Source organism: Kitasatospora indigofera, from assembly GCF_014655955.1.
Lineage (GTDB): Bacteria > Actinomycetota > Actinomycetes > Streptomycetales > Streptomycetaceae > Kitasatospora > Kitasatospora indigofera.
In genome coordinates this window covers 56,596-145,195 of the sequence record NZ_BNBO01000017.1, presented here as the reverse complement: position 1 = coordinate 145,195, position 88,600 = coordinate 56,596, and the positions used below count along the sequence as shown (strand labels likewise).

At 74.3% G+C, this 88,600-nt stretch carries 70 protein-coding genes, 2 tRNA genes and 1 riboswitch (1 of these 73 cut by a window edge); of the genes, 45 read left to right on the top strand and 27 right to left on the bottom strand.

Annotation, left to right across the window (positions count from 1 at the left end; all coding sequences use genetic code 11):
* Positions 1-403: 403 nt before the first annotated feature.
* Together IE329_RS17425 and IE329_RS17420 are read right to left on the bottom strand one after the other, a co-directional pair.
* Positions 404-1,723, bottom strand: coding sequence for a PP2C family protein-serine/threonine phosphatase (locus IE329_RS17425; protein WP_308438380.1), 1,320 nt, complete (start codon positions 1,721-1,723; stop codon positions 404-406).
* Between the two features lie 218 nt (positions 1,724-1,941).
* Positions 1,942-3,270, bottom strand: a complete 1,329-nt coding sequence (locus IE329_RS17420) for an NAD(P)/FAD-dependent oxidoreductase (RefSeq protein ID WP_229927519.1) — start codon at positions 3,268-3,270, stop codon at positions 1,942-1,944.
* A gap of 482 nt (positions 3,271-3,752) precedes the next feature.
* On the opposite strand from IE329_RS17420, the gene IE329_RS17415 reads away from it, so the two are divergent.
* Positions 3,753-4,790, top strand: a complete 1,038-nt coding sequence (locus tag IE329_RS17415) for a helix-turn-helix domain-containing protein (RefSeq protein WP_308438378.1) — start codon at positions 3,753-3,755, stop codon at positions 4,788-4,790.
* A 309-nt stretch (positions 4,791-5,099) separates the two neighbouring features.
* Positions 5,100-7,340 (top strand): sigma-70 family RNA polymerase sigma factor, encoded by a 2,241-nt coding sequence (locus IE329_RS41535; RefSeq protein WP_268257288.1) that lies wholly within the window; start codon positions 5,100-5,102, stop codon positions 7,338-7,340.
* A 48-nt stretch (positions 7,341-7,388) separates the two neighbouring features.
* Here IE329_RS41535 and IE329_RS17405 read toward each other — a convergent pair whose 3' ends face one another.
* The 3 genes from IE329_RS17405 to IE329_RS17395 all read right to left on the bottom strand — a co-directional run bounded on the left by IE329_RS17405 (position 7,389) and on the right by IE329_RS17395 (position 11,066).
* Positions 7,389-8,081 (bottom strand): DsbA family oxidoreductase, encoded by a 693-nt coding sequence (locus tag IE329_RS17405; protein ID WP_190211798.1) that lies wholly within the window; start codon positions 8,079-8,081, stop codon positions 7,389-7,391.
* A 148-nt stretch (positions 8,082-8,229) separates the two neighbouring features.
* Positions 8,230-8,742: a universal stress protein gene (locus IE329_RS17400; protein WP_190211797.1), complete on the bottom strand. Its 513-nt coding sequence runs from the start codon at positions 8,740-8,742 to the stop codon at positions 8,230-8,232.
* A 71-nt stretch (positions 8,743-8,813) separates the two neighbouring features.
* The gene (locus IE329_RS17395) at positions 8,814-11,066 is read right to left on the bottom strand and encodes an asparagine synthase-related protein (protein WP_190211796.1); all 2,253 of its coding nucleotides are present in this window, start codon (positions 11,064-11,066) and stop codon (positions 8,814-8,816) included.
* An 812-nt stretch (positions 11,067-11,878) separates the two neighbouring features.
* Between IE329_RS17395 and IE329_RS17390 the strand changes: the two genes are divergently transcribed.
* The 8 genes from IE329_RS17390 (at position 11,879) to IE329_RS17355 (ending at position 22,328) form a co-directional block, all read left to right on the top strand.
* Positions 11,879-13,306 (top strand): MFS transporter, encoded by a 1,428-nt coding sequence (locus IE329_RS17390; RefSeq protein ID WP_190211795.1) that lies wholly within the window; start codon positions 11,879-11,881, stop codon positions 13,304-13,306.
* 631 nt (positions 13,307-13,937) lie between these two features.
* Complete coding sequence (locus IE329_RS17385) at positions 13,938-15,575, top strand: TROVE domain-containing protein (protein ID WP_190211794.1); 1,638 nt, start codon at positions 13,938-13,940, stop codon at positions 15,573-15,575.
* 167 nt (positions 15,576-15,742) lie between these two features.
* A complete protein-coding gene (gene lhgO, locus IE329_RS17380; protein ID WP_190211793.1) occupies positions 15,743-16,978 on the top strand; it encodes an L-2-hydroxyglutarate oxidase in 1,236 nt (411 codons plus the stop codon).
* Between the two features lie 104 nt (positions 16,979-17,082).
* Positions 17,083-17,913 (top strand): tRNA (guanosine(46)-N7)-methyltransferase TrmB, encoded by an 831-nt coding sequence (gene trmB, locus IE329_RS17375; RefSeq protein WP_073925632.1) that lies wholly within the window; start codon positions 17,083-17,085, stop codon positions 17,911-17,913.
* Between the two features lie 96 nt (positions 17,914-18,009).
* Positions 18,010-19,596, top strand: a complete 1,587-nt coding sequence (locus IE329_RS17370) for a PrsW family intramembrane metalloprotease (RefSeq protein WP_190211792.1) — start codon at positions 18,010-18,012, stop codon at positions 19,594-19,596.
* A 61-nt stretch (positions 19,597-19,657) separates the two neighbouring features.
* Positions 19,658-19,731 (top strand) — tRNA-Met (locus IE329_RS17365).
* Positions 19,732-20,085: 354 nt separating this feature from the next.
* Entirely contained in the window at positions 20,086-20,877 is a 792-nt protein-coding gene (locus IE329_RS17360; RefSeq protein WP_190211791.1) for a LolA-like protein, read from the top strand.
* Positions 20,878-21,236: 359 nt separating this feature from the next.
* The gene (locus IE329_RS17355; RefSeq protein WP_190211790.1) at positions 21,237-22,328 is read left to right on the top strand and encodes a hypothetical protein; all 1,092 of its coding nucleotides are present in this window, start codon (positions 21,237-21,239) and stop codon (positions 22,326-22,328) included.
* Positions 22,329-22,391: 63 nt separating this feature from the next.
* Here IE329_RS17355 and IE329_RS17350 read toward each other — a convergent pair whose 3' ends face one another.
* The 4 genes from IE329_RS17350 to IE329_RS17335 form a co-directional block, all read right to left on the bottom strand.
* Positions 22,392-23,150 (bottom strand): tyrosine-protein phosphatase, encoded by a 759-nt coding sequence (locus IE329_RS17350; protein ID WP_190211789.1) that lies wholly within the window; start codon positions 23,148-23,150, stop codon positions 22,392-22,394.
* A gap of 11 nt (positions 23,151-23,161) precedes the next feature.
* Positions 23,162-23,911, bottom strand: coding sequence for a hypothetical protein (locus IE329_RS17345; RefSeq protein ID WP_190211788.1), 750 nt, complete (start codon positions 23,909-23,911; stop codon positions 23,162-23,164).
* A 109-nt stretch (positions 23,912-24,020) separates the two neighbouring features.
* Positions 24,021-24,743 carry a sensor domain-containing protein gene (locus tag IE329_RS17340; protein ID WP_190211787.1) on the bottom strand — a complete coding sequence of 241 codons (723 nt, stop codon included), beginning with the start codon at positions 24,741-24,743 and terminating at the stop codon, positions 24,021-24,023.
* Between the two features lie 120 nt (positions 24,744-24,863).
* The gene (locus tag IE329_RS17335) at positions 24,864-25,427 is read right to left on the bottom strand and encodes a GNAT family N-acetyltransferase (RefSeq protein ID WP_190211786.1); all 564 of its coding nucleotides are present in this window, start codon (positions 25,425-25,427) and stop codon (positions 24,864-24,866) included.
* Positions 25,428-25,461: 34 nt separating this feature from the next.
* On the opposite strand from IE329_RS17335, the gene IE329_RS17330 reads away from it, so the two are divergent.
* On the top strand, positions 25,462-26,484 hold the full coding sequence (locus tag IE329_RS17330; protein ID WP_190211785.1) for a hypothetical protein: 1,023 nt from the start codon (positions 25,462-25,464) through the stop codon (positions 26,482-26,484).
* Between the two features lie 56 nt (positions 26,485-26,540).
* Here the strand turns inward: IE329_RS17330 and IE329_RS17325 are convergent, their stop codons facing one another.
* A complete protein-coding gene (locus tag IE329_RS17325; protein WP_229927518.1) occupies positions 26,541-27,398 on the bottom strand; it encodes a M23 family metallopeptidase in 858 nt (285 codons plus the stop codon).
* A 12-nt stretch (positions 27,399-27,410) separates the two neighbouring features.
* A riboswitch (cyclic di-AMP (ydaO/yuaA leader) is annotated at positions 27,411-27,573 on the bottom strand.
* 232 nt (positions 27,574-27,805) lie between these two features.
* Between IE329_RS17325 and IE329_RS17320 the strand changes: the two genes are divergently transcribed.
* From IE329_RS17320 to IE329_RS17270, 12 genes are all read left to right on the top strand, one after another.
* Positions 27,806-28,096 (top strand): YiaA/YiaB family inner membrane protein, encoded by a 291-nt coding sequence (locus IE329_RS17320; RefSeq protein WP_073925623.1) that lies wholly within the window; start codon positions 27,806-27,808, stop codon positions 28,094-28,096.
* Positions 28,097-28,290: 194 nt separating this feature from the next.
* Positions 28,291-29,145 (top strand): alpha/beta fold hydrolase, encoded by an 855-nt coding sequence (locus tag IE329_RS17315; RefSeq protein ID WP_190211784.1) that lies wholly within the window; start codon positions 28,291-28,293, stop codon positions 29,143-29,145.
* Between the two features lie 89 nt (positions 29,146-29,234).
* A complete protein-coding gene (locus IE329_RS17310; protein ID WP_190211783.1) occupies positions 29,235-29,804 on the top strand; it encodes a TetR/AcrR family transcriptional regulator in 570 nt (189 codons plus the stop codon).
* A gap of 220 nt (positions 29,805-30,024) precedes the next feature.
* Positions 30,025-31,197, top strand: a complete 1,173-nt coding sequence (locus IE329_RS17305) for a PP2C family protein-serine/threonine phosphatase (protein ID WP_190211782.1) — start codon at positions 30,025-30,027, stop codon at positions 31,195-31,197.
* A 74-nt stretch (positions 31,198-31,271) separates the two neighbouring features.
* The gene (locus IE329_RS17300) at positions 31,272-33,548 is read left to right on the top strand and encodes a SpoIIE family protein phosphatase (protein WP_190211781.1); all 2,277 of its coding nucleotides are present in this window, start codon (positions 31,272-31,274) and stop codon (positions 33,546-33,548) included.
* Positions 33,549-33,711: 163 nt separating this feature from the next.
* Complete coding sequence (locus IE329_RS17295; protein ID WP_229927521.1) at positions 33,712-34,980, top strand: sensor histidine kinase; 1,269 nt, start codon at positions 33,712-33,714, stop codon at positions 34,978-34,980.
* The gene (locus IE329_RS17290) at positions 34,964-35,377 is read left to right on the top strand and encodes a roadblock/LC7 domain-containing protein (protein ID WP_190211779.1); all 414 of its coding nucleotides are present in this window, start codon (positions 34,964-34,966) and stop codon (positions 35,375-35,377) included. The genes IE329_RS17295 and IE329_RS17290 overlap by 17 nt, the downstream gene beginning before the upstream one ends.
* Entirely contained in the window at positions 35,374-35,718 is a 345-nt protein-coding gene (locus IE329_RS17285; RefSeq protein WP_190211778.1) for a DUF742 domain-containing protein, read from the top strand. Before IE329_RS17290 ends, IE329_RS17285 begins: the two co-directional genes overlap by 4 nt.
* The gene (locus IE329_RS17280; RefSeq protein WP_190211777.1) at positions 35,696-36,313 is read left to right on the top strand and encodes a GTP-binding protein; all 618 of its coding nucleotides are present in this window, start codon (positions 35,696-35,698) and stop codon (positions 36,311-36,313) included. The genes IE329_RS17285 and IE329_RS17280 overlap by 23 nt, the downstream gene beginning before the upstream one ends.
* Complete coding sequence (locus IE329_RS40665) at positions 36,310-37,818, top strand: cytochrome P450 (protein ID WP_229927517.1); 1,509 nt, start codon at positions 36,310-36,312, stop codon at positions 37,816-37,818. The genes IE329_RS17280 and IE329_RS40665 overlap by 4 nt, the downstream gene beginning before the upstream one ends.
* Positions 37,707-38,888 (top strand): cytochrome P450 family protein, encoded by a 1,182-nt coding sequence (locus tag IE329_RS17275; protein ID WP_229927520.1) that lies wholly within the window; start codon positions 37,707-37,709, stop codon positions 38,886-38,888. The genes IE329_RS40665 and IE329_RS17275 overlap by 112 nt, the downstream gene beginning before the upstream one ends.
* A 69-nt stretch (positions 38,889-38,957) precedes the next feature.
* A complete protein-coding gene (locus IE329_RS17270) occupies positions 38,958-39,194 on the top strand; it encodes a hypothetical protein (RefSeq protein WP_190211775.1) in 237 nt (78 codons plus the stop codon).
* A 45-nt stretch (positions 39,195-39,239) separates the two neighbouring features.
* Here IE329_RS17270 and IE329_RS17265 read toward each other — a convergent pair whose 3' ends face one another.
* Positions 39,240-40,076 carry an isocitrate lyase/PEP mutase family protein gene (locus tag IE329_RS17265; protein WP_190211774.1) on the bottom strand — a complete coding sequence of 279 codons (837 nt, stop codon included), beginning with the start codon at positions 40,074-40,076 and terminating at the stop codon, positions 39,240-39,242.
* A gap of 182 nt (positions 40,077-40,258) precedes the next feature.
* Positions 40,259-40,750 (bottom strand): carboxymuconolactone decarboxylase family protein, encoded by a 492-nt coding sequence (locus IE329_RS17260; protein WP_190211773.1) that lies wholly within the window; start codon positions 40,748-40,750, stop codon positions 40,259-40,261.
* A gap of 50 nt (positions 40,751-40,800) precedes the next feature.
* Between IE329_RS17260 and pdxR the strand changes: the two genes are divergently transcribed.
* On the top strand, positions 40,801-42,228 hold the full coding sequence (gene pdxR, locus IE329_RS17255; RefSeq protein WP_190211772.1) for a MocR-like pyridoxine biosynthesis transcription factor PdxR: 1,428 nt from the start codon (positions 40,801-40,803) through the stop codon (positions 42,226-42,228).
* A gap of 26 nt (positions 42,229-42,254) precedes the next feature.
* Here the strand turns inward: pdxR and IE329_RS17250 are convergent, their stop codons facing one another.
* The 6 genes from IE329_RS17250 to IE329_RS17225 all read right to left on the bottom strand — a co-directional run bounded on the left by IE329_RS17250 (position 42,255) and on the right by IE329_RS17225 (position 49,154).
* On the bottom strand, positions 42,255-42,434 hold the full coding sequence (locus IE329_RS17250) for a DUF6126 family protein (protein WP_190211771.1): 180 nt from the start codon (positions 42,432-42,434) through the stop codon (positions 42,255-42,257).
* Between the two features lie 84 nt (positions 42,435-42,518).
* Positions 42,519-43,124, bottom strand: a complete 606-nt coding sequence (locus IE329_RS17245; RefSeq protein WP_073925609.1) for a helix-turn-helix domain-containing protein — start codon at positions 43,122-43,124, stop codon at positions 42,519-42,521.
* Positions 43,125-43,221: 97 nt separating this feature from the next.
* A complete protein-coding gene (locus tag IE329_RS17240) occupies positions 43,222-44,970 on the bottom strand; it encodes a pyruvate dehydrogenase (protein WP_190211770.1) in 1,749 nt (582 codons plus the stop codon).
* Positions 44,971-45,062: 92 nt separating this feature from the next.
* Complete coding sequence (locus IE329_RS17235; protein ID WP_190211769.1) at positions 45,063-47,474, bottom strand: glycoside hydrolase family 65 protein; 2,412 nt, start codon at positions 47,472-47,474, stop codon at positions 45,063-45,065.
* Positions 47,471-48,220, bottom strand: coding sequence for an HAD family hydrolase (locus IE329_RS17230; protein ID WP_190211768.1), 750 nt, complete (start codon positions 48,218-48,220; stop codon positions 47,471-47,473). Before IE329_RS17230 ends, IE329_RS17235 begins: the two co-directional genes overlap by 4 nt.
* 148 nt (positions 48,221-48,368) lie before the next feature.
* Entirely contained in the window at positions 48,369-49,154 is a 786-nt protein-coding gene (locus IE329_RS17225; protein ID WP_190211767.1) for a VOC family protein, read from the bottom strand.
* Positions 49,155-49,716: 562 nt separating this feature from the next.
* Here IE329_RS17225 and IE329_RS17220 point away from each other — a divergent pair.
* From IE329_RS17220 to IE329_RS17195, 6 genes are all read left to right on the top strand, one after another.
* Complete coding sequence (locus IE329_RS17220) at positions 49,717-51,276, top strand: sensor histidine kinase (RefSeq protein ID WP_190211811.1); 1,560 nt, start codon at positions 49,717-49,719, stop codon at positions 51,274-51,276.
* Positions 51,273-51,680: a roadblock/LC7 domain-containing protein gene (locus tag IE329_RS17215; RefSeq protein ID WP_190211766.1), complete on the top strand. Its 408-nt coding sequence runs from the start codon at positions 51,273-51,275 to the stop codon at positions 51,678-51,680. The genes IE329_RS17220 and IE329_RS17215 overlap by 4 nt, the downstream gene beginning before the upstream one ends.
* Positions 51,677-52,036: a DUF742 domain-containing protein gene (locus tag IE329_RS17210; protein ID WP_190211765.1), complete on the top strand. Its 360-nt coding sequence runs from the start codon at positions 51,677-51,679 to the stop codon at positions 52,034-52,036. The genes IE329_RS17215 and IE329_RS17210 overlap by 4 nt, the downstream gene beginning before the upstream one ends.
* The gene (locus IE329_RS17205) at positions 52,017-52,634 is read left to right on the top strand and encodes a GTP-binding protein (RefSeq protein WP_190211764.1); all 618 of its coding nucleotides are present in this window, start codon (positions 52,017-52,019) and stop codon (positions 52,632-52,634) included. Before IE329_RS17210 ends, IE329_RS17205 begins: the two co-directional genes overlap by 20 nt.
* Positions 52,635-52,810: 176 nt before the next feature.
* Positions 52,811-54,262, top strand: coding sequence for a cytochrome P450 (locus IE329_RS17200; protein WP_190211763.1), 1,452 nt, complete (start codon positions 52,811-52,813; stop codon positions 54,260-54,262).
* Between the two features lie 560 nt (positions 54,263-54,822).
* Positions 54,823-57,714, top strand: a complete 2,892-nt coding sequence (locus IE329_RS17195; protein WP_190211762.1) for a discoidin domain-containing protein — start codon at positions 54,823-54,825, stop codon at positions 57,712-57,714.
* A 126-nt stretch (positions 57,715-57,840) separates the two neighbouring features.
* On the opposite strand, the gene IE329_RS17190 is transcribed toward IE329_RS17195, so the two are convergent.
* Positions 57,841-58,824 carry a helix-turn-helix transcriptional regulator gene (locus IE329_RS17190; protein WP_190211761.1) on the bottom strand — a complete coding sequence of 328 codons (984 nt, stop codon included), beginning with the start codon at positions 58,822-58,824 and terminating at the stop codon, positions 57,841-57,843.
* 63 nt (positions 58,825-58,887) lie between these two features.
* Here IE329_RS17190 and IE329_RS17185 point away from each other — a divergent pair, with 63 nt between their 5' ends.
* Complete coding sequence (locus IE329_RS17185) at positions 58,888-59,367, top strand: hypothetical protein (RefSeq protein WP_190211760.1); 480 nt, start codon at positions 58,888-58,890, stop codon at positions 59,365-59,367.
* Complete coding sequence (locus IE329_RS17180) at positions 59,364-59,816, top strand: hypothetical protein (protein WP_190211759.1); 453 nt, start codon at positions 59,364-59,366, stop codon at positions 59,814-59,816. The genes IE329_RS17185 and IE329_RS17180 overlap by 4 nt, the downstream gene beginning before the upstream one ends.
* 116 nt (positions 59,817-59,932) lie before the next feature.
* Here the strand turns inward: IE329_RS17180 and IE329_RS17175 are convergent, their stop codons facing one another.
* The 6 genes from IE329_RS17175 to IE329_RS17150 form a co-directional block, all read right to left on the bottom strand.
* A complete protein-coding gene (locus tag IE329_RS17175) occupies positions 59,933-64,198 on the bottom strand; it encodes a discoidin domain-containing protein (protein ID WP_190211810.1) in 4,266 nt (1,421 codons plus the stop codon).
* A 660-nt stretch (positions 64,199-64,858) separates the two neighbouring features.
* Positions 64,859-66,496 carry a glycoside hydrolase family 13 protein gene (locus tag IE329_RS17170; RefSeq protein ID WP_190211758.1) on the bottom strand — a complete coding sequence of 546 codons (1,638 nt, stop codon included), beginning with the start codon at positions 66,494-66,496 and terminating at the stop codon, positions 64,859-64,861.
* A gap of 136 nt (positions 66,497-66,632) precedes the next feature.
* Positions 66,633-67,502, bottom strand: a complete 870-nt coding sequence (locus tag IE329_RS17165; RefSeq protein ID WP_073925594.1) for a carbohydrate ABC transporter permease — start codon at positions 67,500-67,502, stop codon at positions 66,633-66,635.
* A gap of 35 nt (positions 67,503-67,537) precedes the next feature.
* Positions 67,538-68,515: a carbohydrate ABC transporter permease gene (locus IE329_RS17160; protein ID WP_190211757.1), complete on the bottom strand. Its 978-nt coding sequence runs from the start codon at positions 68,513-68,515 to the stop codon at positions 67,538-67,540.
* Between the two features lie 89 nt (positions 68,516-68,604).
* Positions 68,605-70,008: an extracellular solute-binding protein gene (locus tag IE329_RS17155; RefSeq protein ID WP_190211756.1), complete on the bottom strand. Its 1,404-nt coding sequence runs from the start codon at positions 70,006-70,008 to the stop codon at positions 68,605-68,607.
* Between the two features lie 428 nt (positions 70,009-70,436).
* Positions 70,437-71,510 carry a LacI family DNA-binding transcriptional regulator gene (locus IE329_RS17150; protein ID WP_190211755.1) on the bottom strand — a complete coding sequence of 358 codons (1,074 nt, stop codon included), beginning with the start codon at positions 71,508-71,510 and terminating at the stop codon, positions 70,437-70,439.
* A 2,050-nt stretch (positions 71,511-73,560) separates the two neighbouring features.
* Here IE329_RS17150 and IE329_RS17145 point away from each other — a divergent pair.
* From IE329_RS17145 to IE329_RS17105, 9 genes are all read left to right on the top strand, one after another.
* Positions 73,561-74,934: a nitroreductase family protein gene (locus IE329_RS17145; RefSeq protein WP_190211754.1), complete on the top strand. Its 1,374-nt coding sequence runs from the start codon at positions 73,561-73,563 to the stop codon at positions 74,932-74,934.
* 7 nt (positions 74,935-74,941) lie between these two features.
* Complete coding sequence (locus tag IE329_RS17140; protein WP_190211753.1) at positions 74,942-76,381, top strand: class I adenylate-forming enzyme family protein; 1,440 nt, start codon at positions 74,942-74,944, stop codon at positions 76,379-76,381.
* A gap of 26 nt (positions 76,382-76,407) precedes the next feature.
* The gene (locus IE329_RS17135) at positions 76,408-76,671 is read left to right on the top strand and encodes a hypothetical protein (RefSeq protein ID WP_190211752.1); all 264 of its coding nucleotides are present in this window, start codon (positions 76,408-76,410) and stop codon (positions 76,669-76,671) included.
* On the top strand, positions 76,664-77,383 hold the full coding sequence (locus tag IE329_RS17130; protein WP_190211751.1) for a dihydrodipicolinate reductase C-terminal domain-containing protein: 720 nt from the start codon (positions 76,664-76,666) through the stop codon (positions 77,381-77,383). Before IE329_RS17135 ends, IE329_RS17130 begins: the two co-directional genes overlap by 8 nt.
* On the top strand, positions 77,380-78,129 hold the full coding sequence (locus IE329_RS17125; protein ID WP_190211750.1) for a class II aldolase/adducin family protein: 750 nt from the start codon (positions 77,380-77,382) through the stop codon (positions 78,127-78,129). The genes IE329_RS17130 and IE329_RS17125 overlap by 4 nt, the downstream gene beginning before the upstream one ends.
* A 178-nt stretch (positions 78,130-78,307) precedes the next feature.
* Positions 78,308-79,576, top strand: coding sequence for an MFS transporter (locus tag IE329_RS17120; protein ID WP_190211749.1), 1,269 nt, complete (start codon positions 78,308-78,310; stop codon positions 79,574-79,576).
* A gap of 47 nt (positions 79,577-79,623) precedes the next feature.
* A complete protein-coding gene (locus IE329_RS17115) occupies positions 79,624-81,075 on the top strand; it encodes a condensation domain-containing protein (RefSeq protein ID WP_190211748.1) in 1,452 nt (483 codons plus the stop codon).
* The gene (locus IE329_RS17110) at positions 81,072-81,899 is read left to right on the top strand and encodes an HAD-IIB family hydrolase (RefSeq protein WP_190211747.1); all 828 of its coding nucleotides are present in this window, start codon (positions 81,072-81,074) and stop codon (positions 81,897-81,899) included. Before IE329_RS17115 ends, IE329_RS17110 begins: the two co-directional genes overlap by 4 nt.
* The gene (locus IE329_RS17105; RefSeq protein ID WP_190211746.1) at positions 81,896-83,038 is read left to right on the top strand and encodes an acyl-CoA dehydrogenase family protein; all 1,143 of its coding nucleotides are present in this window, start codon (positions 81,896-81,898) and stop codon (positions 83,036-83,038) included. Before IE329_RS17110 ends, IE329_RS17105 begins: the two co-directional genes overlap by 4 nt.
* A 236-nt stretch (positions 83,039-83,274) precedes the next feature.
* On the opposite strand, the gene IE329_RS17100 is transcribed toward IE329_RS17105, so the two are convergent.
* Both IE329_RS17100 and IE329_RS17095 read right to left on the bottom strand, forming a co-directional pair.
* A tRNA-Lys gene (locus IE329_RS17100) sits at positions 83,275-83,347 on the bottom strand.
* Positions 83,348-83,504: 157 nt separating this feature from the next.
* Positions 83,505-84,326, bottom strand: coding sequence for a nucleotidyltransferase domain-containing protein (locus IE329_RS17095; RefSeq protein ID WP_190211745.1), 822 nt, complete (start codon positions 84,324-84,326; stop codon positions 83,505-83,507).
* A 236-nt stretch (positions 84,327-84,562) separates the two neighbouring features.
* On the opposite strand from IE329_RS17095, the gene IE329_RS17090 reads away from it, so the two are divergent.
* The 4 genes from IE329_RS17090 to IE329_RS17075 all read left to right on the top strand — a co-directional run.
* A complete protein-coding gene (locus IE329_RS17090) occupies positions 84,563-85,309 on the top strand; it encodes an SDR family oxidoreductase (protein WP_190211744.1) in 747 nt (248 codons plus the stop codon).
* Positions 85,310-85,526: 217 nt separating this feature from the next.
* On the top strand, positions 85,527-85,742 hold the full coding sequence (locus IE329_RS42050) for a tyrosine-protein phosphatase (protein ID WP_190211809.1): 216 nt from the start codon (positions 85,527-85,529) through the stop codon (positions 85,740-85,742).
* Between the two features lie 202 nt (positions 85,743-85,944).
* Positions 85,945-87,492, top strand: coding sequence for an ATP-binding protein (locus IE329_RS17080; RefSeq protein ID WP_190211743.1), 1,548 nt, complete (start codon positions 85,945-85,947; stop codon positions 87,490-87,492).
* Positions 87,493-87,529: 37 nt separating this feature from the next.
* Positions 87,530-88,600, top strand: partial view of a Z1 domain-containing protein gene (locus tag IE329_RS17075; RefSeq protein WP_229927516.1) — the start only. The gene runs 1,968 nt beyond the window's last position; 1,071 of the gene's 3,039 nt are visible here — the first part of the coding sequence; it begins with the start codon at positions 87,530-87,532; its stop codon lies beyond the right edge, outside the window.

Sequence of the window (88,600 nt, the reverse complement as noted above, 5' to 3'; positions counted from 1 at the left end):
TCGAGCCACTCTCGTGAACTCTCCGGGCGCTTCGTTCTTTCGTGTTTCCAGCTTAGCAGATGTTTTCCGCTCCGTTTTCCGGAGTTTCGCTTCCCTGCCTTGCTTTCCTTCGGCCTTTCGGCACTCCCAGACTCTATCAGAGTCTTTCGTGCGTCCCGGCCTTCAGGAGGCTTTCGCCGGCCCGACCTGACGGTCCGTCCGACGGCTCAAACTCTAGCCGAGCCCCGCTCCGAAAAGCGAATCCGGCCCCACCTTCGAATTCCGGGCACAGCAATTCGCACCGGACCGTGACAAGGCACGGGCCAGGGCTGTTGCTGAAGTGGTGTTTCGGAGGATTGGCCACCCCGGGAACGTCCGTGCGGATCGCGCGTCCGTTTCTCCCTGTCAGGCAGCTCGAAGAACACTAGACCTCTCCGGGGGGAGAGTCAAGGGGGGTCTGGGCGGCCGGCAGCTGAAAGGTGAGCACCGCGACGTCGTCGTCGTGCTCGGCGGTGACGCCCATCGCCCGGAGGAGGCGGGCGCAGACCACGTCGGGGGTGCCGACCGGGCCGCCGAGGGTGCGGGCCAGCAGGTCGAGGCCCTGGTCGATGTCCTCGTCCCGCCGCTCCACCAGGCCGTCCGTGTAGAGGACGCCGGTGGTGCCGGGCAGCAGCCGCAGGGTGTGGGAGAGGTGCAGCCCGCCGCCGGTGCCGAGCGGCGGGCCGTTCTGCTCCTCACTGCGCAGGACGGTGCCGTCCGGGCAGCGCAGCATGATCGGGAGGTGGCCGGCCGAGGCGTAGGTGAGGCTGCTCGGCTGCGGGTCCCAGACGGCGTAGGTGCAGGTGGCGATCTGGTTGGCGTCGATCTCCATGGCCAGGCCGTCGAGCAGGCACATCACCTCGTGCGGGGGCAGGTCCAGCCGGGCGTAGGCGCGGACGGCGGTGCGCAGCTGGCCCATCACCGCCGCGGCGCGCAGGCCGCGGCCCATGACGTCGCCGATGACCAGGGCGGTCCGGCCGCCCTCGATGCCGATGACGTCGTACCAGTCGCCGCCGACGGCGGCCTCGGCGCCGCCGGGCTGGTAGGTGGCGGCGACCCGGAGTCCGGCGGGCTGTTCGAGCTTCTGCGGCAGCAGGCTCCGCTGCAGGGTCACGGCGGCCTCGCGCTGGCGGCGCTCGGCCTCGCGGAGCCGGGTGGCGGCCAGGACCTGGTCGGTGACCTCGGCGGCGAAGACCAGGACGCCGGTGGGTGCGGCGTCGCGCTCGGCGGTGGACCGGCCGTCGCCGAGCGGGACGCAGGAGACGTTGTAGTAGCGGTTTCCCCCGGGGCCGTGGATGCGGCGGGCCTTGACGCTGCGGTCCCGCCCGCTGCGGATGACCTGGTCCATCAGGGGCATGACGCCCATGGCGGTGAGTTCGGGGAGGGCGTCGGCGGCGGGCAGGCCGACCGGGCGCTCGCCGAAGAGCTCCTGGTAGGCACGGTTGGCGTAGCCGAGCTGGTGGCGCGGGCCGTGGGTGACGGCGACCGGGGCGGGGAGGCGGTCCAGCACCTCGCGCAGGTCGTAGAGCTCGTGGACGTCCCGCAGGTCGAGCGGTCCGCCGGCGGCGAGCGGGTCGCGCGGGCCGGGGACGCTGCGGGGCTCGGCGGTGTCGGGGGCCGGTCCGGCGGGCGGGGTCGGCTTCAGGGTGGCGACGGTGCCGCGGCCGGCGGCCCCGGGCGCGCTGGAGGGTCCGGTCGAGGTCACGGCGGTGGGCCCCGCGGCGGAGCCGGGCGGGGGCACGGCACGTCTAGGGGCTCCGGTGAGCCGGGCGCTCCAGCGCATGAGGTTCAAACGACGGCCGCTTCCTCGGGTTTTCCAGGCATATCATCACTTTTTGTGTGCGTACTGGCACGCGGGGTAATGACTTCGGTCGGGCCGATCCTGTCAGGCGCGGGGCCCATTCCGGAAGTCGCATCGTCCTCTCAGCCACGCCCGGCCGGACCCCCCTCCACAAAACCCGCCTCGAATTCCGACCTGGGGTGCTCGACCGTCCCGAGCGAGACGACCTCCCGGCTGAACACTCCGGCCAGCATCCAGTCGATCAGCACCCGCACCCGGCGGTCCGCGCTCGGCAGCCGGCGCAGCTGGCGGACCCGGTGCAGCAGCCAGGCCCGGCGGCCGGTCAGGCGGCCGCGCCGGGTCTGTGCGACACCCCGGCCGATCCCCAGCGAGGTCGAGCAGCCCGCGAGGTCCGGCCGGTACTCGCGCTGGTCCGCCGAAGCGAGCGAGGCGAGGACGTTGTCGGCCAGCAGCTGGGCCTGGGCGAAGGCGTGCTGGGCGTTCGGGGCGCAGGGCTCGCCGGCCGCGTACGGGTCGGGAACGGCCGCGCAGTCGCCGGCCGCCCAGACGCCGGGCAGCGGGAGGCCGTCCCGCCCGAGCACCTGGAGGGTGGGCAGGCAGCGGACCCGGCCCTCGGCGTCCAGCGGCAGGTCGGTGGCGCGCAGCAGCGGCGCGGGCCGGACCCCGGCCGTCCAGACCAGGGTGCGGGCGGCGAACCGGCTGCCGTCCGAGAGCAGCATCAGGCCGCCGGTGGCGGACTCCAGGGTGGTGCCGAGCCGGACGTCGACGCTGCGGTCGCGCAGCTGGGCCAGGGTGTGGGTGGCGAGTTCGGCGCCGCTGCCGTGCGAGCCGGCCTCGGCGAGGATCCGGTCGGTGGCTTCGACCAGTACCCAGCGCAGGTCCTCCTGGGCGACGTTGTGGTAGCTCCGGACGGCGTACCTGGCCATGTCCTCCAGCTCGGCCAGTGCGCCGACCCCGGCGTAGCCGGCGCCGACGAAGACGAAGGTGAGGGCGGCCTGGCGCAGGGCCGGGTCGCGGGTGGAGGAGGCGAGGTCCAGCTGTTCGAGGACGTGGTTGCGCAGGGCGACCGCCTCGCCCACGGTGGAGAAGCCGAGGCCGTGCTCGGCCAGGCCCGGCACGGGGGCGGTGCGGGAGACCGAGCCGGGGGCCACCACCAGGACGTCGTACGCGAGTTCGACGGGCGCGGCCGGGTCGCCGTGCTGGGCGGGGTCGGCCCAGGCCCGGCGGGTGGCGTGGTCGATCCGGGTGATCCGGGCGGTGAGCACGCGGCAGTCGGGCAGCACCCGGCGCAACGGCACCACGACGTGCCGGGGGTCGATCGAGCCGGCGGCGACCTCCGCGAGCAGCGGGTGGTAGGTCAGATAGGGCTGCGGTTCGACCACGGTGATCCGGGCCTCGTCGCGCCGGAGCCGGTCTCTGAGGCCGCGCTGGAGACGCAGTGCGGCGGACATGCCGGCGCAGCCGCCGCCGACGACCAGAACCCTGAGGGGCGCTTCCCCTGCCGATGTGACCTGCTTCACGCCTCCATGACGCACTGCCGGGGGCCCTCTTGTCCACAGTCCGTGCCGGATCCGCTGATGCGGATGTGGCGGGAGCGGGCCGGAAGTGCGGGAGTGGCGGGGTTCGGTGCACTTTCGGCCCCGAACTTCCGTGAACTATGGTCGGATTGTGTGTCGGAGCAGGCTCCGTCCGGAATCTCCGGGCGCGACGTACCGTGGAGCGGCCATCATGGCCACTTCAACCGCCGGCGGGGGACCCGACTGCCGGCGGACGATCCGGGGAAGGTAGTCCCGGACGGTATCCGCGGACAGGACGCAGACGCACGATCCGGTCCCACCCGCCGTGGTCGGCGGCCGGGGCCGGGCGCACCGGGGGGTGCGGTGACGGGTGAGGACAGGTGCCCGGGATCGGGTGCCTGCGGGGGAGAGTTGGGATGATGGAGCAGGATCGACTGACGGGCCGGGCGGGCACGCCCTACCCGGGCCAGGGCGCGGTGCCGGAACAGCGCGGCGCCGCCGACCGGCCGCTGTCGCACGAGGCCGGGTACGCGGGCGTGGCGTACCGGGCGGCCGGCCAGGAGACGGCGTGGCCGGCCGGGTCGCGCCCGGAGGCCTCCGGGCCGGACGGACCGCGCGGACCGGCCGGCGGCGAGGTGGCCGCCGGGGTCCCGTCCGGCGCGGGCCGGACGCCCGAAGGCGGCGGCGAGGGACGCGGGACCCGCCCGGGCGGCACCCGGCTGCGGGTGGACGCCCGGCGGAACCTGGAGAGCGTGCTGCGGGCGGCCCGCGAGGTGTTCGGCGAGTTCGGCTACGACGCCCCGATGGAGGAGGTTGCACGCCGGGCGGGGGTCGGCGTCGGCACCGTCTACCGGCGCTTCCCCAGCAAGGAGGTGCTGGTCCAGCGGATCGCCTCCGAGGAGGTCGCCTGGCTGACCGCGCAGGCCCGGGAGTCGCTCTACAGCGGCGCCGGCCCGTGGGAGTCGCTGGCCGAGTACCTGGCGCGGGCGGTGGGCACCGGCGCGGGCCGGCTGCTGCCGCCGGAGGCCTTCCGGTACGCGGAGGAGCTCGGCCGGGTGCCGGGCCAGCGCGGCAGCGAGCCCTGGCCCGGCCGGCCGAGGGGCGGCGACCAGTACCAGCTGATGTCCGGCACCGCGCCGGGCGTGCCCGACGCCGACCCCCGGCTGCTGCTCCAGCTGCTCGCCGCGCTGGTGGCGCGCGCGGGTGCGGCCGGCGAGCTGCGGCCGGGTGTCACGGTCTCCGACGTGGTGCTGGTGCTGACCGCGTCGGTTCCGGTGCGTACCGGCCGCGGCGCCGCGCAGCAGGCGGACGGCCGCTCGGCCGAGGACGGCGGCGTCGGGGGCTGGGCTGCGGAAGGCCGGACGACGGAGGGCCGGACGACCGAGGGTCAACCCCACTACGGCCCGGCCGCCCGGCTGCTGGAGCTGCTGCTGGACGGGCTGCGCGCGCGCTGACCCGGCCGGTCCGGCGCTTTTCCCTGCCGTGGACGGGAGTTGCCGGTGGGAGGGCCGCCCGCGGGCGGCCCGTCGCGGCGGACCGGCCGGGCCGGGTGCGTTCCTGACGTCCGCTCGGAAGAGTGGGTCCGGGGCGGCCCGGCTACCGCAGTTCTCCGCGCTATGCCATCCTTTGGCCGTGGTTGGAGCCAATGTCCCGATGCGCGCCGTTCGCGCGCCGTCGGCGCCGGGTGGACGGGTGCCGAGCGCCCCCGCTCCCCGGGATGCCCAGTCACGGTCCGGGGGCCGTCATGCAATCCGGGGGCCGCTGTGAGCGCCGAGGAACAGAACGACTTCAGCTACGGCCTGGACTTCGGCCGCTCCGGCGGGCCCGGGGGCCCGGCGGACGGCCCGGCCGCCGGGGCCGAACGGTCGCCGGAGCAGTTGCCCGGCTCGGACGCCGCGCCCGCCTCGGGCGGCCGGCCGCCCGGGCCCGGCGCCGGCCACGGACCGGTCCAACTGCCCGCCCAGGTACCCGATCAGGCCGGCGCCCCGCGCCGTGAGTCGCTGGCCGGACCGCCCGCCGCGCTGGGCCGGGTGCCCGGGCAGGCCGGCGCCGGCCAGGGCAGCGTCAGCCCGGCCGCCTTCGTCACCGAGGAGGCCCCGGCCCGGACGGGCCGGCCCACCGTGCCCGCCCCGGCCGACCCGGTGGACGGTGAGCGGCCGCCCTCCGACGCCGAGTTGACCGCACTCGTGCGGGCCGGCGACGACGGTGCGTACGAGGAGATCTACCGCCGGCACGCCGAGTCGGTCCGTCGCTACGCGCGGACCTGCTGCCGGGACAGCTTCACCGCCGAGGACCTCGCGGGCGAGGTCTTCGCCCGGACCCTCCAGGCGCTGCGGGCGGGCAAGGGGCCGGAGTTCGCCGTCCGCGCGTACCTGCTGACGGCTGTGCGCAACGTCGCGGCCGCCTGGGGCCGGACCGAGCGGCGCGAGCAACTGGTCGACGACTTCACCACCTTCGCGCGGTCCACGGCGGCCGGCCAGGACCTGGACCTGGCCGACCCCGGCGCGGACGCCTGGGCGATGGCGCTGGCCGACCGGCGGATGGTGATGCAGGCCTTCGTGGAACTGCCCGAGGACGACCGGGTGGTGCTCTGGCACACCGAGGTCGAACGGGAGTCGCCGAAGACCGTGGCGGTGATGCTCGGCAAGACCGCCAACGCCACCGCCGTGCAGGCGCACCGGGCCCGGGACCGGCTCGCCGCCGCGTTCCTGCAGGCCCACGTCTCCGGCAGCCAGGCGCAGGGGTGCGAGGCGTACGCGAACCGGCTCGGCGCGTACGCCCGCGGTTCGCTGCGCAAGCGGGCCTCGGCGGAGGTCGGCCGGCACCTCAAGGAGTGCGACCGCTGCACGGCGGCCTACCTGGAGCTCTCCGAGATCAACCACGGCCTGCGGGCGCTGCTGCCCGGCGGCGTGCTGGTCTGGGTCGGCGTGGGCGGGTTCGGCGCGGCCGCGGCCGCCGCGGGCGCCGGGGCGGTGGCCGGCGGCGCCGCGGTGGGCACCGCCGCCGTCGCGGCGGGCGGCGGCACCACGACCGGCGCGGCGGCCGGTGGCGGCGCGGCAACCGGCGGCGCAGCAGCAGGTGGTGGCGCGGGCGGCACCGCCGGCGGTGGCGTGGTGGCCCCGGGCCTGGGCCTGGCGGCCAAGGCCGGGATCGCCGCCACGGTCGCGGCGCTGGCCGCCGCCGTCGCCGCGTACGCGCTGACCGGCGCACCCGACCCGGTGGCGCCCCCGGCGGCGGCCGCCGCGCCGGTCTCCTCCCCCGCCGTCGTCCCGCCGCCGGTGCCGGCCCCGCCCGCGCCGAGCCCGGCGCCGCAGCCGGCCGCCGAGCCGGAACCCGAACCGGCCCCCGCGCCGAGCCCCTCCCCCACGCCGAAGCCCGCGCCGGTCCGCACCCCGGCGCCCTCACGCACCCCCGCGCCCCCGCCCCCGCCGTCACCCACCCCGGTCGCGGTGACGCCGCCGCCCGCCCCGCCGGCTCCGGAGCCGGCGCCCGCCCCGCCCTCGCCGGAACCGCTGCCGTCCCCGGTGGTCACCCCGCCGACCCCGCCGGCGCCGGCCCGCGACTTCTGGGCGGACGCCCTCCCGTTCTACAACCCCGGTGGCAACCGGGTGCCGCCCGCCGGGCCGAGCCTGCGGCGCGGCGGCGGCTGGGTCTGGCAGCGGGACGCCGTGCGGATCGGGGACAAGCGCTACCGGCACGGCCTCTCGGTGCCCGCGCCGAGCGGCACGACGGTGGACCTGAACCGCTCCTGCCGGTCCTTCGACGCGGTGGCCGGCCTGGACGACCTCACCCTGCCGGGTGCCCGCGCGGTCTTCTCCGTGCTCGGCGAGGACGGCACGGCGCTGTGGACGTCCCCGCAGCTGCGCGCCGGGGACCCGCCGGTGCCGGTGCACGTCCCGCTGGCGGGGCTCGGCTCCGTCCGGCTGACGGTCACCCCGCTGCGCGGCCCCTGGGCGGGCACCGTGGTCGGGGACTGGGCGCAGGCCCGCTTCAGCTGCGACTGAGGGCCGGCCGGCGCGGGTGTCGCGCCGGCCGGCCCCCGGGTGCGGCGGTCAGACCGCGCAGGCGCCGTCCGCGCAGGAGTCGGCGTCGGGCGCCGCCTGGACCAGGGCGGAGGTCTCGGCCGCCACCTGCTCCAGGACCTTGCGGAAGGTCTCGGCCTCCTGGCCGCCCTGGACGGCCCACTTGCCCTCGAAGACGAAGGTCGGCACGGCGCTGATGCCGAGCTCCCGGGCCTCGGCGAGCTGGGCCCGGACCTCCTCGACGCCCTCCTCGCCGGCCAGGTAGCCGGCCACCCGCTCGCCGTCGAGGCCGGCGGCCACCGCGATCTCGGTGAGCCGGGCCCGGTCGCCGATGTCCGCGCCGTCGCTGAAGTGGGCCTTCAGCAGGCCCTCCTTGAGCGCGCCCTGGACCTCGGCGCCGTACTCGGCCAGGGCGAGGTGCAGCAGCCGGTGCCCCAGGAAGGTGTTGGTGTGCAGGGCGGTGTCGAAGTCGTAGGTGATGCCCTCCGCCCGGCCCAGTTCGGTCACCCGGGCGTCCATCGCGACCGACTGCGGCCCGTAGCGCTCGGCCAGCCAGGCCCGGTGCGGGGTCGCCGCCTCGGGCGCGTCCGGGACGAGCTGGTACGGCCGGTAGACCACCTCGACGCCGGCCCGGCCCTCGAAGCCGGCCAGGGCCTGCTCGAAGCGGCGCTTCCCGATGTAGCACCACGGGCAGGCGATGTCGGAGTAAATCTCGACCTTCATGACGACGGGCTCCTGGGTTCGGGGACGGTTCGACAGGTGAACGGTCAACCATCCCCGGGGCATTCCCCCGCCGGGCCGGTGGCGACGAGCGTCACGCCCCGCCCGGCGGTCCGGGCGGGGCGCCCGCCCCGGAACGGGAACCGGCTGGTCAGCGCGCCGGCGGCGGCGGGACGACCAGCACCGGGCAGGCCGCGTGGTGCACCGCCGCCGTGCTCACCGAGCCCAGCAGCAGCCGGTTGAACCCGCCGTTGCCCCGGGTGCCGACCACCAGCGTGTGCTGGCTGACGGCGGCCGCCAGCAGCACCTCGATCACGTTGCCCAGCACCACGTGCAGCGTCAGCTCCCCCTCGTACGGGCGGGAGCGGGCCCGCTGCACCGAGGCCACCGAGCGCCGCAGGCCGTCCGCCATGCTCTCGACCAGCTGCTCGACGCTCTCCCGCACCAGCTCCGCCATCCCCGGCGGGTAGCCGACCGGGGAGGGGTTGACCACGGCCAGCACGTGCAGCGGCAGCCGGAACAGCTCGGCCTCGGTCATCGCCCGCTCCAGCGCCCACAGCGAGCCGTCCGAGCCGTCGCAGGCGGCCAGCACTCCGGACGGGCCGGCGGCGGGCGGTCCGCCGGTCACCGTCAGGACGGGCGTGGGCTGGTCCGGGCTGGTCACCTTGGCTCCAAGAACGGCTGCGAGAACGGCTGGGGGCACCTCCCGCCATGATCCCGCCCCACCGGGCGGGATCAGGCGAAGCGCGCCGCCGGGAGCGCGGCGCGTTCGGCGAGCGGCAGGCCCGTCCAGCAGGAGCCGTGCCGGCGGGCCCGGACCCGGCGCAGCCAGAGTTCGGTGGAGACCAGCTCGGCGATCCCGGCCAGCGTCTCGGGCGTCGGCGCGGCGCCCGGGCCGGCCGCCAGGCGCAGGCTCTGCCGGACGGCCGCCAGGTCGATCAGCCCGGCCTCGGCGAGCAGCGGCCGGTCGAACAGCTCCGCCATCCCGTCCGCCGCCAGCCGCAGGCCGGTCCGGGCCGGGCCGCCGGTGTCGGGACGCACGCCCCGTCCCCAGTCCGCGGGCAGGTCGGTGCGGCCGGCGCCGGCCAGCACCGCGTGCAGCAGGGTGTGCCGGGCGCCGGGCTGCAGCCGGACCTCGTCGGGCAGCAGCCGGGCCGCCCGCACCACCTGGTTGTCCAGGAAGGGCGCGTGCAGCCGCTGGCCGGGCTGCTCGGCGGCCTGCAGCAGGGTCCGGTACGCGGCGGCGTGCCGGTACAGGGCCTGGCGGGCCCGCCGGGCGCCGGGGTGCTCGGCGGGGGCGGGCCCGCGGGCGGCCAGCCGCAGCCGCAGCGCGACGGCGGAGAGCGCCTCGTCGGAGAGCCAGCGGGCGGCCGGGCCGGGGACGCACCAGGACAGTCCGCCCGCCGTCCCCGCGCCGGCCGTGGTCGCGGCTCCCCCGCCGCGCCGCGCGATGAGCCGCACGGCGGCGTCGTCCAGCGCGTCGGCGTACCGGATCCGGGACAGCCGGTGGGCGGCCCGCAGCACCGTCACGGGTGTGCGGACGGCGCCGGCCAGCACCCCCGCCACCGCGCGGTCCGCCCCGGCCAGCGCGGCGACCGGGGGCAGCAGTTCGCGCGGGCGGCCGGCCCGGATCAGGTCGGCCAGCCGGGCCGGATGGCCGTCCAGGACCTGCCGGGCGCCGTAGCCGGTGAGGTGGTCCGTCCCGCCGGCCGCGAACCTGGCCTCGTCACGGGCCGCGGAGACCAGGCCGGGGCCGGGCTCGTCGGTCAGCCGGCCGGCCAACGGGTCGGCACCCGCCCCGGCGAACGGGAAGGTGCGCGGGGTCACCGCCAGCACGGTGTGCCGCAGCCTCGGGGTGCCGGGCAGCAGGACGGCGCTCCCGCCCGGGACGGCGGGGCCGTCCGGCTCGCCGAAGGTGACGGCCGCCAGCGGCTCCGGCTCGGACGGGCCGTCCCCCGGCGGGCGCGCCCAGGAGCCCTTGGTCGCCCCCGACCTGGCCCGCTCGCCGGCCTCGGACCGCGGGCCGGGCACCGGCCGGCCCGCCGCACCGGCCCGGGCCGGAGCCGACGGGACGGCCTGCGGGCCCGCACCGGCCACCGACGGCGCGGGCCCGGGCGGCACGGCGGCGGCGAGCAGCGCGACGGTGGCCGAGGCGGTCCCGTACGAGAGGTCGGCGCCGAGCCTCGGGCGCTCCGGCACCGGCCCGGCACCGGCCGACGGGGCCGGCGGCGAGCCCGGGGCGGACGGGCGCACCCGGGAGCGCACGGCCTCCAGCAGGGCGCGGGTGAGTTCACGGACCGCCGGTGCCTCCCCCCGCGACGGCGGGCCGCCCGCGGGCTCGTCGTACGACGCGGTGTACGGACGGCCGCCGCGGACGGCCAGCACGTACCCGGGCGGCACCCGCTGGACGCCGAGGTAGGGGGTGCCGGTGCCGAGCGCCTCGGGGGACTCCGGACAGGCCAGCCGGGCGGCCAGGTGCCCGGCGTCGACCGGGGCGCCGACCAGGTCGGCGAGCGGCAGTGCCGCGGTGGCGTAGGCGGTGCCACCGCACCAGGGCGTGTGGAAGACCGGGAGGGCGCCGGCCAGGTCGGCCAGCAGCAGGGTGCTGCGGGTGCCGGTGCGCAGCACCACGGTGTAGCTGCCGGGCCAGGTGCTGAGGTGGCGGACGGCGCCGCCGCGCGCGGCGGCCAGGCCGGCGGCGAGTTCCGCGTCGGAGGCCCCGCAGTGGCCGAGGACGGCGAGCCGGGTGGTGGCGGGGGTGTCCGCGACCGGGTCGGGCGGCGGGGCGCCGGTGCTGACCACGGCCGGGGCGCCCGGGCGGAGGGTGACCAGCCGGATCTCCTCGGGCCGCCAGTCGCCCACCGCCCAGAGGGGGTTGGCGCCCGTCCAGAGGGTGCGGGCGGCGATCGGGCGGACCGCGCCCAGGGCCTCGTTGCCCGGCGCGCCCGCCCCGGGCGCAGTCCCGCTCCAGCCCGTCAGCCACCGCATCGCGCCTCCACCGGACGAGGAACCCATCGCGGCGGCGCGCCCGTCGGTCCGTCCGGACCGGGTCCGTGCCTCGGCTGCGCCGGGCCCGGACCGCCGAGGACCGGCCACCGCGCGGGCGCACGGCCCGACGCGCGGTGGCCGGCCCGGCGCACCGTCAGGAGCCATCGTGCCACCGGTCGTCCGCTCGGGGACCGGTGTTGCGGCTGTCAATTCGCGTGGCGCACGGGCGGGGACGTTCACCCCGGGGCCACCGGGCGGGCCGGGACCGGCCGTTCGACCACGGCCGGTCGGCCGGCGGGCGCTCCCCGGGGGCGGTCCGCCCGCGCGGGCGGACCGGCGGCCGCGCGGCCGGGCCTTCCCCTCCACGGCCCGGACCGCCGGTCGCGACGCCCTGTCATGGCCATCGCGAGATGGCCGAAAGGCGTCGCAAGGCCCGGGAGGGCATCCGCATGCCCTCCCGGACTGATCCGCCGCCCGCGGGGATGAAGGCGACGGCTCCCCCGACCCGCCGGGTCCTCGGCGGCGGGTCGACCCACGGCACCAGCGAATCGCCGACCTGGCCATCGGGCCAGGGGGCACGGCCGGGCGCACATCGGCACACGACCGGAGCACAACGCTCCGGCGCGCACACAAACGGAGGCGCGGGCCCCGCCGGGCCGCCGCGCACCCGTCGCGACGGGTGCGCGTTCCCGCCATCCGGAATGCTTGCCCTTAACCCTCGGAACGCGTCCGACTACTCTAGGTGCAGCAGGATCGGCCCGGCGCAGCACCGGGCACCGCGCACAAACGTCGCAGGGGGTGCCGCCGCCACCATGACCGTCAGCCCACGTGGACCGAACGAACGGCTCGGCACGCTCCTGACCCTCGCCCAGATCAGCAACGCCGGCCTGGCCCGTCGGGTCAACGACCTCGGCGCGCAACGGGGGTTGACGCTTCGCTACGACAAGACCTCGGTGGCCCGCTGGGTCAGCAAGGGCATGGTGCCGCAGGGCCCGGTGCCGCACCTGATCGCGACCGCCATCGGCGGCAAGCTCGGCCGGCCCGTCCCGCTGGAGGAGATCGGCCTCGGCGACACCGACCCCACCCCCGAACTCGGCCTGGCCTTCCCGCGCGAGGTGTCGGAGGCGGTCCGGTCGGCGACCGATCTGTGGCGGGTCGACCTGGACCTGCGGCGCGGTCCCGGCGGCGGCCGCTGGAGCGACAGCCTGGCGGGCACCTTCTCGGTCTCGGCGTACGCGACGCCGGTCTCGCGCTGGCTGATCACCCCCGCGGACGGCTCGGTGGCCCGCGAGGCGCCGCCCAGCACCGCCGACCTCGCCTCCTACCGGGTCGGCCACTCGGACGCGCTGAAGCTCCGCGAGGCGGCCCAGGAGGCCCGCCGCTGGGACTCCAAGTACGGCGGCGGGGACTGGCGTTCGTCGATGGTGCCGGAGTGCCTGCGGGTCGAGGCCGCGCCGCTGCTGCTGGCCTCGTACAGCGACGCGGTGGGCCGGGCGCTGTTCGGCGCGACGGCCGAACTGACCAGGCTGGCCGGATGGATGGCCTTCGACACCGGCCAGCACGAGGCGGCCCAGCGGTACTACATCCAGGCGCTGCGCCTGGCCCGGGCGGCGGCCGACGTGCCGCTCGGCGGGTACGTGCTGGCCTCGATGAGCCTCCAGGCGGGCTACCGGGGCTTCGCCGAGGAGGCGGTGGACCTCGCGCAGGCGGCGTTGGAGCGCAACCGGGGGCTGGCCACGGCCCGGACGATGAGCTTCTTCCACCTGGTGGAGGCACGCGCCCAGGCGAAGGCCCGCAATGCGGCGGCGTGTGCGACGGCGCTCGGCGCGGCGGAGAGCGCGTTGGAACGGGCGCGCGCCGGGGACTGCGATCCGGCGTGGATCGACTTCTACGCCTACGACCGGCTGGCCGCGGACGCCGCCGAGTGCTTCCGCGACCTGGGCGTGCCGGCCAAGGTCCGCCAGTTCACCCGGGAGGCGCTGGCCAGGCCCACCGAGGGGTTCGTCCGCTCGCACGGGCTGCGGCTGGTGGTCTCCGCGATGGCCGAGGCCGAGGCGGGCGACCTGGAGGCGGCGGTGGCGGCCGGCGAGCGCGCGGTCGACGTGGCCGGCCGGATCTCCTCCCAGCGCAGCCGCGAGTACGTGGTCGAGATGCTGGGCCGGCTGGAGCCCTTCAAGGGCGAGCGGCGGGTGCGGGAACTGACCGAGCGGGCGCGGGCGATGCTGGTGGCCCCGGCCTGAGGACGAAGGCCCGGGCCGGTCCCGGGTCCCCGGCCGGTCACGGGCCACCGGGTCCCCCGGCCGGTCACGGACACGGGCGGGGAATGCGGGGAAACCGTCGCCGGGTCGTGGGCGAACAGGTGCCGGAAGGCCGTCGCGGGCGAATTCCGCCACGGCCGGGGACGCGGTAATTCGGATGCGGGTGCGAACGGCGGCTGGCTATCGTCTCCCCTGTCCGGGTGCGTAGGCGGAGGTTACTTCCACTCGTAATGGGCAGGTCGCGGGTTCGAGTCCCGTCACCGGCTTCAGGTCGGTGTAGCTCAGTCGGTAGAGCAGCTTGTCACCTCAGCCGCTTCTGATCTCCGGACACACATCTGAAGAGCAGTTCCGCACCTCCCGGTGCACCGGCAGTGGTTACTTCTTGGTAGTGCGCCCTCGGGCGCTGCGGTTCGAGCCCGCGACACCACCGCCACCTCGATCTCGGGAGGCACAGCGCCGGGGTGCCCGGTGCGCGGGCAGCGGTTACTTCGTGGAGCACCCCCGGCGGGGTGCGTCGAAGCGGATGTCTCACCGACCGCCGCCACTTCGATCTCGGGCACCCCCGCTTCGCCATGCCTCCCCCCGTCTTCGCCAGTCAGCAGGGGGCTCCACCATGTCGCGCTTCAACGTCCGCCGGGCCCGGCCCGCACCCGTGTCGCCGGTGACCACCACCGGCCGGCCGGCCGTCAACCACGAGGGCGGCACCGGGTTCCTCCGGGACGAGAAGTCCGAGCTCTTCCTGCTGGCGGTGGCCAACCTGGTGGGGGTCGACACCTTCTACGAGAAGGGCGGCGAGCGCGACGACCGCTACACCGCGCTGGTCCGCCGGCTCGCCGTCGCCGACCCGGAGTGGACCCTGGGCCTGCTCCGCTGGCTGCGGTACGGCGCCCGGCTGCGCACCGCCGCGCTGGTCGGCGCCGCCGAGTTCACCCGGGCCCGGCTGGACGCCGGGGCCCCCGGCTTCTCCCGCCAGGTGGTCGACGCGGTGCTGCAGCGCGCGGACGAGCCCGGCGAGCTGCTCGCGTACTGGACCTCGAAGTACGGCCGGGCCCTGCCGAAGCCGCTGAAGCGCGGCGTCGCCGACGCCGTGCGCCGGCTCTACGACGGCCGGGCGCTGCTGAAGTACGACACCGCCTCGAAGGGGTTCCGCTTCGGCGACGTGCTGGAGCTGACCCACCCCTCGCCGGACCCGGCCAAGCCGTGGCAGGGCGCCCTGTTCACGTACGCGCTGGACCGCCGCCACCACCCCGAGGACGCCGTGCCGCCGGCCGCCGACCGGCTGCTGACCGCCAACCGCGAGCTGCTGGCACTGCCGGTCGCCGAGCGCCGGGCCGCCGTGAGGGCCCAGGGCGGTGCCGAGCGGCTCGCCGCCGCGGGCGTGACCTGGGAGGCGCTGGCCGGCTGGCTGCAGGGCCCGCCGGACGCGGCCGTCTGGGAGGCGGTCGTCCCGTCGATGGGCCCGATGGCACTGGTCCGGAACCTGCGCAACTTCGACCGGGCGGGCGTCTCGGACGAGGTCGCGGCCACGGTGGCCGCGCGGATCCGCGACAAGGGCGAGGTGGCCCGCTCGAAGCAGTTCCCGTTCCGCTACTGGGCGGCGTACAAGCACGCGCCGTCCCTGCGCTGGGCCGAGGCGCTGGAGAAGGCGCTCGCGCTGTCGCTGGCCAACGTCCCGGCGCTGCCGGGCCGGACGCTGATCCTGGTCGACCGCTCGCCGTCGATGTTCCCGGGCTACGGCTATTCCACGCCCAACAGGTCGGACATCCCGCTGGCCGAGCAGGCCGCCGTCTTCGGGGCGGCGCTGGCCCTGCGGGCCGAGGCGCCGACGCTGGTGCAGTTCGGCATGCGCAGCGAGGTGCTGCCCGTCCCCCGGGGCGGCAGCGTGCTGCGGCTGATCGAGAGGTTCGGGGAGATCGAGGGCACCGACATCCCGTCCGCCGTGAAGCGGCACTTCGCGGGGCACGACCGGGTGGTCGTGGTGACCGACGAGCAGACCCGGGCGGGCTGGCTGCCGTCCAACTGCCACGGGCACTGGGGCGGCATGCCCGAGACCCGGATCGACGACCTGGTCCCGGCCGACGTCCCGGTCTACATGTGGAACATGGCCGGCTACCGGGCCGGTGCCACCACCTCCGGCAGCGCGAACCGGCACACCTTCGGCGGCCTGACCGACGCGGCCTTCGGGCTGATCCCGCTGCTGGAGGCCGGCGTGGACGCCGGCTGGCCGTGGGAGGCGCAGCGGCGCGGCTAGGCCGGGTCGGGCACGGCCTGGGCACCCTCGCCGTCGCGCCGGCCGCGCCGCCCCCAACCCGCGCCGCCCCCGACCCGTGCCGTCCCCGACCCGCGCCCGCCCTCGACCCGCGCCGCCCACCGTGGCAGCATCGGCGGCGGGCGGTGCCGGGCGACGAAGGAGCGGCGGTGCGGTACGACTTCGACGTGCTGGTGGTGGGCGGCGGCATCGTCGGCCTCTCCACCGCGTACGCGCTCACCCTGGCCCGGCCGGGGCTGCGGCTCGGCGTGCTGGAGAAGGAGGACGGCTTCGCCGCCCACCAGAGCGGCCGCAACAGCGGGGTGATCCACAGCGGGGTCTACTACCGGCCCGGCTCGCTCAAGGCCGGGTACGCGGTCGGGGGCGCCGCCGAGACGGTGGAGTTCTGCCGCGAGCAGGGTGTCCCGTACGAGGTGACCGGCAAGCTGATCGTCGCCACCGACCGGGCCGAACTGCCCCGGCTGCACGCCCTGGCCGCCCGCGGGCGGGAGAACGGCATCCCGGTCACCGAGCTGGGTCCGGCGCAGATCGCCGACCACGAGCCGGAGGTGGCCGGGACGGCCGCGCTGCACGTGGCCACCACCGGCGTCTGCGACTTCCCCGCGGTCGCCCGCGGCTACGCCCGGCTGGCCGGGGAGGCCGGGGCGGCCCTGCTGACCGGCACCGAGCTGCGGGCGGTGGCCCGCCGGACGGACGGGGTGACCGTGCAGACCTCCGCCGGGGAGCTGCGCTGCGCCGTCCTGGTGAACTGCGCGGGCCTGCACAGCGACCGGGTGGCCCGGCTGGCCGGGGACGACCCGGGGGTACGGATCGTGCCGTTCCGCGGCGAGTACTACGAGCTGGCCCCGGAGCGCCGGTCCCTGGTACGGGGCCTGGTCTACCCGGTGCCCGACCCGGCCTTCCCCTTCCTCGGCGTGCACCTCACCCGGGGTGTCCACGGCGAGGTGCACGTCGGCCCGAACGCGGTGCCGGCCCTGGCCCGCGAGGGCTACGACTGGCGCACCGTCCGCCCCCGCGAGCTGGCCGGGACGCTGGCCTTCCCCGGCGCCTGGCGGATCGCCCGCCGGCACTGGCGCCAGGAGGCCGGCGAGCTGCGCCGCTCGCTGTCCAAGCGGGCCTTCACCGCCGCCGTCCGCCGGCTGCTGCCCGCCGTGGCCGAGGCCGACCTGGTGCCGGCCGCCGCCGGGGTCCGGGCGCAGGCGGTGGCCAGGGACGGCTCGCTGCTGGACGACTTCGCGTTCGCCGGCTTCGACCCGGACGACCCGCGCTCCACCCGCCGCCTGGTGCACGTGCTGAACGCCCCCTCGCCGGCCGCGACCGCCTCGCTGCCGATCGGCCGGGAGGTGGCCCGGCGGACCCTGGCGGCCCTGGCGGCGGGCGGCTGAGCCCCGGCCGGGCGGGGCCGCGGACGCCGGCCCGACGGGAGCTGCGTCACACCCCGCCCGGGCCCGGCCCGGGCCCCCGCGGCGCCCCTTAGACTTGGCCGATTGTGACTGCCACCGCTCCCATCCCCCAGCCCTCCCCCTCCGTCCGGCTCTCCGCCGCACCGGCGGGGTACCCCGCGCCGATGTACCCGCACCGGGCCACCGAGGCCCAGCACAGCGAGCGGCGGATCCGCAGCTTCCAACCGCGCCGGGGCCGGATGACCAACGCCCAGGCCGGTGCGCTGGACCGGGGCTGGGAGCAGTACGGGATCGCGATCGACGGCAGCCCGCTGTCGCTGCCCGAGCTCTTCGGCGGCCTGCCGGTGACCCTGGAGATCGGCTTCGGCATGGGCGAGACGACGGCCGCGATGGCCGCCGCCGACCCGGGGACGGGCATCCTCGCCGCCGATGTGCACACCCCGGGGCACGGCAACCTGCTGCAGCTGCTGGAGCGGGCCGGCTCGACCAACGTGCGGCCGGCCGCCGGCGACGCGGTGATCCTGCTGCGCGACATGCTCCCCGACGCCTCGCTGGCCGGGCTGCGGGTCTACTTCGCCGACCCGTGGCCGAAGCCGAAGCACCACAAGCGCAGGCTGGTCCAGCCGTCCTTCCTGGACCTCGTGCTGCCCCGGCTCGCCCCCGGCGCGCTGGTGCACTGCGCGACCGACTGGGAGCCGTACGCCGAGCAGATGCTGGCGGTGCTCTCCGCCTCCCCCGAGCTGGAGAACCTGCACCCGGAGGGTGACGGCACGGGCTGGCTGGAGCCGTCCGAGCACCCGGCCGGCAGCGTGCCCGGCTACGCGCCGCGGCCCGACTGGCGGCCGGTGACGAAGTTCGAGCGGGCCGGCATCGCCAAGGGGCACGTGGTGCACGACCTGCTGTTCCGCCGCCGCTGAACGAACCCGGCCACCTGGTCACCATGGGTGATCGTTCAGGTGCCTATTGTGCCGAGGTCTCCCGCGGGGCCCGAATCGTCCCCTACCCTTTGCCGCGTGAGCAGCCCGTTCAGCGGGCGGTCCGCCCGCCCGGCGGCCGCCGCCGCTGAGGCCCCGGACGCACCCACGCGCACCGCCGGCACCCGGACGATCCCGGGGCCCAGGATCCGCGGGGCCCGCCGCTCGCTGCCGCCGGCCGGACGGGCCCTCGCGGGGACGCCCGCCCCGTCCTCCCCGCCCGCCCGCGCGGCGGCCCCGGGGAGCCCCGGGGCGGGCGGCCCCGCGAGCCCCGGCCCCGGCCCCCTCGGGGACGCCGGACCGGATGTCCGCACGGGCGCCGGCGCGGCCGGGCGCGGGCGCCGGCACCCGGTGCTGCGCCACCCGGCGCTGACCTCCGTCACCGCCGGGGCGGTCCTGGCCCTGGCCGGCTGCGCGGTGCTGATCCTGCACCTGGTGCGGCGCCAGACCGGCACCACCGGGCTGTTCGTCGGCCTCGGACTGGCCCTGCTGCCGCTGCCGTTCGTCCTGGGCGCGCTGGCCTGGCTCAACCAGACCGCGCGGGTGCCGCTGCGGCACCTGCTGTTCTGCCTGGCCTGGGGCTCCAGTGCGGCCACCACGGTGGCGATCCTGGCCAACGGCTGGGCCAGTGACTTCCTGATCGCCCACCAGGGCCTGCGCGGCGAGACGCTGGGCGCCGACTTCGCCACCCCGCTGATCGAGGAGAGCGCCAAGGGCGCCGCCCTGCTGCTGCTCCTGCTGCCCGTCCGCCGCCGGCTGCGCTGCCACGCCGGACGCGGCTGCGCGGTGCTGCTGCGCCGGGGCGCGGCGGCCCGCCCGCGGCTGCGCGTCAACCTGCCGCCGCGCGCCTACGCCCGCCTACGCAGCGTGGCGCACGCCCGCCCGCACCTGCGACTGCGGCCCTACCTGCGGCCGCTGCCGTACCTGCGCCCCTACCCGCGGACCCGGACCCACCCGCGTGCCCGCTCCCGCCCGCGCACGCTGGCCGCCGGGATGGTCCTCGGCGGCGTCACCGCCTGCGGCTTCGCGTTCACCGAGAACGCGCTGTACCTGGGCCGGGCCTTCACCGACGACCAGCAGCAGCGCCTGGACAGCATCGGCCTGGGCGAGACCCCCAGCCTGCGGGACTTCGACGGCACCGTGCAGACCTTCGTGCTGCGCGGCCTGCTGTCGCCCTTCGCGCACCCGCTGTTCACCGCGCTGACCGGACTGGGCCTGGCGATCTCGCTGACCACCGGGCGCCGCTGGCCGGCCCGACTGGCGGCGCCGGGCGGGCTGCTGCTGGCGATGGCCCTGCACGGCACCTGGAACGCCGCCGCGGGCCTGGGCACCCACGGCTTCCTGCTGGTGTACGGGACGCTGATGGTGCCGTGCTTCGCCGCCCTGGTCTCGTTCGCGGTGTGGGCCCGGGCCCGGACGGCGCGGCACGCCACCCGGCGGACGGCGCCCGCCCGGGCCGACGACCGGGCCGGCGCTCCACCGGCCGCCGCCCGGCCCGCCGTTCCCGAGCCCGCCGTTCCCCGGCCCGTTCCCCGGCCGGGCGGCGGGCCCGCGAGCACGCCCGCCGCCCGGCCCCGCGGCACCCGCCCGGCCACGGCGCCGGCGGCCTCCCCGCCGGCCCGCTGACCCCCGCGCGGTAAACCGATTTCCCATTCGGGCCACATCCACGTACTGTGGTGTTTACCGACGCGGGGTGGAGCAGCTCGGTAGCTCGCTGGGCTCATAACCCAGAGGTCGCAGGTTCAAATCCTGTCCCCGCTACTCAGTAGCACAGAAGGCCCGGCAGATCATCTGCCGGGCCTTCTGCCGTACCCGGGCACGGCGGCGGCCCGGGGCGTGCGCACCGGCATTCGATTTCCCGCGACGGCACCCCCCGGCGGGCGCGTCCCCGCAGGTCGGACGGCACCTCCGGCCACCCGGCCGCCGTGGGGCGGCACGGCGGGGCGGAACGGTCCGGTCACGGAATTCCCGGTCCTGGCACGAACAGGTAACGCGCTCGGAAAACCACCGGCGAACGCCGTCGGCCTTCTCCACAATGATCTCCGGGCGACACCGCCGGCCCGGACGGGGCCGGCCACCACTTCAGGGGGAAGTTCCATGCCAGGAAAGCACTTCGTGTACGCATCGATCGCCTGTCTCCTGCTGTCCGCGGGCGCCACCGCCTGCGGCGGCGACAAGAGCGGGGACAACAGCGGGGCCGGGGCGGGGGCGGCCGCCCCGCCCGCCAAGGCGGAGTCGATCGCCGTCGACAAGCTCAGCGCCGAGGAGATCGTCAAGCAGGCCCAGACCGCGATGGGCGGGCTCACCTCGGTCAAGGTCGACGGCACCCTGACGGTGGACGGCGGCAAGCTGACCTTCGACCTCGCCGCCAGCAAGGCCGGCGACTGCAGCGGCAGCGTCGGCACCGGCAGCGAGGGCAAGGTCGACCTGGTCCGGATCGGCGGCCAGACCTGGATCAAGCCCGACGCGGTGTTCTGGAACACGGTGGCCGCCAAGGAGGGCAACGCCAAGAGCGGCGCCGTGCTGGCCGAGCTCTTCAAGGGCCGCTACATCACCAACGGGCAGGACGACCCGAGCCTGAAGGAGATGGCGGAGGTCTGCGACCTCATCGGGGCCATCAGCAAGGACGACGGCACCACCGGCGACAAGTACACCAAGGGCGCGGCCGCCGACATCAACGGTGCCAAGGCCTTCGGCATCACCGCCACCGACTCCGACGGCGAGAACAGCACCCTGTACGTCGCCACCCAGGGCAAGCCGTACCTGCTGCGGATGGAGCAGACCGCGGGCGCGGAGCCGGGCCGGCTGACCTTCAGCGACTTCGACAAGCCGCTCGACCTGAAGGCCCCGCCGGCCGACAACGTGATCGACTTCTCGGCGGTCAAGCAGAAGCTCCGGACCGCCTGACCGGCCCCGGGAAAACCGCCTCGTAAATCCGTTGCCCCCACTCGGGTCGCGTGCCTATCGTGGCGGCACACTGAAAGGAGGTGATCCTGGTTGAGTACCGTCAGGATGTGTGAGGTGGCTGCTCGCTAGAGCCGCCCCTGCCTGTGCAGTTGAGGTCGTGAACGGCCTCCGGCGGCAGGCGATTCCCAAGCAGTCACCCGGCCCGTGGGCTCACCGGAACATCCCCGGTGCCCCGGTGCCAGCAGCCCGGCGCCGGGCTCTGGTACCGGGGAGCAGCCCACGGGCCGTCTGCGTGTCCGGGCCCGTCCTGTTGGGTACAGTCGGCCCGACTTCACGGGGCTGACGCAGGGGGTAGGGCGATGGCGGGGGCACGGACGGCCGGGGGCGCGGCGCAGCTGCGGGCGGCCCGGCGTACGGCGGCGGCGGGCATGCTCGGGGTGGGACTGGCCGGATTACTCCTGTTCGGGCTGGGGCGGGCGCACCCCTTGCAGGCCCTGGGCGGCGGGCTGATGGTGGCCGGGGCGGCGGCGGTGCTGGGCGGCGCCCTGGGGTTCCTGTTCGGCGTGCCGCGGATGCGCTCCGGCGAGCCCGGCCCGGCCGGCGGGCCGGTGCGCGACTCGTACGTGCCGAACACCAATCTGGAGCAGGTCTCGGACTGGCTCACCAAGGTGCTGCTCGGCGTCGGCCTGACCCAGCTGGGCTCGCTCGGCGCCCGGCTGCACCAGCTCGGCGCGGCGCTCGCCCCGGCGCTCGGGGGCGATCCGGGGGCGGCGCCGTTCGCGGCCGCGCTGGTGCTGTACTTCCTGGTGCTCGGGTTCCTGGCCGGCTGGCTGGCCACCCGGCTGCTGCTGCCCCGGGCCCTGTCGGACGCCGACCGCGCGCTGGACCTCTTCCTCGCCGGGCAGGACCGGGACCGCAAGGGCGACAAGGTGGGCGCGGACGACCTGCGGGTCCGGGCGATGCAGCACCTGGGACTGCTGGGCAGCAGCACCGACCGCCCGGAGACCGTCCGGGAGCAGTTGCCGCCGGCCGGCGACGCCAGCCCGGAGAACGTGGTGGCCGAGGTGCGGTCGACCGCGCGCCGCTCGGCCCTGACCGCGGAGCAGGTCCGCGAGCTGTTCGCGGACGGCTCGGAGGGCCGGCGGGTGCAGGCGCTCGCGCTGATGCAGGGGGACCCGGCACTGGCCGACCTCGGCAGCGTCCTGGAGGCGATCGAGCGCCCCCGCTCGGGCTTCGAGCAGTATCACGCGCTGCTGGCCGCCCGCGGGCTGCTCTCCCGGCTGGCCGCCGGCGAGTGGCACCGGCTGCGGGACGCGGTGGCCTCCCAGCTGGTCGCCCCGGAGGGCATCCCGTACGGCTCGGACCGGAGCTGGCTGGCGGAGAAGATCCTCGCCCGGTTGGACGCCGCCCCGGCCGTGCCCCGCCAGCCCGCGGCGCCGGGGCGGCCCTGAGGCCGGGCCCGGGACGCCCGGTACCGCGAAGGCCGCCCGGCCGGGCCCGGGTTCGGGCCGGGCTCAGGCGGGTTCGAGGAAGAGCTCCCGCAGCCGGGCCAGCCCCTCCTCGCCGAGTCCGGCCCCGGCCAGGAACGCGGGCAGGGAGCCGTGGCGCTCGCGCAGCGCGGCCAGCGCCCCGGTGATCAGCCCGGGGCCGACGATCTCGGTGAACCGGACGACGCCGTTGGCGTCCAGGTACTCCTGCGGGACGCCGTCCAGCAGCCCGAGGCCCAGGTTGGAGAGCAGGTAGTCGTCGACGACGTCCTCGTCGGGGACGCCGAGCACGCTGAGCAGGACCGCCACCGCGATGCCGGTCCGGTCGCGGCCGACGGCGCAGTGCAGCAGCGCGGGCAGCGCCTCCGGCTCGGTGAGCCGGCCGAGCAGGGCGGGCAGGGTGCCGGCGGCGGCGTCGGTGATCAGGCGGTACGCCTCCTGGAGCGGCTCGCCGTAGTGGTCGGCGCCGTCCTGCGGGAGCAGCGGGTGGTGGGCGGTGCTGACGTCCAGGCCGTCCAGGCGGTCGGGCCGGACCAGCATCTCCGCCGGGTCCCGCAGGTCGAGGACGGTGCGCACGCCGAGCTTGGCGAGGGCCCGGGTGCCCTCCGGGGTGAGCTCGGCGAGCCAGCCGGACCGGTAGAGCAGCCCGGTGCGCACCCGGGCGCCGTCGGTGGTGCGGAACCCGCCGACGTCGCGGGCGTTGCGGACGCCGGGTATGTCGAGCAGACGGTGGGCGCCGGGCACGGCCGCGGGGTCCCCGGTCACGGGCGGGTCGGTGAGGTCCATGGGCAGACACGCTAACGGCTGGGCACCCCGGCGGGCCGGTGGATCCGGGAGCGGGCGTGGGTCAGCACCAGGATCCGGCGGGTGCGGCCGTCGCCGGGGCGGGGGAAGGCACGGATCTCGCTGCTGACCCGGTGCCGGCCGAGCTCCCGGCGCAGGTCGCCCAGGTGCGGGCAGCGCCGGCCGTCGCCGTCGTGCAGGGGGTAGATCCGGGCCTCGCCGCCGGGGGCGGTGACCCGGGCGAGTTCCAGCAGCCCGGCCAGCTGGTGGCGGGGGCCGAACTGGCCGGGGTAGGCGAGCAGCAGGTAGCCGCTGAGGGTGAGGGCGAAGGTGTGGTCGGCGAACGGGAGGCTGGGCAGCGCGGCGGCGACGTAGTCCTCGGGGTGGGCGGCGCTGTCGGCGGCGAACAGCCGGCGGGCCCGGTCCCAGCTGCGCAGGTAGCGGTCGGGCGGGAGGTCGCGGGGGGCCGGGTAGAGGTGCGGGGCGGCCCGCATGGCGCCCGCCATGGCGCCCGCCATGGCGTCCCGGCCGGCCAGCGCGCGGGCGGTGACGGCGGGCAGCGGCGCGGCGTACGCGGGGTCGGCCGCGATCACGTGGCAGCCGAGGGCGCGGGCCTCGGCCGTGAGCCCGGCGGCCCCGCCGGGGCAGTCCAGGACGGGACCGCGGACGGCGGCGAGGGCGGCCCGGGTGAGGCCGAAGAGCCCGCAGTACTCGTCCAGGGGACGCGAGGTGAGCAGGATCCCGGGGGCGGCTGGTGCGGCCATGACGATCATCGGACCACGCACCGGGACGACCCGCATCCGGGGCGGTCCGACGGCGTGGTCCGCCCGGCGGGCCGTCCCGGACGGGGGACCGCCGCCCCGGACGCCCGGCTCAGCCCCCCAGCAGGCCGCGGATCGCCAGCCGGTTGACGTTGGTCGTGGCGCGGACCAGCAGCGGGGTGAGGAAGACCAGCACGAAGCCGATCAGGGACATCCCGGCGATCTGCGCGGGCGACTCGACGAAGTACTGGTGGTGCCGGCCGTCCTTGGTGAAGTCGAAGAGCTGGTAGCCGGGCCACGGCGTCCAGCGGGCGAAGACCCAGTGGTAGAGCGGGTAGGCGGCGACCACCCACCCGGTGACCAGGAAGGTCAGCGACAGCGTGAAGCTGACGATCGCCCAGGGGAACATCAGGACCAGGTACAGCACGGCCTTCCAGCCGGCCGCGTCGCCGAGGCGGCCGGTGACGCCGGCCCAGAAACCCGGCCGGGCGGGCCGGACCGGAGCGGGGTCGGCGACGTCCAGGGCGAGCAGGCCCCGGGCCCGGGCGCGCTCCAGGGCGCCGAAGCCCCGGGCCGAGCCGAGCAGCGCCACCAGCACCGGCAGCCCGATCACGGTGACCAGGGTGCCGAGGCCGAGCGAGAACAGCGTGACGGCGACGACGAACCCGGCGACGGCGATCGGCAGCCCGCCGAGGGTGAACCCGACCTCGCCGAGGTAGGAACGGCTGAACGGCGCCCGCCAGAACCCGGGGGCCGGCCGGGCCCCGCCGCCCCGGGCCGGGCGGTGGGCCTGGTAACCGTCGTACTCGCCGCCCTGTGCGCTGCTGCTGATCATGGCCGCCTCGGTCCCTCGTGGTGTCCTGGTGCGCTTCCTGCTGACACCTCAACGGTCCCGCGGACGGCCCGGCGGCGGTATCCGGCCCACCGGCCGGTCCGGGGTGGGGTTAACCCCCTGTCAGCCGCCCTGGGCCGCCCACTCGTCCTCCAGCAGCGAGTACTGCAGGGCGTCGTGCCACGTCCCGCGCAGGTAGAGGTCGTGCCGGATCCGGCCCTCCAGCTGGAACCCGGCCTTGGTCAGCACCCGGGAGGAGGCGGTGTTGGCGGGATCGACCCGGGCGTAGAGCCGGTGCAGCCCGAGGGTGGCGAAGCCGAGGCCGCAGAGCAGCCGGGTGATCTCGCTGGCGTAGCCCAGTCCCCAGGTGTCCCGGCGCAGCGCGTAGCCGACGAAGCCGGCCCGCTGGGGCTCCACCCCGAGCACGGCGTTGCCGATCGGCACGGCGTCCTCGCCGTCCTCCAGCCGGGTCACGGCCAGCCGGTAGGTGCTGCGCGGATCCTTCTGGGCCTCTTCGAGGTAGAGCTCGATCTGGTCGGCGCAGGTCTCCCGGTCGCGTGGTTCGAAGGGGAGGTATCGGGCCGTCTCGGGATCGCCGAAGACGGCGTGCAGCGCGTCGACGTCGCCGGGGGTGTGGTGGAACTCGCGGATGACCAGACGCGGGCCGGTGAGCAGTACGGGGACCATGTCCGCCAACGGTACAGCGGCTACCGTACGTCACATGAACGACGATGACCTGCGGCTCGCCCCTCGTACCCGGACCGCCGAGCTGACCGCCTGGGCGCGGGCCCAGGACCGCGAGCCGGTGGCCGAGGGCCCGCTGCGGGCGGTGCTGACGCTGCTCGAACTCGGCGGCGGCCGGATCCGCGACGGCTGGCCCGAGCTGACCTCGGCGGCCGTCGAGCACCTGCTGTACGAACGGCTGTACCTGTACGTGCAGCCGGCGCCCGGCGAGGACCCGCTGGCGTACGGCGCGGCGGTGCGGCTGCTGACCGACCACCAGCGGGCGGCGAAGCGGCTGAACGCCAAGCGCCAGGAGCGGCTGCTGGCCGAGGCCGAGTGGCAGGGCGAGGTGGCGGCCGGCCTGCTGCGCCGCGCGGACCTGGTGACCTGGCCCCGGCTGTACACCCTGCTGCTGCGCGCGGACGGCGTGGCGTTGGACGACCCGGCGGCGGTCCGGGCCTGGCTGGACGCGTTCCGCGACCTGGCACCGGAGGAGCGGCTCGCGGCCTACGCGGCGCTGGAGGACGCCGGCGTGCTGGACCGGGTGGACGGCGACGGCGGCTGGGGCCCCACCCGGCTGATGTCGGTCGGGATGGCCACCGACGGCGCCCGGATGCTGCTGGAGAACGGGCTGATGGAGCGCAGCTACCGGAACCTGGCCGAGCTGAACGCGCTGGGCCGCCCGATGCCGCAGGAGCTCGCCGGGGACTTCGAGTCCTTCGAGGCGGCCGCGGCCGTGGAGGCGATGCGGCTGTTCGGCGAGTGGACGGTGCCGGGTCTGCCGCTGCTGCTGGTGGAGGAGTACCCCGACCTGGCGCCGGAGCCGGGCCCGGAGGAGATCGAGGCCTACCTGGCGCAGCTCCCGCAGCACCCCTGGGACGAGGGCGAGGGCGAGGACGCGGGCGGCCAGGACGGCCAGGAGTGGACCGGCGAGGAGGAGTGGGCCGCGCAGGACGCGCCGGCCGGGGACTCCCCCGAGGAGCCGGCCGGGGCGCCGGGGGCGGACCGCCCGCGGGACTGACCGCCCGCGGGCCGCCGCCCGCCGGTCCCGGCGGCGGCCGGGACCGGGACGGTCCGTCAGGGGGTGAGGCCGCGCTGCTCCAGCCAGCTCTCCGGGTCGACCGGGGCGCCGCCGTCCGGGCGGACCTCCAGGTGCAGGTGCGGGCCGGTCACGTTGCCGGTGGCGCCGACCTTGCCGATCTGCTGGCCGGGCACGACCTTGCCGGAGGCCTTGATGATCGAGGAGAGGTGGCAGTACCAGATCTCGGTGCCGTCGGGCAGGGTCTGGATGATCCGGTAGCCGTACGAGCCGGACCAGCCGGCCGAGGTGATGGTGCCGGAGCCGACCGAGTAGACCGGGGTGCCGGTGGAGGCCGCGAAGTCGAGGCCGGTGTGCAGGTGCGACCAGTACGAGGCGCTCTGCCCGTAGTGGGCGGAGAGGAAGTAGTCGCGGACCGGCAGCTGGATCGCGGCGAGCTTGGCCTTCTCGGCCGCCTCGGCGGCCTTCCGGGCCTCCTCCTGCTGGGCGGCGCGCTTGACCTCGGCCTCCTTGGCGGCCTGCAGCCGGGCACCCTCCTCGGCGGCGGTGCGCTGGCTGTCGGCCTGCTGCTGGATGCGGGCGGCGAGGGCCAGGCCGGGGTCGGCGGAGAGCACGGTGGTCTCGTCCGGCGAGACCACGGCGGGCGCGGCGGCGGGGGTCGCGGAGGCGAAGCCGGTGGCGCCGAGGGTGGCGGCCACCGCGGTGACGCCGAGCAGGGGGCCGGTCCCGCGGGTCTGACGGGGCATCCGGTGCCGGTTGCTGTCGGCCGGCTGCGGGGGAGCGGACTCGTCCGGGGCCTCCCCGTACGAGCCGCCGTGGGCGGGCGGCCAGGGGTGGTCGAGAAGCTGGGTGCCGGTGGAACCGGGCAGGTGTGCCGGAGAGTACGACGACGCCACGGAGGCGCGCTCCTTTCCTTCCTTCGCGCCTACCGGGTTAGCTGACGGGTTCGGAGCAGGAAGGTCTCCTACGGCCGGGCCTGGGCCTGGCCGATTCACCCCAAGGAACGGTGGTTCCCCGGCTCCCTGACCTGCCCCGGAGGACGGGCCGTGCGGGATTAGGCGAGCGCACGGTGCCGTGGTCACGGCGTTGCCGACCGCGCTGCGTTATCAAACGTTAATCCTAGGAGCCCCTGATTCCAAGCCGTCCAGGCGGGAGAGTCAACATTTTCATGGGGCGGAATGGGCGATTTGGCATGGTTACCATCCGGCGGCACTACAGATCGTGAACAGGCGTCAACAAACCGCACCTGAATCTGAGTACCCGTACTCATGTGCGCGACATGACGCTTGGCCATCCTGGCCGCATGAGCACCTCGATGCAGTCACGTACCACGGCGGCGTACTACGTCCAGGCCGTGCTGTCCTTCGCGATCTCCGGCGGCGCCCTGGCCGTCGGCATCGCCTACCTGCCGGTAGGCGCATGGACCAGGGCCTTCCTGGGCATCGGCCTGCTGTACACGGTGACCTCCTCGTTCACCCTGGCCAAGGTGATCCGGGACCGCCAGGAGAGCACCGAGATCGTCACCCGGGTCGACCAGGCCCGGCTGGAGAAGCTGCTCGCCGAGCACGACCCCTTCAAGGTGGAGGGCATCTGACGCCCCGCCCGACCGCGGCGGCGGGCACCGCGGCCCGGCGACGGGCCGGGGCAGGCGAGGGCCCCGCGGCCGGCTCCGGGGCCGGCCGGGGCGGACGCCGGAGGCCACTCCTTGACAGCTAAGGCTATTAGCCTTAGCTTTATGGCTATCGGCAGCTCGCCGACGGCACGGCCCACAGGCCAAGGAGGCCAGCGATGTCCACCACTCCTCTCGCGACCCGTTACCTCGACGTCCCCGGCGGGCGGATCGCCTTCGACGACACCGAGCACGGCAGCGGCGCACCGGTCCTCCTGATCCCCGGCATGCTCGACTCCCGCTCCGCCTACCGCCACCTGCACCCGCTGCTGACCGCGGCCGGCCACCGGGTGATCACCATGGACATCCGCGGCTTCGGCGAGTCCTCGATCGCCTGGGACGACTACTCCCCCGCCGCCATCGCCGACGACGCCCTGGCCCTGCTGGACCACCTCGGCATCGAGCGGGCCGTGCTGGTCGGCAGCTCCTACACCGGCGCCAGCGTGGTCAAGGTCGCCGGGGACGCCCCCGGCCGGGTGGCCGGGATCGCCCTGCTGGACGCCTTCGTCGAGAACCTGCCGCAGACCGCCTTCCAGCGCGGCCTGGTGAAGGTGCTCGGCACGGCCGTGATCCAGTTCCCCGCCTTCTGGGGGATGTACCAGAAGCTGGCCTTCCCCACCGCCAAGCCCGCCGACTTCACCGAGTACCGCGCCGAGCTGGTCGCCTCGCTGCGCACCCCCGGGCGAAAGACCGCCACCCGCGGCTACGTCCGCGGCGACTCCGCGCCGGTCGGCTGGTCGGCCGCGGTGAGCTGCCCCGCGCTGGTCGTGATGGGCAGCAAGGACCCCGACTTCCCCAAGCCCGAGGTGGTCGCCGACCGCCAGGCCGCCGCGCTGAACGCCCGCAAGGTGATGATCGAGGGCGCCGGCCACTACCCGATGGCGGAGTTCCCGCAGGCCACCGCCGACGCGCTGGTGCCCTTCCTGGCCTCGCTCACCGAGTCCACGCCCAGCACCGCCGACTCCCAGGGCTGAGCCGCCCCGCGCCCGGCCACCGCGCGCGGGCCGCCTTCCCCCCCACCGCACCGCACCCCCGGTGCCGCACCATCCCCCAGGAGGCCCCCATGCCACGCGCCGGACTGACCCCGGACGCCGTCGTCTCCTACGCCCTCGGCCTGATCGACGACCAGGGCCCGGACGCCCTCACCCTGGCGGCCGTCGCCGCCCGGGCCGGGGTCGCCACCCCGTCCCTGTACAAGCACGTCCCCGGCGGCCTGGCCGAGCTGCGCCGGCTGGTCGCCGTCCGGGTGACCGAGGAGCTGGCCACCCGGCTGGCCAAGTCCGCGGTCGGCCGCAGCGGGGACGGCGCGGTGGAGGCGGTGCTGCGCGGCTACCACGCGTACGCCGTGGAGCACCCCCACCGGTACAACGCCCTGCCGCAGGCCCCGCAGCCCGACGACGAGCTGACCAGGGCCGCCGCCGAGCTGGTCGAGGTGCTGGTCGCCGTGCTGCACGACTACGGGCTGCAGGGCCCGGAGGTGATCCACGCGGCCCGCAGCGTGCGCTCGGTCGCGCACGGCTTCGCCTCGCTGTCCATCGCCGGCTCGTTCCGGCGCTCCGAGGACCTGGCCGTCACCCAGGACCGGCTGATCGGGGTCCTCACCGCCGGACTGCGGTCCTGGCCGACGGCCTGACCGGCCGCGCGGTGGCCCCGGTCCGGCCACCGCCCGCGCCGCCGAGGCCCGTACCGGCGGGGCCCGCGCCCCCACCCCCCGTGCCGGCGGCGCCACCCCCGCCGTCGGGGCCGGCCACGCCAGCACGCACCCCAGAACGGGAGCAAACGGGCGTTTGGCACTAGATTGGCTGATCACACAGGTGGTCGACGGCCGGCCGCCGGACCCGGGGGAGGTTGCCGTGCCCGCAGCCCAGGAGGCGGCGCACCGCCGGACCGGCCCGGGCCGCTGGGCGCGGGCCGCCCGCCGCGGACCGCTCGGCCGCCGGGGCAGCCGGCTGCTGGACGGCGACCCGGCCGCGGAACGCGGCGCCCTGCTCCTGCTGCTGGGCGTCACCGCGCTCTTCACCGCGCTGTCGGTCGCCCTGCCGGGCAGCTGGCCCCCGTCCGCCCTGGTGCTCCCGCTGGTCTGCGGCGGCCTGGTGCTCAGCACCCGCCGGCAGCTGGTGCTGGTGGCCGGGGTGCTGGCCGGCAGCGCGCTCAGCGCCGGCTGGCACGAGCCGCACGGCGTCCGGGCCGGGGTCACCGTGGTGCTCGCGCTGACCGCGCTGGCCGGGATGGTGACCGCGCGCTTCCGCAACCGGCTCGGTTTGCGCGGCCTGCGCGGCGACTCGATGCTGCTGGAGCTGTCCGAGCACACCCACGCCCTCGGCCGGCTGCCGGACCGGCTGCTGGACTGGCACTTCGACCGGGCCCTGGCGCCCGTCGGCGGCCACGCCTTCTCCGGGGACTTCCTGCTCTGCGCCGACCGGCCCGAGCAGGACCTGCTGGAGGTCCTCCTGGTGGACGTCTCCGGCAAGGGCAGCCGGGCGGCCGCCCGCTCGATGCACCTGTCCGGCGCGTTCGCGATGCTGCTCGGCTCGGTGCCGCCGGAGGCCTTCCTGCCCGCCGCCAACGACTACCTGGTGGGGCTGGGCCGGGAGGACGAGTTCGCGACCGCCGTGCACCTCGCGCTGCGGCCGGCCAGCGGGGAGTACCGGCTGTTCAACGCGGGCCACCCGCCGCCCGCGCACTACCGCCGGGAGGCCGGCGGCAGCTGGCTGCTCGGCGAGGACGGCGGGCCGGCGCTCGGGCTGCTGTCCGGCAGCCCGTACCCGGCGGCCCACGGGCGGCTGGCGCTCGGCGACTCGCTGCTGCTCTACAGCGACGGCCTGGTGGAGGTGCCCGGCCAGGACATCGAGGCCGGGATCGGACGGCTGCTGGCCGCCGCCGAGCCGGTGCTGCGGGTGCCCCACGCGTCCGGCGGCACCGCGGGCCACCCGGCCGGCCGGGTGCTGCGCGCGGTCGCCCGGGACGTCGCCGACGACCGGACCCTGGTCATGGTCCGGCGCCTTGGACCCCCAATCACGACATAAGCAAATAGGATGAAGAAATTACGTTCGCCCCCATGGCGTCACCCCCCTGCGGAACGGAAAGGCCGGGTAGCCCGATGGACCTGACCTCCCCGTGGCTCCCCCCCTCCGAGGACGAGAGCCGGGGCCCGATCACCGGGTCCGTCACCCGCAGTCCGATGCGCTGCGTGCGGTTATTGCTGAACTGCTCCGGCGCGGCCGAACTGCTCGGCACCGTCCTGGCCGAGGGCCCCGCCTGGATCACCGGCGAGGGCAGCGCGGTCTACCTTCTCGACTCCGCCGGAATGCTCCGGCTGACCGCCTCGCACGGCCTGCCGGAATGGGCCCACGAGCGCTACGGCACCGTCGACCCGGCCGGGGACCTGCCCGCCGCGATGGCGCTGCGGCTGCGCCGCCCCTACCTGCTCAGCCCCGAGCGCACCAGCATCGACTACCCCAACCGCAACTCCGGCATGGGCACCGGGATGGTCGCCCTGGTCGCCCTGCCGATGATCGTCGACGACCGGCCGATCGGCGTCCTCGCCCTCGCGCTGGCCCACCGCGGCACCGTCCCGCGCCGCGACCTGGACGTGCTGGAGACCATCGGCGAGGCCTGCGCCCACCGGCTCTCCCACCTGCTCGACCACGTGCACGCGAGCACCCGCGCCCCCGAGGGCGTCCGCACCCACGGCCCGGCCCCCGGCGACCCGGCCCCGCTCGCCCACCCGCTGCTCTCGCTCGCCGTCCACGCGGCCGGCGCCGGGGCCTTCGAACGCGACCTGGTGACCGGCGAGACCTTCTGGGACGCCCAGGCCTACCGGGTGGTCGGCCTGCCGCCGCCGCCCGGGGGCAGCTCCGCCGAGGCCCCCGACCTGTCCCGGATCGTCCACCCCGAGGACCTGCCCGACGTCCAGGCCGGCCTCGCCGACGCGCTGGCCGGCGGCGGCCCCTACCGGCTCGCCTACCGGGTGCTGCGCCGGGGCGGCGGCGTCATCAGGGTCCGGGAGAGCGGCGAGGTGATGCTCGACATCCACGGCCGTCCGGTCCGGATAGCCGGGCTGCTGGTCGACCGCGACCGCACCGGCGCGCCGGAGGACCGGCCGGCCGACACCGGCCCGGAGTCCCCCGCGGTCGGCGCCCGCTCGGCGCTGCTGCTCGCGCTGACCCGCACCCTCTCCCGTGCGATCACCGTCCGGGACGTCACCACCGCCGTCACCGACGTGGCCGGCCCGGCGCTCGGCGCCGCCAGCCTGATCCTCGACCTGGTCGACGAGGGCCGGCTGCTGCCCGTCTCGCACACCGTGTACGGCGGCCCGCGGCGCACCGAGCTGAACCGGCTGGCCGACCTCTCCGAGGGCGTCATGCAGCGCTCACTGGCCCGCTCCACCCCGCTGTTCAGCGAACCGGGCCGGAGCGCCGGCACCGGGCCGGACGGCGCCGGCAGCCCGCTGACCCCGCCGTCCTGGGCGGTGCTGCCGCTGATCGCCTCCGGCCGCCAGGTCGGCTCCTGCCTGATCACCTTCGCCACCGAGCGCGCCTTCAGCCGCGACGACCGCACCCTGTACTCGGCCTTCGCCGGGATCCTCGCGCAGTCCCTGGAGCGTGCCCGGCTGTACGACACCCACCACCACCGGGCCACCGAGCTGCAGCGCGCGATGCTCCCGCGGACCCTGCCGGCGATCCCCGGCGTCACCGCCGCCGCCCGCTACCTGCCCAGCACCGAGGGCATGCAGATCGGCGGCGACTGGTACGACCTGATCCGGCTGCCGGACGGCAAGGTCGGGCTGGTGATCGGGGACGTCCAGGGCCACAACGCCGAGGCCACCGCCGTGATGGGCCAGCTGCGCAGCGGCCTGCGGGCGTACGCCACCGACGGCCACGACCCGGCCGCCACCCTGGCCAGGACCAGCCGGCTGCTCGCCGAGCTGGACACCGAGCTCTTCGCGACCTGCCTGTACCTCACCCTCGACCCGGCCGACGGCACGCTGAGCGCGGCCCGCGCCGGGCACCCGGCACCCGTCCGGATCACCGGCGCGAAGGCCGTCGAGCTCGACCTGCCCGGCGGGCCCCCGCTCGGGGTGGACCCGGGCGCGCCGTACCGGCTGACCGTGGACAACCTCGCCGTCGGCGAGTCGCTGCTGGTCTACACGGACGGCCTGGTCGAGGACCGCGAGGAGGACTACGACGAGTCGGTGCACCGGATGCTCGGCGGGCTGGAGCTCTGGGCCGCCCGGACCGGCCCGGTCCAGGGCGCGGTGGGACCGGAGCTGGAGCGGCTCGCCGACCTGCTCACCCTCAACGTGACCGAGCGTCGCTCCCGCCCGGACGACGTGGCCCTGCTGCTGCTCCACCGGACGGCGGCCGCCGGAGCCTGACCGGCCCGGGAGCGCCCCCGCCGGGCCCGCCGGGCGGGCGGACCCGCAGGTCACGGCCGCCCCGGCGGCCCACCGGGGCGGCCGCAGCGGCGGATCCGCACAGGTGACCGGGGATCTGTTCACATCGTCGTAGGATCACCGCCCTAGACTTCGCCGCGTGACGATGACTCAGTGGTGCGCGGCCGCGATCGGCGTACTCGCCGCCCTCTCGCTGCTCGCCGCCGCGCGGTACCGGGCGGTGACCCGCACCCAGCGTCGCCGGCTCGCCGCCCAGCAGCGCGAACTCGACCTGCTGCACCGGCAGCTGACCGACGAACGCGAGCACCGCGGCGGCGAGCACGCCGCCGTGCAGCGCGAACAGGAACTCAACTCCTCCACCCAGCGGGCCTTCCTCAGCGTGGCCCGGCGGATCCTGGTGATGGCCCACGACCAGCAGGCCCTGCTGGACGAGATGGAGCGCACCCACCACGACCCGGAACTGCTCGACGGCCTGCTCAAGGCCGACCACGCCGCCGCCCAGCAGGCCCGGCTGGCACAGACCCTGGCCGTGCTCTGCGGGGCGCGGGCCGGCCGGCACTGGCCGGAGCCCGTCCCGCTGGAGGACGTGGTGCGCGGCGCCCAGTCGCGCATCCTGCCCTTCCAGCGGGTGATCGTGCGCAGCAGGCTGGAGACCGCCGTGATCGGCGCCGCCGCCGAGGCGCTGATCCACGCCGTCGCCGAGCTGCTGGACAACGCCACCCGCTACTCGCCCCCCAGCACCCAGGTGTTCGTCACCCTGATGCCGGTCCACAACGGCGCCGTCATCGAGATCGACGACGGTGGCGTCGGCATGGCGGACAACGCCGTCGCCAAGGCCGCCGCCGTGCTCTCCGGCGGCAGCACGCTGGAGGTCTCCCGGCTCGGCGAGGTGCCGCAGCTGGGCCTCGCGGCGGTCGGCCGGCTCGCGGAGCAGTACGGGTTCCGGGTCACCCTCAGCTCGGCGCCGTCCCCCTACGGCGGCGTGCGGGTGGTGGTCCTGCTGCCGAACGCCCTGCTCACCGAGCCGCTGCCGCCGACGGTGCCGACCGTCGAGGCGCCGGCCGGACCCGGCCCGGGCGAACCGGCCCGCCCCGGACCGGCCGCACCCGGCCGGCCGCCCTCCGCCCGACCGGCGGAGGAGGCCCGCGCCCCCGGCGGCGCCCCGCCGCCGCTGCCGCGTCGCAGCCACCGGCGCGACCGCTCGGCCGAGGCCCCCCGGCCCGCCGAGCCCGCACCGGCCCCCGTCCGCTCGGCCCACCAGGCACAGAGCTTCATGGCGCGCTTCCAGGCCGGCACCGCCACCGGCCGCTCGGCCGCCCGCCCGGACCCCCGCCCGGCCGCTCCCCACTCCCACCAGCAGGCCTCCCCCCGCCCTCCCCAGCGCCCCGGAGAATCCGATGACCACCAATCCTGACCTCGGCTGGCTGCTCGCCGACATCATCACCGTCCCCGAGGTCCAGCACGCCGTCGTGGTGTCCAACGACGGCCTGGAGATCGGCCGCAGCGCGGACATCGCCCGCGAGGACGCCGAGCGCCTGGCCGCCGCCTGCTCCGGGCTGCAGTCGCTGGCCCGGGGTGTCGCGCAGGGCTTCGGCGGGCGCGACAGCTCCACCCGGCAGATCGTCGTCGAGTACGGCGGCGGCTACCTGTTCGTCGTCGCGGCCGGCGCCGGCGCCCACCTGGCGGTGGTGACCGGCGAGGCCGTGGACGCCGGCCTGGTGGCCTTCCAGATGCAGGTCCTGGTCGAGCGGATCGGCGCCCACCTCACCAGCCCGCCACGGGTGGACCACGCGGCCGGGATCCAGCGGTGAGCAACCCCGTCCGGCCGTACGTCATCACCGGCGGCCGCAGCCGGCCGAGCCGCGAGAGCCTGGCCCTGGAAAGCCTGCTGAGCGTCTCGCCGGACTGCCCGGACCTGCCCGACGGGGCCCTGAACCGCGAACACCGCCGGATCCTGGCGCTCTGCCGGCGGCTGCTCTCGGTCGCCGAGGTCGCCGCCCACCTGGGCCTGCCGCTGGTCGTGGTCAAGGTCCTGGTCGGCGACCTCTGGGACCTCGGCGCCGTCCAGGTCCTCCCGCCCGCCCCGCAGGCCGAACGCCTGCCCGCAACCCTCTTGGAAGAGGTGCTCGTTGGCCTCCGCCAACTCCGCTGAGCCGTCCGGGCCCGAGCCCGACTACCTGCCGTCCTCGGTCCGGGGAGCGGTGAAGATCCTGATCACCGGGCCCTTCGGGGTCGGCAAGACCACCCTGGTCGGCTCGCTCAGCGAGATCACCCCGCTGCGCACCGAGGAGACCCTGACCGCCGCCGGCGTCGGCGTGGACGACCTGACCGGCCGCGCCGGCAAGCGCACCACCACGGTCGCGCTCGACTTCGGCCGGATCACCCTCAACCCCCGGCTCGCGCTCTACCTGTTCGGCACGCCGGGCCAGGAGCGGTTCCAGCCGCTCTGGGACGACCTGTCGCGCGGCGCGCTCGGCGCGGTGGCGCTGGTGGACGTCCGCCGGGTGGGCGAGAGCTTCGACATCCTCGGCCGGCTGGAGGAGCAGCGCATCCCGTTCGCCGTGGCCGTCAACACCTTCCCCGACAGCCCGGTGTACCCCGAGGACGAGCTGCGCGCCGCGCTCGACCTGCTGCCCGACGTGCCGATCCTGCACTGCGACGTCCGCGACCGCACGGCCGCCTACGACCTGCTGATCGACTTCGTGGGCCACCTGCAGTCCACCGCCGTCCTGGAGCTCCAGTCATGAGCACTCCCGACCCGGGCGCCGTACCGGCCGCCACCGCGCCGCCGGTCCGGACCGCGCCGCCGTCCCCGCCGCCCGGCTGCCCGATGCACGCCGGGGCGGCGCCGGGCGGGGCCGCCCCGCTGTACGGCGCGGCCGTCGCCGAGGACCCGCACGGCCTGTACGCGGCGCTGCGCGAGCGGCACGGCCCGGTCGCGCCGATCGAGCTGGAGCCCGGGGTCGAGGCGTGGCTCGTCCTCGGCTACCCCGAGCTGCTCGAACTCACCCGGCAGGAACAACTGTTCTCCAAGGACTCGCGCCGCTGGCGGGTCCCGGCCGAGGGCCGGCTGAGCCCCGGGTCACGGCTGCTGCCGATGACCTCCTGGCGCCCCACCCTGCTGAACCTGGACGGCGCCGAGCACCAGCGGCTGCGCGCCGCCGTCGCCGGCACGCTCGCCCGGATCGACCAACGCCGGCTGCGCGAGACCACCGAGGCCGCCGCCGACTCGCTGATCGACGACTGGGGCCCGGACGGCACCGCCGACCTGATCGCCCAGTACGCCCGCCGGCTGCCGCTGCTGGTCTTCACCCAGCTGCTGGGCCTGCCCGCCGAGGCCGGGCCCCGGATGATCGAGCTGATCAGCCACTTCGTGGACAGCAGCGAGGAGTCCGTCCGGGCGGGCGCCGAGTTCCAGGCCACGCTGACCGAACTGGTGCGCAGCCGGCGGGCCGAGCCGGGCCCCGACCTCACGTCCTGGCTGCTGGCCCACCCGGCCGCGCTGACCGACGAGGAGGCCGTGCACCACCTGGTGGTGATCCTGGTCGCGGGGAACGAGACCACCATCAACTGGACCGGCAACACCCTGCGGCTGCTGCTCACCGACCGCCGGTTCCGGGCCACCCTGAGCGGCGGGCGGCTGACCGTCGCCGACGCCCTGGAGGAGGTGCTCTGGCGGGACCCCCCGACGCAGAACTTCCCCGGGCGCTGGGCCACCGGCGACACCGTGCTGGGCGGGCAGTACATCACCGAGGGCGACATGCTCGTGCTCGGCCTGGCCGCCGCCAACGCCGACCCGGCCGCCCAGGGCGCGGCCCCGGACTCCGGCTCCACCCTGCGGGACGGCACCGGCCTGGCCGGCAACCGCGCCCACCTGGCGTGGGGAGCCGGCAAGCACGTCTGCCCGGCCCAGGAGCCCGCCCGGCTGATCGTCGAGACCGCCGTCGAGACCCTGCTGCACCGCCTGCCCGACCTCCAACTCGCCGTCCCGGTCCATGAGCTGGCCTGGCGCCCGTCACCCTGGTCGCGGGCGCTGGTCAGCCTGCCGGTGCTCTACAGCGCCTTCACCCCGCCCCGCCCCGCCGCCCCCGAGAGGCCCGTATGGACACCGCCGTCCGCAGCTCCGACGAGCTCAGCCCCATCCCCCTCGACCCCTTCGGACGCGACCAGCACGGCGAGAACGCCCGGCTCCGGGCGGCCGGGCCCGCGGTCCTGGTGGAACTCCCTGGCGGGGTGGTGGTCTGGGCGATAACCCACCACGACACCCTGCAGCAGCTGCTGGCGGACCCCCGGATCGGCAAGAACCCCCAGCTCTGGAGCACCTTCACCGAGGGCCGGCTGCCCGAGGGCTGGCCGCTGCTCAACTTCGTGACCGTGCCCGGCATGGTCACCGCCGACGGCGACGAGCACCGGCGGCTGCGCGGGCTGGTCACCCAGGCCTTCACCCCGCGCCGGATCGCCGAGCTGCGGCCCGCCGTGGAGGCCCGCGCCGCGGCCCTGCTCGACCGGGTCGCCCTGCTGGAGGGCGACTTCGACCTGCGGGCGCACTTCGCCTACCCGCTGCCGATGCAGGTGATCGGCGAGCTGCTCGGCCTGCCCGCCAGGCAGCAGGACGAGCTGCACGAGCTCTCCAACACCCTGGTCTCCAGCTCGGCCACCCCGGCGGCCGCCGTCGCCGCCCAGCAGGGCCTGTTCGCGCTGCTCGCCTCGGTGGTCGCGGCCAAGCGCGCCGAGCCCGGCGACGACCTGACCACCGACCTGATCGCGGCCCGCGCCGCCGACGACCGGCTCACCGAGCAGGAGCTGGTCGGCACCCTGCTGCTGATGCTGGTGGCCGGGCACGAGACCACGCTGAACCTGATCACCAACGCCGTCCGGGCCCTGCTCGCCCACCCCGAGCAGCTGCGGCTGGTGCTCGACGGGCAGCAGCCCTGGTCCGCGGTGGTCGAGGAGACCCTGCGGTACGACTCCCCCGTCGGGCAGTTCCCGCTGCGCTACGCGACCGAGGACATCGAGGTCGGCGGGGTGCTGATCCGGCGGGGCGAGGCGCTGCTCGCCTCGTACGGTGCGGCCGGCCGCGACGAGGAGCACTACCCGGACGCCGACCGCTTCGACATCACCCGGCACGCCCGGCACCTCTCGCTCGGCCACGGCCCGCACTTCTGCCTCGGCTCGGGCCTGGCCCGGCTGGAGGCGGAGATCGCGCTGAGCGGCCTGTTCGGCCGGTTCCCCGGCCTGACCGCGGCCGACGGGCCGGCCCCGGAGCCGATCGGCTCGGTGATCAGCAACAGCGTGCGGACCCTGCCCGTCCGGGCGGGCTGACAGCGCCACGGCCGGCGGCCCGGCGGCCCGCCCGGGTGACCGCCGGGCCGCCGGCTCGTTTGGCCTGCCATGAAGAAGCTCACGGCACTCGCCGCCCTCACCCTGGCGGGCCTCGCGCTGGCCGCCCCCGCTCACGCCGCCCCCGCCCCCGCCCCGGCCGGCGGCGACGCCCTCGACGGGATCGCCGACGGTCTCAGCGTCTCGCCCGGCGACCTCGTCCTGCAGCAGGCGGCCGGGCTGCCGGTGGCCGGCGGCCCGGTCAAGGGGCTGCAGGCACTGACGCCCCGTCCGGGCACGGTCGGCTGAGCCGGGCCGCCCGCCCGCGGCTCGCGGGCGGGCCGCCGGCCGTCCTCAGTCCGTCAGCAGGGCGTTCAGCTCCTGGTACCCGAGGCCGTCGGCGATGCGACCGTACGTGCCGGGCCCGTAGGCCTCCTCGGCGGCGAGCCGGAGCGCGGCGTACGCGGCGCGGGCCAGGCCCGGGCCGAGGCTGACCCGGGCCACCCCCAGCTTCGCCAGCTCGGGCACCGCCGGGGCGCCGGGACCGGCCAGCACGTTGAGCGGGGCGGGCACCGCCCCGGCCAGCGCCGCCACGGTGGCGGGGTCGGTCACACCCGGGACGAAGATGCCGTCGGCGCCCGCCGCGAGGTAGGCCCGGGCCCGGGCGACGGCATGGTCCAGGCGGTCCGCCGGGTCGCCCACGGCCAGCAGGAAGACGTCCGTCCGGGCGTTGACGAAGAGGCCGGCGCCGGCCGCGTCGGCGGCCGCGCGGGCGGCGGCGACCCGGGCGGCCGCCTCCTCGACCGGGCGCAGCGGCCCGTCCGGGCCCGGCCGGCCGTCCTCCAGGTTGACCCCGACCGCGCCGGTGGCCAGCAGGGCGGCGATGTTCGCGCCGACGCCCGCGGCGGTCTCGGCGAACCCGCTCTCCAGGTCGGCCGTGACGGGCAGGGCGCCGGCCGCCCGGACGATCCGGGCGGTCTGCGCCAGCACCTCGGCGAGGTCGGCGCGGTCGCCGTCGGGGTAGCCGAGCGTCCAGGAGACGCTGGCGCTGGCGGTGGCGAGGGCGGCCGCGCCGGCGGCGGCGACCAGCCGGGCGCCGGCCGCGTCCCAGACGTTGGCCAGCAGCACCGGGTCGCCGGGGCGGTGCAGCTCGTGGAGGAGTCGGGCCCTGTCCTGCTGAGTGCTCGTCATGGGTGGCAGCCTGCCAGTCGCCGGGCCGGGGATCCGGCGGATTTCGGACGGGAACGGGAACGGGTCGGGCCGGGGCGGCCGGGGCCCGGAGAGGGGTCCGGGCGTCCGGGCGGCCGCGGCGGGTCGGTGGGGGGTCGGAGGGTCAGAGGGTCAGAGGGTCGGAGGGTCCGCGGGTCCGCGGGTCAGCGGGGGGCCGGGCTCAGCCGGGAGGTGACGCCGATCCGGTTCCAGGCGTTGATGGTGATGATCACCGCGATCAGGCTCGCCAACTCCTCCGGCTCGAAGTGGCGGGCGGCCTCCTGGTAGACGGCGTCCGGCACGTGGCCCTGGGTGAGCAGCGTGACGGACTCGGTCAGCGCCAGTGCGGCGCGCTCCCGGGCGGTGAACCAGGGCGTCTCCCGCCAGGCCGGCAGCGAGCGGATCCGGTACTCCTGCTCGCCGCCCTTGACGGCGTCGGTGGAGTGCATGTCGATGCAGAACGCGCAGCCGTTGACCATCGAGGCGTGGATCTTGACCAGTTCGGCGAGCTCCGGCTCGATCCCGGCCTTGGAGGTCCGCTCCAGCGCGCTCATCGCCTGGTAGAACTCGGGCAGGAGGTGGGGCAGCGAGATCCGCTGGCCGGGGGCGGGAACGGGCGTACGGGCGTCGGCGGCGAGGGTTTCGTTCGTGGTCATGAGCGCCAGCCTAGGAGCCGACTGGCCCGCCGCTGTGGTTCATTTGGAGGATGGAATCCTGGTCCACTTTCGGCGGCGACCTGCATCTGGACCTCACCGGCCGCCAGGCCCGCGGACTCGGCCTGCGGGCTGCCCTGGAGGACGCGCTGCGCGAGGCCGTGCAGGACGGCCGGCTCGCCCCCGGCACCCGGCTGCCGTCCTCCCGGGCGCTCGGCGGGGATCTCGGGATCGCCCGCAACACCGTCGTCGAGGCGTACCTCCAGCTCACCGCCGAGGGCTGGCTGACCTCCCGACAGGGCGCCGGCACCACGGTCGCGGAGCGCGCCGCGCCGCCGGCGCCCGCGCCCGCCCCCGACGCGGCGCGGCCCGGGCCCGCCGTCCGGTACGACCTGCGGCCCGGCCGTCCCGACCTGTCGATGTTCCCGCGCACCGCCTGGCTGGCCGCCGCCCGGCGGGCACTGACCGCCGCCCCGAACGAGGCCTTCGGCTACGACACCCCGCTCGGCCGGATCGAGCTGCGCGAGGCCCTGGCGGCGTACCTGGCCCGGGTCCGCGGGGTGCGCACCGCCCCGGAGCGGATCCTGGTCTGCTCCGGGCACACCCAGGGCCTGAACCTGCTCTGCGCGGCCCTGCGCGGGCGCGGGGCCGCCGCCCTGGCCGTGGAGGCGTACGGGCTGGCTCCGCTGCAGCAGGTGGTGACGGCCTCCGGCCTGGAGCGGGTCGCCCTGCCGCTGGACGAGGACGGCGCCCGGACGGACCTGCTGGCCGGCGCCCGGGCCGGAGCGGTGCTGCTGACCCCGGCCCATCAGTACCCGACCGGCGTACCGCTGCCGGCGGCCCGGCGGTTCGCGGCGGTGGAATGGGCCCGGCGCACCGGCGGACTGGTGATCGAGGACGACTACGACGGGGAGTTCCGCTACGACCGGCAGCCGCTCGGCGCGATGCAGGCGCTCGACCCCGAGCGGGTGGTCTACTCGGGCACGGCCAGCAAGAGCCTCGCACCCGGCCTGCGGCTCGGCTGGCTGGCGCTGCCGCAGGAGCTGGTCGCCCCGATGACCCGGCTGAAACGGCTGGCCGACACCCAGTCGGGGGCGCTGGACCAGCTCACCCTGGCCGAACTGATCACCTCCGGCACCTACGACCGGCATGTCCGGCGCTGCCGGCTGCACTACCGGCGGCGCCGCGACCGGCTGGTGTCGGCGCTCGCCGAGCGGGCCCCCAGGGTCCGGGTGACGGGCGTCGCGGCCGGCCTGCACGCGGTGCTGACGCTGCCGCCGGACGGGCCCTCGGAGGCGGAGCTGATCGCCCGCGCCGCCGCGGCGGGCCTCGCGCTGGGCGGGCTGGCCGAGTGCCGGGACGACCGGGCGGACGCCGGACCGGACGGCCCGGCCGGGCTGGTGATCGGCTACGGCACCCCGCCCGAGCACGCCTTCACGGGGGCGCTGGACGCGCTCTGCGGGCTGCTCGGGGCGCTCTGACGACGAGGAGCGCCCCGGCGGCGGTCTCAGCCCTTCCGCGAACCGATCTCGAACAGCAGCATGATGAAGCCCGCGAAGGCGTGGGTGGCGACCATGTAGATCAGGACCCTGATCCCGACCCGGCGGTTGGCCCGCTTGCCGGCATCGATGGTGGCGGGTGCGGGCGCCCCGGCGGGCGCGGCGGGGAGGGCGACGGGCTCGGTCACAGGAGGTCTCCTTCGCTCCCGGGCGCTCCGGCGCCCGGATCATGACAGGGTGTCAGTGCTGCGGTCCGCCGCGGCGGGCGCTCATCAGTGCGGCACCGGGCCGCCGCCGAGGCAGAGTTCGCCGCCGGGGCTCTGCAACAGGGTGTGCAGGAAGAGCAGTTCGACCCCGTCCGCCGAGTCCGCGGCGATGCAGTGCGGGGTGAGCGAGTCGAAGTGCGCGGAGTCGCCCTCCGCCAGCAGGTGGACCCGCTCGCCGAGGGTCAGCCGGAGCCGGCCGCGGACGACGTACAGCCACTCCTCCCCCGGGTGCACCCGGACGACCTCGTCCTGGACGCTCGGCGGCACCTGGACCCGCAGCGCCTGCATCGCCCGGCCGGGGGCGCCGGCCCGGCGGTAGCCCCAGCCGCCGGCCCGGCCGGGTTCGATCGCACCGCCGCGGACGACGGGGTCGAGGTCGTCCGGCGTCTCGCCGAGCAGGCCGGAGACCGAACTGCCGTAGGCCCGGGCGAGGCCGAGGAGGACCGGCAGCGAGGGCTGCCGGCGTCCGGTCTCCAGGCGGGAGAGATACGCTGGGGAGAGCCCGACCCGGGCGGCCGCGGCCTCCAGGGTGAGCCGGCTGCCGAGTCGGTGCTCGCGCAAGCGGGCGGCGAGGCCGACGACCTCCTGGTCGTCCGGCGGGCTGGTGGTCATGGGTCCAGTGGACACCCGCCGTGCCTGCCGGGCAAGAATTTTGCCTCAGAGGCAAATCCTCCGGAGCGACGTCACCCGGACCGCCGGGCCCCGCGTCTCACGGCCGCGGGATGTTGCGCAGGTTGCTGCGCGCCAGGTCGATCATCTTCCCGACGCCGCCGGACAGCACCGTCCGCCCCGCCGCGAGGGCGAAGCCCTTCAGCTGCGCGGCGGTGATGTGCGGCGGGACGGCGAGCGCGTTCGGGTCGGTGACCACGTCCACCAGCGCGGGGCCGGGCCGCTCCAGCGCCTCCGCCAGCACCTCGCGGACGGCTCCCGGGTCGGTGACCCGCTTGGCCGGGATGCCCGCCGCCCGGGCGATCGCCGCGTAGTCCACGTCACCGTTGTCGATCGCGTACTCGGGATAGCCGGAGACCAGCATCTCCAGCTTGATCATGCCCAGGGCGCCGTTGTTGAAGACCACCGTCTTCACCGGCAGCCGGTGCCGGGCCACCGTGAGCAGCTCGCCGAGCAGCATCCCCAGCCCGCCGTCGCCGGACATCGAGACCACCTGGCGCCCGGGGCAGGCCAGCTGGGCCCCGATCGCGTGCGGCAGCGCGTTGGCCATCGAGCCGTGCAGGAAGGAGCCGATCACCCGGCGGCGGCCGTTGGGGGTGAGGTAGCGGGCGGCCCAGACGTTGTTCATGCCGGTGTCCACGGTGAACACCGCGTCGTCGGCGGCGACCTCGTCCAGCACCGCGGCCACGTACTCGGGGTGGATCGGCAGGTGCCGCTCGATGTCCTTGGTGTACGCGCCGACCACGCCGTCCAGCGCCCGGTAGTGCTTCTCCAGCATGCCGAACAGGAAGGCCCGGTCGGTCTTCTGCTCCAGCAGCGGCAGCACCGCCCGCAGGGTCGCCGGGACGTCGCCGTGCACGGCCAGCTCCAGCGGGGTGCGGCGGCCGAGCCGGGTCGCGTCGTGGTCGACCTGGATCGTCCTGGCCTGCGGCAGGAAGGAGTCGTACGGGAAGTCGGTGCCCAGCAGCAGCACCAGGTCGGCCTCGTGCAACGCCTCGTGGCAGGCGCCGTAGCCGAGCAGCCCGCTCATCCCGACGTCGTACGGATTGTCGTACTGGATCCACTCCTTGCCGCGCAGCGAGTGCCCCACCGGGGACTGCAGGGCGGCCGCCACGTCCATCACCTCGGCGTGGGCGCCGCGCACCCCGGCGCCGCAGAAGAGCGCCACCTTGCGGACCGAGTTGAGCGCCTTGGCCAGCTCCTGCACCTGGGACCAGGGCGGCGCCGCGACCGCCTGCTCGGTCAGGAACCGTCCCGTCCCGGTCGGGCCGGCGGCCGGCAGCGCGGCCACGTCGCCGGGGAAGACCAGCACCGAGACGCCGTGCGCCCCGAGCGCGTGCTGCACCGCGACCCGCAGCAGCCGCGGCAGCTGGGCCGGGGTGGAGACCAGCTCGCACCAGCTGCTGCAGTCGGTGAACACCCGGTCGGGGTGGGTCTCCTGGAAGAAGCCGGTGCCGATCTGGCCGGACGGGATGTGCGAGGCGAGGGCGAGCACCGGCAGACCGCTGCGCTGGGCGTCGTACAGGCCCTGGATCAGGTGGGTGTTGCCCGGCCCGCAGGAGCCGGCGCAGACCGCCAGCCGGCCGCTCAGCTCCGCCTCGGCCGCCGCCGCGAAGGCACCCGCCTCCTCGTTGCGCACGTGCACCCAGCTGATGCCCTCGGTCCGGCGGATCGCGTCCACCACCGGGTTGAGGCTGTCGCCGACCACGCCGTAGACCCGCTCCACCCCGGCCTGCCGGAGCACCTCCACCATCTGCTCGGCCACACTCACCACGGGGCACTCCCTCATCGGCCGCCGTCACGGGTCATCAGCACCCTGCGACGGCGGCGGCCCGCCCGCACCCCGGGCGGGCCGCCCGGGTGACCTCCGGGAGGAGCCGGCTACTCGGCCGCGAGGTGGTCCGGCGCGGAGCCGACCTTCCCGCCGCCCGCCACCCCCGCGTGCGGCTGCCGGCGGGCCGGCTCGCGGCCGGGCGGCTGGCCGCAGCGCTCCTGCGCCGGCGGCTTCACGATCGGCCGGGTGACCGGGGTGCCCGCCCTGACCACCAGGTCCTCGCCCTCGTGGGTGAGCGGCAGGGCCTCGCCCCGGCGCAGCGTGTACGTCGTCCCGGCGTGGGTGATCCGGACCTCCAGCAGGCACTTGCGGATCTGCATCGAGAAGGTCAGCCGGCGCAGCCCGGACGGCAGCCGCGGCCGGAAGGCCAGCGTCCCGTTGTGGTCGCGCAGCCCGCCGAAGCCGGCCACCAGCGCGATGCAGGCCCCGGCCAGGGAGGCCATGTGCAGGCCGTCCCGGGTGTTGCCGCCGAGGTCGTGCAGGTCCATCATCGCGGCCTCGGCGGTGTAGTCGTACGCGAGGTCCAGCTGGCCGACCTCGGCCGCGATCACCGCCTGGGTGCAGGCCGAGAGCGAGGAGTCGCGCACGGTGAGGCGCTCGTAGTAGGCGAAGTTGCGGGCCTTCTGCTCGTCGGTGAAGGCGTCGCCGCGCAGTTGCATGGCGAGCACCAGGTCGGCCTGTTTGACCACCTGCTTGCGGTACAGGTCGAAGTAGGGGAAGTGCAGCAGCAGCGGGTACTTCTCCGGCGGGGTGCCCTCGAAGTCCCAGAACTGGTGGTCGGTGAAGCCGTCGGCCTGCGGGTGCACGCCGAGCTTCTCGTCGTAGGGGATGAACATGGCGCCCGCGGCGTCCCGCCAGGCGGCCATCTCCTCGGTGTCGACGCCGAGGGCGGCGGCCTCGGGCTGGTGCCGGGTGGCGGCCTCGGCCGCGTTGCGCAGGTTGCTCTGCGCCATCAGGTTGGTGAAGACGTTGTTGTCGGCGACCGCGCTGTACTCGTCGGGGCCGGTGACGCCCTCGATCCGGAACTGGCCCTCGGCGTCGTGGTGGCCGAGCGAGCGCCACATCCGGGCGGTCTCCACCAGGAGTTCGAGCCCGTACTCCTTCTCGAAGGCCACGTCCCCGGTGGCCCGGACGTAGCGGACCACCGCCGAGGCGATGTCGGCGCCGATGTGGAAGGCCGCGGTGCCGGCCGGCCAGTAGCCGGAGCACTCCTCGCCGCGGATCGTCCGCCAGGGGAACACCGCACCGGCCAGGCCGAGTTGGCCGGCCCGCTCGCGGGCCAGCGGCAGTGTGGTGTGCCGCCAGCGCAGGGCCTGGTTCACCGCGCCGGGCAGGCAGTAGGTGAGCACCGGCAGGACGAAGGTCTCGGTGTCCCAGAAGCTGTGGCCGTCGTAGCCGGGGCCGGTCAGCCCCTTGGCGGGGATGGCCCGCTCCTCGCTGCGGGCGCCGGCCTGCAGCACATGGAAGATCGCGAACCGGACGGCCTGCTGGAGTTCGACGTCCCCGTCGATCTCGATGTCGCTGGAGTCCCAGAAGTCCTTGAGGTAGCTGCTCTGTTCGGCCACCAGCCCGTCCCAGCCGGTGTACCGGGCGGCGGTCAGCGCGGCCTCGACCTGGTCCCGGACGGCGGGCAGCGAGCGGGTCGCCGACCAGCCGTAGGCGATGAACTTGACCACCTTGAGCCGCTCGCCGGGGCGCAGCACCGTGGTGACGCTGACCCGGCCCTGGTCCTCGTGGCTCTCGACGGTGCTCTCGAAGCCCTCGGGCCCCTCGATGATGTGGTCCATCCCGGCCGCCACCCGGATCCCGCTGAACCGCGTCCGGTGCACCAGCACGGCCTTGCTGTTCAGCGCGTGGTGCGCCTCGGCGATCAGCGGGGCCTCCAGCACGGCGGCCGCCCTCGGGTCGCCGCCGGCGCCGCCGGGCAGCTGCTCGTTGGCGACCAGCTCGGACTGCAGGACGATCCGGACCGGCCCGTCCACCGCCTCCACCTCGTACTCGACGGCCGCCACCGCCCGCTGGGTGAGCGAGACCAGCCGGGTGGAGCGCACCTTGACCGTCCGGCCGGCCGGCGAGGTCCACTCGGCCTCGCGGCGCAGCAGGCCGTCGCGGAAGTCCAGGCTGCGGCGGTGGCTGCGCAGTTCGCCGTAGCGCAGGTCGAAGGGCTCGTCGTCGACCAGCAGCCGGATGATCTTGCCGTTGGTCACGTTGATGACGCTCTGGCTGGACTCCGGGTAGCCGTAGCCGCCCTCGCCGTACGGCAGCGGCCGCAGCTCGAAGACCCCGTTGAGGTACGTCCCCGGCAGGCCGTGCGGCTCCCCCTCGTCGAGGTTGGCGCGCAGGCCGACATGGCCGTTGGACAGGGCGAAGACGGACTCGGCCCGGGCCATCGAGTCCGGGTCGAGCCCGAACTCGGCGACCTGCCAGGGGTCGACGGTGAAGCTGTCCTCGCCGGTCATCGCGGCTCCCCCTCGATCAGTTCGGCCAGGTCGGCCACCACGACCGTGGCGCCGTGCCGGCGCAGCTCCTCGGCCTGGCCGGTCCGGTCGACGCCGACCACCGCGCCGAAGCCGCCGGCCCGGCCGGAGGCGACCCCGGCGAGCGCGTCCTCGAAGACGGCGGCACGGGCCGGCTCGACGCCGAGCTTGCGGGCGGCGGCCAGGTAGGTGTCGGGCGCCGGCTTGCCCGGCAGGCCCTCCCGGCCGGCGACCAGGCCGTCCACCACGATGTCGAAGAGCTCCTCGATGCCGGCCGCGCGCAGCACGTCGCGGCAGTTGGCGCTGGAGGAGACCACGGCGCACGGCAGGTCCAGCGCGCGCAGCCGGTGCACGTAGTCCACCGAGCCCCGATAGGGCTGCACGCCCTGCTCGCGGATCATGCGCAGCACGGTGTCGTTCTTGGCGCTGCTCACCCCGTGCACGCTGCGGGTGCCCGGCGGGTCGGCGGGGGTGCCCTCGGGCAGGTCGACGCCGCGGCTGTCCAGGAACGCCCGGGTGCCGTCCAACCGCGGTCTGCCGTCCACGTAGGTGTCGTAGTCGGCGACCGCGTCGAAGGGCACGAACTCCCCGCCGGTGCGGTCCGCCTCGGCGCGCAGGAAGGCGTCGAAGGTGTCCTTCCAGGCCGCGGCGTGCACCTTGGCGGTCTGGGTGAGCACCCCGTCGAGGTCGAAGAGGAATGCGCGGATGTCGTCCGGAAGACCCAACATGAGGGCAGTCTTACCCCGGATTCCTGACAGAACCGCCCATTCGCGGCACTTTGGCGCGTCGTGAACGGGTGGTCACCCGGGGTGACCACGGGGTCGGGCGGCCGGGCGGGCCGCGGGGCCTCCGGACGGGGCCGGGGGCGCGTCCGGTTCAGGGGGAGTCGGGCGAGGCGATCAGCGAGAACACCGCGCCCTGCGGGTCGGCCACCACGGACATCCGGCCGGCCTGCATGTCGAAGGGCGGGCGGATCACCGAGCCGCCGGCCTTGACCAGGGCGTCGACCACGGAGTCGCAGTCGTCCACCGAGAAGTACGTCGTCCAGTGCGAGGGCGTGCCGGGCGGGAGGTGGTCCGGGAGCGGCCGGAGGCCGCCGACGGTCCGCTCGCCGACGTTGAGCGCGTAGTGGCCGGGCAGGCCCTCGACGGTGGCCGGCCGCAGCCCGAGGGCCTGCGCGTAGAACCGGCCCGCCGCCTCGGTGTCGGAGGTGCTGAGCTCGTTCCAGGTGAGCGCGCCGGGCTCGTTGACGACGTGCGCGCCGAAGAAGTCGAGCGGCTGCCAGACGCCGAACACGGCGCCGGCCGGGTCCGCGGCCACCAGCATCCGGCCGGTGGTGCCGATGTCCGTCACCGGGTACACGATCGAACCGCCGTGGTCGGCGATCGCCCGCTGCGTGGCGTCGGCGTCGTCCGAGGCGAGGTAGGTGGTCCAGACGGTCGGCGGCGCCGGCCGCCCCTCCGGCGCCGTCGCGGCCATGATGCCCGCGACCGGCCGGCCGTTCAGCGCGCAGACCGCGTAGCCGCCGAACTCGGCGGGGCCCACCTCCCCCTGCCAGCCGAAGAGGTCCCGGTAGAAGTCCAGCGCGGCCTGCTGGTCCTTGACCGTCAGGTCCACCCAACAGGGGGTGCCGGGCTCGTAGGCGGTGGTGACTTCGGGCATCGCTGACCTCCGGACGGCGGGCCGCCACAGGTCCGGGGCGGGCGGCACGGTTCACCGCCCACCATGGTCGTGCCGCTGCGGTCGCGCCACCCGACGGGCCGGGCGGGCCGACGGGCCACCCGGCCGGGGTCCGGCCCGGGGCGACCGGCCCTTAGCACGGCCGCACCCTCCCGCGCGGCGAGTTCCGGCACAGTCCCCACTCATGGGCGAACCAGCACCGGACGCCGGTACGACAAGCCCGGGGCGGGGCAAACCTGGTGCCAGCACCACCCCGGCCGGCCCCGCGGCAGCGCTGACCCGAGCCTCCCGCCGATGCGCGCGACACCCGTCAATTCGGCAGGAAGTCGGTAAGTGGGCGATCGTGCGGACTTGTTGAGGTTTCGTCAGAAACGTCCCGAAAACCGGCTATGCTACTTCCGGCTCAGCCCCCCCGCACCCCCCGCCGCACCAGGCGCGCGACGGCCGGTACGGGGATTCGGGCCGCACGCGAAACGCAGTCCCCACGCCGCCGGAGCCGGCCCCACTCGTCCTTCCGTACTCTTTCGATCGTTTGAGGATGCTGATGCTTCGTGCTGGATCGTCACCCGGAGGCCGGCGCTCCGCTCCCGTTCTCGTGTGGCTCCTGCCCACGGTGGTGACGGCCGCCGCGGCCTTCGCCGCCGCGTCGGCGGCCTCCGCCGCCGCCCGTACCGGAGTCCTGTGGTGCGGGGCGGTGGGCACCGCCGCGGTGGCGGCGGTCGCCGCCGAGGCGGCCCGCCGGGGGCGCGCGCTGGTGACCCTGCGCCGGCAGTACGCCGAGCAGGAGGGCGAACTGCGCCGCCGGCTGGCCCGGCAGGAGGCCGAGACGGTCCGGCTGGCCAAGGTGGCCCTGCCCGAGGCCGTCGGCCGGCTCCAGCGCGGCGAGTTCACCGAGGACGTGCTGAAGGCGTACGAGTCCCACGACGGCGTCACCGGACCGGAGTTCCAGGCGGCCCGGCAGGCCGTGCTGCGCACCGTGCTGGAGGCCGTCGACAACGAGGAGGGCATGCGCGAGTCCGCCCAGCGGGCCTTCGTCAACATCGCCCGCCGCGTCCAGGCGATCGTCCACCGCCAGGCGCAGGACCTGCGCGAGATGGAGGACCGGCACGGCAACGACCCGGCCGTCTTCGACGACCTGCTGCGCCTGGACCACGGGAACGCGCTGGTCGGCCGCCTCGCGGACAGCATCGCCGTGCTCGGCGGCGCCCGCCCCGGCCGGCAGTGGAGCCGCTCCGTCCCGCTCTACAGCGTGCTGCGCGGCGGCATGTCGCGGATCCTCGACTACCAGCGGGTGGAGCTGCACCCGGTGTCCGAGGTCGCCGTGGTCGGGCCCGCCGTCGAGCCGCTCATCCACGCGGTCGCCGAACTGCTGGACAACGCCACCCGCTACTCCCCGCCGCACACCAACGTGCACCTGACCGCCGTGGAGGTGCAGACCGGCATAGCGATCGAGATCGAGGACGGCGGGCTCAGCCTGACCGAGGAGGGCCGGGCCAGGGCCGAGCGGATGCTCATGGAGGCACAGGCCGGGATCGACCTCAACGACCTCGGCGAGACCCCCCGGCTCGGCCTGGCCGTGGTCGGCCGCCTCGCGCAGGCCTACGGGTTCCAGGTATCGCTGCGCCCCTCCGCCTACGGCGGCGTGCGCGCCGTGCTGATCGTGCCGCAGGAACTCATCACCACGGCGCCCGCCACCGGCCGGGCCCACGGCATCGGCATCGCCTCCGGCCCCAGGCCGGTGACGCCCTCGGTTCCCCGGCCGGCCGGCGGCCCCCGTCCGTGGGGGTCCAGGACGATGGCCGGCATCCCCGCCGGGTCCTCCTTCGGCTCCGCCGCCGGGGCGCTCCCGGGCAGGGCGCCCGCCGACGACGAGGTCCCGGTGGTGAACGAGCGGACCGCGAACGGCCTTCCGCAGCGCCGCCGGCACGCCGCGCCCTCCCGGACCGGCCCGGCCAAGGCCCCGGGCGTCCCCCAGCCGGCCAAGGCACCCGTACAGCCCGGTATGTGGCTGGCCGCGTTCCACGAGGGGGTGAACGGCCACGCGCCGTCCACCGGCGCGGCCGGCCACACCAGTGACGAGTCGGCAGGGAAGGGCGAGCAGTGATTCAGCAGCGGACCAACATGGACTGGATGCTCAAGGAGCTGGCGGACGGCGTGCCGCACGCCCGGCACGTCGTCGTGCTCTCCGCCGACGGACTGCGGATGGCGCAGTACGGCACCGACAACGACACCGCCGACCGGCTCGCCGCCGCCTGCGCCGGCCTGCAGAGCCTGGCCGCCGCGGTGGGGCACGAGTTCCCGCACGGCGACGGCCGGATGCGGCTGGTGGTGATCGAGATGGGCGGCGGCTTCTTCTACCTGATGGCGGCGGGCGCCCGGGCCTACCTCGCGGTGCTGGCCGACGAGGGCGTCGACGCCGGGCTGATGGGCCAGCGGATGCGGGACCTGGTCGCCCGGATCGGCGAACACCTCAGCACGCCCCCGCGCAACGGCGAGCAGGTCGCATGAGCGCACCCGGCCAGGAGTGGGACGAGAACAGCCCCGAACGTCTCTACGTGATCACGCGCGGCCGCAGCGGTCTGGCCGAGCAGACCACGTTCGACCTGGTCACCCTGATCGTCTCGCGCTCGGAGCCGGAACCCTCGATGCAGCCGGAGCACGCCGCCATCCTGCGGCTCTGCGGCGCACCGCTCTCCGTGGCGGAGATCTCCGCCTACCTGCGGCTGCCGATCAGCGTGGTCACCGTGCTGCTGGCCGACCTGCTCGCCGAGGAGCGGATCGAGGCCCGCTCCGCCGTCCCGCAGGCGATCCTTCCCGACCGTGCCCTGATCGAGGCGGTGATGCATGGACTTCAGAAGCTCTGACACGGTGGTGGGGCCGCGGAGCGCGGACCTGCTCCCGGCCTCGGCCACGACGGCGGTCAAGGTGGTGATCGTGGGCGGCTTCGGCGTCGGCAAGACGACCCTGGTCGGCTCCGTGAGCGAGATCCGGCCGCTGACCACCGAGGAGACGATGACGCAGGCCGGCGCCGGCGTCGACGACATCGCCGGGGTCGAGCGCAAGACCTCGACCACGGTCGCGATGGACTTCGGCCGGATCAGCCTCAGCGACGAACTGGTGCTGTACGTGTTCGGCACCCCCGGCCAGGAGCGGTTCTGGTTCCTCTGGAACGGCCTCTTCGAGGGCGCCCTCGGCGCCGTCGTGCTGGTGGACACCCGGCGGCTGGAAGTGAGCTTCGACGTGATCGGGCGGCTGGAGGACCGCGGCGTGCCGTTCGTGGTCGCCCTCAACACCTTCCCCGAGTCGCCGGCCTACCCGACCGAGGAGCTGCGGACCGCCCTGGACCTGCCCCCGGAGGTGCCGATCGTCGCCTGCGACGCCCGGACCCGGGAATCCGGCCGGGACGTCCTGATGACCCTGATGCGCTACCTGTACCGGCTCTCCGCCCCGCCCGCGGGGTGATTCCGCCGCCCCTGGCCGCAACCCGCTGTTCTCCCGGCCGACGCCCGGAGCACGCCCCGCCGCCGTCCACCCGACCGACCGCCCCCGCACGATGGATCCCCCGTACCGACCGCTCCTGACGACCGTGCACGGCGACCGCCGCACGATGACCGCCTCGCGCCGACCCCGGAGATACCGTGACCACCCCAGTCCCTGACGACGCCTCCCTCACCCCGCCGCCCGGCTGCCCCGCCCACGGACTCGGCACCGAGGGCCTGCGGCGGCTCTACGGGCCGGAGGCCGAGGCCGATCCCGCGGGCCTGTACGAGAAGCTCCGCGCCGAACACGGCGAGGTGGCGCCCGTCCTGCTGCACGGCGACCTCCCGGCCTGGCTGATCCTCGGCCACTCCGCGAACCTCACCGCCATGCGCACGCCCTCCCGGTTCTCCCGGGACTCCCGGCGCTGGACGGCCTTCCAGGAGGACCGGGTCACCCCCGACTCGCCGCTGATGCCGGTGATCGCCTGGCAGCCGCTGTGCGTGTTCGCGGACGGCGAGGAGCACAAGCGCCTGCGCGGCGCGGTCACCGACAGCCTGAACCGCTTCGACCGGCGCGGGATCCGCCGCTACGTCACCCGCTTCACCGACCAGCTGATCCAGGACTTCGGGCCCGCCGGCCGGGCCGAGCTGGTGGCGCAGTTCGCCGAGCACCTGCCGATGCTGGTGATGACCCAGGTGGTCGGCATGCCCGAGGAGTACGGGCCCCGGCTGGTCGAGGCCGCCCGGGACCTGATGAAGGGCACCGAGACGGCCATCGCGAGCAACGAGTACGTGGTGGCGACCCTGCGCCGGATGATGGAGCGCAAGCGGGTCGCCCCCGGCGCCGACCTGGTGTCCTGGCTGATGCAGCACGACGCCGGGCTCACCGACGACGAGGTGCTGGAGCACCTGCGGGTGGTGCTGCTCGCCGCCAACGAGACCACCGTCAACCTGATCGCCGACACCCTCAAGCTCGTCCTCACCGACCGGCGGTTCCGCGCCCACCTGTCCGGCGGCCACATGACCCTGCCCGACGCGCTGGACCAGGTGCTCTGGGACTCCGCGCCGATGTCACTGGTGGCCGGGCGCTGGGCCACCGGCGACACCGAACTCGGCGGCCAGCAGATCAAGGCCGGCGACATGCTCCTGCTCGGCCTCGCGGCCGGCAACGTGGACCCGGCCGTCCGCCCCGACCTGTCGACCCCGCTCTACGGCAACCGGTCCCACCTGGCCTTCGGCGGCGGACCGCACGAGTGCCCCGGCCAGGACATCGGCCGGGCCATCGCGGAGACCGGCATCGACATCCTGCTCACCCGGCTGCCGGACATCCAGCTCGCCGTCCCCGAGGAGGAGTTGACCTGGACCTCGGCCTGGCTCTCCCGGCACCTCACCGGGCTGCCGGTGAGCTTCACGCCGCGGGCCCGGGGCGAGGGGGAGGCCGGTGCGCCCGGCGCCGTCCCCTCCACCGCGCAGGCCGGCCCGGCCGCCACCGTGCCGGCTCAGGCCGGCCCGTCCCAGGCGGCGCCGTCCGCCGCCCCGGCCCAGGCCGTGACCATCCCCCGGCAGCGGCGCGGCTGGTGGAGCACCCTGACCGGACGCTTCCGGCGCTGACCGGTCCGCCCCGGCCTGCGGGGCGGACCCCGCAGGCCGGCGGCGGCGCCCGCCGGACAGCACCACCCGAACGGCCCGGCCCCCGGCGGCCGGGCCGTCGGCATGCCCGGCGACGGACGCTCCCGCGGTGCTCCGCCGGCCCTGCCGGCCCTGCCGACCCGGGCCCGGCGCATCCGTGCGGGTGGGCCCGCCCGGCCCGGCCCACCAGCCACGACTGACGCTTCGTCGGCCCGCCGCGTCCCCATCGCGCCCCGCATCCAGGGCCGCCCCGGCCGGTGGCTCCGGCGGCCCTGCCTCCTCATGGGTTCACTTCGCCAATCCCATGACGCTGAACGAAACTTGCGTTGTTAGTGTCAGATTTTTGCTCTTTCATATGGACTTCATGCGACGCCGCCCATAGTCTCTCCTCGCTCGGCGGAAACCACCGCGCCACGCACTCGAAGCATCTGCGCAACACCGAACCTGCGCAGCGCCGCAGAGTCCCCACCGGTGCCGACTGCCCAGCCGCCTGGTCCCCACCCCTGGTCCACCCCCACGACCGGCAAGGATGTGCAAACACCATGCAGTCACCACCCGTTCGCAGACTACGGAGCAGCGTCGCCGCGCTGACCGCGGTCGCCCTCGGCAGCGCCGGCCTGTTCACGGCCGCCGTCGTCGGCTCCGCCACCCCGGCCAGCGCCGCCGGAGTCCCCACGCTCTCCCCGCTGAACGTCTCCGGGCGGGGCGCCACCGTCCCGTTCAAGGAGCAGGAGGCCGAGTACGCGGCCACCAACGGGTCGGTGATCGGCCCCGACCGGCTCTACGGGCACCTGCCCTCGGAGGCCTCCGGCCGGCAGGCCGTGACCCTCAACGCGGTCGGCCAGTACGTGGAGTTCACCCTCACCGCGCCGGCCAACTCGATCGACTTCCGCTACAGCCTGCCGGACACCGCGGACGGCAAGGGCCGCGACGCCTCGATGGACCTGCTGGTCAACGGCAGCAAGCTGAAGAGCGTCGACGTCACCTCGAAGTACAGCTGGTACTACGGTGGTTACCCGTTCAACAACAACCCGGGCGACACCAACCCGCACCACTTCTACGACGAGACCCGCACCATGTTCGGGACGTCGTACCCGGCCGGGACCAAGATCCGCCTCCAGGTCTCCTCGACCGCGCAGTCCCCCAGCTTCACCATCGACCTGGCCGACTTCGAGCAGGTCGGCGCGCCGATCGCCAAGCCCGCCGGGGCCCTCGACGTGGTCGCCGACTTCGGCGCCGACCCCACCGGCGCGACCGACTCGACCGCCAAGTTCCAGGCCGCGGTCAACGCCGGCCAGGCGCAGGGCAAGACCGTCTTCATCCCGCAGGGCACCTTCACCCTCTACGACCACGTCGTGGTCGACGGGGTCACCCTGGCCGGTGCCGGCCCCTGGTACAGCGTGCTCGGCGGGCGCGACCCGAACAACCGTCAGAAGGCCGCCGGCATCTACGGCAAGTACGTCGGCCAGGGAGGCCCGAGCCAGAACGTCAACCTCAAGGACTTCGCCATCATCGGCGACATCCGCGAGCGGGTGGACGAGGACCAGGTCAACGCCGTCGGCGGCGCCATGTCCAACTCCACGCTGGACAACCTGTGGCTCCAGCACACCAAGGTCGGCGCCTGGATGGACGGTCCGATGGACCGCTTCACCGTCAAGAACAGCCGCATCCTGGACCAGACGGCCGACGGCGTGAACTTCCACACCGGCGTGACCAACTCGACCGTCACCAACACCTTCGTCCGCAACACCGGTGACGACGGCCTGGCCTCCTGGCCCGAGCGGGTGCCGAACGTCAACGACAGCTTCACCCACAACACCGTGGTGCTGCCGATCCTGGCGAACAACATCGTCACGTACGGCGGCAAGGACTTCACCATCTCCGACAACGTCATGTCGGACACCATCAGCAACGGCGGCGGCCTGCACATCGCCAACCGCTACCCCGGGGTCAACTCCGGCAGCGGCACCGCCGTCGCGGGCACCATCACCGCCGCCCGCAACACCCTGATCCGCACCGGCAACAGCGACTTCAACTGGCAGTTCGGCGTCGGCGCGATCTGGTTCGACGGCCTGAACGAGCCGATCGCCGGCGCGACCATCAACATCACCGACACCGACATCCTGGACAGCTCCTACGAGGCAGTCCAGACGATCGACGGCTCCTCCAGCGGCATCAACTTCACCAACGTGAACATCGACGGCGCCGGCACCTACGCCATCCAGGCCCAGGCCAACGCCAACATGAAGTTCACCAACGTGAAGGCGAAGAACATCGCCCAGGCGGCCACCCCGATCCACAACTGCGTCGGCAGCGGCTTCGTGATCGTCGACGGCGGCGGCAACTCCGGCTGGAACAACGGCACCACCTGCAGCGGCACCTGGCCCACCCCGCAGTGGACCTACGGCGGCCAGCCGTCCACCGGCGGCGGCACCTCCTCGCCGAGCCCGTCCCCGTCGCCCAGCACGCCGACCACCCCGCCGGCCAGCCCCTCCCCGTCGCCCACCACCCCGACCACGCCGCCGGCCTGCAACCCGGGCACCGGCAACCTGGCGCAGGGCAAGTCGGCCACCGCCACCAGCACCAACCAGACCTACACCGCCGCCAACGCGGTGGACGGCAACGCCGCCAGCTACTGGGAGAGCGCCAACAACGCCTTCCCGCAGTCGATCACCGTCGACCTGTGCGCCGTGACCGCGGTCGGCAGCGTCACCGCCAAGCTCCCGGCCGGCTGGGGCACCCGCACCGAGACCGTCTCCGTCCAGGGCTCCACGGACGGCGTCTCGTTCAGCACGCTGGCCCCGTCGACCGGCATCACGCTGGACCCGGCCACCGGCAACACCGCCACCGTCGGGTTCACCCAGACCAACACCCGCTACGTCCGGGTGACCGTCACCGGCAACACCGGCTGGCCCGCCGCCCAGCTCTCCGAGCTGGAGATCCGCGCCACCGGCCCGACCACGCCGCCGACCACCACCCCGCCGACCACCACGCCGCCGACCACGCCCCCGGCCACCACCAACCTGCTGGCGGGCAAGGCCCTGACCGCCACCAGCACCGTGGACGTCTACGGCGCGAACAAGGCCAACGACGGTGACGCGAACAGCTACTGGGAGAGCGCCGCGAACGCCTTCCCGCAGTCGCTGACCGCCGACCTCGGCGCCTCGACCGCCGTGGGCCGCCTCGTCCTGAAGCTGCCCCCGGCCACCGCCTGGGCCACCCGCACCGAGACCCTGAGCGTGCTCGCCAGCACCGACGGCACCAACTGGACCACGGTGAAGGCCTCGGCCGGCTACACCTTCAACCCGGCCACCGGCAACACGGTGACCATCACCGTGCCCGGCACCACCGCCCGGTACCTGAAGCTCTCGTTCACCGGGAACACCGGGTGGGCCGCCGCGCAGCTCTCCGAGTTCGAGGCCTACAGCTCCTGACCCGGATCACCCTCCGAACCTCCGGGGCCTGTCTTCCCAGGGCCCCGGGGCCCCCACCGAGGCCCCTCCGACCCGCCCCTCGCGGGCCGGAGGGGCCTCGGCCTGTCCGGGCCCCGGTCCGCCCGGTCAGGGCGCGGCGGGACCGGGCGCCTCCGCCGGCCCTGTGTACAGGGCGGCGGTCGCGCGGGCCGTGGCGGCCAGCCGGGCCCGCAGCCCGGCCGGCGCGAGGACCTCGATCTCGGCGCCCAGGGCGAGGTACTCGCGGCAGGCGTGCTCCGGCGACTCGACCGGGAGGACCGCGCGGGTCCAGCCGTCCGGCTGGGGCTCGCCGGTGGCCCGCAGGGCCCGGGCGGCCGGGCCGGTCAGACGGGCCGCGCCGGCCGGAGACAGCCGGACGACGGCGTCCGCCGTGTGCAGCCGGGCGTGGAAGTCCGCCTGGTGGGCCTGCCAGTAGGCGGCCAGGTCGAAGCCCCCGGGCACCGGGAAGCCGCCCTCCAGCCGCTGGAGTCCGAGGATCTGGTCGACCCGGTAGACGCGCGGGCCGGGCGCCGCCACCAGGTACCAGCGGCCGGCCTTGAGCACCAGCCCGTACGGCTCCAGCCGGCGGTCCACCTCGGTGGGCTCCTTCCAGCGGCGGTACCGCAGCCGCAGCACGTGGCCGTGCCAGACCGCGTCGGCGACCGCCGGCAGGAACGGCACCGGCTCGGCCTCCGCGTACCAGCCGGGCGCGTCGAGGTGGAACCGCGCCTGGATCCGCCCGGCCTGTTCGCGCAGCGCGGGCGGCAGCGCGGCGCGGACCTTCAGCTGCGCCGCGGCCAGGACGGAGCCGAGGCCGAGCTCCGCCGCCGGGCCGGGGACGCCGGAGAGGAAGAGCGCCTCGGCCTCCGCCGGGTTGAGGCCGGTGAGGCGGGTGCGGTAGCCGTCCAGCAGCTGGTAGCCGCCGCGGTGCCCGGCGTCCCCGTACAGCGGGACGCCGGCCGCGTGCAGGGCCTCGGCGTCCCGGTAGACCGTCCGGACCGAGACCTCCAGCTCGGCGGCGAGCTCGGCGGCGGTCATCCGGCCGCGGGTCTGGAGCAGCAACAGGATCGAGAGCAGTCGGCTGGCGCGCATGCGGGGGATTCTCCGGCACTTCACTGACAGGAGGTGTCAGTGGAGCGGCCCTAGCGTGCGGTCATGGCTTTCGAGGAGAAGTTCCTGCGGACCCCGCCGCCGATCGAGGTGGGCGGGCGCCGCTTCAAGCGCTACCACGTCAGCGCCGACCCGGCGGGCATCGCGCCCGAGGTCGAGCGGGCTGCCTACGCCGTGCTGCCCGAGCTGCTGCCCGAGCCGGACGGCACGCCGTCGGCCGGCTTCCTGGTGCTGCACCGCGGCGGCGACACCGGCGCCTACCTGAACGCCTACACCTGGGTGTGGGACAACGTGCTGCACTTCGGCGGGGCCGCGGCCGGCCAGCCGGCGCTGGACTGCCCCGACCTGGACCCGACGCACTTCCGGGTGCAGACCCGGCCGTGGATCGGCTGCGTGTGGGAGCTGCCGCCGGTCACCCACGAGCGGGAGGCCTGGGTGCGGCACGTGCTCTCCCCGGCCCGGCCGGACCTGGACGCCTACCTGGCCGACTCGCTGGCCGAGGGCAGCACCGGAGGGCGGGCGTGAGCGGCTTCGACTTCCTGGCCGGAGAGTGGGACGTGGTCAACCGCCGGCTGCGGGACTTCCTGGACCCGCGCAGCGGGTGGCAGCGGTTCGACGCGACCAGCCGCTGCTGGAGCCTGTTCGACGGGGCGGCGAACGTCGACGAGATGGACTGCCCGGACCAGGGCTTCAAGGGGCTGACCCTGCGGCTGTTCGACCGGGAGACCGAGGAGTGGTCCCTGCACTGGTCCACCAGCCGGTCGGGCCGGCTGGACGAGCCGGTGCGGGGGCGGTTCGGGGCGGACGGCACCGGCGAGTTCCACGGCGAGGACACCTACGCGGGCACGGGGGTGCGCGTGCGGTACCGCTGGTCGGGGATCGGCGACCGGACCGCCCGGTGGGAGCAGGCCTTCGCGGTGGACGGCGGTGACTGGCTGGTCAACTGGGTCATGGACTTCACCCGCCGGGGCTGACGCCGGGCGCGGCCCGGACGGGTGCGCCCGGCCCCGGCCCGGCGGCCGCGCACAGCGGTGCCGCCGGGAGGCGGAGGCCTCCCGGCGGCACGCTGTCACGACCTACCCGCGGTACGTCACGGGTTGACGTTGATGGTGAACGTCGAGGTGGTGTTCTTGATGTTCTGGAAGTTGTTGCTCATCCGGAGGTTGTTGAAGGTCACCGAGCCGACCGCCGGGCCCTGGCCCGCCTCGGCCGCCTCGTTCGCCCAGACCCCGATGCCGGACTTGGCGTCGAAGGCGTCGCCGCTCTTCTGGGCCCCGGTGATCGAGATGTTGGTGAAGACGGTGTCGGTGATCGGGTTCTGCGGCTGACCGCCGGAGTAGTTCGTCTGGAACATGATGCCGTGGTAGGTCGGGTCGACGATGTCGACGTCACTCACCCGGATGCCCTGGAACACCTTCGAGGCCGAGAAGACCCAGATGCCGCCGAAGGTCTGCGACCCCCAGAAGTGGCCGCCGGCCCGGACGATGGAGATGTTCTGCAGGTTGGTCGGGATGGTGCCGAAGCCGTTCATGGCGTACCCGAAGTCCAGCGAGCTGATGGTGATGCCCGAGTAGACCAGGGTGTCCGCGATGTAGATGTTGCGGAAGGTGTTGTCGTACCCGCCGTAGACCGCGACACCCGCCGCGCGCCAGGTCAGGATGGTGCTGAGGTTCTCGAAGATGTTGTTCTTCTCGTCCGCGCCGCCGGCGTCGATGGCGGAGAACAGCGCGAAGCTGTCGTCACCGGTCGAGCGGGCCTCGTTGTTGCTGACGAGGTTGTCGGTGCTGCCGTTGGTCATGTTGATGCCGTCGGCGAAGGTGTCACGGATCCGCGAGTTCTTGATCACCATGGAGTCGGTGTTGGCACCCCAGTACATGCAGATCATGTGCTCGGTCCAGATGTTGTCGATCGTGATGCCGGAGACATTCGCGAAGTCGAACACCTTGCCGGGGCCGTCGATCCGGGAGGTGTAGTTCCCGAAGTAGCCGAACCCGGAGAACGTGGAGCCGTTGGCCGTCGACTGGGCGCGGAAGCCCACGTCCGTGTTGGACTGGTCGGCCGGCGCGTAGAAGCGGGTGAACCAGGGGCCCGCCCCGACGACCTTGACGGCCTTGCCGTACACCTGGAACTTGTTGGCGGTCTGGTAGTCACCGGCCGGCAGGTAGACGCCCACCAGGTTCCCGGTGGTGTCCATCCGGACCTTGTCCAGCGCGGCCTGCACATCGTTCTGCGCGAAGCCGGTCGGCACCACGTACTTGGCAGGGTCCGGGTTCGGGATCGCGGTGGCCTGCTCCAGGCTCACGAAGTCGATCGCGTAGTTGGTGGTGTTGGCGGCGTCCTTCTGCAGCTTGATCTTGCTGCCGGCCGGGACGGTCGTCCCGAGCAGGATGTTCGCCTCGTCGTAGACGTGACGCGGGCCGCCCGCACCGGGCGAGTTGCCGGGGCTGGTCTCGTTGCCGTACAGCCAGGCGTACTTGGACGTCAGGTCGATGGCCTTGAGGAAGCTGCCGTTGACGTAGACGTTCAGCGTGGAGTTGATGCCGTCGCCGCCGGACGCGTCCGGGATGGAGAACCGGGTGACCAGCGTGTTGGTGCTGGCCTTGGTGGTGAACTCGACCGAGCTGCCGGTGGAGTTGAGGGTGACGGCCTTGCGGCCGGAGGCCTCGCCCGCCAGGTCGCCGACGGTCCGGTTCGGGCCGACCACGGCCGCGCCGCCGCCGAGGACGCCGTCCTCCGCCTCGTACGTGTCGTACGGCATGTTGGCGCCGCGGCCGACGTACAGGGGCTGGCTGCTGGTGTTGTTGGCCTGCTTGACCGGCAGCTCGTTGGCGTCGGTGGCGATCACCGTCTTCACGGTGTACTTGCCGTTGCCGGCGGTCCAGCTGCCCAGGTTCACCGGGGTGCTGGTGGCGCCGGCCGCGATGGCGCCGGTGTAGGAGCCGGTCAGGGTCTTCACCACGCTGCCGGTGGTGGCGTCCGCGACGGTCAGGGTGACGCTGTGCGCGCCGCCCGCCGAGGCGACCGTGCCCTGGTTCTTGATCGCCGCCGTGAAGGTGACGTTGTTGCCGGCCGCCGGGTTGCCCGGGGTCCAGCTGACCGGCGCGGCGACCAGGTCCGAGCTGGCGACCTGGGCGACCACCAGCGCGGCCGGGTTGGTGTAGGTGTTGTTGGTCTCGTCCTGCTCGATGACGGCGTTGGCCTCGTCGACCTTGGCGATCACCTGGTAGCTGCCGGCGTTCTGCAGGCCGGCGGAGACCGAGACGGTGCTGGACGCGCCCGCGGCCAGCGCGCCGACCTGGGCGGTGCCGACCTTGGTGGCGCCCAGGTACAGGTTGACGCTGGTCGCGCCGGAGGCCGCGGTGCCGTTGTTCTTCACGGTGGCGGACAGCGTGACCGGGTCGGTCTCGACCGGCGAGGCGGGCGAGGCCGAGGTGGCGGTGACCAGCAGGTCCGGGTTGGGCGCCGGGGTGCCGATCACCTGGAACTCGGCGACCTGGCCGGCCGAGGAGCCCGAGTTGGCGGTGATCTTCAGCTGGACGTCGGCCACCGTGGCGGACACCGGGATGGTCACCGTGTTGCCCGAGGCCGGGTCGAAGGTGTACGACTTCGCCGCCGAGATGCTGGTGAAGCCGCTCGCGCTCTGCTCGCGGCCCAGCACCTCGATGGTCTGGGTCCGGGTGGCCCAGGCCGCCGCCGGGTTGAGCTTGACCACGACCGAGTTCACGATCGCGTTCGAACCCAGCTGGGTGGTCAGGGTGTTGGGGTAGCTGCCGCCCGCACCCTCCCAGTAGGTCGCGGTGTCGTTGTCGTTGGCGTTCGCCGCGACGAAGGTGAAGACGCTGGAGTTGGCCGAGATCGGCTTGCCGCCGGCCAGGTTGGTGCCGCCACCGCCGCCGCTGCCGGTCCGCACCACGGTGTTGCTGCTGGCGGACTGGTTGCCGGCCGCGTCCTTCGCCTTCACGAAGTACGAGACGGTCGCGGTGTCGGGCTGGCTGTCCGTGTAGGTCAGCACGTTGCCCGCCACGCTGCCGCGCAGGGCCCCATTGGCGTACACGTCGTAGCCGGTCACGCCCACGTTGTCGGCGGACGCGCCCCAGGTCAGCTTGACCTGGCCGGAGGCCGGCTGGGTGAACGCCAGGGGGGCGGGCGCGGACGGCGCCTGGGTGTCGCCGGAGGCGCCCGTGCGGGTGACGGTGTTGCTGCTGGCGGACTGGTTGCCGGCCGCGTCCTTCGCCTTCACGAAGTACGAGACGGTGGCGCTGTCCGGGCGGCTGTCCGTGTAGGTCAGGACGTTGCCCGCGACACTGCTGACCAGCGTGTTGTCGGCGTAGATGTCGTAGCCGGTGACACCGGTGTTGTCGCTCGCGGCGTTCCAGGTCAGCTTGATCTGGCCGGAGGCCGGCTGGGTGTACGCCAGGCCCGAGGGCGCGGTCGGCGCCTGGGTGTCGCCGGTGGCCGGGCCGTAGACCTCGAACTCGGAGAGCTGGGCGGCCGGCCAGGCGGTGTTCGCGGTGACCTTCAGCCGGACGAACCGGGTCGTGGTGGTGTTCAGGTTGAGCGTCACCGTGTTGCCGGACGCCGGGTTGAACACGTAGGCGGCGGAGGCCACCAGGTCCGAGAAGGTGGTGCCGTCGGTGCTGGTCTGCACGGTCAGCGTCTGGGTGCGGGTCTCCCAGCCGGTGGGCACCTTCAGCACCAGCTTGTTGACCGGCACGGCCGAGCCGAGGTCGGCCTGGATCCACTGCGGGAGCACGTTGTTGGCGCTCTCCCAGTAGGTGCCCTGGTTGCCGTCGTTGGCGTTGGCCGCGGTGTAGCTCTGCGAGGTGCTGCTGGACGAGAGGGTCCGGCCCAGCGCCAGGTTGCCGCTGGTGCTGGTGGTGCCGTGCACCTCCAGCTCGGAGATCTGGGCGGCCGGCCAGCCGGTGTTGGCCGAGATGGCCAGCCGGACGAAGCGGGTGTTGGTCGCCGGGAAGGAGATCTTCACGGTGTTGCTGTTGCCCGGGCTGAAGGAGTACGTCGCCGAGCTCGTGATGGTGGTGAAGCTGGTGCCGTCGGCGCTGCCCTGGACGGCGAGCGTCTCGGTGCGCGTCTCCCAGCCACTGGGGAGCTTCAGCACGAGCTCGTCGATGCTGGTGCTGCTGCCGAGGTCGACCTGGACCCACTGCGGGAGCGCGTTGTTGCTGCTCTCCCAGTAGGAGTTCTGGTCACCGTCGTTGATGTAGCCGGCGGCCCGGCCGTCGGTCGCGCTGCTGGCGGAGACCGCCTTGCCGGCCGCCAGGTTGGGGCCGCCCGCGGCGTGCGCGGGCAGGAGCGGGCCGGCGACGATCAGCAGGCTGGCCGAGGCCAGCGCGGCCATCAGCCGGGGAATGGGAGCTGTCGATCTCACTGGGGGACCTCTGGATCTCGTCAGGATGACAGGGTGGGGGGCGAGGCCGGCCCGTGGTGGCGGGCCTGCTCGGGTGCCGATCCGTGAGTGCCGTCCGGTGCGGTCCGGGCACGGGGAGGCCCGGGCGTCCGGCGGCGTGAGGGACGTCCTGGAGGTGGTGCGCGAGCCGAGATCATCTGGAGCCTCCGGGGAGGGGCCGACGTACTCATGGCGGGGCGGCGGCGCGCCGACGGGGGAGGCGGCGCGGTGATGCGGCAGCGCGGCGAAGCGGCCGGTGCGGCGCCCGGGAAGGGGCGGCGGCGGCACGGCGGAGCGGCGCTGCGGCGGGTGCGGTGCGGCGGGCGGTGCGGCGGTGCGGGCGGTACGGCGGAGCGGCGGTACGGCGAGCAGCAGGGCGGCAGAGCGGTGGCGCGGCAGGGCAGGTGGCGCGGCAGGGCGGGTGCGGGCGGTGCGGCGGAGCAGGCGGAGCAGCGGTACGGGTGCGGAGGGGGTGGGCGTGCGGGCGGGGAGGAGCCGCGCCGTCCTCCCTCAAGGACGGCGCGGCCTACGGCGGGCGGCGGCGCTGTCAGGCGGCGCTGCACCCACCGCGTACGCGGTGCCGGCCGGGCCCGCCCCGCGCGGGCCGGCCGTTCACGCCCCGCGCAGCCAGACGGCGGTGTCCGCCGGCAGCCGGCCGTCCACGAGCGGGCCGCTGGCCAGCAGGACGGTGCTGCCGGCGGGCAGCGGGGCCGGGTCCGGGGAGAGGTTGACGACGCAGCTGAAGCCGGTGCCCCGGCGGAAGGCCAGTACACCGGCGTCGCCCGCGAGCCACTCGAACTTGTCGCCGCGCAGGCCGGCCTCGGCCCGCCGGACGGCCAGGGCGGTGCGGTAGAGCGAGAGCATCGAGGCCGGGTCGGCGCCCTGCGCCTCGACGGTCAGCGCCGCCCAGTCCGCGGGCTGCGGCAGCCAGGGCTCGACGCCGGCCGGCGAGAAGCCGTACGGCGCCTCGGTGCCCGCCCACGGCAGCGGGACGCGGCAGCCGTCGCGGCCGGGGTCGGTGCCGCCGGAGCGCAGGTGCATCGGGTCCTGGAGCCGCTCGACCGGCAGGTCCTCGACCTCGGGCAGGCCGAGCTCCTCGCCCTGGTAGAGGTAGACGGCGCCGGGCAGCGCGAGCGAGAGCAGCGCCGCCGCCCGGGCCCGGCGCAGGCCCAGCCCCAGGTCGGTGGGGGTGCCGAAGGCCTTGGTGGCGAAGTCGAAGCGGGTGTCGCGGCGGCCGTACCGGGTGACCGTCCGGGTCACGTCGTGGTTGCAGAGCACCCAGGTGGCCGGCGCGCCGACCGGGGCGTGCAGGGCCAGGGTGGAGTCGATCGAGGCGCGCAGGCCCTCGGCGTCCCAGGGCCGGGCGAGGAAGTCGAAGTTGAAGGCGGTGTGCAGCTCGTCCGGGCGCAGGTAGCGGGCGAACCGCTCGGCGTCGGGCAGCCAGACCTCGCCGATCAGGATCCGGGTGCCGGCGTAGGAGTCGGCGATCGCCCGCCAGCTGCGGTAGATCTCGTGCAGCTCCTCCAGGTCGGCGTACGGGTGCGGGTCGACGTCCTTGACGAAGTCGGGCAGCGCCGGGTCCTTGGCGAGCAGCGCCGCGGAGTCGATCCGCACCCCCGCCGCGCCGCGGTCGAACCAGAACCGCAGGATCGACTCGTGCTCGTGACGGACCTGCGGGTGGGCCCAGTTGAGGTCCGGCTGCTGGACGGCGAACAGGTGCAGGTACCAGTCGCCGGGCGTGCCGTCGGGGTTGGTGGTGCGGGTCCAGGGGCAGCCGCCGAACTCGGACACCCAGTCGTTGGGCGGCAGTTCACCGGCCGGGCCGCGGCCGGGCCGGAAGTGGAACAGCTCCCGCTCGGGGCTGCCCGGCGCCGCGGCCAGTGCCTCCTTGAACCAGGGGTGTTCGGAGGAGACGTGGTTGGGGACGATGTCGACGATGGTGCGGATGCCCAGTCCGAGTGCTTCGTCGATCAGCTTCTCGGCCTCGTCCAGGGTGCCGAACAGCGGGTCGACGTCGCGGTAGTCGGCCACGTCGTAACCGCCGTCAGCCATCGGGGACGGGTACCAGGGGTTGAACCAGATGGCGTCGACGCCGAGTTCGGCGAGGTACGGGAGGCGGGAGCGGACCCCGGCCAGGTCTCCGGTGCCGTCGCCGTTCCCGTCGGCGAAGCTGCGCGGGTAGACCTGGTAGATCGCCGCGTCGCGCCACCAGTCCGACTGCTCGGACGGGTGCCTGGAGTTCTGTCCCACGGTGGGGGGTCCTTTCGACCGGAAGCGGAGACGAGCGTGAAGCAGGGACGAGCGGGGTGGGACGGACCGCCGGCCCGCTCGCGGGGAGGGCGGATGGAGCCGGCGGCCGGTCTGGCGGGGCGCTGCTCTCGGCTGGTCAGCCCTTGAGCCCGCCGGAGGTCAGGCCGGACATGATGCTGCGCTGGAAGACCAGGAAGAACAGGATCGTCGGCGCGGAGGCGATCGCCAGCGCGGCGATGATGACGTTCTGCGGGACGCCGGTGGCGAGCGACCTGATGCCGATGTTGAGCGTCTGGTCGGCCGGGTTCGGCTGGACCAGCATCGGCCAGAGGAAGTCCTTCCAGACGTTCACCACGGCGAAGATCGACACCACGCCGAGGATCGGCTTGGACATCGGCAGCACGATCGAGCGCAGGGTGCGCAGCGGCGAGGCGCCGTCGATGGCGGCGGCGGCCAGCAGGTCCTGCGGGATCGAGTCGAAGAAGCGCTTCAGCAGGAAGATGTTGAAGGCGTTGGCGACGGTCGGCAGCCAGATCGCCCAGGGGGTGCTGATCAGGTTCAGGTGCAGCAGCGGCAGGTCCAGCACGGTCAGGTACTGCGGCACGATCAGCACCGCCGACGGGATCATCAGCGTCGCGAGCATCATGCCGAGGATGACGTTGCCGAGCACCGGCCGCAGCTTGGAGAGCGAGTAGGCGGCGGCGACGTCGAAGACCAGCTGGAAGGCGAGCGCGCCGAAGGCGTAGTAGACCGTGTTGAAGAGCAGCCGGCCGATCTTGAGTTCGCGCCAGGCGGTGGCGTAGGTGCCCCAGTGGATCTCCGACGGGAAGAGCGTCGGCGGGCTCTGGATCACCTCCTGGGTGGACTTCAGGCCGCCGGTCACCAGCCAGTACAGCGGGCCGATGAAGACCAGGGTGAAGACGACCACCACGACGGTCAGGACCGTCCAGTAGACGGCCTTCCCGAGCGGCCGGTTGAGCTGGGTCTGCGGGACGATCGTCCGCATCTGCGGTTCTTTGGCTGCCACGGTCGGCTCCCTTCCTAGTCGTTGTCGCTGTTGCGGCTCAGCCGCGAGTACAGGGCGGAGAATCCGGCGAGCACCACCAGCATCACCAGGCCGAGGGCCGAGGCGACGCCGTAGTTGTTGCCGCCGAGGTCGAAGGCGTACTCGTAGACCAGGTAGACGACCGTCATGGTCGAGTTCTGCGGTCCGTTGCCGCCGGTCAGCAGGAACGGCTCGACGAAGACCTGCATGGTCGCGACGATCTGCAGCAGCAGGAGCAGCGACAGGATCAGCCTGGTCTGCGGGATGGTCACGTGCCAGAGCTTGCGCAGCAGGCCGGCGCCGTCCAGGTCGGCCGCCTCGTACAGTTCGCCGGGGATGCCCTGCAGCGCCGCGAGGTAGATCAGCGTGGCGCCGCCCATGTTCATCCAGGTGGCCGCGATCACCACCGAGACCATCGCGGTGTCCGGGGAGTTGAGCCAGGCCGAGGTCGGCAGGTGCAGCGTCCGCAGGATGTCGTTGAAGAGGCCGTAGTCCGGGTTGTAGAAGTACTTGAAGAGCAGCACCGCCGCGACCGGCGGCATCATCACCGGCAGGTACACCAGGATCCGCAGGTAGGCCTTGGCGTGCCGCAGTTCGTTGAGCAGCACCGCGACGAAGAACGGCAGGGCGAAGCCGAGCACCAGCGCGAGCAGGGTGAACAGGAAGGTGTTGCGCCAGGCGTGCCAGAAGTCCGGATCGTCGAAGATCCGCTCCAGGTTGTCGAAGCCCACCCAGGTGGTCTTTCCCCGCTTGGTCTTCTGGAAGCTCATGATCACTTCACGGACCATCGGGTACCAGGTGAAGAAGCCGAAGCACACCAGGGCCCCGAACAGGAAGCCGTGCGCCGACAGGTTGCGGCGGACCTTCTGGCCGAGTCCCGAACGCTCCCGGCCGCCGGCACCGCGCCCGGCGGAGCCGCTGCCCGCCGGCGCGGACCGGCGGTTGGTCTTGTAGGGGGAGATGGTCCCGGCCATCGGTTCTCCTGGTGTGCTTGCTGTACAGGCTGGTCGGACGGTTGCCAGGGGTACGGGGGCCGGCCCGGTGGGCCGGCCCCCGTCCGCTGCTACTGGAGGCTGGAGAGGACCTGGTTGGCCTGGCTCTCGGCGTCGGTGAGCAGCTTGGCGATGTCCGCGTTCTTGTCGGTCAGCACGGCGGAGACGGCGGCGTCCAGCACCTTGTAGAGCTGCTGGGCGTTGGCCGGCTCGGTCTTGCCGGGCACCGGGGTGGAGACGTACGGCGCGTAGTTCTTCACCGGGACGGTCGCGCTGGCGGCCTTGGCGGTGTTGTCGGCCGCGAGCGAGGCGCCGCCGAAGAAGCTGGGCTGCGGGATGCCGACCGGCAGGCCGTCGGTCTTGTTGCGGGAGTAGTCGAACTGACCCTTGCCCATGGTGAGGTACTTGAAGTTGACCCAGGCGACGCCGGCCTTGATCTGGTCCGGGGTGGAGCCCTTCTTGAAGAAGCGCCCGTCACCGCCGAGCAGCGCGGACTTGCCTCCGGGCATCGGGCCCATGCCGTAGTCCTCGTAGTTGCCCTTGAGGGTCTGCACCATGTAGGTGATGTCGTCCGGCGCGCCGACGTACATGCCGAGCTTGTCGGTGGAGGTCTGCGTCATCAGGTCCGGCCACTTCAGGCCCTGGGTGGCGCCCATGGTGTTGTCGGTCCAGCGCATGTCGTACAGGTTCTGCAGGACCTGCTTGCCCTCGGCGCTGTTGAAGGCGACCTTCTTGCCGTCGTCGGAGAGCATCTTGCCGCCGAGGCCGTACAGCTCGGCGGTGAAGTGCCAGCCGCCCTGGTTGGTGGCGCTGTAGTCGCCGTAGCCGTTGACGCCGTTGCCGAGCGCGGCGATCTTCTTGGCGTCCTCGCGGATCTCGGCCCAGGTGGTCGGCGGCTTGTCGGGGTCCAGGCCGGCCTGCACGAAGAGCTTGCGGTTGTAGATCAGGCCCATCTTGTAGTTGGTGACCGGCAGGCCGTAGAGCTTGCCGTCGGCGTCCTTGAGGGTGCCGAGGACCGACGGGTCGATGTCCTTCAGGGCAGGGACGGTCTTCTCGTTGACGTACGCCGAGATGTCCTGCGCGCCGCCCGCGTCGAGGATCTGGTTGGTGTCGGTGAAGTACGCGTAGAAGAGGTCGGGCTGGGTCTTGCCGGCGAGCTGCGCGGTGAACTTCGCGGGCTCCTCGCACGGCGAGCCGTCGGTCGCCTTGATCGTGACGTTCGGGTAGATCTTGTTGAACGCCGCGATGTCGTCGTCCCACTGCTTGCGCTCGGCGGGCTTGGTGGTCGGCGGCTGGCAGTCGGCGGTGATGGTGACCTTGGTGGCCGGGTCCAGCGGCGCTCCGGCGTCGCCGGCCTTGCCGCCGTCACCCGACGACGAACCGCCGCCGGAGCTGCTGCACGCGGCGGCCGAGAACGCCAGGCCGGCGACGACGACCGCGACGGCCGATCTGTGGAGAAGCCCGTTTGTCTTCATGTTCGGGTGGACCCTTCTACAAGCACGGTGGGCACGGTTGGCGCTCGGGGCGCAGGAGAGCCCATGTGGTTCCGGTGGGGGCCGCCCCGTCCTGCGGACGGGGCGGGGACGTGCGACGTGCGGGAGGTGATGCACCTGGCTGCGCGGCTCTTGGTGCCTCCGGGGGGCGTCCGTCGCGGACCCTGTGCGGGCCCTCCGGCGGGTGCCCCCTGGCGGCGCCGCTCACTTAACCACCCCTCGACAGATGACCACAAGATGTCTACAGGATTTCGCAAAAACACGATGCTTAGTCGTGACTTTGCGAACCTAAGGACCGTAACCGGATGATCCTGGACATGACAGGAGGGTGCGTGCCGCAGCACGCACCCTCCTGAAAACCCCGCCGCAAGCGCCCGGCAGGCCCGCCCGCGGGCCGCCGGCGACGCCCGCTAGGCCACCGGGGACGGCCGCGCCGCCACCTCCGGGACGACGGCGCGGACCCCGGACGCGCCACCGCGCCCGGGCGCCGGACCGCTGGACGCCCGGACCACCAGATCCGGCTCGAAGGACACCTCGTCGTGGTCCACCCGGGCCCCCGCCATCTCGCTGACCAGCAGGTCCACCGCCGCCTTCGCCATCGCCTCGATCGGCTGCCGCACGGTGGTCAGCGGCGGATCGGTGCAGGTCATGAAGGAGGAGTCGTCGTAACCGATCACCGAGAGGTCCTCGGGGACGGCCAGCCGGTGGCGGCGCGCCGCCCGGATCGCGCCCAGCGCCAGCGGGTCGCTGGCGCAGACGATCCCGGTCACCCCGTGCCGCAGCAGCCGGCCCGCCGCCGCCTGGCCGCCCTCGATCGAGAACAGCGCCCGCTCCACCAGCTCCACCGGCAGTTCCAGCCCCGCGCGGGCGGCCTCCGCCCGGGCCGCCGCGAGCTTCCGGTTCGACGGCACGTGGTCCTGCGGCCCCAGGATGAGCCCGATCCGGTCGTGGCCCAGCTGCCGCAGGTGCCCGAAGGCCTGCTCCACCGCCACCGCGTCGTCGCAGGACACCCGGGGGAAGTCGAGGGTGCCGTTGCCGGCGTTCAGCAGCACGGTCGGCACCCCGCGCTCGAACAGCTGGGCGTAGTGCCCGTGCGGCGCGTCGTCCTGGGCGTACAGGCCGCCGAAGAAGACCACCCCCGACACCTGCTGCTGCAGGAGCAGGTTCACGTACTCCGGCTCGGACACGCCACCGGCCGTCTGTGTGCAGAGCACCGGCGTGAACCCGTTCTGCGCCAGTGCCGCCCCGACGCTCTCGGCGAAGGCCGGGAAGATCGGGTTCTGCAGCTCCGGCAGGACCAGGCCCACCAGCCGGGACCGCTGCCCGCGCAGCTGCGTCGGCCGCTCGTAGCCCAGCACGTCCAGTGCCGTCAGCACCGCCACCCGGGTGCTCTCCGACACGCCGGGCCTGTCGTTGAGCACGCGACTGACCGTCGCCTCACTCATCCCGACCTTCTTCGCCACTGCCGCAAGTCGTCGAGTCATGGTTGCGATCCTAGAGCAGAATGATCGCAATTATTTTCACTGCGATGCTCATATTTTCCGCCACTCTGGTAGAGGATCGATGCCTCCCTTGTCCGTCGCCCGCCGGACCGGGCGCCGGCGGGCGGGCCGGTGGGGCTGCCGGTGGCCGGGCCCGTGGGAATGCCGGTGGCCGTAGACGCGCGGGCGGGCGGGCACGGGCGGGGCGCGGGCCGGCGGGCGCGCGCGGGCGCCCGCCGACGGGCGCGGCCGTGAGCGCGTACGGGCGTGAGCGCGTACGGGCGGGCGGACAATCCGGGGTCGGTCGTGGGTCCCGGCCCGGGATGCGTCCACATGCTGGAAGCGGCAGCACCTTTTCCTCGGGCCCGGGAGCGGGCGGGTCGGGCCCGGGCCGCCACCGGCCGGGCCCGACAACCGGGTGCGGGGGCGCTCACCGGCCGCGCGTCGGCCGGTCGGCGCGCCGCAGACAATGAACCCTCCGTACACCTCCTCCCGGGAACGCCCCCGGAACAGGCCGGCCGCCACGGCGGAACGGCACCTCGATCGCTGACGAAGGAAATTTCCGCCCGCTTCGAAGGGCCCGGGGAACAGGCCCTTGCGGCCGGCCCGACGCCCCCGGAAAGGAACGCGGGAAACGGACGGTTCCACGGGTGCGGCGCTCAGCCCGTTGCGCAGCCCGCCCGGCCGGGCCGGGAGCCCCGCCGCGATCCTCCCGGGCCTCCGCCGGGATCCGTGGCCGCGGCTCACGGGCGAGTGCGCCGCACGGCGCCGGTCCGCGGCGCCGAGGCAACCGTCCAGGTGAGACCCGCTGCCGGCGCTCGCCGGCGGCGGGCCGGCCCCGTCGCGGGCCGGAGCGGCCCGAGGTCCGGAATCCTTTGACGCATCAGGAGTTGACCGGCGAGTCCGAGGATTCTTGAAGCCCGGCCGGGACCCTGGTGGAAGTCGTCGCCACCGCCGGCCGAGGCCGCCAGGCCCGCGCGTCCCGGGCCGGCCTGGCGGCCGTTTGTCCACGCCGTCGGACAATCGGCGGAACGGGCCGCCCCGCCGATTGCCGGCGCTCACCCGCGCCGGGCCGCCACCGGCCCTCCCGGAGGCCGGGGAATCCACCCGCCGGCGGCAGCGGGAATTCGCCGGCCGACGCTCTCCGTGGTTTCTCAGCAGCTCATTTCACGTGCCGTCAGATCGTGTTCGGCGCTCGTCCGGCAACTCGCTCACGGAGCCGATCCGCGGCCGGCGGGCCCGCGAAACCCGGTTGCCAGGCCCGCACGGGCCGCCCCAGACTGACCGCCCGGAAGCGCCCAGGCCCCACCTGAGGCGACCTTCCCTCCGACGGACGACCAGCGCCCGACCCACAAGGTCGCCCCGGCGCGCCCGGTCGCCCGGTCGGCGCCTGTCCGGAATCCGGGCCGGCGTGACGGACGGCGCGAGCTGTCGAACCGCCTCACGGGCCGGCCTCGACCCCGGCCCGGCGGGCCGCCGCGACCCGCCGGCCGCAGCCCGGCCCAGGGCGGGGCGAGCTTGCGTCCAATGTCGGCATTGTCCGCGAACCTCACTTCTGAACAAGCAAGTTGACTAACCGCCAGGCATTCGCCGGGGCGGGCTTTCGGCATGCCCGGACCGCCTCTCCGGGTGCCTCGGAACGCCCGGCCGCTGGTCTACTCCAATCCTTGACAGTGCTCAGGTGAGTGACACAGGATGATCACCAGACGCCGCTCAGTCAGGGCGCGGAACAGGTGATTCATCCACTTCACAGGCCGTTCACGGGGGACGGGCTGGCGACGCTCGCAATGGCGCGGGCGGCACAGTCATGTCGAAGTCTGTACGCAGTTCCCTGTAGCCGCCGCATGCCATCAGCCGAACGGGCCGAGGGGCCTTCGCCTGCCCTCTCGCATGCCCGGTCGGCCGTGCCACCAGACGAGATGAGGTTTCGTCAGACGTGCAGGGCAATGCAGTCACATCAGCCACATCAGTCACATCCGCCGCACAAGCAGAACCGGGCGCCCGGAGACCCGAGCACACCCCGCCGGACTTCGAAGCCGACATGTGGGCCCGGATGGCCCTGCCGGCGGCGCCGTCCGAGTCACCCGCCGAGCCGGCCGCGGCAGCGGGCCTGAAGCTCGCACTGTCCCTGCTGGAGGAAGGCGCGCTGACCAGCCGGGCCGACCGTTCCCGCAGGTCGCACGGGGCGCGGGCGGTGCCGTCCGCCGGAGCCGTGTACCCGTACGAGTTCGCCGTCATCACCCTGGAGAACGGCACGCCGACCGCCTTCCGGATCAACGCCGACCGCCGCGCCGTCACCCGGGTGGCCGCCGGCGAGCGCGTCGCCCGGGCACTGCACGCCTCGGCGCTCGCGATCCCCGCGGACGGCGGAGCGGTGGTCGTCACCCTCACCCGTCCCTGGCTGTCGATGCGCAAGTACGGCGACCGCGGCTACCTGTACACCCAGCTCGACGCCGGGCACGCCGCCGGCAACCTGCTGCTGGCCACCACCGGCCGCGGCGCGCCGGGGACCTTGCGGCTGCGCCTCCCCCGGGTACCCCTGTCGGACCTGCTGGAGGCCGCCGAGAACTGCCGGGAGGTGCACTCCGCCCTCCTGGTGCCGGCGGCCGCGGCCGACGACGCCTGGACCCGGTGGACCCTGCACGACGGCGCCGACCGGGAGCGCCGCGTGCCCACCTGGCGGTCCTGGCTGGAGAAGACCTGCTGGGACTCGCTCACCGCCCGGGCGGATCATCCCCGGAGCACCCCCGCCCCGGACGCCTCCGCACCCCTCGCCCAGCTGCGGGACAACGGCCGGCCGGCCGGCGGGCAGGACGGCCTGGGCGATCCGTCCGAATGGCCGAAGCTGCTCGCCTCGCGGGCCTCCAGCAAGGCGTTCGTGCCCGCGAACGTCCCCGCGGCCGACGTCTGGCAGGCCGTCTCGGCCCTGTCCACGCCGGTGCGGACCGACCTGCCGGCCGGCTCGCCGATGGGCGCCACGCTGGTCCTGCGGTCGGCGGAGGAGCCCGGGCAGAACGCCGTCCACCCGCTGACCGGCGACGGCGCGGGGCGGCCCGACCGGCTGCCGTCCGCCGACGAGGTGGTCCGCGCCTGCATGCAGCAGCGCACGCTCGCCGGCGCCGCCGCCGTCGTGCTGCTGCACGCACCGCGCACCGCGCTCAGCGACACCGGCCCGGCCGACGGCGCCGAGGACCTCCGCGAACTCGCCTTCCGCTGCGGCGCCCTGGGCCAGTTGCTCTACCTGGGGGCGAACCGCGCCCGGATCGGCGTGACCGGCGTCGGCGGCTTCGACGCGGCGCTCTGGCACACCCTGGCGGGGCTGCCGGAGAGCGACGAGATCCTCTACGTCCTGCTGCTCGGGCAGCCGGACGACTCCGGCGTCAAGCTCGACCGGCTCGCCACCGCCCACGCCCAGAACGAGCGGTGAGGCGACGATGACAGCCGTCCTTCCCGGTGCCTTCACCGACGCCCTCACCCGCCACGGCGACCGGGTGGCGGTCACCGACCCCGACACCTCGCTCAGCTACGCCGAACTGGCGGCCCGGGCCCGGGCCGCCGCCGACCGGCTCGCCACGTACGACGTGGCCGGCCGGCCACTGCGGGTCGGCCTCTACGCCACCAACTCGACCGACTACGTGGTCGCTTACCTGGCGGCGCTGTACGCCGGCGCGGTGCCGTTCCTGGCCGACTCGGCCTTCGGACCGTTCGAGCTGTCCCGGATCGCCGAGGACTGCGGGCTGGACCTGCTGATCCACGCCCCGGACGCCGCCGTCGAGCAGGTCACCGAGGAACTCCTCGCGGACGCGGACGAGTTCGGATCCCTGAAGGTCAGCCGGGTGCGCCGGACCGATGCGCCGCCCCCGCCGCTGCTGCCCGACACCGAGGTGTGCCGCTTCACCTCCGGCTCCACCGGCCGGCCCAACTGCATCGAGTTCTCCGGCCCGGCCGTGCTCGCGGCCGCCCGCAACTGGGCCCGGGGGACGGGGCTTTCGGCCGAGGACCGGATCGCCTGCCTGGCCGCCCTCTCCAACGGCCTGGCCTTCAACACCTCGCTGCTGGCAGCCTTCCTGCCCGGTGCCTCGCTGCACCTGTCGCGCGGACTGCCGACCGCCTCCCGGATCGTGCGGCTGCTGGAGAGCACCGGCGCCACCCGGCTGGTGGCCTTCCCGGCCCTGTACGAGTCGATCGTGCGACGCTCCTCGACCGGCGGCTTCACCGGCGTCCGGGCCGCGATCTCCTCGGGGGCCCCGCTGCGCGACAGCGTCCGCGAGGAGTTCACCCGGCTCACCGGCGTGCCCGTCCACAACTACTACGGCGTGGCCGAGGCAGGACCGCTGACCTACGCCGTCGACGGCGACGGCGGCGGGCTCGGCACTCCGCTGCCCGGCGTGGAGGTGATCGCCGACGAGCAGGGCATCCGGGTCAGGAGCGAGTCGATGGGCTCCCGCTACCTCAACGCGCCCGGGGTCTTCGAGGAGCGGGTCGACGACCAGGGCCGCTACCGCACCGGCGACCAGGGCCACCTGCTCGACGGCGTGCTGCACCTCACCGGGCGCACCGGGCGGCTGGTCAACGTCGGCGGCCGCAAGATCGACCCGATCGAGATCACCGAGGTGCTGCGGGAGGCCGCCGGAGTACTGGACGCGGTCGCCTTCGAGGCCGAGAACCAGCACGGCGACACCGTCCTGGCCGCGGTCGTCGCCGTCGAGCCCGGCCTGACCGCGCAGCTCCTGCGCACCCACTGCTCGGCCGTGCTGCCCTCCTTCAAGGTGCCCTGGGTCTTCCACCTGGTGGACGAGATCCCGGTGAACTCGATCGGCAAGCCGTCCGTCGAGCGCCTACGGCGGCTGCTCGCCGACGCCCGGAGCAACTGAACCCCTTCCCAGCCCAGGAGACCACCATGGACAACAGCTCCCTGCACACCAAGATCCTCGACCTCGCGATCGCGGCCGGCGACGGCAGCTTCACCTCCCGCGAGCTCGCCGAGGCCGGCTACTCGCTGCGCGCCGTCAGCTTCTCCTCGCTCTCCTACATGCGCCTGATCGACAGCATCGAGAACGAACTCGGCGTCTACCTGGACCCGGAGGTCGACGCCGAGCACTACGAGACCATCGACAGCGTCGCGGCCCTGGTGGTCGCCAGCGGTGTCGGCGCCGATGCCTGAGACACCCCTGACCGGCGGCCCCGCCCTGGGCGTCGTCGGCCGCGGGCGGCTCGGTGCGGCGCTGCTGGCGGCCTGCCGGGCCGACGGCACGCCGGTGTCGCTGACCGCCTCCCGCGGCGGCGGCTGGCAGGCCGACGCCGTGCCCGAGGTGATCGTCGACGCCAGTGCGCCCGAGGCGCACGACGACGTCCTGGGCTACTGCGCGTCCCACCGGGTGCCGCTGGTCGCCTGCGTCTCCAACCTGACGGACGCCCAGTGGACGTCCCTGGCGGAGCTGGCGACGGTGGTCCCGGTGGTCCGGGCCACCAACCTCTCCTTCGCCCACTACCTCCAGCTGCGCATCGCCGAGTTCACCGCCGCCCTCACCCGGGGCCCGCTCGGCGCGGCCGGCACCACCGTCCGGGAGCGGCACCCGGCGGGCAAGGCACACCGGCCGAGCGCCACCGCCCTGGTCCTGGCCGAGACCTGGACCGGGGCGAGCGGCCGGGCGGTGACCGACATCGCCGACGAACGCGCCGGACTGCCGGTCAGCGAACACGAGTTGACCCACACCTGGGACGGCGAGTCGCTGCACGTACGACACCACGTCGGCAGCTGGGCGGTGCCGGCCAGGGGCGCGCTGACCGCCGCCCGCTGGGCCCGCACCGCGCCGCCCGGCCTGGTCACCATGCGGACCGTCTACGACGACCTGACAGCAAGGAGCACCCCATGACCACCGCAGAGGGGCAGTCGCTGAGCCCCGCCGAACGCCGGCTCGTCCTCCAGGTCGCGGTCGGCGCCCGGATGCTCTCCCTCGACGGGCACGACGACTTCAACCAGGGCCAGATCTCGGCCCGGATCCCCGGCCGGGACGAGTTCTTCATCAAGGGCGCCCTGGTCGGCTTCGACGAGGCCGCCCCCGCCGACGTGGTCCGCTGCTCGGTCGACCACACCCTGCCGGCCCCGCCGCTGGCGCCCCCGGAGCTTCCGCTCCACCAGGCGATCTACCGGGCCCGCCCGGACGTCAACGGCATCGTGCACAGCCACGCGCCGTACACCCTGCTGTTCGGCGCCACCGACCTGCCGATGCGCCCCGTCTCCCACGACGGCGCGTACTTCCGGGACCGGATCGGCCTGTTCACCGAGACCAGCAACACCGTCCTGGACATCGGGACCGGCGACCACATCGCCAAGGACCTCGGTGAGCATCCGGCCGTCCTGCTGCGCAACCACGGTGGCGTGATCGTCGGCAAGAGCGTCCGGCACGCCGCCGTCTTCGCCCAGGTGCTGGAGCGCGCCTGCCGGCTCCAGCTGACCGCCGAGAGCACCGGCGTCCCGTACGTCTGGTCCACCGAGCAGGACGTGGCCGCCAAGCAGGACTTCATCTACGCCGACCTCTCGGTCCGCTCGTACTGGGACTACGCCGTCCGCCGGGTCGGCCGGCACTGGCCCGAGACGGCCGACTGGGCCCGCGGCTGACCGACAACCCCACCGTCACGGACCGCTCCCCAGGAGCGGAGCCGACGACCCGTCACGCCCCGGCGCCGCCCGGAGCACCGGCCCACCGGGCACCCGCCGCACCGAGCACCGCCGCGCCGACAACCGCTGCACCGGGCACCCGCCGCACCGAGCACCGTCCGCACAGAGCAGGAGAACCATGCCGACCTTGACCACCACCACCGACCCGCCGCGGCACGACCGCGCCCGGGTGCAGCGACGGACCGTCCGGACCCTCGTCGTCGCCGAGGTGATCAGCGGCAGCGGCATCGCCACCGGCTTCGCCGTCACCAGCCTGCTGGCCGAGGACCTCGGCGGCAGCGCCACCCTGGCCGGCCTGTCGCAGACCGCGGCGACGCTCGGCGGCGCGGCCGCGGTGGGGGCGATCGCGGCGATCACCCACGTCCGGGGGCGCCGGCCCGGCCTGGCCACCGGCTACCTGGCCGCCACGGTGGGCGCGGTGGCCTGCCTGGTGTCCGCGGTGGTGCACAGCTTCCCGCTGTTCCTGGTCGGCATGGTGTTCTACGGCGCCGCCGGAGCCACCGGGCTGCAGGCCCGGTTCGCCGCCGCCGACCTGGCCGAACCGCAGCACCGGGGCCGGGCGATGTCCCTGGTGCTCACCACCACCGTGGTCGGCGCCGTGGTCGGGCCCAACCTCACCGGGCCCGGGGCGGCGATCGCCGAACGCCTGGGACTGCCGCCGCTGTCCGGCACCTACCTGTTCGCGATCGTCGGCTTCGCGATCGCGTTCACCGCGATCGCCGTCCTGCTGCGCCCGGACCCGCTGCTGCTGGCCCGCGGGCAGGACGAGGCCGGGGAGCGGGAGAAGCCGCCGCCGCTGCGCGCCATGCTGAAGGCGCTGCGCGGCAACCGGCCGGCCGTGCTGGCGATCCTCACCATCGTCGCCGGACACCTGGTGATGATCGCCGTGATGTCGATGACCGGCATCCACATGCACCACGCCGGCACCGGACTGGGCGTGATCGGCATGGTGCTGAGCGGCCACCTGGCCGGGATGTACGGCTTCTCCACCCTGTTCGGCTGGGCCGTGGACCGGTTCCGGAGCCGCCCGGTGCTCTACGGGGGCACCGGCGCGATGCTGCTGTCGCTGTGGATCTGCGGGACCGCCGGCGGCGAGGACGTCGCCCAGCTCGCCGTCGGACTGGCGCTGCTGGGGCTGTCCTGGTCGGCGGTGCTGGTGGCGGCCTCGGTGCTGCTGTCCGAGAGTGTCCCGGTCGCCGAGCTGCCGGCCGCCCAGGGCTTCTCCGACATGGCGATGAACCTGGCCGCGGCCGCGGGCGCGGCGCTCTCCGGCGTCGTCCTCGAACGCCTCGGCTTCGCCACCCTGACCGCGCTGTCCGCGCTCGTCCTGCTGCTGCCCCTCCTCGCCCACCCCGCGCTGCGCCCGCAGCCGGACCGATCCGCCTGAATCCCCGGGCCGCCTTGGGCCTCTTCCTGCGAACGGACCGCCACACCATGACGATCCCCACCACCTTCCACGTCACCCGGCCGGTGTCCAACACCTCCACCGAGGTCCACCCCGCCACCCGGGGCGCGGCCGTACCGGCCACCCACACCCAGCAGGAGCGCCTGCTCTGGGGCCGGCACGTGCACCAGGTGAACAACAACATCGCGCTCGGCCTGCGCTTCGACGGGCGGCTCGACGTCGCCCTGCTGGAGCGCAGCCTGGACCTGCTGGCCGAGCGCCACGAGACCCTGCGCACCGTCTTCCCCGAGGTGGACGAGGAGGCCGGCGAGGAGCACGTGATGCTGCTGCTCCCGCCGGAGCCGCGCGCCCTGCCGGTGCTGGAGGCGCCCGACGAGCCCGAGGAGACCCGCCTGCCGCGGGTGCTCGCGCTGCTCGCCGAGCACGCCAACCAGCCCTTCGACCTGGCCGCCGGGCCGCTGTTCCGTCCCGTGCTCGGCCGGGTGAGCGAGACCCTGCACGTGCTCTCGATGACCACCGACCACATCGTCTTCGACGCCTGGTCGGCCCGGATCATGATCAACGACCTGCTGACCATCTACGCCTCGGGGCAGGGCGACGACGTCCCGGCGCTGCCCGAACTCAGCGTCCAGTTCCCCGACTTCGCCCTGTGGCAGCACGGCCACCTGGACGGCAAGCAGCTGGAGCGCCAGCTCGGCTACTGGCGCAAGCAGCTCGACGGCATCACCCCAATCCCCTCCTCCGGCCTGGCCGACCCCAACGCGCCGACCGGCGCCGAGCCGGGTGTGACCAAGCTGCTCGAACCGATCGGCCCCGAACTGAGCGCCGCCGTCGAGGAGTTCGCCGACCGCGAGCGGGTCACCTCGGCCGTCGTGGTGTCCGCGGCGCTCAAGGCGGCCATGTGGCGGCTGCGCCTGGAGACGGTGGGCGCGGAGGAGGCCGGCGACGTGGCGACCTTCGGCTCGCTCGCCAACCGGACCCGGCCGGAGACCGACGCTATGGTCGGCTACGTGGCCACCCCGGCCACCTTCCGCACCCGCTTCACCGGCGCGACGCCCTTCGCCGAACTCGTCCGCCTGGAGGCGCAGACGCTGTTCAACGCGATGCGCCACCAGCGGATCCCGTTCTCGCTGATCAGCCGGGAGCTCGCCCCGGAGCAGTACGGCATCCGCTTCCGTGAGCCCGGCAGCGTCCCGGTCTACCTCAACTTCGACATGGACATGGTGGAGGACGAGCGCGAGCCGCTGCTCCACCCCACCGGCCTCGACGTGCAGCCGGTCGGCATCCCGATGCCGGAGGTCCCGCGCGGCGGCCTGCGGGTCATCGGCTACCAGCGCAAGGACGGCATCGCGCTCGAACTCCGCTACCGCCACGACCTCTACGGCCGCGACTGGTCCGCCCGCTTCGTCCGCCTGATCCACGCGTTCCTGCAGCACGGCGTGGACGCGCCCGGCACCCCGATCGAGGAGCTCCCCGCATGACCGCGACCCCCGACCTGCCCCGCCTGATCGCCGTCGACCTGGACGGCACCCTGCTGCGCCCCGACTTCTCGGTCTCCCCGCGCACCCGCCGGGCGGTCGCCCTGGCCCACGAGCAGGGCATCGAGACGGTCTTCGTCACCGTCCGCCACGCCGCCGCCGTCGAGTACATCGTCGAGGCGCTGGAGCTGACCGGCGAGGCCATCTGCTGCGGTGGCGCCGCACTCTGGCAGGTGCCGTCGATGGAGCTGACCGAGGCCGCCACCATCGACGCCGCCACCGCGCGCGAGACGGCCGCCCGGCTGAAGCGGGCGCTGCCGGACGCCAGGATCGGCTGGATGCTGACCGACCGGCGGGTCGGCTACGCGCCGGACTACCCCGACCCGCTGCTCATCGGCGAGTCCTACCGGGCCGAGCCGGAGACCATCGACGTCCCGGTACTCAAGCTCTTCGCCGTCTCGCCCCGGCTGCGCGAGATCGACACCGCGGAGGTCGAGGAGATCCTCGGCGGACTGGTCACCGTCTCCCACCACCACAGCGGCGTCGTCGACCTGGTCGCCCACGGGGTGAGCAAGATCGCCGCACTGGAGAAGCTCTGCGCCGAGCGCGGCATCACCCCGTCCGAGGTGATCGCCTTCGGCGACGCCCGGACCGACCTGGACATGATCCGCTGGGCCGGCCGCGGGGTGTTCATGGCGAACGCCGATCCAGCCCTGCACGCCGAGGCCGACCTGATCGCGCCCTCCAACGCCGAGGACGGCGTCGCCGTCGTCCTGGAGAACCTGCTGCGGTCGCAGCAGCCGACGCTCACCGAGGTGGCCCGATGAAGGTCCAGCGCATCCTGCCCACCGAGGAGGCCGCCGACCTGCTCGACCTGGTCCGGGACCTCACCGAGGGAGAACTCGCCCCACGGGTGGCCGAGTTCGAGGCCAACCACGAGTTCCCCCGGGAGGTCGTCCGCACCCTCGGCAAGGCCGGCCTGCTGAGCCTGCCGTACCCCGAGGAGTACGGCGGCGGCGGGCAGCCCTACGAGGTCTACCTCCAGGCGCTGGAGCAGATCGCCTACCACTGGCTGGCCGTGGCCGAGTCGGTCAACGTGCACAACCTCGCCTGCTTCGGCACCGCCACCTACGGCACCCGGGCCCAGCGCGAGGAGCTGCTGCCCGGCATGCTCAGCGGCGAACTCCTCGGCGCGTACTGCCTGTCCGAGCCGGAGGCCGGTTCGGACGCCGCCTCGCTCAGCACCAAGGCGGTGAAGGAGGAGGACGGCGACTACCGCATCTCGGGCACCAAGTCCTGGGTCACCCACGCCGGTTACGCGGACTTCTACAACGTCTTCAGCCGCACCGGCGGACCGGGGGCCCGCGGGCTCTCCTGCCTGGTGGTGCCCGGCGGCACGCCCGGCATGGTGGTGCACGAGCGCGAGAAGAAGCTCGGGGTCTGGTCCTCGCCCACCGCGCAGATCGGCTTCGAGGACGTGCGGGTCCCGTCCGGCCGGCTGATCGGCCGCGAGGGCAAGGGCTTCCTGATCGCGATGGGCGCCCTGGACTGCGGCCGCCTCGGCATCGCCGCCTGCGCGGTCGGCCTGGCCCAGGCCGCCGTCGACTACGCCGTGCGGTACGCCAAGGAGCGCCGGCAGTTCGGCGAGAAGATCATCAACTTCCAGGGCATCGGCTTCCTGCTGGCGGACATGGCCACCCAGGTCGCCGCCGCGCGGGCGCTCACCCTGGCGGCCGCCCGGCTGAAGGACGCCGGCCTGCCCTACTCGCTGGAGGCGGCGAAGGCCAAGCTCTTCGCCACCGACATGGCGATGAAGGTGACCACCGACGCCGTCCAGGTGCTCGGCGGCGCGGGCTACGTCGCCGACCACCCGGTGGAGCGCTGGATGCGCGAGGCCAAGCTGCTGCAGATCGTCGAGGGGACCAACCAGATCCAGCGGCTGGTCATCTCGCAGGGCCTGGCCTGAGCGGGGGGCCTGAGCGGGGGGCCTGAGCAGGGGGCCTGACGGCGGACCTTACGGCGGACGTGAGGACGGACGTGACGACGCGGGGCCCGGAGCTCGGGTGGCCCCCGCCCGGGTCCGGTGCGCGGCCGCCACGGCCTCCGCGGCCCCGAACCTGATGGCCACCCCGAACCGAAACGGCGCGCCTCCCGGACCCCGGGGGCGCGCCGTTCCCGTTCCTGCTGATCCTGCTCGTGCTGTGGGCCGCCAGGGGCTCGAACCCTGAACCTACGGATTAAAAGTCCGCAGCTCTGCCAATTGAGCTAGCGGCCCGCCGGCCGGCGCCCGCCGCTCGTCGCGGTACGGCACCTGCCGGGGTGATCCTACCTGCTGACACCCCGGCATCCGCCAGCGGATTGCCGGGGGCGCGTCGGGGGTTGTGGACGGCGCCGGCCCCCGGCGCGGGGGGCGTCCCGGCGGCGGGCACGGCTCAGCGGCCGGCCGCCTCGTCCGGGCCGGCGGGCGGGGTGTAGTGGGCGGCCCGGACCCGGCGCAGCCACGCCTCGGCGGGTGCGGCGTCCGGGGTGGAGGGCAGGACGCCGGGGCGGGCGAACCGGTGCTCGGCGGCGGCCAGCAGGTCGACCGCGAGGTCGGGCCGGTCGGCGATCCGGATCCCGAGGTCACGGACCCGCTCCGGGTCGTCGACCCGCAGGACCACCTCGCCCGTCTCGTGCAGCCGGACGCCCTGGTCGACCAGCCGGACGAGGTGCCGGGCGTGCTTGGCGGCCCGCGCGCGGGTGGCCGGGACGGTCGTGTCCCGGGTCAGCAGCTTCCGGAACTGCTGCTGGGCGTAGCCGAGATACGAGCCGCGCACGGCCTTCGCGCTCAGGAAGGACGTCCGGATCCCGATCAGCTCGTCACCGAGCGGTGTACGGGCCTCGTAGAGCTCGTCCGGCAGCCAGACCAGCTCGGAGGCGGTCGGATTGCAGCCGAGCGCGAGCCGGCACCACTTGGCGGCCTCGTGCAGGGTGATGTCCGGTTCGGTGGTGACATGCGACTCGGCCGGGCGGTCCAGGCCGTGCAGCTCCTCGGTGGGCACGGCGAACAGCCCGAGGCGGTCCAGGTCGGAGCCGGCGTGCGCGAGCCCGTACGCGGTCGAGCCCACGATGCCGGAGAGCAGCACCCGCCCGGGCGCGGGCGCAGGAGTGCGCGGCGCAGCGGCGCCGGACACCGCGGTGGTGGGCACGGGGATGGCGGGCGCAGCGGTGTCGGGCGCAGCAGTGTCGGGCACGGGCGTGGTGGGCACGGTCATGGCGGCTCCTCGGTCGGGCCCTGGTCGGGGGCGACCGGTACGAAGGGGTACGCCGAGTCTGCCGTGGACGGGGCGGGCGGAGCGAGCCAATTCCGACGTGGCCGTCGCCGCCACCGGGCCGGCTCCCGTCCCGCCCTACCGTCCCCGCCCTACGGCCCCTGCCCGTCCGCCCGTCCGTCCGTCCGTCCGTCGCCGTGCGCCCCCGGCGGCCCGCGTCCTTGGGCTACGGTCGGAGCATGTCCGAGACCATCCTCATCACCGGTGGGGGCCGAGGCATCGGCGCCGCCACCGCCCTGCTCGCCGGCCGGCGCGGCTACCGCGTCTGCGTCAACTACCGCGCCGACGAGGAGTCCGCCGCCCGCATCGTGGACACCGTCCGCGCCGACGGCGGGACCGCGATCGCCGTCCGGGCGGACGTCAGCCGCAGCGCCGAGGTCGAGCGGCTCTTCGCCACCGTGGACGCCGAACTCGGGCCGCTCACCGCCCTGGTGAACAACGCCGGCTCGCTGGAGCGCCAGGCCCGGCTGGACGAACTCGACGAGGAGCGGCTGACCCGGATCTGGGCCGCCAACATCACCGGCCCGTTCCTCTGCGCGGCCCAGGCCGTCCGCCGGATGTCCACCCGGTACGGCGGCGGGGGCGGGGCCATCGTGAACGTCTCCTCCGCGGCGTCCCGGATCGGCTCGCCCAACGAGTACGTCGACTACGCGGCGTCCAAGGGCGCCGTCGACTCGATGACGCGCGGGCTCGCCCTGGAGGTCGCCGACGAGGGCATCCGCGTCAACGCCGTCCGGCCGGGCCTCATCCACACCGACATCCACGCGCTCGGCGGCGAACCCGGCCGGGTCGACCGGGTCGCGCCGAACCTGCCGATGCGGCGCGGCGGCACCGCCGAGGAGGTCGCCGAGTCGATCCTCTTCCTGCTCTCGCCCGCCTCCTCGTACACCACCGGTGCGTTCCTCGACCTGGCCGGCGGGCGCTGACTTCACCCGATCTCCCCGCCCGGCCGGGCCCGCCGCCCTACCGTGGAGGCCATGACCGACCGCGAGTTCGACTCAGCGCCCGCACCCGCTCCGCAGGCCGCCGGCGCCCCCGGGGGCGCCGGCGCGTTCGTCACCGCCCCCGGCGTCCGCAACCTCCGCGACGCCGGGGGCGTCGACGGCACCGGGCGCCTGCGCCCGGGCCGGATCTACCGACTTCCTGCTCTCCAACACCGGCCTCGACCTCCTCGACGGCCCCACCCCCTACGTCGACGAGACCGGCACCGAACGCACCTCCCGCCCGGTCACCGCCGCCCTCCTGCACTCCTCCCTCACCTGGATCCGCGAGACCCACGGCTCGGTGGAGGGCTACGTCCTGGCCCAGGGCGTGACGGAGGAGGAACTGGCGGAACTGCGGGCGGTGCTTTCCGACTAAGCCAGAGGCCACTGGCAGTGCCCGGGATGGCAGCAGCCGGATGCCCGTTTGAGTGGCGGAGTCACGTACGACGCAAAATGATCACAATTGGATACTGGACGGCCGAAGCCCACGGCGAACAGCCCGCGCCGTGCACTACGTTCACGATTGAACTGATCAGGCGACCGGGCCACCCGGTCATGGCGGAGTCCGCGGGCAGGCAATGAGCAGTGATCTCGATGAATGGCAGTTCGACGTACCAACGAGCGGCAGCAAGCGGCTGCCCCCTGACCCCCGCTATGTCCAGGCGCTTAGCAGCCAGGGATACGCGTTCGAGGTTGCCATCGCCGACCTGGTCGACAACTCCATCGACGCAGGGGCCCGGGATGTCGTCATCCACTTCCTCCGCGACGGTGACCAGCTCGTCAGCCTGCTGGTGGTAGATGACGGCTACGGCATGAACGATGATGCCCTGGACGTTGCCATGACCGTGGGCGGGCGACGGGATTACCAGGCCTCCGCTCTGGGGATGTTCGGCACCGGCCTCAAGGCGGCGTCGCTCTCCCACGCCGAGTCGGTGACAGTCGTGTCCAAGACAAAACGCACCCGGGCAACCGGGCGGCGGCTCATTGCGGCAGGCTTCCAGTCCGACTTCCAGTGCGGAATTGTTCCCGGCGACTACTGCCAGTCGCTCATCGACCGGTACTACGACAAGCCCATCACCTGGCAAGGCACCGTAGTCCGCTGGGACGGTGTGAAGGACTTCCCGAAGCATGGCGGCGGCGGTCAGACCGACCGCTACCTCACGAAGGTCATCAACAAGCTCGGGCTGCATCTTGGCCTGCATCTTCACCGATTTCTCGCCCGCGACGACTTCAACATCACCATCGCCGTCGAGGATGTCCGCACCCGCGCTGTCTACCTGAACTTCGGCGTTGAGGCGCTGGACCCATTCGGGTATCCGGTATCCGGAAAAGCCGGATACCCCAGGGAATACACCGCGCCCATCGAGGGAATCGGGGGCGTGAAGATATCCGGGCACATCTGGCCGCCGAAGTCGAACCTGGATGAGTACCGTGCCGTAGGCGGGGTCCAGGACCGGCAGGGCTTCTACTTCTACCGCAATGACCGGCTCGTCCAGGCAGGCGGATGGAATGGGTACCGGCAGGCGGACGCCCACTTGGCTCTTGCCCGCATCGCCGTGGATCTGCCCCCAGCACTAGGCGACGTCTTCCGGCTGACGGTGAAAAAGTCCGGCGTCGAGACATCGCCGCTCTTCCCGGCAGCACTGGAGCGCGCCGTAGACCATCAAGGCGAGAGCTTCAAGTCCTACATCGACGACGCCGACCAGGTCTACCGAGAAGCCAGAAAGCGCGCCGGGACCAGCCGGAGGCCCGCAATCCTGCCAGGCAAGGGACTCGTGCCCGAGGTCAGGCGCACCTTTGAAGAGGAACTTCCGGGGATCCCAGGAGAGGAACCGGTCTCCTTGCTCTGGGGGAGGCTCCCGACCGATCAGTTCTTCGGCATCGACCGCGAGGAACGCGCCATCATCCTGAACCAGCATTACCGGGGAGCTCTGCTCGGAGGCCGCCGCGGAGGACTGAACGATGCGCCCACCGTAAAGTCCCTGATCTACCTGCTCCTGCACCAGGTATTCGAGAAGGACTATTCCGGCTCAAGGGAGAAGGACAATCTTCAGCTGTGGCAGAGCATCCTGCTCTCGGCCGCCCGCAGTGAGCTCGACCGCCTGGACCGGGCCGACCAGCAGTAGTTCGCCTTCGCCCACCACCTGACCCCGGAGCCCTCACGTGCCTGACTCCCTGCTGGAGATCCACACCTCGGTCCTCGCTCTGATGCGCGAATCCGGCCCCAGACAACTGGCCAAGTACCTGACTGTGCTGGGCGAGGACATCGACCCAGCAGCCGATCTCAGCGAACAGCAGCTCAGCCACCGCCTGAGCACGGCGCAGACCGGCGAGCCCCTGCTGGAACTCTGGCGACACCTCCTGAAGCGCTGGGACCACATCGACCACCCCAGCTGGGCACCGGATGCCCAGGCCAATACGGCGACGCGGCGAGCGCTCACGTACGACGCCCTCGGCTTTGGTCCCGGGCTGCGCGAGGCCTTCAGCCAGGCGGTTCCGGTCGCTGTCGTACCAGGACCGGTCGTCATCAGCAAGGAGCGGCCGGACGCCGCCTGGTACGACAAGACCACATCGGCCCATGCTTGGTACTGGCCCGCCTACGAAAACTACTTGCTCAAGAACCGGCACTGGCCGGCCGACGCAGTCGCCAGCCTCGACCAGGCCAGTACTCAGGTGGTCTCGCGGCTGGCGGACCCGACGTCACCGGTTCCCTACAAGGCCAAGGGCCTGGTCGTGGGCTATGTCCAATCAGGCAAGACAGCCAACTTCACCGGCGTAGCAGCCAAGGCCTTCGACGCCGGCTACCGGCTTGTCATCGTCCTGGGCGGCACTCTCAACCTCCTCCGCCGCCAGACCCAGCGCAGGCTCGACATGGAGCTTGTGGGTATGGAGAACATCCTGCGCGGCGCGAACCCAGCCGACCCGGCCGCGATGGAGGGAATGGACTACCAGGACGACAAGGCATGGGCCGACGGCCAGTTCCTCAGTCACGGCGCGCAGCCTTCGACGCTCGGCCGCTTCAACATCGAACGGCTCACCACTCGCGACGATGACTACCGCTCGCTCCTCCAGGGCATCACCGCCCTGGAGTTCGACAAGCGGGAACCTGACCTTCCCCTCTACGACCCGCGAAACCTGCACCGGACCGCCGGCCGGCTCATGGTCGTCAAGAAGAACAAGCTCGTCCTCACCAAGCTGGTCAAGGATCTCAAGAAGATCCGCACCGACCTCGGC

Bases quoted from the DNA above. Each gene is read 5' to 3' on its own strand.
- IE329_RS17095 (WP_190211745.1), bottom strand. From the start codon at position 84,326: ATGACCGTGCCCACCACGCCCGTGCCCGACACTGCTGCGCCCGACACC.
- IE329_RS17415 (WP_308438378.1), top strand. From the start codon at position 3,753: ATGATGGAGCAGGATCGACTGACGGGCCGGGCGGGCACGCCCTACCCG.
- IE329_RS17080 (WP_190211743.1), top strand. From the start codon at position 85,945: ATGAGCAGTGATCTCGATGAATGGCAGTTCGACGTACCAACGAGCGGC.
- IE329_RS17245 (WP_073925609.1), bottom strand. From the start codon at position 43,124: ATGACCACCAGCCCGCCGGACGACCAGGAGGTCGTCGGCCTCGCCGCC.
- IE329_RS17190 (WP_190211761.1), bottom strand. From the start codon at position 58,824: ATGCGCGCCAGCCGACTGCTCTCGATCCTGTTGCTGCTCCAGACCCGC.
- IE329_RS17195 (WP_190211762.1), top strand. From the start codon at position 54,823: ATGCAGTCACCACCCGTTCGCAGACTACGGAGCAGCGTCGCCGCGCTG.
- IE329_RS17240 (WP_190211770.1), bottom strand. From the start codon at position 44,970: ATGAGGGAGTGCCCCGTGGTGAGTGTGGCCGAGCAGATGGTGGAGGTG.
- IE329_RS17140 (WP_190211753.1), top strand. From the start codon at position 74,942: ATGACAGCCGTCCTTCCCGGTGCCTTCACCGACGCCCTCACCCGCCAC.
- IE329_RS17320 (WP_073925623.1), top strand. From the start codon at position 27,806: ATGAGCACCTCGATGCAGTCACGTACCACGGCGGCGTACTACGTCCAG.
- IE329_RS17205 (WP_190211764.1), top strand. From the start codon at position 52,017: ATGGACTTCAGAAGCTCTGACACGGTGGTGGGGCCGCGGAGCGCGGAC.
- IE329_RS17115 (WP_190211748.1), top strand. From the start codon at position 79,624: ATGACGATCCCCACCACCTTCCACGTCACCCGGCCGGTGTCCAACACC.
- IE329_RS17270 (WP_190211775.1), top strand. From the start codon at position 38,958: ATGAAGAAGCTCACGGCACTCGCCGCCCTCACCCTGGCGGGCCTCGCG.
- IE329_RS17315 (WP_190211784.1), top strand. From the start codon at position 28,291: ATGTCCACCACTCCTCTCGCGACCCGTTACCTCGACGTCCCCGGCGGG.
- IE329_RS17110 (WP_190211747.1), top strand. From the start codon at position 81,072: ATGACCGCGACCCCCGACCTGCCCCGCCTGATCGCCGTCGACCTGGAC.
- IE329_RS17150 (WP_190211755.1), bottom strand. From the start codon at position 71,510: ATGACTCGACGACTTGCGGCAGTGGCGAAGAAGGTCGGGATGAGTGAG.
- IE329_RS17105 (WP_190211746.1), top strand. From the start codon at position 81,896: ATGAAGGTCCAGCGCATCCTGCCCACCGAGGAGGCCGCCGACCTGCTC.
- IE329_RS17300 (WP_190211781.1), top strand. From the start codon at position 31,272: ATGGACCTGACCTCCCCGTGGCTCCCCCCCTCCGAGGACGAGAGCCGG.
- IE329_RS17155 (WP_190211756.1), bottom strand. From the start codon at position 70,008: ATGAAGACAAACGGGCTTCTCCACAGATCGGCCGTCGCGGTCGTCGTC.
- IE329_RS17290 (WP_190211779.1), top strand. From the start codon at position 34,964: ATGACCACCAATCCTGACCTCGGCTGGCTGCTCGCCGACATCATCACC.
- IE329_RS17385 (WP_190211794.1), top strand. From the start codon at position 13,938: ATGTCGCGCTTCAACGTCCGCCGGGCCCGGCCCGCACCCGTGTCGCCG.
- IE329_RS17145 (WP_190211754.1), top strand. From the start codon at position 73,561: ATGGCCCTGCCGGCGGCGCCGTCCGAGTCACCCGCCGAGCCGGCCGCG.
- IE329_RS17130 (WP_190211751.1), top strand. From the start codon at position 76,664: ATGCCTGAGACACCCCTGACCGGCGGCCCCGCCCTGGGCGTCGTCGGC.
- IE329_RS17260 (WP_190211773.1), bottom strand. From the start codon at position 40,750: ATGACCACGAACGAAACCCTCGCCGCCGACGCCCGTACGCCCGTTCCC.
- IE329_RS40665 (WP_229927517.1), top strand. From the start codon at position 36,310: ATGAGCACTCCCGACCCGGGCGCCGTACCGGCCGCCACCGCGCCGCCG.
- IE329_RS17230 (WP_190211768.1), bottom strand. From the start codon at position 48,220: ATGTTGGGTCTTCCGGACGACATCCGCGCATTCCTCTTCGACCTCGAC.
- IE329_RS17160 (WP_190211757.1), bottom strand. From the start codon at position 68,515: ATGGCCGGGACCATCTCCCCCTACAAGACCAACCGCCGGTCCGCGCCG.
- IE329_RS17175 (WP_190211810.1), bottom strand. From the start codon at position 64,198: ATGGCCGCGCTGGCCTCGGCCAGCCTGCTGATCGTCGCCGGCCCGCTC.
- IE329_RS17395 (WP_190211796.1), bottom strand. From the start codon at position 11,066: ATGCGGTGGCTGACGGGCTGGAGCGGGACTGCGCCCGGGGCGGGCGCG.
- IE329_RS17125 (WP_190211750.1), top strand. From the start codon at position 77,380: ATGACCACCGCAGAGGGGCAGTCGCTGAGCCCCGCCGAACGCCGGCTC.
- IE329_RS17235 (WP_190211769.1), bottom strand. From the start codon at position 47,474: ATGACCGGCGAGGACAGCTTCACCGTCGACCCCTGGCAGGTCGCCGAG.
- IE329_RS17220 (WP_190211811.1), top strand. From the start codon at position 49,717: ATGCTTCGTGCTGGATCGTCACCCGGAGGCCGGCGCTCCGCTCCCGTT.
- IE329_RS17335 (WP_190211786.1), bottom strand. From the start codon at position 25,427: ATGGTCCCCGTACTGCTCACCGGCCCGCGTCTGGTCATCCGCGAGTTC.
- IE329_RS17210 (WP_190211765.1), top strand. From the start codon at position 51,677: ATGAGCGCACCCGGCCAGGAGTGGGACGAGAACAGCCCCGAACGTCTC.
- IE329_RS17135 (WP_190211752.1), top strand. From the start codon at position 76,408: ATGGACAACAGCTCCCTGCACACCAAGATCCTCGACCTCGCGATCGCG.
- IE329_RS17350 (WP_190211789.1), bottom strand. From the start codon at position 23,150: ATGGACCTCACCGACCCGCCCGTGACCGGGGACCCCGCGGCCGTGCCC.
- IE329_RS17405 (WP_190211798.1), bottom strand. From the start codon at position 8,081: ATGAAGGTCGAGATTTACTCCGACATCGCCTGCCCGTGGTGCTACATC.
- IE329_RS17185 (WP_190211760.1), top strand. From the start codon at position 58,888: ATGGCTTTCGAGGAGAAGTTCCTGCGGACCCCGCCGCCGATCGAGGTG.
- IE329_RS17225 (WP_190211767.1), bottom strand. From the start codon at position 49,154: ATGCCCGAAGTCACCACCGCCTACGAGCCCGGCACCCCCTGTTGGGTG.
- IE329_RS17310 (WP_190211783.1), top strand. From the start codon at position 29,235: ATGCCACGCGCCGGACTGACCCCGGACGCCGTCGTCTCCTACGCCCTC.
- IE329_RS17120 (WP_190211749.1), top strand. From the start codon at position 78,308: ATGCCGACCTTGACCACCACCACCGACCCGCCGCGGCACGACCGCGCC.
- IE329_RS17355 (WP_190211790.1), top strand. From the start codon at position 21,237: ATGGCGGGGGCACGGACGGCCGGGGGCGCGGCGCAGCTGCGGGCGGCC.
- IE329_RS17345 (WP_190211788.1), bottom strand. From the start codon at position 23,911: ATGGCCGCACCAGCCGCCCCCGGGATCCTGCTCACCTCGCGTCCCCTG.
- IE329_RS17165 (WP_073925594.1), bottom strand. From the start codon at position 67,502: ATGCGGACGATCGTCCCGCAGACCCAGCTCAACCGGCCGCTCGGGAAG.
- IE329_RS17420 (WP_229927519.1), bottom strand. From the start codon at position 3,270: ATGTCCGCCGCACTGCGTCTCCAGCGCGGCCTCAGAGACCGGCTCCGG.
- IE329_RS17295 (WP_229927521.1), top strand. From the start codon at position 33,712: ATGACTCAGTGGTGCGCGGCCGCGATCGGCGTACTCGCCGCCCTCTCG.
- IE329_RS17330 (WP_190211785.1), top strand. From the start codon at position 25,462: ATGAACGACGATGACCTGCGGCTCGCCCCTCGTACCCGGACCGCCGAG.
- IE329_RS17090 (WP_190211744.1), top strand. From the start codon at position 84,563: ATGTCCGAGACCATCCTCATCACCGGTGGGGGCCGAGGCATCGGCGCC.
- pdxR (WP_190211772.1), top strand. From the start codon at position 40,801: ATGGAATCCTGGTCCACTTTCGGCGGCGACCTGCATCTGGACCTCACC.
- IE329_RS17340 (WP_190211787.1), bottom strand. From the start codon at position 24,743: ATGATCAGCAGCAGCGCACAGGGCGGCGAGTACGACGGTTACCAGGCC.
- IE329_RS17390 (WP_190211795.1), top strand. From the start codon at position 11,879: ATGACCGTCAGCCCACGTGGACCGAACGAACGGCTCGGCACGCTCCTG.
- IE329_RS17265 (WP_190211774.1), bottom strand. From the start codon at position 40,076: ATGACGAGCACTCAGCAGGACAGGGCCCGACTCCTCCACGAGCTGCAC.